At 65.2% G+C, this 112,242-nt stretch carries 109 protein-coding genes, 1 pseudogene and 2 riboswitches (1 of these 112 only partly in view); of the genes and pseudogenes, 59 read left to right on the top strand and 51 right to left on the bottom strand.

Annotated elements, in window-relative coordinates; genetic code table 11:
* From QX070_RS25035 to QX070_RS25015, 5 genes are all read left to right on the top strand, one after another.
* Positions 1 to 514, top strand: partial view of an IS1182 family transposase gene (locus QX070_RS25035; protein WP_315739830.1) — the 3' portion only. It extends 1,103 nt beyond the left edge of the window; only the last 514 of its 1,617 coding nucleotides appear in the window; its start codon lies off the left edge, out of view; the stop codon is at positions 512 to 514.
* A 1,009-nt stretch (positions 515 to 1,523) separates the two neighbouring features.
* Positions 1,524 to 3,107: a Do family serine endopeptidase gene (locus tag QX070_RS25030; RefSeq protein WP_315739829.1), complete on the top strand. Its 1,584-nt coding sequence runs from the start codon at positions 1,524 to 1,526 to the stop codon at positions 3,105 to 3,107.
* A gap of 259 nt (positions 3,108 to 3,366) precedes the next feature.
* Complete coding sequence (locus tag QX070_RS25025) at positions 3,367 to 4,047, top strand: response regulator transcription factor (RefSeq protein ID WP_315739932.1); 681 nt, start codon at positions 3,367 to 3,369, stop codon at positions 4,045 to 4,047.
* Positions 4,031 to 5,488, top strand: a complete 1,458-nt coding sequence (locus tag QX070_RS25020; RefSeq protein WP_315739828.1) for an ATP-binding protein — start codon at positions 4,031 to 4,033, stop codon at positions 5,486 to 5,488. Before QX070_RS25025 ends, QX070_RS25020 begins: the two co-directional genes overlap by 17 nt.
* Complete coding sequence (locus tag QX070_RS25015; protein WP_315739827.1) at positions 5,485 to 8,442, top strand: bifunctional [glutamine synthetase] adenylyltransferase/[glutamine synthetase]-adenylyl-L-tyrosine phosphorylase; 2,958 nt, start codon at positions 5,485 to 5,487, stop codon at positions 8,440 to 8,442. The genes QX070_RS25020 and QX070_RS25015 overlap by 4 nt, the downstream gene beginning before the upstream one ends.
* A gap of 33 nt (positions 8,443 to 8,475) precedes the next feature.
* Here QX070_RS25015 and QX070_RS25010 read toward each other — a convergent pair whose 3' ends face one another.
* From QX070_RS25010 to QX070_RS24990, 5 genes are read right to left on the bottom strand one after another with little or no spacing between them, the layout of a single operon-like run.
* Complete coding sequence (locus tag QX070_RS25010; protein ID WP_315739826.1) at positions 8,476 to 8,718, bottom strand: formate dehydrogenase subunit delta; 243 nt, start codon at positions 8,716 to 8,718, stop codon at positions 8,476 to 8,478.
* Complete coding sequence (gene fdhD / locus QX070_RS25005) at positions 8,708 to 9,556, bottom strand: formate dehydrogenase accessory sulfurtransferase FdhD (protein ID WP_315739825.1); 849 nt, start codon at positions 9,554 to 9,556, stop codon at positions 8,708 to 8,710. The genes QX070_RS25010 and fdhD overlap by 11 nt, the downstream gene beginning before the upstream one ends.
* A 1-nt stretch (position 9,557) precedes the next feature.
* Positions 9,558 to 12,437, bottom strand: a complete 2,880-nt coding sequence (fdhF, locus tag QX070_RS25000; protein ID WP_315739824.1) for a formate dehydrogenase subunit alpha — start codon at positions 12,435 to 12,437, stop codon at positions 9,558 to 9,560.
* Positions 12,438 to 12,460: 23 nt separating this feature from the next.
* Entirely contained in the window at positions 12,461 to 14,017 is a 1,557-nt protein-coding gene (locus QX070_RS24995) for an NADH-quinone oxidoreductase subunit NuoF (protein WP_315739823.1), read from the bottom strand.
* Positions 14,014 to 14,490, bottom strand: a complete 477-nt coding sequence (locus QX070_RS24990; protein WP_315739931.1) for a formate dehydrogenase subunit gamma — start codon at positions 14,488 to 14,490, stop codon at positions 14,014 to 14,016. Before QX070_RS24990 ends, QX070_RS24995 begins: the two co-directional genes overlap by 4 nt.
* A 261-nt stretch (positions 14,491 to 14,751) precedes the next feature.
* Between QX070_RS24990 and QX070_RS24985 the strand changes: the two genes are divergently transcribed.
* Positions 14,752 to 15,645 carry a LysR family transcriptional regulator gene (locus tag QX070_RS24985; protein WP_315739822.1) on the top strand — a complete coding sequence of 298 codons (894 nt, stop codon included), beginning with the start codon at positions 14,752 to 14,754 and terminating at the stop codon, positions 15,643 to 15,645.
* A gap of 200 nt (positions 15,646 to 15,845) precedes the next feature.
* Here the strand turns inward: QX070_RS24985 and QX070_RS24980 are convergent, their stop codons facing one another.
* Both QX070_RS24980 and QX070_RS24975 read right to left on the bottom strand, forming a co-directional pair.
* Complete coding sequence (locus tag QX070_RS24980) at positions 15,846 to 16,187, bottom strand: antibiotic biosynthesis monooxygenase (protein WP_315739930.1); 342 nt, start codon at positions 16,185 to 16,187, stop codon at positions 15,846 to 15,848.
* A gap of 255 nt (positions 16,188 to 16,442) precedes the next feature.
* The gene (locus QX070_RS24975) at positions 16,443 to 16,955 is read right to left on the bottom strand and encodes an isoprenylcysteine carboxyl methyltransferase family protein (RefSeq protein ID WP_315739821.1); all 513 of its coding nucleotides are present in this window, start codon (positions 16,953 to 16,955) and stop codon (positions 16,443 to 16,445) included.
* Here QX070_RS24975 and QX070_RS24970 point away from each other — a divergent pair.
* On the top strand, positions 16,939 to 17,085 hold the full coding sequence (locus tag QX070_RS24970) for a hypothetical protein (RefSeq protein WP_315739820.1): 147 nt from the start codon (positions 16,939 to 16,941) through the stop codon (positions 17,083 to 17,085). The two genes, QX070_RS24975 and QX070_RS24970, sit on opposite strands and share 17 nt — an antisense overlap.
* A 242-nt stretch (positions 17,086 to 17,327) precedes the next feature.
* On the opposite strand, the gene QX070_RS24965 is transcribed toward QX070_RS24970, so the two are convergent.
* Positions 17,328 to 19,652, bottom strand: a complete 2,325-nt coding sequence (locus tag QX070_RS24965) for a PAS domain-containing sensor histidine kinase (RefSeq protein WP_315739819.1) — start codon at positions 19,650 to 19,652, stop codon at positions 17,328 to 17,330.
* Positions 19,653 to 19,859: 207 nt separating this feature from the next.
* On the bottom strand, positions 19,860 to 21,173 hold the full coding sequence (locus tag QX070_RS24960; protein WP_315739818.1) for a cation diffusion facilitator family transporter: 1,314 nt from the start codon (positions 21,171 to 21,173) through the stop codon (positions 19,860 to 19,862).
* Here QX070_RS24960 and QX070_RS24955 point away from each other — a divergent pair.
* On the top strand, positions 21,154 to 21,282 hold the full coding sequence (locus QX070_RS24955) for a hypothetical protein (protein WP_315739817.1): 129 nt from the start codon (positions 21,154 to 21,156) through the stop codon (positions 21,280 to 21,282). The genes QX070_RS24960 and QX070_RS24955 overlap by 20 nt on opposite strands.
* Before the next feature lie 74 nt (positions 21,283 to 21,356).
* On the opposite strand, the gene QX070_RS24950 is transcribed toward QX070_RS24955, so the two are convergent.
* The 8 genes from QX070_RS24950 to QX070_RS24915 form a co-directional block, all read right to left on the bottom strand.
* Entirely contained in the window at positions 21,357 to 22,325 is a 969-nt protein-coding gene (locus tag QX070_RS24950) for a zinc-binding alcohol dehydrogenase family protein (RefSeq protein ID WP_315739816.1), read from the bottom strand.
* A gap of 137 nt (positions 22,326 to 22,462) precedes the next feature.
* Positions 22,463 to 22,882, bottom strand: coding sequence for a CBS domain-containing protein (locus QX070_RS24945; protein WP_172114347.1), 420 nt, complete (start codon positions 22,880 to 22,882; stop codon positions 22,463 to 22,465).
* A gap of 221 nt (positions 22,883 to 23,103) precedes the next feature.
* Positions 23,104 to 24,417: an oxalate/formate MFS antiporter gene (oxlT, locus tag QX070_RS24940; RefSeq protein WP_315739815.1), complete on the bottom strand. Its 1,314-nt coding sequence runs from the start codon at positions 24,415 to 24,417 to the stop codon at positions 23,104 to 23,106.
* A 242-nt stretch (positions 24,418 to 24,659) separates the two neighbouring features.
* Entirely contained in the window at positions 24,660 to 25,946 is a 1,287-nt protein-coding gene (gene oxlT / locus QX070_RS24935) for an oxalate/formate MFS antiporter (RefSeq protein ID WP_315739814.1), read from the bottom strand.
* Between the two features lie 209 nt (positions 25,947 to 26,155).
* Entirely contained in the window at positions 26,156 to 27,655 is a 1,500-nt protein-coding gene (locus QX070_RS24930) for a tripartite tricarboxylate transporter permease (RefSeq protein ID WP_315739813.1), read from the bottom strand.
* Positions 27,656 to 27,696: 41 nt separating this feature from the next.
* A complete protein-coding gene (locus QX070_RS24925; protein WP_315739812.1) occupies positions 27,697 to 28,191 on the bottom strand; it encodes a tripartite tricarboxylate transporter TctB family protein in 495 nt (164 codons plus the stop codon).
* A 9-nt stretch (positions 28,192 to 28,200) separates the two neighbouring features.
* On the bottom strand, positions 28,201 to 29,187 hold the full coding sequence (locus QX070_RS24920; RefSeq protein ID WP_409998124.1) for a Bug family tripartite tricarboxylate transporter substrate binding protein: 987 nt from the start codon (positions 29,185 to 29,187) through the stop codon (positions 28,201 to 28,203).
* A gap of 402 nt (positions 29,188 to 29,589) precedes the next feature.
* Positions 29,590 to 29,727: a hypothetical protein gene (locus QX070_RS24915; RefSeq protein WP_315739810.1), complete on the bottom strand. Its 138-nt coding sequence runs from the start codon at positions 29,725 to 29,727 to the stop codon at positions 29,590 to 29,592.
* Positions 29,728 to 30,177: 450 nt separating this feature from the next.
* Between QX070_RS24915 and QX070_RS24910 the strand changes: the two genes are divergently transcribed.
* The gene (locus QX070_RS24910; RefSeq protein ID WP_315739809.1) at positions 30,178 to 30,654 is read left to right on the top strand and encodes a peptidoglycan-binding domain-containing protein; all 477 of its coding nucleotides are present in this window, start codon (positions 30,178 to 30,180) and stop codon (positions 30,652 to 30,654) included.
* A gap of 53 nt (positions 30,655 to 30,707) precedes the next feature.
* Here QX070_RS24910 and QX070_RS24905 read toward each other — a convergent pair whose 3' ends face one another.
* From QX070_RS24905 to QX070_RS24890, 4 genes are all read right to left on the bottom strand, one after another.
* Positions 30,708 to 31,535 (bottom strand): hypothetical protein, encoded by an 828-nt coding sequence (locus QX070_RS24905; protein WP_315739808.1) that lies wholly within the window; start codon positions 31,533 to 31,535, stop codon positions 30,708 to 30,710.
* Positions 31,536 to 32,251: 716 nt separating this feature from the next.
* Complete coding sequence (frc, locus tag QX070_RS24900) at positions 32,252 to 33,529, bottom strand: formyl-CoA transferase (RefSeq protein ID WP_315739807.1); 1,278 nt, start codon at positions 33,527 to 33,529, stop codon at positions 32,252 to 32,254.
* Between the two features lie 65 nt (positions 33,530 to 33,594).
* Positions 33,595 to 35,328 (bottom strand): oxalyl-CoA decarboxylase, encoded by a 1,734-nt coding sequence (gene oxc / locus QX070_RS24895; protein ID WP_315739806.1) that lies wholly within the window; start codon positions 35,326 to 35,328, stop codon positions 33,595 to 33,597.
* 61 nt (positions 35,329 to 35,389) lie between these two features.
* On the bottom strand, positions 35,390 to 36,085 hold the full coding sequence (locus tag QX070_RS24890; protein WP_409998125.1) for a GntR family transcriptional regulator: 696 nt from the start codon (positions 36,083 to 36,085) through the stop codon (positions 35,390 to 35,392).
* A gap of 225 nt (positions 36,086 to 36,310) precedes the next feature.
* Between QX070_RS24890 and QX070_RS24885 the strand changes: the two genes are divergently transcribed.
* The 5 genes from QX070_RS24885 (at position 36,311) to hyi (ending at position 44,980) form a co-directional block, all read left to right on the top strand.
* Entirely contained in the window at positions 36,311 to 38,452 is a 2,142-nt protein-coding gene (locus tag QX070_RS24885) for an acetate--CoA ligase family protein (protein ID WP_315739805.1), read from the top strand.
* Positions 38,453 to 38,577: 125 nt separating this feature from the next.
* The gene (locus QX070_RS24880) at positions 38,578 to 39,411 is read left to right on the top strand and encodes an IclR family transcriptional regulator (RefSeq protein ID WP_315739804.1); all 834 of its coding nucleotides are present in this window, start codon (positions 38,578 to 38,580) and stop codon (positions 39,409 to 39,411) included.
* Positions 39,412 to 40,383: 972 nt separating this feature from the next.
* Entirely contained in the window at positions 40,384 to 42,186 is a 1,803-nt protein-coding gene (locus QX070_RS24875) for an adenine deaminase (RefSeq protein ID WP_315739803.1), read from the top strand.
* A 169-nt stretch (positions 42,187 to 42,355) separates the two neighbouring features.
* Positions 42,356 to 44,143: a glyoxylate carboligase gene (gcl, locus tag QX070_RS24870; protein ID WP_315739802.1), complete on the top strand. Its 1,788-nt coding sequence runs from the start codon at positions 42,356 to 42,358 to the stop codon at positions 44,141 to 44,143.
* A 45-nt stretch (positions 44,144 to 44,188) separates the two neighbouring features.
* Positions 44,189 to 44,980, top strand: coding sequence for a hydroxypyruvate isomerase (hyi, locus tag QX070_RS24865; RefSeq protein WP_315739801.1), 792 nt, complete (start codon positions 44,189 to 44,191; stop codon positions 44,978 to 44,980).
* Positions 44,981 to 45,123: 143 nt separating this feature from the next.
* On the opposite strand, the gene QX070_RS24860 is transcribed toward hyi, so the two are convergent.
* Positions 45,124 to 45,603: an energy transducer TonB gene (locus QX070_RS24860; protein WP_315739800.1), complete on the bottom strand. Its 480-nt coding sequence runs from the start codon at positions 45,601 to 45,603 to the stop codon at positions 45,124 to 45,126.
* Between the two features lie 189 nt (positions 45,604 to 45,792).
* Positions 45,793 to 45,902: riboswitch (SAM-I-IV-variant riboswitch) on the top strand.
* A 45-nt stretch (positions 45,903 to 45,947) separates the two neighbouring features.
* Here QX070_RS24860 and QX070_RS24855 point away from each other — a divergent pair.
* Entirely contained in the window at positions 45,948 to 46,418 is a 471-nt protein-coding gene (locus QX070_RS24855) for a GNAT family N-acetyltransferase (RefSeq protein WP_315739799.1), read from the top strand.
* Between the two features lie 226 nt (positions 46,419 to 46,644).
* Here the strand turns inward: QX070_RS24855 and QX070_RS24850 are convergent, their stop codons facing one another.
* Positions 46,645 to 46,911 (bottom strand): hypothetical protein, encoded by a 267-nt coding sequence (locus QX070_RS24850; RefSeq protein ID WP_315739798.1) that lies wholly within the window; start codon positions 46,909 to 46,911, stop codon positions 46,645 to 46,647.
* A gap of 346 nt (positions 46,912 to 47,257) precedes the next feature.
* On the opposite strand from QX070_RS24850, the gene QX070_RS24845 reads away from it, so the two are divergent.
* Together QX070_RS24845 and arr are read left to right on the top strand one after the other, a co-directional pair.
* The gene (locus QX070_RS24845) at positions 47,258 to 47,890 is read left to right on the top strand and encodes a glutathione S-transferase family protein (RefSeq protein ID WP_315739797.1); all 633 of its coding nucleotides are present in this window, start codon (positions 47,258 to 47,260) and stop codon (positions 47,888 to 47,890) included.
* 122 nt (positions 47,891 to 48,012) lie between these two features.
* A complete protein-coding gene (gene arr, locus QX070_RS24840) occupies positions 48,013 to 48,426 on the top strand; it encodes an NAD(+)--rifampin ADP-ribosyltransferase (RefSeq protein WP_315739796.1) in 414 nt (137 codons plus the stop codon).
* 171 nt (positions 48,427 to 48,597) lie between these two features.
* Here the strand turns inward: arr and QX070_RS24835 are convergent, their stop codons facing one another.
* The 3 genes from QX070_RS24835 to QX070_RS24825 all read right to left on the bottom strand — a co-directional run bounded on the left by QX070_RS24835 (position 48,598) and on the right by QX070_RS24825 (position 51,616).
* Positions 48,598 to 50,001 carry an ABC transporter substrate-binding protein gene (locus QX070_RS24835; RefSeq protein ID WP_315739795.1) on the bottom strand — a complete coding sequence of 468 codons (1,404 nt, stop codon included), beginning with the start codon at positions 49,999 to 50,001 and terminating at the stop codon, positions 48,598 to 48,600.
* A 246-nt stretch (positions 50,002 to 50,247) separates the two neighbouring features.
* Positions 50,248 to 50,877, bottom strand: a complete 630-nt coding sequence (locus tag QX070_RS24830) for a DUF4304 domain-containing protein (protein ID WP_315739794.1) — start codon at positions 50,875 to 50,877, stop codon at positions 50,248 to 50,250.
* Between the two features lie 316 nt (positions 50,878 to 51,193).
* Positions 51,194 to 51,616, bottom strand: coding sequence for a hypothetical protein (locus QX070_RS24825; RefSeq protein WP_315739793.1), 423 nt, complete (start codon positions 51,614 to 51,616; stop codon positions 51,194 to 51,196).
* A 362-nt stretch (positions 51,617 to 51,978) separates the two neighbouring features.
* On the opposite strand from QX070_RS24825, the gene QX070_RS24820 reads away from it, so the two are divergent.
* Positions 51,979 to 52,953: a hypothetical protein gene (locus QX070_RS24820; RefSeq protein ID WP_315739792.1), complete on the top strand. Its 975-nt coding sequence runs from the start codon at positions 51,979 to 51,981 to the stop codon at positions 52,951 to 52,953.
* Positions 52,954 to 53,237: 284 nt separating this feature from the next.
* Here the strand turns inward: QX070_RS24820 and QX070_RS24815 are convergent, their stop codons facing one another.
* Positions 53,238 to 53,672, bottom strand: a complete 435-nt coding sequence (locus QX070_RS24815; protein ID WP_315739791.1) for a hypothetical protein — start codon at positions 53,670 to 53,672, stop codon at positions 53,238 to 53,240.
* A 336-nt stretch (positions 53,673 to 54,008) separates the two neighbouring features.
* Positions 54,009 to 54,473 carry a hypothetical protein gene (locus tag QX070_RS24810; protein ID WP_315739790.1) on the bottom strand — a complete coding sequence of 155 codons (465 nt, stop codon included), beginning with the start codon at positions 54,471 to 54,473 and terminating at the stop codon, positions 54,009 to 54,011.
* Here QX070_RS24810 and QX070_RS24805 point away from each other — a divergent pair.
* Complete coding sequence (locus QX070_RS24805; protein ID WP_315739789.1) at positions 54,436 to 54,999, top strand: hypothetical protein; 564 nt, start codon at positions 54,436 to 54,438, stop codon at positions 54,997 to 54,999. The two genes, QX070_RS24810 and QX070_RS24805, sit on opposite strands and share 38 nt — an antisense overlap.
* 84 nt (positions 55,000 to 55,083) lie before the next feature.
* Here the strand turns inward: QX070_RS24805 and QX070_RS24800 are convergent, their stop codons facing one another.
* Positions 55,084 to 55,419: a hypothetical protein gene (locus tag QX070_RS24800; RefSeq protein WP_315739788.1), complete on the bottom strand. Its 336-nt coding sequence runs from the start codon at positions 55,417 to 55,419 to the stop codon at positions 55,084 to 55,086.
* A gap of 27 nt (positions 55,420 to 55,446) precedes the next feature.
* Here QX070_RS24800 and QX070_RS24795 point away from each other — a divergent pair, with 27 nt between their 5' ends.
* Complete coding sequence (locus tag QX070_RS24795; protein WP_315718467.1) at positions 55,447 to 55,836, top strand: DUF1236 domain-containing protein; 390 nt, start codon at positions 55,447 to 55,449, stop codon at positions 55,834 to 55,836.
* Positions 55,837 to 55,888: 52 nt separating this feature from the next.
* Here QX070_RS24795 and QX070_RS24790 read toward each other — a convergent pair whose 3' ends face one another.
* From QX070_RS24790 to QX070_RS24780, 3 genes are all read right to left on the bottom strand, one after another.
* Complete coding sequence (locus QX070_RS24790) at positions 55,889 to 56,242, bottom strand: VanZ family protein (RefSeq protein ID WP_315739787.1); 354 nt, start codon at positions 56,240 to 56,242, stop codon at positions 55,889 to 55,891.
* 130 nt (positions 56,243 to 56,372) lie between these two features.
* Complete coding sequence (locus tag QX070_RS24785; RefSeq protein ID WP_315739786.1) at positions 56,373 to 56,972, bottom strand: thiamine pyrophosphate-dependent enzyme; 600 nt, start codon at positions 56,970 to 56,972, stop codon at positions 56,373 to 56,375.
* A complete protein-coding gene (locus QX070_RS24780; protein ID WP_315739785.1) occupies positions 56,969 to 57,520 on the bottom strand; it encodes a thiamine pyrophosphate-binding protein in 552 nt (183 codons plus the stop codon). Before QX070_RS24780 ends, QX070_RS24785 begins: the two co-directional genes overlap by 4 nt.
* Before the next feature lie 159 nt (positions 57,521 to 57,679).
* On the opposite strand from QX070_RS24780, the gene QX070_RS24775 reads away from it, so the two are divergent.
* From QX070_RS24775 to QX070_RS24765, 3 genes are all read left to right on the top strand, one after another.
* Positions 57,680 to 58,729, top strand: a complete 1,050-nt coding sequence (locus tag QX070_RS24775; RefSeq protein ID WP_315739784.1) for a hydroxyacid dehydrogenase — start codon at positions 57,680 to 57,682, stop codon at positions 58,727 to 58,729.
* Positions 58,730 to 58,762: 33 nt separating this feature from the next.
* The gene (locus QX070_RS24770) at positions 58,763 to 58,891 is read left to right on the top strand and encodes a hypothetical protein (protein ID WP_315739783.1); all 129 of its coding nucleotides are present in this window, start codon (positions 58,763 to 58,765) and stop codon (positions 58,889 to 58,891) included.
* A 269-nt stretch (positions 58,892 to 59,160) separates the two neighbouring features.
* Positions 59,161 to 59,373, top strand: a complete 213-nt coding sequence (locus QX070_RS24765) for a hypothetical protein (protein WP_315739782.1) — start codon at positions 59,161 to 59,163, stop codon at positions 59,371 to 59,373.
* A gap of 8 nt (positions 59,374 to 59,381) precedes the next feature.
* Here QX070_RS24765 and QX070_RS24760 read toward each other — a convergent pair whose 3' ends face one another.
* The gene (locus QX070_RS24760) at positions 59,382 to 59,954 is read right to left on the bottom strand and encodes a GNAT family N-acetyltransferase (protein WP_315739781.1); all 573 of its coding nucleotides are present in this window, start codon (positions 59,952 to 59,954) and stop codon (positions 59,382 to 59,384) included.
* 8 nt (positions 59,955 to 59,962) lie between these two features.
* Positions 59,963 to 62,320, bottom strand: a complete 2,358-nt coding sequence (locus tag QX070_RS24755; protein ID WP_315739779.1) for an Orn/Lys/Arg decarboxylase N-terminal domain-containing protein — start codon at positions 62,318 to 62,320, stop codon at positions 59,963 to 59,965.
* A gap of 143 nt (positions 62,321 to 62,463) precedes the next feature.
* On the opposite strand from QX070_RS24755, the gene cobT reads away from it, so the two are divergent.
* The 3 genes from cobT to cobS are packed head-to-tail and all read left to right on the top strand — an operon-like array spanning position 62,464 to position 64,828.
* Positions 62,464 to 63,519: a nicotinate-nucleotide--dimethylbenzimidazole phosphoribosyltransferase gene (gene cobT, locus QX070_RS24750; RefSeq protein WP_315739928.1), complete on the top strand. Its 1,056-nt coding sequence runs from the start codon at positions 62,464 to 62,466 to the stop codon at positions 63,517 to 63,519.
* Complete coding sequence (locus QX070_RS24745; protein WP_315739777.1) at positions 63,519 to 64,112, top strand: histidine phosphatase family protein; 594 nt, start codon at positions 63,519 to 63,521, stop codon at positions 64,110 to 64,112. Before cobT ends, QX070_RS24745 begins: the two co-directional genes overlap by 1 nt.
* A complete protein-coding gene (cobS, locus tag QX070_RS24740; RefSeq protein ID WP_315739776.1) occupies positions 64,109 to 64,828 on the top strand; it encodes an adenosylcobinamide-GDP ribazoletransferase in 720 nt (239 codons plus the stop codon). Before QX070_RS24745 ends, cobS begins: the two co-directional genes overlap by 4 nt.
* On the opposite strand, the gene cobD is transcribed toward cobS, so the two are convergent.
* Complete coding sequence (gene cobD / locus QX070_RS24735) at positions 64,825 to 65,856, bottom strand: threonine-phosphate decarboxylase CobD (RefSeq protein WP_315739775.1); 1,032 nt, start codon at positions 65,854 to 65,856, stop codon at positions 64,825 to 64,827. The two genes, cobS and cobD, sit on opposite strands and share 4 nt — an antisense overlap.
* Before the next feature lie 32 nt (positions 65,857 to 65,888).
* On the opposite strand from cobD, the gene cbiB reads away from it, so the two are divergent.
* Positions 65,889 to 66,860: an adenosylcobinamide-phosphate synthase CbiB gene (gene cbiB / locus QX070_RS24730; protein ID WP_315739774.1), complete on the top strand. Its 972-nt coding sequence runs from the start codon at positions 65,889 to 65,891 to the stop codon at positions 66,858 to 66,860.
* On the opposite strand, the gene QX070_RS24725 is transcribed toward cbiB, so the two are convergent.
* Genes QX070_RS24725 through cobU form a run of 3 tightly spaced genes read right to left on the bottom strand, consistent with a single transcriptional unit; the run spans position 66,847 to position 69,506 of the window.
* Positions 66,847 to 68,340, bottom strand: a complete 1,494-nt coding sequence (locus QX070_RS24725) for a cobyric acid synthase (RefSeq protein ID WP_315739773.1) — start codon at positions 68,338 to 68,340, stop codon at positions 66,847 to 66,849. The genes cbiB and QX070_RS24725 overlap by 14 nt on opposite strands.
* A gap of 4 nt (positions 68,341 to 68,344) precedes the next feature.
* Positions 68,345 to 68,953, bottom strand: coding sequence for a cob(I)yrinic acid a,c-diamide adenosyltransferase (gene cobO, locus QX070_RS24720; protein WP_315739772.1), 609 nt, complete (start codon positions 68,951 to 68,953; stop codon positions 68,345 to 68,347).
* A gap of 16 nt (positions 68,954 to 68,969) precedes the next feature.
* Positions 68,970 to 69,506, bottom strand: coding sequence for a bifunctional adenosylcobinamide kinase/adenosylcobinamide-phosphate guanylyltransferase (gene cobU / locus QX070_RS24715; protein ID WP_315739771.1), 537 nt, complete (start codon positions 69,504 to 69,506; stop codon positions 68,970 to 68,972).
* A 35-nt stretch (positions 69,507 to 69,541) separates the two neighbouring features.
* A riboswitch (cobalamin riboswitch) is annotated at positions 69,542 to 69,735 on the top strand.
* A gap of 118 nt (positions 69,736 to 69,853) precedes the next feature.
* Between cobU and QX070_RS24710 the strand changes: the two genes are divergently transcribed.
* From QX070_RS24710 to cobJ, 8 genes are read left to right on the top strand one after another with little or no spacing between them, the layout of a single operon-like run.
* A complete protein-coding gene (locus QX070_RS24710; protein ID WP_315739770.1) occupies positions 69,854 to 70,486 on the top strand; it encodes a HupE/UreJ family protein in 633 nt (210 codons plus the stop codon).
* Between the two features lie 3 nt (positions 70,487 to 70,489).
* Positions 70,490 to 70,885, top strand: a complete 396-nt coding sequence (locus QX070_RS24705; RefSeq protein ID WP_315739769.1) for a DUF1636 domain-containing protein — start codon at positions 70,490 to 70,492, stop codon at positions 70,883 to 70,885.
* Between the two features lie 19 nt (positions 70,886 to 70,904).
* Positions 70,905 to 71,942, top strand: a complete 1,038-nt coding sequence (gene cobW, locus QX070_RS24700) for a cobalamin biosynthesis protein CobW (protein ID WP_315739768.1) — start codon at positions 70,905 to 70,907, stop codon at positions 71,940 to 71,942.
* Positions 71,943 to 71,951: 9 nt separating this feature from the next.
* Complete coding sequence (cobN, locus tag QX070_RS24695; protein ID WP_315739767.1) at positions 71,952 to 75,374, top strand: cobaltochelatase subunit CobN; 3,423 nt, start codon at positions 71,952 to 71,954, stop codon at positions 75,372 to 75,374.
* Positions 75,371 to 76,645, top strand: a complete 1,275-nt coding sequence (gene cobG, locus QX070_RS24690) for a precorrin-3B synthase (RefSeq protein WP_315739766.1) — start codon at positions 75,371 to 75,373, stop codon at positions 76,643 to 76,645. The genes cobN and cobG overlap by 4 nt, the downstream gene beginning before the upstream one ends.
* Positions 76,638 to 77,270, top strand: coding sequence for a precorrin-8X methylmutase (locus QX070_RS24685; RefSeq protein WP_315739764.1), 633 nt, complete (start codon positions 76,638 to 76,640; stop codon positions 77,268 to 77,270). Before cobG ends, QX070_RS24685 begins: the two co-directional genes overlap by 8 nt.
* Positions 77,267 to 78,025 (top strand): precorrin-2 C(20)-methyltransferase, encoded by a 759-nt coding sequence (locus QX070_RS24680; protein WP_315739763.1) that lies wholly within the window; start codon positions 77,267 to 77,269, stop codon positions 78,023 to 78,025. Before QX070_RS24685 ends, QX070_RS24680 begins: the two co-directional genes overlap by 4 nt.
* The gene (gene cobJ / locus QX070_RS24675) at positions 78,022 to 78,789 is read left to right on the top strand and encodes a precorrin-3B C(17)-methyltransferase (RefSeq protein ID WP_315739762.1); all 768 of its coding nucleotides are present in this window, start codon (positions 78,022 to 78,024) and stop codon (positions 78,787 to 78,789) included. The genes QX070_RS24680 and cobJ overlap by 4 nt, the downstream gene beginning before the upstream one ends.
* Here the strand turns inward: cobJ and QX070_RS24670 are convergent.
* A complete protein-coding gene (locus tag QX070_RS24670) occupies positions 78,753 to 79,526 on the bottom strand; it encodes a cobalt-precorrin-6A reductase (protein WP_315739761.1) in 774 nt (257 codons plus the stop codon). The genes cobJ and QX070_RS24670 overlap by 37 nt on opposite strands.
* A gap of 14 nt (positions 79,527 to 79,540) precedes the next feature.
* On the opposite strand from QX070_RS24670, the gene cbiE reads away from it, so the two are divergent.
* The 3 genes from cbiE to cobM are packed head-to-tail and all read left to right on the top strand — an operon-like array spanning position 79,541 to position 81,935.
* A complete protein-coding gene (cbiE, locus tag QX070_RS24665; protein ID WP_315739760.1) occupies positions 79,541 to 80,776 on the top strand; it encodes a precorrin-6y C5,15-methyltransferase (decarboxylating) subunit CbiE in 1,236 nt (411 codons plus the stop codon).
* The gene (locus tag QX070_RS24660) at positions 80,773 to 81,177 is read left to right on the top strand and encodes a cobalamin biosynthesis protein (protein WP_315739759.1); all 405 of its coding nucleotides are present in this window, start codon (positions 80,773 to 80,775) and stop codon (positions 81,175 to 81,177) included. Before cbiE ends, QX070_RS24660 begins: the two co-directional genes overlap by 4 nt.
* Positions 81,174 to 81,935: a precorrin-4 C(11)-methyltransferase gene (cobM, locus tag QX070_RS24655; protein ID WP_315739758.1), complete on the top strand. Its 762-nt coding sequence runs from the start codon at positions 81,174 to 81,176 to the stop codon at positions 81,933 to 81,935. Before QX070_RS24660 ends, cobM begins: the two co-directional genes overlap by 4 nt.
* Here the strand turns inward: cobM and QX070_RS24650 are convergent.
* Positions 81,905 to 83,035, bottom strand: coding sequence for a cobalt-precorrin-5B (C(1))-methyltransferase (locus tag QX070_RS24650; RefSeq protein WP_315739757.1), 1,131 nt, complete (start codon positions 83,033 to 83,035; stop codon positions 81,905 to 81,907). The genes cobM and QX070_RS24650 overlap by 31 nt on opposite strands.
* Before the next feature lie 47 nt (positions 83,036 to 83,082).
* Between QX070_RS24650 and QX070_RS24645 the strand changes: the two genes are divergently transcribed.
* Both QX070_RS24645 and bluB read left to right on the top strand, forming a co-directional pair.
* Entirely contained in the window at positions 83,083 to 84,423 is a 1,341-nt protein-coding gene (locus QX070_RS24645; protein WP_315739756.1) for a cobyrinate a,c-diamide synthase, read from the top strand.
* The gene (gene bluB, locus QX070_RS24640; protein WP_315739755.1) at positions 84,420 to 85,076 is read left to right on the top strand and encodes a 5,6-dimethylbenzimidazole synthase; all 657 of its coding nucleotides are present in this window, start codon (positions 84,420 to 84,422) and stop codon (positions 85,074 to 85,076) included. Before QX070_RS24645 ends, bluB begins: the two co-directional genes overlap by 4 nt.
* A gap of 1 nt (position 85,077) precedes the next feature.
* Here bluB and QX070_RS24635 read toward each other — a convergent pair whose 3' ends face one another.
* Positions 85,078 to 85,803, bottom strand: coding sequence for a formyltransferase family protein (locus QX070_RS24635; RefSeq protein WP_315739754.1), 726 nt, complete (start codon positions 85,801 to 85,803; stop codon positions 85,078 to 85,080).
* Positions 85,804 to 85,821: 18 nt separating this feature from the next.
* Positions 85,822 to 87,504 (bottom strand): hypothetical protein, encoded by a 1,683-nt coding sequence (locus tag QX070_RS24630; protein WP_315739753.1) that lies wholly within the window; start codon positions 87,502 to 87,504, stop codon positions 85,822 to 85,824.
* Positions 87,505 to 87,531: 27 nt separating this feature from the next.
* On the opposite strand from QX070_RS24630, the gene QX070_RS24625 reads away from it, so the two are divergent.
* The 12 genes from QX070_RS24625 (at position 87,532) to QX070_RS24570 (ending at position 98,297) form a co-directional block, all read left to right on the top strand.
* Complete coding sequence (locus QX070_RS24625) at positions 87,532 to 87,687, top strand: hypothetical protein (protein WP_315739752.1); 156 nt, start codon at positions 87,532 to 87,534, stop codon at positions 87,685 to 87,687.
* A gap of 400 nt (positions 87,688 to 88,087) precedes the next feature.
* Positions 88,088 to 88,792, top strand: coding sequence for an RNA polymerase sigma factor (locus QX070_RS24620; RefSeq protein ID WP_315739751.1), 705 nt, complete (start codon positions 88,088 to 88,090; stop codon positions 88,790 to 88,792).
* A 138-nt stretch (positions 88,793 to 88,930) separates the two neighbouring features.
* Positions 88,931 to 89,755: a flagellin gene (locus QX070_RS24615; protein WP_315739750.1), complete on the top strand. Its 825-nt coding sequence runs from the start codon at positions 88,931 to 88,933 to the stop codon at positions 89,753 to 89,755.
* A 61-nt stretch (positions 89,756 to 89,816) separates the two neighbouring features.
* The gene (gene fliD / locus QX070_RS24610) at positions 89,817 to 91,532 is read left to right on the top strand and encodes a flagellar filament capping protein FliD (protein WP_315739749.1); all 1,716 of its coding nucleotides are present in this window, start codon (positions 89,817 to 89,819) and stop codon (positions 91,530 to 91,532) included.
* Positions 91,532 to 91,957 carry a flagellar export chaperone FliS gene (locus QX070_RS24605; RefSeq protein WP_315739748.1) on the top strand — a complete coding sequence of 142 codons (426 nt, stop codon included), beginning with the start codon at positions 91,532 to 91,534 and terminating at the stop codon, positions 91,955 to 91,957. Before fliD ends, QX070_RS24605 begins: the two co-directional genes overlap by 1 nt.
* Before the next feature lie 232 nt (positions 91,958 to 92,189).
* Positions 92,190 to 92,462 (top strand): hypothetical protein, encoded by a 273-nt coding sequence (locus QX070_RS24600; RefSeq protein ID WP_315739747.1) that lies wholly within the window; start codon positions 92,190 to 92,192, stop codon positions 92,460 to 92,462.
* 458 nt (positions 92,463 to 92,920) lie between these two features.
* Positions 92,921 to 93,586, top strand: a complete 666-nt coding sequence (locus QX070_RS24595; RefSeq protein ID WP_315739746.1) for a flagellar hook assembly protein FlgD — start codon at positions 92,921 to 92,923, stop codon at positions 93,584 to 93,586.
* A gap of 22 nt (positions 93,587 to 93,608) precedes the next feature.
* Positions 93,609 to 94,847 carry a flagellar hook protein FlgE gene (gene flgE / locus QX070_RS24590; protein ID WP_315739745.1) on the top strand — a complete coding sequence of 413 codons (1,239 nt, stop codon included), beginning with the start codon at positions 93,609 to 93,611 and terminating at the stop codon, positions 94,845 to 94,847.
* 3 nt (positions 94,848 to 94,850) lie between these two features.
* The gene (locus tag QX070_RS24585) at positions 94,851 to 95,120 is read left to right on the top strand and encodes a hypothetical protein (RefSeq protein ID WP_315739744.1); all 270 of its coding nucleotides are present in this window, start codon (positions 94,851 to 94,853) and stop codon (positions 95,118 to 95,120) included.
* A 15-nt stretch (positions 95,121 to 95,135) separates the two neighbouring features.
* Positions 95,136 to 95,588 (top strand): flagellar protein FlgN, encoded by a 453-nt coding sequence (locus QX070_RS24580; protein ID WP_315739743.1) that lies wholly within the window; start codon positions 95,136 to 95,138, stop codon positions 95,586 to 95,588.
* A 27-nt stretch (positions 95,589 to 95,615) separates the two neighbouring features.
* Positions 95,616 to 97,373 carry a flagellar hook-associated protein FlgK gene (gene flgK, locus QX070_RS24575; protein WP_315739742.1) on the top strand — a complete coding sequence of 586 codons (1,758 nt, stop codon included), beginning with the start codon at positions 95,616 to 95,618 and terminating at the stop codon, positions 97,371 to 97,373.
* Between the two features lie 15 nt (positions 97,374 to 97,388).
* Positions 97,389 to 98,297 (top strand): flagellin, encoded by a 909-nt coding sequence (locus tag QX070_RS24570; RefSeq protein WP_315739741.1) that lies wholly within the window; start codon positions 97,389 to 97,391, stop codon positions 98,295 to 98,297.
* A 441-nt stretch (positions 98,298 to 98,738) separates the two neighbouring features.
* Here QX070_RS24570 and QX070_RS24560 read toward each other — a convergent pair whose 3' ends face one another.
* The 6 genes from QX070_RS24560 to QX070_RS24535 all read right to left on the bottom strand — a co-directional run bounded on the left by QX070_RS24560 (position 98,739) and on the right by QX070_RS24535 (position 103,529).
* A complete protein-coding gene (locus QX070_RS24560) occupies positions 98,739 to 99,275 on the bottom strand; it encodes a hypothetical protein (protein ID WP_315739740.1) in 537 nt (178 codons plus the stop codon).
* Between the two features lie 139 nt (positions 99,276 to 99,414).
* On the bottom strand, positions 99,415 to 99,723 hold the full coding sequence (locus QX070_RS24555) for a BA14K family protein (RefSeq protein ID WP_315739739.1): 309 nt from the start codon (positions 99,721 to 99,723) through the stop codon (positions 99,415 to 99,417).
* 1 nt (position 99,724) lies between these two features.
* Entirely contained in the window at positions 99,725 to 100,507 is a 783-nt protein-coding gene (locus QX070_RS24550; RefSeq protein WP_315739738.1) for an alpha/beta hydrolase, read from the bottom strand.
* Between the two features lie 3 nt (positions 100,508 to 100,510).
* The gene (locus QX070_RS24545; protein ID WP_315739736.1) at positions 100,511 to 101,806 is read right to left on the bottom strand and encodes an O-acetylhomoserine aminocarboxypropyltransferase; all 1,296 of its coding nucleotides are present in this window, start codon (positions 101,804 to 101,806) and stop codon (positions 100,511 to 100,513) included.
* 92 nt (positions 101,807 to 101,898) lie between these two features.
* The gene (locus QX070_RS24540) at positions 101,899 to 102,519 is read right to left on the bottom strand and encodes a nitroreductase family protein (RefSeq protein ID WP_315739735.1); all 621 of its coding nucleotides are present in this window, start codon (positions 102,517 to 102,519) and stop codon (positions 101,899 to 101,901) included.
* Between the two features lie 80 nt (positions 102,520 to 102,599).
* Positions 102,600 to 103,529 carry an aliphatic sulfonate ABC transporter substrate-binding protein gene (locus QX070_RS24535; protein ID WP_315739927.1) on the bottom strand — a complete coding sequence of 310 codons (930 nt, stop codon included), beginning with the start codon at positions 103,527 to 103,529 and terminating at the stop codon, positions 102,600 to 102,602.
* Between the two features lie 1,452 nt (positions 103,530 to 104,981).
* On the opposite strand from QX070_RS24535, the gene QX070_RS24530 reads away from it, so the two are divergent.
* On the top strand, positions 104,982 to 105,734 hold the full coding sequence (locus QX070_RS24530; RefSeq protein WP_315739734.1) for a hypothetical protein: 753 nt from the start codon (positions 104,982 to 104,984) through the stop codon (positions 105,732 to 105,734).
* A 400-nt stretch (positions 105,735 to 106,134) separates the two neighbouring features.
* Here QX070_RS24530 and QX070_RS24525 read toward each other — a convergent pair whose 3' ends face one another.
* Positions 106,135 to 106,785: a TetR family transcriptional regulator gene (locus QX070_RS24525; protein ID WP_315739733.1), complete on the bottom strand. Its 651-nt coding sequence runs from the start codon at positions 106,783 to 106,785 to the stop codon at positions 106,135 to 106,137.
* Positions 106,786 to 106,878: 93 nt separating this feature from the next.
* Between QX070_RS24525 and QX070_RS24520 the strand changes: the two genes are divergently transcribed.
* Positions 106,879 to 107,541, top strand: coding sequence for an O-methyltransferase (locus tag QX070_RS24520; protein ID WP_315739732.1), 663 nt, complete (start codon positions 106,879 to 106,881; stop codon positions 107,539 to 107,541).
* 116 nt (positions 107,542 to 107,657) lie between these two features.
* Positions 107,658 to 108,308 carry an aspartate/glutamate racemase family protein gene (locus QX070_RS24515; RefSeq protein ID WP_315739731.1) on the top strand — a complete coding sequence of 217 codons (651 nt, stop codon included), beginning with the start codon at positions 107,658 to 107,660 and terminating at the stop codon, positions 108,306 to 108,308.
* 12 nt (positions 108,309 to 108,320) lie between these two features.
* On the opposite strand, the gene QX070_RS24510 is transcribed toward QX070_RS24515, so the two are convergent.
* Complete coding sequence (locus tag QX070_RS24510) at positions 108,321 to 109,679, bottom strand: LLM class flavin-dependent oxidoreductase (RefSeq protein WP_315739730.1); 1,359 nt, start codon at positions 109,677 to 109,679, stop codon at positions 108,321 to 108,323.
* 365 nt (positions 109,680 to 110,044) lie between these two features.
* Between QX070_RS24510 and QX070_RS24505 the strand changes: the two genes are divergently transcribed.
* The 4 genes and pseudogenes from QX070_RS24505 to QX070_RS24490 all read left to right on the top strand — a co-directional run.
* The gene (locus QX070_RS24505) at positions 110,045 to 110,356 is read left to right on the top strand and encodes a tannase/feruloyl esterase family alpha/beta hydrolase (protein ID WP_315739729.1); all 312 of its coding nucleotides are present in this window, start codon (positions 110,045 to 110,047) and stop codon (positions 110,354 to 110,356) included.
* A 139-nt stretch (positions 110,357 to 110,495) separates the two neighbouring features.
* On the top strand, positions 110,496 to 110,702 hold the full coding sequence (locus tag QX070_RS24500) for a PRC-barrel domain containing protein (protein ID WP_315739728.1): 207 nt from the start codon (positions 110,496 to 110,498) through the stop codon (positions 110,700 to 110,702).
* Between the two features lie 330 nt (positions 110,703 to 111,032).
* A complete protein-coding gene (locus QX070_RS24495; protein ID WP_315739926.1) occupies positions 111,033 to 111,260 on the top strand; it encodes a hypothetical protein in 228 nt (75 codons plus the stop codon).
* Between the two features lie 139 nt (positions 111,261 to 111,399).
* A pseudogene (locus QX070_RS24490) lies at positions 111,400 to 111,725 on the top strand (amidohydrolase); the annotation flags it as partial.
* 137 nt (positions 111,726 to 111,862) lie between these two features.
* Here the strand turns inward: QX070_RS24490 and QX070_RS24485 are convergent.
* Positions 111,863 to 112,242 (bottom strand): hypothetical protein (locus QX070_RS24485; RefSeq protein ID WP_315739727.1); only part of this gene is annotated, 380 nt, incomplete at its 5' end.

Raw genomic sequence — 112,242 nt, 5'->3', positions numbered from 1 at the left:
GAAGAATACGAGCGGCAGGATGGAACGCCGCTACCTGGCCTCCGTGGCGACTTGCGGCATCTGCCCCCTCAAGGCGTCTTGTCTCTCTGCGAAGGAAAAAAGCCGCCGCGTCTCTCGATGGGAGCACGAAGAGGTGCTGGATCGTCACCGCCAGAGGATGGCGAGCGAACAGGCCGGCCAATTGATGCGCCGCCGCTCGGCCATCGTCGAGCACCCGTTCGGCACGCTCAAGTGCCGCGCCGGCTATCAGCACTTCCTTGTCCGCGGCTTCGACAAGGTTCGCGGGGAATGGAGCCTCATGGCGCTCTGCTACAATCTCACCCGCGCCCTCAACATTCTCGGCTTCGACGACTTCCTCGCCCGCATCGCCGAATGGGCTCTTGCAGCTCTACATGCCACTTCCGGCGAAGCGAGGGGCGCATGGGAGGCGGTTTCGCTTGCCCTGATCCGATTCTGGACCATGATGCAGTCATGGCTCGAAATTGCACCGCGCCGAGCCCTCTCACCCCCCTAATTCGGATTCTTGCCCAGCCTCGTCGGGCAAATCAGTCGTTCTTACACAATCTAGTCAATACTTTCCGAAAATCAAAAATCCTCTTGCCTCCCACCCCAAATCACCCTTATGCTCCACCGCGTTCCGTTCCGCTGAGGGAGCGTATCGCGATCGTCACGGACGTCGGGATGGAATGCGATGGACGCGGGCTGCCGCAGCGGGGCTTTGGCCTCGCCGACGAACGGCGGATCGCGGACGGGAAATCGTGTGGTCCTGGCCTCCCGGTGCTGAGGCCAAGCCGGTGGTGATGATCCGCCGGCGACGGGGGCAAGACAGCCGGTCCCCGGGGAGATCACGTATAATCGTTAACACCATCGCACAGGGAGGGCCGGGCGTGTTCGGCCAGACCTGTGGTACCTGCCGCCTGCATTTTTTTCCGCAGGCGGGCCACGGGCGCGGCCAGCGCCCGGCCTTCCCTGTGCCCTCGATGCGAGGGTGCGAGTTCAAGGGCATAGCTCGGGCGCGGGATGCGTCGCGAGGATGTGGAGGCTCGACTCGCGGTTAGTTTTCTCCACATGCTGTTTGATAGTGTGGATCAGGATAGTTGCTCCGGGCGTCATTGCGAGCGCACCGGACGGGTGGGGCGGATTAGCGAAAGCGTCATCCGCCGGGGGCTGGCTCCGGTGCGGGCGGATGTGCGGCGGCTGGATCGGGGGCTGTTGGAAAGGCGGCGGGTTACGCCTGCGGCTAACCCGCCCTACGGGGGTTACGACTTTGGTCGGACCGGCCAAAATGATGGCCGCTACGGGGCGGCCGGGACGTGGGCAAGCGCCTGGTCTCGCAAGGCTTTTCTGTCGCGCTCCACCATCTGCGCCATTCCGCCGCAGTGTTCGTGTCCGTCCATTACAGAAGTTTAACGCCGCAGCCAGCACGCCGTAAGGCGGCGGCCCCCATCTTCACTGGCGAACGGGGCGCACGGCCCGGGACCCCAGTTTAGACCTTGACCAAAATCGCTTGCGGAGAAAACCGTATGACTGACCGTCCGACCGACCTGTCCTCGCTTCCGTCCTATCGCCAGCCCCGGCGCGGGCTGTTCTCGGCGCGCAAGTTCGCGCTGATGGCCTCCGTGGTCGCGGGCCTCGGCGTCGCCGCCTATGGCCTGGCGCCGCAGGGGGCGCCGGTCGATCTGTTCTCGACCTCGGCGCACGCGCAGGTCGCCAACGAGGTCAGCAAGGTCGCGCGCCCCGTCGGCTTTGCCGACATCGTGGAGCGGGTGAAGCCGTCGGTGATTTCGGTCAAGGTCAACATCGCGGAGAAGGTCGCCAAGGACGACAGCGACGACGATACGCCGTTCCAGCCGGGCTCGCCGATGGAGCGCTTCTTCCGCCGCTTCGGCGGTGAGAACGGCATTCCCGGCATGCCGGGCCGCGGCGGCCGTGGTGGCGGCCGCGCCGTGACCGGGCAGGGCTCCGGCTTCTTCATCTCCGCCGACGGCTATGCCGTGACCAACAACCACGTGGTCGACGGCGCCAACAAGGTCGAGGTGACGACCGACGACGGCAAGACCTACAGCGCCAAGGTGATCGGCACCGACCAGCGCACGGATCTGGCGCTGATCAAGGTGGAGGGCAGCTCGAACTTCCCGTTCGCCAAGCTCGCCGACGGCAAGCCGCGCATCGGCGACTGGGTACTGGCGGTCGGCAATCCGTTCGGCCTCGGCGGCACGGTGACGGCCGGCATCGTCTCGGCGGTGGGCCGCGACATCGGCAACGGCCCCTATGACGATTTCATCCAGATCGACGCGCCCGTGAACAAGGGCAACTCCGGCGGTCCGGCGTTCGATGTCGACGGCAATGTGGTCGGCGTCAACACCGCGATCTATTCGCCGTCCGGCGGCAGCGTCGGCATCGCGTTCTCGATCCCCGCCTCGACGGTGAAGAGTGTGATCGCGCAGCTCAAGGACAGCGGCTCGGTCAGCCGCGGCTGGATCGGCGTGCAGATCCAGCCGGTGACGCAGGATATCGCCGACAGCCTCGGCATGAAGAAGGCCGAGGGCGCGCTGGTCGCAGAGCCCCAGGCCAATGGTCCGGCGGCGAAGGCCGGCATCCAGTCCGGCGACGTCATCACCGCGGTCAATGGCGAGCCGGTGAAGGACGCGCGTGAGCTCGCCCGCACCATCGGCGGCATTGCGCCGGGCGCCTCGGTCAAGCTCAACGTCCTGCAGAAGGGCCAGGAGAAGACCATCAACCTGACGCTCGGCAAGCTGCCGAACACGATCGAGGCCAAGGCCGACACCGGCGGCGACAATGCGAGCCCGACCCGCGGCGCCGACGTGCCGAAGCTCGGCATGACCGTCGCGCCCGCTTCGAGCGTCGCCGGCGCCGGCAAGGACGGCGTCGTCGTCACCGAGGTCGATCCGAAGAGCGCGGCCGCCGATCGCGGCTTCAAGGAAGGCGACGTCATCCTGGAGGTCGCGGGCAAGTCGGTGACCTCTGCCGGTGACGTCCGCGAGGCCATCAACGCCGCGAAGGCCGACAACAAGAACAGCGTGCTGATGCGCGTGAAGAGCGGCGGCCAGTCGCGCTTCGTCGCGGTGCCGCTGGCCAAGGGCTAAGAGCCCTTACGAGATGGGAGGCCGCCGGCAAGTGCCCCCGCGTCGGCGGCTCTTCCTGGGGCGGGCTTAAAGTTCCGCTCCCACAGACCTTCCGTTGGACAACGCCCCCCTCCGTCGGAAGGAACTCGGGCGGTGAGGTCCCCCAACCTCACCGCCCACTTTGCTGCCGATCAACCCCGGGCCCACGCCGCCTTGCACGGAAACCGCGGCCGGTCCATGTAGATGGACACCAACCGTGACCACCGCCCCCGTTTCCGCAATGCGCCTCCTGATCATCGAAGACGACCGCGAGTCCGCCGACTATCTGGTCAAGGCGTTCCGCGAGGTCGGACATGTCGCAGACCTCGCCAGCGACGGCGAGGAGGGGCTCGCCATGGCCGAAAGCGGGGATTACGACGTGCTGGTGGTCGACCGCATGCTGCCCAAGCGCGACGGCCTGTCGCTGATCGGCGCGCTGCGCGACGAGGGCAACCGGACGCCGGTGCTCATTCTGTCGGCGCTCGGCCAGGTCGACGACCGCATCAAGGGCCTGCGCGCCGGCGGCGACGACTATCTGCCGAAGCCCTACGCCTTTGCCGAGCTGCTCGCCCGCGTCGAGGTGCTGTCGCGCCGCCATGGCGGCCCGGCCGAGGAGACGACCTACAAGGTCGGCGATCTCGAGCTCGACCGTCTTTCTCACAGGGTTGCGCGCGGCAAGGACGAGCTGACCCTGCAGCCGCGCGAGTTCCGCCTGCTCGAATATCTGATGAAGCACGCGGGGCAGGTGGTCACGCGCACCATGCTCCTGGAGAACGTCTGGGATTATCACTTCGATCCGCAGACCAACGTGATCGACGTCCACATCTCGCGGCTGCGCTCCAAGATCGACAAGGGTTTTGACCGCCCGCTGCTCCACACCATCCGCGGCGCGGGGTACATGATCCGTGACGGCCTTCGGTAAGCTGATCCGCACCACGGCGTTCCGGCTGACGCTGGTCTATCTGCTGTTGTTTGCGCTGTTCGCAGCCTCGCTGCTCGGCTATTTCGCCTGGAACACCCGCCGCCTCATCACTGAGCAGATCTCGACCACGGTCACCTCCGAAATCAGCGAGATGACCGACATCTTCTCCCGCTGGGGCCTGCGCGGAATCGTCGGCGCGATCGAGAGCCGCGCGCTGCGGCCCGGTGCCAATCTCTATCTCATCACCACGCCGACAGGACAGATGATCGCCGGCAATGTCGGCTCGCTGGCGGCGGGCGTGATGGGCTCGTCCGGCTGGTCGGAGACCTTCTATCGCCGGCTCGATGATTCCAGCGAGCAGAACCACCGCGCGCTGGTCTACGTCACGCAGCTCTCCAACGGCTTTCGGCTCCTGATCGGTCGCGACCTCGAGGAACGGCGCCGGCTGTTCGGCATCGTCGCCAAGGCGGCGCAATGGTCGGTGCTCGTGGTCATGGTGCTCGGCATCGGCGGCGGCATCTTCGTGGCGCGGCGCGTGCTGCGCCGGATCGATGCGATGACCGGCACGACGCGGCGGATCATGGATGGCGATCTCTCGGGCCGGCTGCCGGTCGGGCGCAGCGGCGACGAGCTCGATCGCCTGGCCGAAAATCTCAATGCGATGCTGGAGCGCATCGAGGCGCTGATGACCGGCCTCAAGGAGGTCTCCGACAACATCGCGCATGACCTGAAGACGCCGCTGACGCGGCTGCGCAACCGCGCCGAGGAGGCGCTGGCGAAGTCGCGCTCCGAGGACGAATATCGCGCCGCGCTGGAGCGCACGATCGAGGAATCCGACGGCCTGATCCGCACCTTCAACGCGCTCTTGATGATCGCGCGGGCGGAGTCCGGGCAGGCGCGCGGCGACATGGTCGAGTTCGACGCGGCCGAGGTTGCCGGCGGCATCCACGAATTGTACGAGCCGCTGGCCGAGGACAATGAGATGACGTTGCGGGTCAAGGCCGCGGCCGCGCCGGTGCATGGCAATCGCGAGCTGATCAGCCAGGCGCTCGCCAATCTCGTCGAGAACGCGATCAAATACGGCAAGCCGGCGGCGCTGCCGCTCGATGCCGCCGCCGCTGATAGCCGCGAGATCCTGATCGAGGCGCGGCGCGAGGGCGGACAGGTGCTGCTCAGCGTCACCGATCATGGCGAGGGCATTCCCGAGGCCGAGCGCAAGCGCGCCGTCGAGCGTTTCGTGCGGCTGGAGGCGAGCCGCACCTTGCCGGGGTCCGGCCTCGGTCTCAGCTTGGCGTCCGCCGTCGCGACCCTGCATGGCGGCGAGCTCCGGCTCGCCGATGCCAGGCCGGGGCTGATCGCGACGCTGGTGCTGCCGGCCGGTGCCGGCGTGCCCGCGAAGCTTGCGGCGCCGGCGCAGGATGTGCCACAGAAGGCCGCATGACCTCATCCGCGCCGGGAAACGCGGACGGGCAGACGCTGGCCGAACGTTTCGTTGCCGGCCCGCATGTCCGTGCGCCCGACAAAGCCGAACACCGCCTCCACGAGTGGCTCGCCGAGCTTGAGCCGTCCTTGGCCGTCTCGCTCCGCGCGCTGCTCGCCGGCGGCTGGCCGCGAACCATCCTGCTCGGGATTGCCGAGTGCTCGCCCTATCTGTTCGATCTCGTCCGCGCCGACGGCCATCGTCTGGACCGTCTTCTGCGCTGCGACCCGCAGGCGCACCTTTCCGAGCTGATCGCCCGCACCGGCCGCGAGGTGTTCGCCGCCTCCAGCGAAACCGAGGTGATGAGCCTGCTGCGGCGGCTGAAATCCGAGGCGGCGCTGCTGATCGCGCTGTGCGACATCGGCGGCGTGTGGCCGGTGATGCAGGTGACGGCGGGGCTGACCGACGTCGCGGTGTCCTCGGTGCAGATGGCGCTGCGGTATCTGCTGCGCCTGGAGACGGTGCGCGGCCGGCTTGCGCCCGTTGATGCCGACGATCCGGAGCAGGGCAGCGGCCTGTTCGTGCTCGCGATGGGCAAGATGGGCGCGGGCGAGCTCAACTATTCGAGCGACATCGACCTGATCGTGTTCTTCGACCCCGAGGTCAATTCGCTGGCGCGCGACATCGAGCCGCAGCCGTTCTTCGTCCGCGTGACGCAAGCGATGGCGCGGCTGCTGCAGAGCCGCACCGCGGACGGCTATGTATTCCGCGTCGATCTCCGGCTGCGGCCGGATCCGGCCTCGACGCAGGTGGCGATGTCGACCGAGGCAGCGCTGCATTACTACGAGCGCGAGGGCCGCACCTGGGAACGCGCCGCGATGATCAAGGCGCGGGTCTGTGCCGGCGACGTCGTCGCGGGCGAGGCGATGCTGGCGGAGCTGTCGCCCTTCGTATGGCGCAAGCATCTCGACTTCCAGGCGCTGACCGACGTCCACGACATGAAGCGGCAGATGCAGGTCTATCGCGGCCACAGCGAGATCGCGGTCGAGGGCCACAACGTCAAGGTCGGGCGCGGCGGCATCCGCGAGATCGAGTTCTTCGCCCAGACCCAGCAACTGATCGCCGGTGGAAGACACCCCGAGCTGCGGGTGCGTCCGACCCTGCAGGCGCTCGACGTGCTCACCGCCAGCAAGTGGATCACGGAGCAGGCGCGTGACGAGCTCACCACGGCTTATGAGTTCCTGCGCAGGGTCGAGCACCGGCTGCAGATGATGGCGGACGAGCAGATCCACAGCCTGCCCGACGATATCGAGGGCGTGAGCCGCTTCGCATGCTTTTTCGGCTATGAGAGCCGCGAGCGGTTCGCGACCGATCTGCTGTTCCATCTCGCCGTCGTGCAGGGACATTACGCCAGGCTGTTCGAGGGCGATCCCACCGGCACTGTCAGCCTGCCGGCGGTGAACTACGGCGCCGGTCCCGACGAGCCGCGCCTGATGGAGCATCTTGCCGCATTGGGCTTCCGCGATCCCGTGATGGTCGCCAAGACCCTGCAGCAATGGCTCGCGGGCGAGTACCGCGTGTTCCGCACCGATGCGACGCGCACCGCGTTCACCGATTTCCTGCCCGCGCTGATCGATGGCCTCGCCCATGCCGACGAGCCGGATCGCGCGGTCGTCGCCTTCGACCGTTTCCTGCAGGCACTGCAGCTCGGCGGCCGCCTGATCACCCTGCTCGGGCAGAACCGCGACCTCGTTGCGCTCGTTGCGCTCGTGCTCGGGGCGGCGCCTCGGCTCGGCGACATGTTGGCGCGGCAGCCGCGGCTGATGGACGGCCTGATCGATCCGCGCTTCTTCGGCGCCATCCCGGACCGGCGTGAATTGTCGGAGCGGCTGGCGTCGACGCTGCAGGATGCCGGGACCTATGAGGAGTTTCTCGATCGTCTCAGGCTGTTCGGCCAGGAGAGCCTATTCCTGATCGGCACGCGCATCCTCTCGGGGACGGTGTCGGCGCAGCAGGCCGGCACCGCGTTCGCCGATGTCGCCGAGGGCATCGTGCACACCGTGCATGATCTCGTGACCGACCGCTTTGCCGCCCAGCATGGCCGCATCAAGGGCCAGGAGACCGCGATCGTGGCGATGGGGCGGCTCGGCGCGCGCGAGATGACGGCCTCCTCCGATCTCGACCTGATTTTGCTGTATGATTTCGATGCCGACGCGCCGGATTCCGACGGCGAGCGCTCGCTGCAGGGCGCGCATTATTTTGCGCGCTTCACCCAGCGGCTGATTTCAGCCTTCACCTCGCGCACCAATTACGGCGTGCTCTACGACATCGACATGCGGCTGCGGCCGTCGGGTCGCGCCGGTCCGCTGGCCTCGCACATCGACTCCTTTGCGCACTACCAGGAGCACGAGGCGTGGACCTGGGAGCACATGGCGCTGACGCGCGCGCGGGTGATCTCGGCGTCGCCGGCGTTTCGGGCGCACATCGAGGAGATCATCCAGGCGGCGCTGCGCCGGCCGCGCGACAGGAGCGCGATCGCGCGCGACGTCGCCGACATGCGCCGCGCGATCGCCGCCGAGAAGGGCGAGGCCGATCTGTGGGATCTCAAGCACGCCGCCGGCGGCATGGTCGACATCGACTTCGTCGCGCAATATCTGCAGCTCGTCCATGCCGCGACGACGCCGGAGATTCTCGATGTCAGCACGCTTGCGGTGCTGGACAATGCCGAGCGGCTCGGCGTGCTACCGCGTGCTGAAGCCGTGATCCTGCGTCAGGCCGCGCGGCTCTATCACGATCTGACGCAGATCGTGCGGCTGTGCGTCAGCGACAAGTTCAAGCCGGATCAGGCCGGCGAGGACCTGCTGCGGGTGATGACCCGGGCGGGCGACGCGCCGGATTTCTCGGCGCTCGAGGCGAGGCTGCGCGAAACGCAGACCGAGGTGCGGCGCGTGTTCACCGCACTCGTGGAGGGATGACCGGACCAGGCGCGCGGTAGGACAGCCGGCCGCCTATGCCTTTTCCTTGGTGACCGCCGCCTGCTTCAGCCGGCCGATCGCTTCCTTCACCGCCGGGTCGAGGCCGGCGCCGCCAGCATCGTGATGCGCATAGATCGTCTTGAGCATCCGCGGGTCCCAGAACTTCTTGATGTGCTCGGCGACGCCGGCGACCTCTTTCTCCTGCCCCTGGCTCTGGAAGAACTTGCCGATCTGGTTGGCCATGTAGACGAGGCGCTCGGAGGGGTTATGCGACATGGGTGTTGTCCGTCTGTGTTGATCGCGCGCCGGTCTCGGCGCTCGCGACGATCCGGTCGGGATGGGTGAAGATTTCGAAGCCGTCGTTGCGGGCCACCGCAATCAGCGTGATCCCCGCGGACTCGGCCATGCGGATGGCGAGCGCGGTCGGTGCTGACACTGCGACCAGAACGGGGGCGCCCATAGCCGCGGCCTTCTGCACCAGCTCGACGGAGACGCGGCTCGTCATGAGCACGATGCCTTCGGTCGCAATGCTTCGCGCCTGCGCGAGGTGGCCGGCGAGCTTGTCGAGCGCATTGTGGCGGCCGACATCCTCGCGGAGCGCAACGATGCCGCGCGCCGGCGTCCAGAACGCCGCGGCGTGCACGGCGCGGGTCTCGCGATTGAGCTTCTGCAGCGGCTCGATCGCGGCGAGCGCGGTCATGACGTCGCGCGGCGCGAAGCGCCGGCCCGCGGGCACGCGCGCCACCGGCCGCACCGCTTCCGCGATGGAGTCGATGCCGCACAGTCCGCAGCCGGTGGGACCGGCGAGGCTGCGGCGGCGCTCTGCCATGCGCGCAGCAAGCTCCGGCGGCAGCCACATCCTGAGCTCGATGCCGTCGGTGAGCTCGACGACATCGAGCGAGATGATGTCGTCGCGGCTGGCGATGATGCCCTCGTTGAGGCTGAAGCCGATGGCGAAGTCGGTGAGATCCTGCGGGGTCGCCATCATGACGGCCTGGGTGCCGCCATTGTAGGTCAGCGCGACCGCGGTCTCCTCCGGCACGCGGCGGTGGCCCTCGGTGAGGGCTCCGTCGCGCCAGACCAGACGATCCGCGATGCGCACTGCATCGGTCATGCTACTCCGCCGCCTCCACGATCGGGGCGATGCGACGCGAGTTGCGGGCCTGCTCGTCATAGGCCTTCTGCCAGTCCGACGGTCCGTTGGACTGCGACACCTGCACCGCCGTGACCTTGTACTCCGGACAGTTGGTCGCCCAGTCCGAATAGTCTGTCGTGATGACGTTGGCCTGGGTCAGCGGGTGGTGGAAGGTGGTGTAGACCACCCCCGGCGCCACGCGCTCGGAGATCAGCGCATGCAGCGTGGTCTCGCCGGCGCGGCTGGTCAGCCGCACCCAGTCGCCGTCGCGGATGCCGCGCTGCTCGGCGTCGTGCGGATGGATCTCCAGCACGTCCTCGCCATGCCACACCACGTTGTCGGTGCGCCTTGTCTGAGCGCCGACATTGTACTGCGACAGAATGCGGCCGGTGGTCAGCAGCAGCGGGAAGCGCGGGCCGGTGCGCTCGTCGGTCGCGACATACTCGGTGACCACGAACTTGCCCTTGCCGCGGACGAAGCCGTCGACATGCATGATCGGCGAGCCCTCGGGGAACTTCTCGTTGCAGGGCCACTGCACCGAGCCCATTTCCTCGAGCTTCTGGTAGGAAACGCCGGCAAAGGTCGGCGTCAGCGCCGCGATCTCGTCCATGATCTCGGACGGATGGTTGTACTTCATCTCGAAGCCCATCGCCTTGGCGAGACCGATCGTGACCTCCCAATCGGCGAGGCCGTTGCGCGGGCTCATCACCTTGCGCACGCGCTGGATGCGGCGCTCGGCGTTGGTGAAGGTGCCGTCCTTCTCCAGGAAGGTCGAGCCGGGCAGGAACACGTGGGCGTAGTTGGCGGTCTCGTTCAGGAACAGGTCCTGGACGATGACGCATTCCATCGACGACAGCGCCTGCACCACATGCGTGGTGTTGGGATCCGACTGCAGGATGTCCTCGCCCTGCACGTAGAGGCCCATGAAGGTGCCTTCGATCGCGGAGTCGAACATGTTGGGGATGCGCAGGCCCGGCTCAGGGTTGAGCTTGACGTTCCACATCGCCTCGAACTGGTCGCGCACGGCGTCGCCCGAGATGTGCCGGTAGCCCGGCAGCTCGTGCGGGAACGAGCCCATGTCGCACGAGCCCTGCACGTTGTTCTGGCCACGCAGCGGGTTCACACCGACGCCGCGGCGGCCGATATTGCCGGTCGCCATCGCGAGGTTGGCGATCGCGATCACCGTGGTCGAGCCCTGGCTGTGCTCGGTCACGCCGAGGCCGTAATAGATCGCGCCGTTGCCGCCCTTGGCGTAGAGCCGGGCCGCGCCGCGGATCGCTTCCGGGTCCACGCCGGAAATGCTGGCGATCGCCTCGGGGCTGTTCTTCTCGAGCGCGACGAACTCGGCCCAGTCCTGGAACTCGCTCCAGTCGCAGCGCTCGCGCACGAAGGTCTCGTTGACGAGGCCTTCGGTGACGATGACATGCGCCAGCGCGGTCAGGATGGCGACGTTGGTGCCGGGCAGCAGTGGCAGATGATAGTCCGCCTTGATGTGCGCTGACTTCACGAGGTCGATCTTGCGCGGATCGACGACGATCAGCTTGGCGCCCTCGCGCAGCCGCTTCTTCATGCGCGAGCCGAACACCGGATGCGCGTCGGTCGGGTTGGCGCCGATCACCATGATGACGTCGCTGTCCTCGACCGAGTCGAAGTCCTGGGTGCCGGCGGAGGTGCCGAAGGTGGTGGCAAGGCCGTAGCCGGTCGGCGAGTGGCAGACGCGGGCGCAGGTGTCGACATTGTTGTTGCCGAAGCCGGCGCGGATCAGCTTTTGCACCAGATAGGTCTCTTCGTTGGTGCAGCGGGACGAGGTGATGCCGCCGATCGAGTCGCGGCCATGCTTTGCCTGGATGCCTCGCAGTTTGTCGGCTGCGAACTTGAAGGCCTCGTCGTAGGAGACCTCGCGCCAGGGCTGGTCGATGGTCTCGCGGATCATCGGCTTGAGGATGCGCTCCTTGTGGGTCGCGTAGCCATAGGCGAAGCGGCCCTTGACGCAGGAATGGCCGCGATTGGCCTTGCCGTCCTTGTAGGGCATCATGCGCACGACTTCTTCGCCGCGCATCTCGGCCTTGAAGGTGCAGCCGACGCCGCAATAGGCGCAGGTGGTGACGGCGGAATGCTCGGGCTGGCCGATCTCGATCACGCTCTTCTCGGTCAGGGTCGCGGTCGGGCAGGCCTGCACGCAGGCGCCGCAGGACACGCATTCCGAGCCGAGGAAGCTCTCGCTCATGCCCGGCGACACCCGGCTGTCGAAGCCGCGGCCGGAGATGGTCAGCGCGAACGTGCCTTGCACCTCCTCGCAGGCGCGGACGCAGCGCGAGCAGACGATGCACTTGGAGGGATCGTAGGTGAAATAGGGGTTCGATTCGTCCTTCGGCAGCCAGGCAGGATTGGCCTCGCCGCAGGCGTCGGCGAACACGTGGTTCTCACCCTGGTTGCCGTAGCGGACGTCGCGCAGGCCGACCGCGCCGGCCATGTCCTGCAGCTCGCAATCGCCATTCGCGGCGCAGGTCAGACAGTCGAGCGGATGGTCGGAGATGTAGAGCTCCATCACGCCCTTGCGCAGCTTCTTCAGCCGCTCGGTCTGGGTGTGGACGACGAGGCCCGCGGCCACCGGCGTGGTGCAGGAGGCCGGCGTGCCGGCACGGCCCTCGACCTCGACGAGGCAGAGGCGGCAGGAGCCGAACGCATCGACCATGTCGGTCGCGCACAGCTTCGGGATCTGCGTGCCGGCCTCCATGGCCGCGCGCATGATCGAGGTGCCTTCGGGAACGGTGATGCTCTGACCGTCGATGGTGAGCGTGACCATCGTCTCGGACTTGGAGCGGGGCGTGCCGTAATCGGTTTCGTGGATGAGCGACATGGTCGGTGTCCTTTCCCGATAGCCTATTCCGCGGCCTGCAGGCGCGGCTGCTGGGGTCCGAAATCTTCGCGGAAGTGCCTGAGCGCTGATAGCACAGGGTAGGGCGTGAAGCCGCCAAGTGCGCACAGCGAGCCGAGCTTCATAGTGCCGCAGAGGTCCTCGACCAGAGCGATATTCTCGGCGACGCGCTCGCCGCGGCGGATCTTGTCGATGGTCTCGGCGCCGCGGGTCGAGCCGATGCGGCACGGCGTGCACTTGCCGCAGGATTCGATGGCGCAGAACTCCATCGCGAAGCGTGCCTGCTTCGACATGTCGACGGTGTCGTCGAACACGACGATGCCGCCATGGCCGATCAGGCCGTCCTTGGCCGCGAACGCCTCGTAGTCGAACGGCGTGTCGAACAGCGCACGCGGGAAGTAGGCGCCGAGCGGCCCGCCGACCTGCACCGCGCGGACAGGGCGGCCAGTGAGGGTGCCGCCGCCGACGTCGTCGACGAGTTCGCCCAGCGTGATGCCGAACGCGGTCTCGAACAGCCCGCCGAACTTGACGTTGCCGGCGATCTGGATCGGCATCGTGCCGCGCGAGCGCCCCATGCCGAAATCGGCATAGGCCTTGGCGCCTTCATTGAGGATGAAGGGGATCGCGGCGAACGATAGCAGGTTGTTGACCACGGTCGGCTTGCCGAACAGCCCATGATGGGCGGGCAGCGGCGGCTTGGCGCGAACCAGTCCGCGCTTGCCTTCGAGGCTTTCCATCAGCGCGGTCTCTTCGCCGCAAACATAGGCGCCGGCGCCGGTGCGCACCTCGAGATCAAAGGTGTGGTTGGAGCCGGCGATCTTGTCGCCGAGCAGGCCGGCCTTCCGGGCGATGTCGATCGCCTTGGTCATGGTGGCGATCGCGTGCGGATATTCGGAGCGCGTGTAGATGTAGCCCTTGGTGGCGCCCACCGCGATGCCGCAGATGGTCATGCCTTCGATCAGCACGAAGGGATCGCCTTCCATCAGCATACGGTCGGCGAAGGTGCCGCTGTCGCCCTCGTCGGCATTGCAGATGACGTATTTGCGGTCGGCCGCCGTCTGCGCCACCGTCTTCCACTTGATGCCGGTCGGGAAGCCGGCGCCGCCGCGGCCGCGCAGGCCCGACGTCGTGACCTCGGCAATGACCGCATCCGGCGACAGCGTCAGCGCGCGCGTCAGGCCCTTGTAGCCGCCATGGGCGCGATAGTCCTCGAGTGACAGCGGATCGACGATGCCGCAGCGGGCGAAGGTGAGGCGGGTCTGCCGCTTCAGCCACGGGATCTCCTCGGTCAGGCCGAGCGAGAGCTTGTGCGACTTGTCGGCGATGATGGCGTCGAGCAGCGACGGCACGTCGTCGGCTGTCACCGGACCGAAGCCGAAGCGGCCCTGCGCCGTCTCCAGTTCGACCAGCGGCTCCAGCCAGTACAACCCACGCGAGCCGTTGCGGACGATTTCGATGTCGACATTGCGCTCCAGCGCCGCCTTGTGCAGCGCCTGCGCGACCTCATCGGCGCCGACAGCGAGCGCGCCGGCATCACACGGGACAAAAAGACGCACGCTCATCGCTGGGCCTCCGAGACGAGAGCATCGATCCGGGCTTCGTCGAGCCGGCCGACCAGGCGTCCATCGAGCATGGCCGACGGCGCGGTTGCGCACAGGCCGAGACAGTAGATCGGCTCGAGCGTGACGCGCTCGTCAGCCGTGGTGTTGCCGAGGGCGACGCCGAGCTTGGCCTCGGCGCGCGCCGCGAGCGCATCACCGCCGGCGGCCTGGCAGGCTTCGGCGCGGCACAGCTTCAGCACGTGACGACCGGCCTTCTTGGCGCGGAAATCATGGTAGAACGTGAACACGCCGTAAACCTCGGCGCGCGACAGGTTCAGGGCGGACGCGATCATCGGAATGGCATCCTCCGGCACGTAGCCGAACGTCTCCTGCAACGCATGGAGGATGGGCAAGGTTGCGCCCTCCATGCTGCTATGTTCGGCGATGATCTCGGCGCCGCGCGCCGCGTCCCAACTTTCGTACACCGGCGTCATCCTGGTCCCGATTCTGCGTTGCAAGCGTTTCGCACATCCAAATTGGAATTGCTCGAGATATCAATAAAGCAGTCCCGTGCTGCGATAGCGAAACGCAATCGAGAGATAGCTAGAAGTTGACGAAAAACAGGCGTTCGCGCGACAGGGCTGCGGCGTGTTTTACCATGTCGGCGCCCCCCTCGTCGTGATAGGGTTTCACCATGGCTGGCAACGCCGAAAACGTGCGGAACCGGGCCGTTCAACCGCTGGAAGGCCGACCTCTTGATCGACAAGCTCGAACTGCTGCTGGCGTTGGCCAAGGAGCGTCATTTTGGCCGGGCGGCGGAGGCGTGCGGTGTCACCCAGCCGACCATGTCGACCAGCATCAAGCAGCTGGAGGAGATCCTCGGCGTCATGCTGGTGCAGCGGGGATCGCGGTTCCAGGGGTTCACGCCCGAAGGCGAGCGAACGCTGGATTGGGCGCGCCGGATCGTCGGCGACTTCCGGGCGATGCGCCAGGAGATCAACGGCCTCAAGGACAAGCTGTCGGGCGAGATCCGCATCGCGGCGGTGCCGACCGTGCTCGGCATGGTGGCCTCGCTGACGACGCCGTTCCGCGCCAAGCATCCGGAGGTCCGGTTCCGCATCATGTCGTGCACGTCGGCCGACGTGCTCGGCCTCTTGGAGAATCTCGAGGTCGATGCCGGCCTGACCTACATCGAGAACGAGCCGATCGGCCGTGTCCGCACCATCCCGCTCTACAACGAAAGCTACCGCCTGCTGACCGCGCCCGACGCGATGTTCGGCGATCGCGAGCAGGTGACTTGGCAGGAGGTCGGGCAGGTGCCGCTGTGCCTGCTGACGCCGGACATGCAGAACCGCCGCATCATCGACCGCGCGCTGCGCGCCGCCGGTAACGACGTCACGCCAACGCTCACCTCGAACTCGCTGCTCGTGCTCTACACCCATGTGAAGACCGGCCGCTGGGCCAGTGTCATGCCGGCCAAGCTTGCCGAGACGCTCGGCCTCGCCGACAAGGTGCGCTCGATCCCGATCATCGATCCCGTGATCAACTACCAGATCGGCCTCGTCATCCCGCAGCGTGACCCGATGACGCCGCTGATCGCAGCCCTGGTGCAGGTCGCGCGCGAGGTCGCACCGAGCCTGCAGGCGTGAGGCGCATGTCCGGCAGCTGAGTTGCCGCTGACGCCGTGTCTCACCACCGGCGGTGAACAATGGCCTGGATTGCGCTCGCCATGATGGCGCAAATTGTCTCCTCTCGTCATTGCGAGCGCAACGAGGCAATCAGGTTGCTGCCGTGGCGACGGTCGGCGTCGTCACCGACCTCGCTGGCGTCATCGGCAGACTTCGGGCTCTCATGCGGTTGGGGAACCCTGACCTTGCGCGCGGCGCGTGGTCTTCAGCTCATAATGCGCGGCATGGCTGTCATAGCGGCTGAGCAGCTTCCGCGCCGCGGGCGGCACCACCGCCGTGTCATGCGCTGGACCCGCAAAGCGAACCACCGCCGCCTGATCGACGAAGGTCATGATCGTCACGAATTCGACCTCGGCCTCCAGCGGTCTGCGCAGCAGCTCGATGCCTAGAAATCCTTCGATTGCCTGATCCACAATGGCCGGAAAGATTGTCGACCTCAGCAGCTCCTCATAGGCATCGGCATCCGTTGCCCTGGTCCAGCCGCGCCATATACGCTTCAGCATCTGATCGTCCTCCGTCGTGACGATGTTCACCCGAGAACTCGCACAGGCCGGTGGCAGTGCACTTGGTCAAAATTGCGCTTTCTGCGACCGATGTGTCAGACAGCCACCATCGTTCCGGGGCAAGACCTATAGGCCTTGAACCCGGAATCCGCCGTCCCGAACCATATGGAGATTCCAGCTTCCATCGTCAGCGAGGCCGCTTCGCGCCCTCCCGTTGACGCCCCCCGAATTGAGGGTGATCGTGGCGTGGCAGGACTAATAGCCCGCAAACCTCTCCCGCATCACTTTCTCCTCCTGCCGGATGCGCAAGACGAGCGGCACGGCATAGATGGTCATGCCGACCACGAGCGTGACATAGGCGTGCAGCGTCAGGGCGTAGCCGATCAGCTCGGGCAGGATGTTGAGGAAGTAGTTGGGATGGCGGACCATCCGGAACAGCGGATGCGTCACCAGCGCATGGTCCCGCGCGATCATCAGCTTGACGGTCCAAAACCGGCCGAGCAGCCGTGACACCACGAACAGCATCACCGCACCGAACAGATAGATCACGAACCCCGTGATGCTGACGGCGTCGACCGGGGCGTCGCGGACAAGGCCCTCGGTCGTCGCGGCGAGGTAGAAGGCGACATGGGCGATCGCAAGCCAGCGCGAAACCGATGCTCCGTATTCGGTCGCGCCGTTGGCGCGCAGCCGCTTCTCGTTGCGGATCGAGACGGCGAGCATGGCAAAACGATAGGCAAAGGCGGCGACAATGAAGGCGATGATCACGCTCGGCACTCCAGATTTCGGAGCGATTGCCTTAGTTGCCGATGCGCAGGTGCGTCAATACCACATTCTGCTAATGTTGCTTACTAAGTGCGAGGCCGATGTCAGCGCACGCGGCGAAAAGGGCAGCTGATTGCAGACCTTGGGCGTCATGTACCGCGAGAGGTTGCTGGGACGACAGCGGTCTGTGTCGATGCAGCCGTGCACGACGACGTTTTTGTAGCTGGCGTAGGGTGGGCAAAGAGCCGCCCGCAGGGCGGCGCGTGCCCACCGTCTGCGTCGCGAACATCGGTGGGCACGGCGCGCGAGAGAGCACAGCTCAACGCGCGTCTCGCGGGCGCGCCTTTGCCCGCCCTACGGCACCACGCACGCAACTCATGCCGCGACGGAGATGCTCGCTGTTGCCTTATGGGCGTCGCGGGGCAGGGTGACGCGGACCACGGTGCCGAACTCCAGCCGCGAGCGCAGCCGCATCGAGCCGCCGTGCAGCTGGGCCAGCGAGCGGGCGATCGCGAGCCCCAGGCCGGAGCCGTGATAGGTCTTGGTCATCTGGCTCTCGACCTGCTCGAACGGTCGGCCGAGCCGCGCCAGCGACTGGGCGGGGATGCCGATGCCGGTGTCGGCGATGATGAGCACGACCTTGTCCTCGAACACGCGGCTGCGCATCGTGACCCGGCCGCCTTCGGGAGTGAACTTCACCGCGTTGGACAGCAGGTTGACCATGATCTGCTTGGTGGCGCGGCGGTCGGCGACGACGGGGATGCTGCCTCCGATGTCGGCGTCGAGCACCAGGCTCTTGTCCTGGGCGCGGCCGGAGACGACGCGCAGGGATTCGGCCAGCGTCTTGGCGAGGTCCAGCGGCTCCATGTCGAGCTTCATGCGGCCGGCCTCGATCTTCGACATGTCGAGGATGTCGTTGATTACTTCGAGCAGATACTGACCAGAGGTCAGGATGTCGTGGCAGTACTCCTGATACTTCTCTGAGCCGAGCGAGCCGAACATGCCGCTGCCCATGATCTCGGAGAAGCCGATGATGGCGTTGAGCGGCGTGCGCAGCTCGTGGCTCATGTTGGCGAGGAATTTCGACTTGGTCTGGTTGGCTTCCTCGGCGCGGGTCTTTTCCTGCGAGTACTTCTCGGCGAGGTCGGCGAGCTCGATCGCCTGGCGCTCCAGCGCGCTCTGCGAGCGCTGCAGGTCGATCACGGTGGCGCGCAGGCGCAGGTCGTTGTCGACGAGCTTCTGCTCGTGCTCCTTGATGCGGGTGATGTCGGTGCCGACCGAGACGTAGCCGCCGTCCTTGGTGCGGCGCTCGGAGATGTGCAGCCAGCTGCCGTCGTCGAGCTGGGCCTCGAAGGTGCGCCCGCCCGGCGCCTGCTGGCTGTGGTCGTGCAGCCGGGTGCGGATCTCCGGCATCTTGCCGACCTCGATGACGGTCTCGTAGGAGGTGCCGGGGATCACGGCGGAGTCCGGCAGCTTGTGCAGCTTCTGGAAATGCGAGTTGCACAGCACGAGCCGGTTGTTGGCGTCCCACAGCACGAAGGCTTCCGAGATCGTCTCGATCGCGTCCCGCAGGCGGAGGTCTGCCTCGACGGTCTTCTCGACCAGGCTCTTCTGCTCGGTGACGTCGACCGCGATGCCGATCAGGTGCAGGCCGGAGTCGGAGGTGCCCTGGCTGAGCTCGCAACGGACCCGGAGCCAGATCCAGTGGCCCTCGGTGTGGCGCATCCGGAAGCTCTGGTCGATCTGGTGGATGCCGCCGGCGACGAGCTGGTCGGCGATCGCGAACAGGTCGATGTCGTCCGAGTTCACCAGCGCGTTGACCTCGCCGAAGGTGAGGAGGTCGGTGCGGTTTTCGAGGCCGAGCATCGCGAACATCGAGTTCGACCAGAAGATGCGCCCGCGCGACAGGTCCCAGTCCCACAGCCCGCAGCGGCCGCGGTTGAGCGCGGTGTCGATGCGGCCACGCACCGCGTCGTTGATCAGGTCGCCCTCGCGGGCGCGCGTCGACTGCCAGTGGAAGGCGAAGCCCAGGATCAGCACGACGAAGCCCGTCGTCGCCGACAAGGTCACGGAGAGCGCGGCGTCCGAGCCCCAGATCGGCTCGAGCTTCTCCTGGATCACGACGACGCGGCCGGGCAGCGCCTTGATCAACTGTGACACCGCGAAGGCCGGACGGCCGTTCGGCAAGGTGATCTCGGTGACCGCGCCCTGCAGGCCGGGCGTGGCCAAGAGCTGCGCGGTCGAGATCAGATCGAGGATGCGGTCGTTCTCGCCGAGCGCTGCGTCGACCGGAACCCGGGCCAGGATGCGGTGGTCGGCGCCGGTGACGATCACGTGGCGTCCGGCCGCCGCTCCCCAGGCGGGGATCAGGTCGGGCAGCAGGCTCTGCAGATGCTCGATGTGGGCGATGCGGTCCGGGCGCATCGCCAGATGACCGATGCGGTCGGCGAGCAGGTCGGAGATCGCGGCCAGGTCGCGCTTGGTCGCGCCGCGCTTCTGACGGCTCTGGTCGAGCACCTGGACGAAGGCGCCGAGACAGATGGTGACGAGAAAGGCGATGATCAAAGTAGGGACAGCACGACGCAATACCGGCTCAGCAGTCAGTAGCCTTTGATAGGCCGGTTTCGCGATCGATTGCGCCAACCCTTTGATGGAATCAGAAGATTGGACGCACGCGTTCGCGGCATGCGCACGCGCCATGCTGAAGACCCCCGAAACTTCTTGGATACCCGAATTTCGAAAGAGCCCCAGCCGCTTCCGAATCAAGTTGATTTGAATCCAGATTTGTCGGGCTGTCGAGAGTCAACGATTTGGCAAAAGCTAATAAATCTTATCCAATGCGGAATTGCCATGGCGAAAGGCCGGCAGAGTGAGTCCGAAGCGGGAACGCAGCATGACTTTCATGCTTCAGCCGTGCGGCGGCTCGGCGTGACTGATGACGCGCTTGACGCTCGGGAAGGCGCGACGCACCCCGCGCTCGATGTGGTCGACATTGTCGTGCACCTTCAGCACGCTCATCGACGGCGCGGCGCGGCAGTGGAAGTTGACGATCTCGCCGGCCTCGGTGTTGCGGACGCGGACATTGTGTACGTCGTACATGTCGGTCTCGGCGGCGAGGCGCTGCAGGGCCTCGGCGATCTCGGCGATCCGCTGCGCTGGCGCATCGACGCCGAATGGCAGCTCGGGCTCGAGCGGCTCGATATGGGTGTCGACCTCGACGTCGGCGCCGAATTCGGCGCGGATGCTGCGTTCCAGCTCGTGCGCGATGGCATGCGCTCCGAACAGGCTCATGTCGCCGTCGACCTCGAGGTCGATCGCGACGATCAGGCGGCCACCGACGTCATGGACGGTGACGTGATGGATCGCGAGGCCGGAATTGCGCGCGATCACCATGATGCGCTCGCGGACGCTCTCGTTGCTGAGCGCGACCGGCACCGTCGTGAAGGTGACGTCGGCGCCGGACAGGCTGGCATCGACCGCGGCCTGCGCATCGCGCTTGATCTCGTGCACGCGGTCGATCGGGTAGGTGCGCGGCACCTGCACCGTGGCGTCGACGAAATGCGTCGCGCCGACGAGCCGGACCCGTAGCCGCTCGACATCGACGACGCCATTGATCGAACGGATCGCGGCGCGCGCCTTCTCGGCCGCACCCTCTGGCGCGCGGTCGAGCAGTGTTTCTACGGTGGAGCGCGCCAGCCGCAGGCCGAGCACGGAGATCATCAGGGCGACCGCGACCGCGGCGGCGGAATCCCCCCACCAGAACCCGAGCGCGGTGAGGACGAGGCCGGCGATGACGGCGATCGAGCCGAGCACGTCGGAGGCGAAATGCAGCGCGTCGGCGGCGAGCGCCTGGCTGTGGGTCTCGTGCGCGGCGCGGTGCAGCGCGCGGGCGCGCCAGAAGTTGACGGCGATGTCGACCAGCAGCACCACGAACGGAATCGCCGACAGCGACGGCGGCGCCGCCGCCTCGCGCAGCCGGCTGACGGATTCCACCAGCACGCCGCCGGCCAGCACGTAGAGCAGGGCGATGACGCCGAGCGCCGATAGGCTCTCCAGCTTGCCGTGGCCGTAATGATGCTCGTCGTCGGCCGGCCGGTCCGATACCCGAACCACCATCCAGGTGATCACGGTGGCGACGACGTCGACGGCGCTGTGCAGTGCCTCGGAGACGAGCGCGAGACTGCCGATCAGGATGCCGACGATGAACTTCGCCGCGGCCATGCTGGCGCTCGCCGCGATCGAGATCGCGGCGACACGGGTTTTCCCGGAATCGATATGGGAGGCGGCGTCTCTCATGGCGGCGGATGTAGCAGCCGAGGCCGCACCATGAAAGCCAGGATCGCGCGGTCCATGGGCGTGGACCGTGCGCTGTTTCGAGTGCTTCTAAATCTCAGAAGCTTGCGTTCACAAGGTCACCACGATCTTGCCGAGATGCTTGTTCGCCTCCATGTGCGCGAACGCCGCGCCAATGTCGTCGAAGGCGAAGACGCGGTCGATCGGCAGCCGCAGCGTGCGCTGCTCGACCGCACTCCAGATGTCCTTTTTCACCTCGTCGAAGATCGTACGGATCTCCTCGATCGAACGGGTGCGGAAGGTGACGCCGACATAGGTGATGCGGCGCGCCGCGTGCAGGTCGAAGTTGAAGTCGGCATGGGTGCCGCCGAGCCGGCCGACATTGACGATGCGGCCGAGGACCTTGGTCGCGGCGAGGTTCTGATTGGCGACCTTGCCCGACACCTGGTCGATGATCAGATCGACGCCCTCGCCGTTGGTCGCCTGCAGCACCTGATCGACCCAGGCGGGATCGCTGGAGTCGATGGCGAGATCGGCGCCGAACTCGTTGAGCCGTTGGCGGCGCATCGCATCGGTCGAGGAGCCCACCACCAGGGAGGCGCCCTTGAGCTTTGCGATCTGCATCGCCATCAGGCCGACGCCGGAGCTCGCGCCCTGCACCAGCACGCGCTGGCCCGGCTGCAAAGCGCCGTTGGTGATGACGGCGTTGTGCATCGTGGTCAGCGCGATCGGGAGCGTGGCAGCCTCGTCGAAGTTCATGTTCGACGGCGCGTGGAACAGGCGGCCATGGTCGGCAAGGGTGTATTCGGCGAACGCCGCGCTGCCCGAGCCCATGACCTTGTCGCCGATCTTGACGCCCCTGGCGTCGGGACCGAGCTCGGCGACCTCGCCGGCCCATTCCATGCCGAGCACCGTGCCGACGCCGCCGGCGACGCCATGCACATGCCCCTTTGTCATGCCGAGGTCGGCGCAATTGAGGCCGCAGGCGCGCACGCGCACCAGGACCTGCGTGCCCTTCGGTGCGGGCTTGGCGATATCGGTGATCGCGGCGCCCTGGGCGCCATACACATAGGCTTTCATCGCGAGGATCCTGTCGGGTCGGCATGAGCGGCGACCTTACTGTGCCGCTCCTCTCTGCGCACCGCCTAACAGGCGGCGCGCTGCTCCGACAAGACTCTCTCAGTCATGAACCGGTTCCGCTGACCGGGCTGGACGCGTCAGGCGGCGACCGGAGCTTCCGCTTCGTCGAAGGCGCTGGAGACGTCGCGCATGCTGATGACGCCGGCGAGCGCGAAGTCGACGATGACGGGGAGGTGGCGGATGTGATGCACGTTCATCAGGTGCCGCACGTGCTCGAGCGTATCCTCGGTGCTGCAGGAGATCAGCCGCTGCGGCGAGATCAACTGCGAGACCTTCAGGTTGACGCCGGCGGCGCCATGCTCGGCGATGGCGCGTACGACATCGCGTTCGGTGAACATGCCGGCCGCGGTGTTGCCTTCGGTGCGGACGACGTCCTTGACGACGAGGGCGCTGACATTGCTGGCGCGCATCAGCTGCGCCGCGACGCCGACGGTCTCGTTCATTCGCACCGTGATCACGCGCGCCGTCTTGTTGCGCAGGATGTCTCCGACTTTCATGGCACCCTCCCGTTTGTTGATAGTGAACGGAGGGAAGTCTGGTATACGTTATGCCAGAAGTCAATCGGGTTTGACGGCTTTTCGTGCGCTCGGCCACCGAAAAAACACGTCAGCGACACTGCCGGAGCTGCCGGATATGACGCGCCAGCGTCCTGCCCCGGCGCAAAAAAAGGAGGCGCACCGTGGTGCGCCTCCTGAAGTCGCGGGAAGAAACAGTGGCGTCACGCCATCCGGGCGTCCTGCGTCACCGGCTCGGTAACCGGCTCCTTGCCGAGGATGAAGGCGCGGCGCAGCGGCTTGATCACGAACAGCGCCATCAATGCGGCCGTCGCGTTCAGCCCGACGCCGATCACGAACACGGCCTGCCAGCCATATTTTGCGGAGACGAGGCTCGCGAGCGGGACCAGCAGCGAGGCGGTGCCCTTCGCGGTGTAGAGCATGCCGTTGTTGGTCGCGGCGTATTTGCTGCCGAACGTATCGCCCGAGGTCGCCGGAAACAGGCTGTAGATTTCGCCGAACACGCCGAAATAGACGGCGGTCGCGAGCACGAACACGATCGGGTTGTGCCCGTAGCTCGACAACGTCAGCAGCATCAAAGCGGCCGTGCCGAAGGCAATGAACATGGTGTGCTCGCGACCGATCGTGTCGGAGATCCAGCCGAACACAGGGCGGCCGAAGCCGTCGAAGATTCGATCGAGCGAGATCGCAAACGTCAGCGCCGCCATCTGGAAGCCGGCGAGCGTCACCGGCTCGTTGGCGATCTTGAAGTCGTGGGCGATCGGGGCGATCTGGGCGGCGGTCATCAGGCCGCCCGAGGCCACCATGACGAACACCAGATACATGATCCAGAAGATCGGCGTGCGCAGCACCTGCGGCGGCGTGTAGTCGATCTTGCTCTGCGGCAGATTGAGCTGCTTCTTGCGGGTCGGCGCCGCAACCGTCGGCGGCCGCAGGAAGATCGCGAGCACGAACACGACCAGCCCCTGGCCGATGCCGAAGGTGAAGAAGGCGCTCTGATAGCCGCTCGAGGCGATCATGCTGGCGATCGGCACCACGGTCAGCGCGGCACCGGCGCCGAAGCCCGCGGCGGTGGCACCCGCGGCGAGGCCGCGGCGGTCGGGAAACCATTTCAGCGCATTGCCGACGCAGGTGCCGTACACTGCGCCCGCGCCGATGCCGCCGATGACGGCGCCGGCGTAGAGCAGGGTGAGCGAGTCGGCGTAGGAGTTCAGCATCCAGGCTAGCGAGATCATGACGCCGCCGAACATGATGACGACGCGCGGACCGTATTTGTCGACGAACCAGGCCTCGACCGGCACGAGCCAGGTTTCGGTGACGACGAAGATCGTGAAGGCCAGCTGGATCGCCGTGCGACCCCAGTGAAACTTCGCGTCGATCGGATCGACGAACAGCGTCCAGCCATATTGCAGGTTGGCGATCATCGCCATGCAGACGATGCCCATTGCGAGCTGGATCCAGCGGAAGCCGCTGGACTGTGCCTGGACAGGCGGTGTTGCCTCTGTGCTGGAAACCATGTGTCCTCCCAAACGCGCTCTCTTGGAGGATGCCGCTGCAAGCGCGCTCCTCATCTGCGCACGGAACCATTCTGGTATAATATATTCCAGTCTGCAATATGGCCTGCGACACAGGGTGCGACATGTTGCTTTGCAGCGAGACCGAAATCGTCCGCCAAGCAAAAGAAAACGCTCGGCAAAATGCCGAGCGTCGTCAATCTGGACGCGTTTTTTATTTTTTTGTTGCAGCGCGAAGGGATGCGTCAGAGCGTCGATTTCTGCACCACGACCCTCCGCCAGGGCTTGAGCACCGCGATCGCGAGGATCGATGCCAGGATGTTGGCGCCGGCCGCGATGATGAAGACGCGATCCCAGTTGCCGCTCGATTGCTGCATGTAGTTCGCGATCGGCACCAGCAGCGCGGCCGTGCCCTTGGCGGTGTAGAGCAGGCCGGCATTGGTGGTGGCGAACTTGGTGCCGAACGTGTCGGTGCAGGTCGAGGGGAAGAGCGAGTAGATCTCACCCCAGGCGAAGAACACGAAGCCGGAGAGGATCACGAACCACACCGGATCATGGCCCAGCATGTACAGCGCCCAGATGCCGATGCCTTCCATGCCGAACGCGATGAACATCGTGTTCTCGCGGCCGATGTTGTCGGAGATCCAGCCGAAGAACGGACGCGTCAGGCCGTTCAGCACGCGGTCGATGGTGGCTGCGAAAGTCACCGCCGTCATGGTCATGCCGATCAGCGTCACCGGAATGTTGTCGACCTTCCAGTCGCCGGCGATCGGCTTGAGGTTGGCCGTCACCATCAGGCCGCCGGCGCCGACGATCACGAACATGAAGTACATCAGCCAGAAGATCGGCTGACGGATCACTTCGGTCGGGTTGTAGTTGCGACGGCTCTGCACCAGGTTCGTGTTCTGAGCAACGGCCGGCACCTGGCCTTCCTTGGGCGCGAACAGGAAGAAGGCGAGGATGACGATGATGATGCCCTGGCCGAGACCGAAATACAGGAAGGTGGTCTGAAAGCCGGAGTCGCGGATCATGGCCTGGATCGGCGCGACTGTCAGCGCCGAGCCGGCGCCGAAGCCGGCTGCCGTGATGCCTGCCGCGAGGCCGCGCTTATCGGGAAACCACTTCAGCGCGTTGCCGACGCAGGTGCCGTAGACGCCGCCGGCGCCGATGCCCGCGATGATCATGCCGAGATAGTAGCCGTTGAGCGAGGTGGCGTAGGCGTTGATCATCCAGCCGATCGCGCAGAGCACGCCGCCGACGAGCACGACGATGCGCGGGCCGTATTTGTCGACGAACCAGCCCTCGACCGGCACGAGCCAGGTTTCGAACAGCACGAACAGGGTGAAGGCCCACTGGATCGAGGCGCGATCCCAGCCGAACGTCTTGGCGATATCCGGGACGAAGAAGGTCCAGCCATATTGATAGTTGGCGATCATCACCATCGCCAGGACGCCAACCGCGAGCTGCGTCCAGCGATAGGCGTCGCTTACTCTTGCAGATGCGGGCGCCCCCGCGTGAGCCAAGTCCGTCATGTTTCCTCCAGGGCTGTCTATTTTTGTCCTAACAGCTATGCGGAGTTTGGTATATGATATGCCAATAGACAAGCGGATTCATCGACCCCGTGCTCGCTGGTAGCCCAGCGATCGACGAAAAAACCCTGTAGAAGCAAGGCAAATCGCTGCAGCGACAATACGACGCAGCAGAGGATATTTGTAGCTCAACTATCGGAGTAGGGGCGAGTTTATGCGGCGACGGCCCGCAACCGGTTGTAGCCCTGCTGGATCGCCGACCAGAACAGCGCGATCAACCCGAGCGCCATGATGGTGCCGACCAGTCCGTTGGAGAAGAATATCGCGAGCGATCCCTGGGATCCCAGCAGCGACTGCCGGAAGGCCTCCTCGGCCTTGTCGCCGAGCACGATGGCGAGCACCAGCGGCGCGAGCGGATAGCCGCACTTCTTGAACAGATAGCCGAGCACGCCGAACACCAGCATCAGCACGACGTCGAACGTGCTGCTGTGCACCGAATAGGCGCCGATCGCACAGAGCACCAGGATGAGCGGGGCGATGATGCTGAAGGGAATGCGCAGGATCGCCGCGAAGACCGGCACGCAGGTCAGCACGACGAGCAGGCCGGCGAGGTTGCCGAGATACATTGAGGCGATCAGGCCCCAGACGAATTCCTTCTGCTCGACGAACAGCATCGGGCCGGGCTGGAGGCCCCAGATCAAGAGGCCGCCGAGCAGCACCGCCGCCGTGGGGGAGCCGGGCACGCCGAGTGACAGCATCGGCAGCAGCGCCGCCGTGCCCGCCGCATGGGCCGCCGTCTCCGGCGCGACGACGCCCTCGATCTCGCCACGGCCGAAATTCTTGCCGCGCTTGGAGAGGCGCTTGGCGATGCCGTAGCTCATGAACGACGCCGGTGTCGCGCCGGCGGGGGTGATGCCCATCCAGCAGCCGATCACGCAGGAGCGCAGCGACGTCAGCCAATACGCCGGCATCTCCTTCCAGGTGTGCAGCACCACCCGCAGATTGATCTTGGCATTGCCGCCGCGGAAGCTCAGGCCTTCCTCCATCGTCAGCAGGATCTCGCCGATGCCGAACAGGCCGATCACGGCGATCAGGAAGTCGAAACCGTTGAGCAGCTCGGTGATGCCGAAGGTGAGCCGGAGCTGGCCGGTGATGGAATCCAGGCCGACGGCCGCGAGCGCGAAGCCGATCATCATCGCCGCGATCGTCTTGAACGGCGGCTCCTTGCTCAGGCCGACGAAGCTGCAGAAGGCGAGGAAGTAGACGGCGAATTTCTCGGCCGGGCCGAACTGAAGCGCGAAGCCGGCCACCAGCGGCGCGATCAGCGTGATCATGATGACCGCGAACAGCGCGCCGACGAAGGACGAGGTGAACGCTGCCGTGAGCGCCTCGCCGGCCTTGCCCTGCTGCGCCATCGGGTAGCCGTCGAACGTGGTCGCGACCGACCATGGTTCGCCGGGTATGTTGAACAGGATCGAGGTGATGGCGCCGCCGAACAAGGCACCCCAATAAATGCAGGACAGCATGATGATGGCCGAGGTCGGCGGCATGCTGAAGGTCAGCGGCAGCAGGATCGCGACGCCGTTGGCGCCGCCCAATCCCGGCAGCACGCCGATGATCACCCCGAGCACGATCCCGAGGATCATCACCATGATGTTGAAGGGCTGGAGCGCGACTGCGAAGCCGTGAAACAGATTGGCGAGTTCTTCCATGCCAGCTTGGTCCTGCAACCCTCAGCGGATGAGTTTTCGTGTCAGAGTCCGAGCCAATCCTCGACCGGCCCCTTGGGCAGTGGGACCATGAACCAGCGCTCGAAGATCAGATAGGTCACCACCGGCATTCCGATCGCGACCGCCGCCACCGTGAGCCAGCCATATTTGCCAAGCCAACGCATGAACCAGGCGATGAAGATCATGGAGGCGACGTACAGACCGGTGAAGGGCAGGGCGCCGACATAGATCGCCGTCGGCACCACCACGCTCATGACCTGGCGGAGCTGACGCCATTCGGCGAAGACGCTGCCGTCAGCCTCGCGCAGCGTGTTGCGGACATTCATCGCGCTCGCCGCGATGATGAACAGGCCGACGTAGAACGGGAAGAATCCCGCGCGCGGCCCCTCGGCGCCCCAATTGATCCCCGCCTTCACGCTGCCGAGGATCACGATGATCCCGAACAGCGCGATCGCGAGCGTGACGCCGAGTTCGACCGCCTTGTGGCTGGGCCCGGCGGATCCTCCCTGGCTTCTCATGCGAGCCGCTCAGTTCGAGGCGAGGAAGCCGGCTTCCTTCATCAGGAGCTCGTGACGCTTCTCTTCGGTCTCAACCCACTTCGCGTAGTCCGCACCGGTCATGAAGGTGGTGTTGAAGGCGCCGGTCTTCATGAAGTCCTGCCATTCCGGGGTTTCCCGCACCTTCTTGAACAGGTCGACATAGTATTCGATCTGGTCCTTGGTGGCCCGCGGCGACATGAAGATGCCGCGCAGCATCAGGTATTCGATGTCGAGGCCCTGCGACTTGCAGGTCGGAATGTCCTTCCAGGCCTTGCCGTCGGTGATCTGCTCGCCGTAGCCCATCGGCTTGTCGTCGAACACGCAGAGCGGCCTGACCTTGCCGCCGCGCCACTGCGCCACCGCTTCGATGGGATTGTTGACGGTGGAGTCGATGTGGTTGCCGACCAGTTGCACGGCCACTTCGCCACCGCCCTTGTAGGGGATGTAGGTGAACTTGGCGCCGGTCGCCTTCTCCATGGCCACCGTGATGATCTGGTCTTCCTGCTTCGAGCCGGTGCCGCCCATCTTGAGGATGCCCGCGCCTTGCTTGACCGCGTCGATGTAGTCCTTGGCGGTTGTGTAGGGCTTGTCGGCGTTGACCCAGAGCACGAATTCGTCGAGCGCCAGCATGGCGACCGGTGTGAGGTCCTTCCAGCTGAACGGGATGCCGGTCGCGAGCGGCGTCGTGAACAGGTTCGACAGGGTGATGATGATCTTGTGGGGGTTGCCGGCTGACGCCTTGACGTCGAGGAAGCCTTCGCCACCGGCACCGCCGGACTTGTTGATGACGACCAGCGGCTGCTTCATCAGATTGTGCTTGGTGACGATGCCCTGAATCGTCCGAGCCATCTGGTCGGCACCGCCGCCGGTTCCGGCCGGAACGATGAACTCGACGGGCCGGACGGGCTCCCATCCCGCCAGAGCCGGGATATGCCCCACCATCAGGGCGACGCCGGCCACAACGGCCACGCGCATGGAACGCTTCATCGACGCTTTCTCCCCTTCATTCCCGGACCGCACGGCTTCTTCCGGCCGCTATGCCCAATCGAACCACTGACCCGTCGAGTCCGGCCGGTGTCATCCTCCACCGTGACGCGCTTCAGGTCGCCGTCGGCCTTGGACTCTCTCGCAATGCCCATGCAGCCAAAAGTTGTAGTAGCGGCCTGGGTCATGCAGCAAGACGTGCATCCGCAGCAAATCGACCGATTTGATTTTGGTATGAAGAGGTGACCGACCGCAATTGAGGAGATCGGTTGGGATGCTCACGGGGCCAATTTGTCGCAGGCCGCGGGGGGGTGTCGCAAAAGCAAAAGCCCCGGAGGTCCGGGGCTCTTGATTGGGCTTCGATGCTGCTTGCGCGCGCGAAGCGCGCCGGCCTCAGAGGCCGAAATACGGCAGGTCGCCGTTGCGGTTGGCGGCGCGGGCGCTGGTCATGAGAACACGATCGAGGGTCGCCAGCAGGCGGCCGAACAGGGACACGGGCTGAACGAGGGGGAGGGCGGCGGTCTTGGCCATGGTTTGTCTCCATCAGTTGGGCGGTACGACGTTCTGACTGAGGAGAATTTACGTATACCAGATGCCAGATACAACGGATCATATTGCATAGCGGTATGAGGATTTTGCGCTGCAGCAGGAATGCAACAATTTGGATTCCTTATTGAAGGCGGCATTTTCATATGGAAAGAGCCGCCCAACCTGGGCACCGGATCGGCTCGATCCTGCTTGGCGGACCGAGCCGGCAAAGTCGGGGTATCTCGGCGACTGCTGAGAGCTGCCATCCCGTGCGTCTATCCCCCCGCGTGCAACGCGACGGAACAATCGGCCCGAGGTGAGGGAACTGTGCTGCCCGGGCCGCAGTTACTCTGCAATGAAGCGGAGTGGCGCCGCCGGATGTTGATCGTTCAGTCCGTCGCGCTGTATTCCTCGAAACGTATCATCAGCAGACCTGAGGGCGAAGGAAAGGCCATGCGCGCCTTGATCCTGGCACTGTCCATCCTGGCGATCGCCGGAAGCGCGCAGGTCGCTCACGCTGGTCTGAGCAGCACACCTCGTGAAGCGTCGGCACCCGCCGATACCGTGATCGCTGCCCAGGACGCCAATCAGCAGGCCGAGAATCAGATCGGCCTCACCAAGGCGAAGCGTCGCGCCGTGCAACGAGGGCTGACCCGGCTCGGGTTCGGCACCAAGATCAACGGGACGTTCGACGATTCGACCCGCGCCGCCCTTGCCCATTGGCAGGAGGAGCGCGGCTACCCCGCGACCGGCTTCCTCAATGCTGCCCAGCACAAGGCGCTGATGGACGCGGCCACCGAGGCTGCCAAATCCGACCGCCAGGCCCGTCGCAGCACGGGACGCGCGCGACGTCAGCGGAATGTGGGAGGTCCCATCGGCGCGATCGGCGGCGCGATGCATCGGGTGGTGGGCGGAATATTCGGCAGGTAACCAGGCTGTTCGACAGCTTGGTCGGATTGCCGACCGACAGGCACTTGCGGCGCTCATGGATCGTAGATGATCTTCGCCGTGATGCCCAATCGGGCCGCGACCGCATCGACCTCTTCCTGACTTTGTGGATAGGCTTCAAAGACGATGTTTGCCTTAAAGAGACGCGGATAATATCTCGGGTTGAGCGTCCATAGGATGTCGTGATCCACCCCTGTCTCTGCGTAGAGGCTGGCCACTCTTCGTCTCACGTAGATGCTGTCGGGCGGCATCACAGACGAGGGATCGATGGCTCTCTCCCAAAGAAACCGAGCTTGGCGCGCCGATGAGTATTCGACGGTGTCGCTTCCCTCGCGACATGGTCCACGCCGCAAGCCCCTCGGACCGCCGTCGCGTGGTGTCTTGAGGAATGCACAATAGGGACGGGCCGGGTCGCTGCTTTGGGGATTATGCCAGAGAACGAGGGCGTCCTTGAGCACGTAAGTTTGGTCGGGAGCGGTGATGATGAATTCGGCGCAGGCCGAGAAGCAGTAGTCATAGACGACAACGGTCGCATGCCGCTCGCGAATGAGATCGGCGAGTTCGAGGGCTTTGTCTTCCCTCCCGCCGGTGCTGCGGATGACGAAGAGCCCACCAAGCTCGAGTACTTTCGTCAGTGATACGTCGACTTCTGGAAGCATCGTCGTGTCGAAACACATGATGCGCTTGTCCGGGCTCAGCGTCATGGCTCTCGGCGGCCAGATCGACCGGCAATAGGAGACCGCACGGTCATAGCTCTCGCGATCACTCGCGTCGTCCAGAGCACGTGCAACGCCGGTCGGCGCTGAAAGCACGGCGGACATCAGGGAAATGAGCAGCCAGCCTTTTTGAAACCAATGGGCCACTGGGAGGCCTCCTCAACGGACGTCTCGCTTTCATTTCGGAAGTCGATGGTTTCGCTAACAGTGCACCCGGTGTTCATTGGCCCCGAGATTCTACGATTTCCCGCGAAAGCTCAAGGATAGCGTTTGCACCTCGCTGGTAGGCCGAACCATCAACTGAATACATGGTCGTGCCGTCCCGGATCGTGATTCGGCTTACGACCGTTCGCCCAAGCGCGGTGGCTAAGTTCAATAGTGTTTGCTCAATTTTTTCCCTGGCCGGTAGGTCTCGGTTCTGTAGTGTAGAATGGATGTATTCTCTCTCTGACGGCTGGGCGTCCACGAGTTTCGCGCGCTGTTTCAGCCGCGCATTGGCGACATGTCGCATAATTCGCTTTTCGGCAAAGAAGGGGCAGAATTGCCCGACACGGCCAGTCTGCAAGCGTGCCCGAGGGTCTGGCAATGTGTTCGATCGCACGAGACTAACATGAAGTCGCGACCAAGGTCAGCTCTGGGTTATACGGTCGAAACGTCGGCGACTGCGTCATGTCCGCTTCACCCTGAGGCCGGCCGTGGCCCGTAATGGTGATCCGCAGCGCAGGCCGAGACCAAGGTCCCCGCCGGTGTCTGCGGAAGAGACATCAATCTTTCACCGCAAAAGTCAAAAAGCCGCCGGGCGATGCCGGCGGCTTTTGAGTCGATGGAACGCATACGCGCGGCGTTCGCGCCGCGCCCGTCCTTTACTCCGCGGCTTCCTTGCGCGGCGGATCGAGCGCGCCGGAGTCGTGGATTTCGGCGACCTGGTGGTCGCTGAAGCCCAGCACCTGGCGCAGGACCTCGTCGGTGTGCTCGCCGAGCAGCGGCGAGCGGGTGACGTCGGCCGGGCTGTCCGACAGCTTGATCGGGTTGCCGACCGAGAGATACTTGCCGCGGGTCGGATGGTCGACCTCGACCAGGGTGCCGGTCTTGCGCAGCGACTCGTCCTCGGCGATTTCCTTCATCGACAGGATCGGGCCGCAGGGGATGTCGAACTCGTTCAAGATGTCCATGGCCTCGAACTTGGTCTTGGTCATGGTCCACTGCTCGATCCGCCCGAAGATCTCGTTCAGGCGCGGCAGGCGGGCGGCGGGCTTGGCGTAGTTCGGATCGGTCTTCCAGGTCGGCTCGCCGATCACGTCGCAGATCTTCTCCCAGACCGGGGCCTGGGTGATGAAGTAGATGTAGGCGTTCGGGTCGGTCTCCCAGCCCTTGCACTTCAAGATGCGGCCCGGCTGGCCACCGCCGGAATCATTGCCGGCGCGCGGCACGGCATCGCCGAACGGCACGCCCTCGCCGAACTGGCTGTATTCCTTGAGCGGACCGTGGTCGAGGCGCTGCTGGTCGCGCAGCTTGACGCGGCAGAGGTTGAGCACGCCGTCCTGCATCGCGGCGGTGACGCGCTGGCCCTTGCCGGAGTGGGTGCGCTGATAGAGCGCGGTGACGATGCCGAGCGCGAGGTGCAGGCCGGTGCCGGAATCGCCGATCTGCGCGCCGGTGACCAGCGGCAGGCCGTCACGGAAGCCGGTGGTCGAGGCGGCGCCGCCGGTGCACTGCGCGACGTTCTCGTAGACTTTGCAGTCCTCGTAGGGGCCAGGGCCAAAACCCTTGATCGACGCCACGATCATCTTCGGGTTGATCGCCTGGATCTTCTCCCAGGGGAAGCCCATGCGATCGAGCACGCCGGGGCCGAAATTCTCGACCAGCACGTCGCACTTCTTGATCAGCTCGGTCAGAACCTCCTTGCCCTTGGGGTTCTTGGTGTCGAGCGTAATCGACCGCTTGTTGTGGTTCAGCATCGTGAAATAGAGGCTGTCCACGTTGGGGATGTCCTGGAGCTGGCCGCGGGTGATGTCACCCACGCCCGGCCGCTCCACCTTGATCACGTCGGCGCCGAACCAGGCCAGCAGCTGGGTGCAGGTCGGTCCGGACTGGACGTGGGTGAAATCGAGAATGCGAACGCCCTCGAGCGCCTTGGTCATGTGTTGCTCTCCGTAACGAATGGTCATCCCGCAACTCGCGGGCAGGTGATGTCTTGCGGGTGGCCTTACTTCTTCTTCGTCAGCACGCTCTGCGGATTGAGGTTGCCGATACGGCCGCTCTCGGATCCGGCTGCAGGATCGATCACGGCATTGATCAAGGTCGGCTTGCCGGAATCCATCGCTTCGTTGACGGCGCGCTTCAGCTCGTCTGGCGAGGTCGCGTTGACGCCGACGCCGCCGAAGGCTTCCATCATCTTGTCGTAGCGGGCGCCCTTGACGAATACGGTGGTCGCCGGATCGTCGCCCGCCGAGTTCTGGTCGGTGCCGCGATAGATGCCGTCATTGTTGAAGATGACGACGCAGATCGGAAGATTGTAGCGGCAGATCGTCTCGACCTCCATGCCGGAGAAGCCGAAGGCGCTGTCGCCCTCGATCGCCAGCACCGGCTTACCGGTCTCGACCGCGGCGGCGATGGCCGAGCCCATGCCGATGCCCATCACGCCCCAGGTGCCGACGTCCAGGCGCTTGCGCGGCTGGTACATGTCGATCACGCCGCGGGCGAGGTCGAGCGTGTTGGCGCCCTCGTTGACCAGGATCGCGTCCGGACGCTCCTTGATGATGGTGCGGAGCACGCCGAGCGCGCCGTGATAGTCCATCGGCGAGTTGTTGTTCATCAGCCGCGGCGCCATCTTGGCGACGTTGTCCTCGCGCTTCTTCTGCACCGAAGAGGTCCACTCGACCGGTGCCTTGGCCCAGTTGCTGCCCATCGCCTCGGAGAAGGCCGTGACGACCGAGCCGATGTCGCCGACCACGGGGGCGGCGATCTCGACGTTGGAGTCCATCTCCTTCGGCTCGATGTCGACCTGGATGAACTTCTTAGGTAGCTCGCCCCAGCTCTTGCCCTTGCCGTGCGACAAGAGCCAGTTGAGGCGGGCCCCGATCAGCATGACGACGTCGGCGTCCTTCAGCACGGTGGAACGTGCGGCGCCGGCGCATTGCGGATGCAGGTCGGGCAGCAGGCCCTTGGCCATGCTCATCGGCAGGAACGGCGCGCCGCTCTTCTCGACGAAGGTCTTGATCGCCTCGTCGGCCTGGGCATAGGCAGCGCCCTTGCCGAGGATGATCAGCGGGCGCTTCGCGTTCTTCAACAGATCGAGCGCGCGCTTGACCGAGTCGGGGGAGGGGATCTGCGCCGGAGCCGGATCGATCACCTTGACCAGCGAGGCTGCGCCGGCCTGCGCATTCATCACCTGGCCGAACAGTTTTGCCGGCAGGTCGAGATAGACGCCGCCGGGGCGGCCCGAGACGGCGGCACGGATCGCGCGGGCGAAGCCGATGCCGATGTCCTGCGCGTGCAGCACGCGGAACGCCGCCTTGCACAGCGGCTTGGCGATCGCGAGCTGATCCATCTCTTCGTAGTCGCCCTGCTGCAGGTCGACGATCTCGCGCTCCGAGGAGCCCGAGACCAGGATCATCGGGAAGCAGTTCGTCGTCGCATGCGCGAGCGCAGTGAGGCCGTTGAGGAAGCCGGGAGCCGAGACCGTGAGGCACACGCCCGGCTTCTTGGTGAGGAAGCCGGCGATCGCGGCGGCATAGCCGGCGTTCTGCTCGTGACGGAAGGAGAGCACGCGGATGCCTTCAGCCTGCGCCATGCGACCGAGATCGGTGATCGGGATGCCCGGCACGTTGTAGATCGTGTCGATCCCGTTCAGCTTCATCGCGTCGATGACGAGATGAAAGCCGTCCGTGAGCTCCTCGTGCGTGTCCGGTGCCTCGGTCTTAACAGCAGTCTGCGCCATGCGCCTCTCTCCCTGGTCGTCTGTGAAGGCGCTTTGCGGCGTCTTCTTCTGTTTGAACCTGTCAGCTGAATAGTTCCTGGCCGTGCGTCTCGACATAGGTCGCGAGGCCCAGCGTGTGATCACGGGCGCGCTTTTCGGCGAGCTCGGTGTTGCGTTCCTCCAGCGCCTCGATGATCGCCAGATGCTCGGGCAGGGAGGCTGCGATACGGTCGGTGCGTCCGATCGTGAGCTGGCGATAGCCGCGCACGTGAAGGAGGATGTCGTTGGTCATGTCGACGAGCACGGGCGATTCCGACAGCGAGATCAGCGCCTGATGAAACGCGATGTTCGCCTTCGAATATTCCTCGATGTGCTCCTGCGGCGGGCGGTCCTTGCCGAAATCTTTGAAGTAGTCGCGCAGCGCGCTGATGTCCTTCTTGCGCGCGATCGTCGTGATCAGGCGCGCCGCCATGCTCTCCAGCGCCGCCCAGGCGCGGATCATGTCGACGATTTCGGTCTTGGTCCGGCGCACTACGACGATGCCACGACGCGGCACGGTCTTCACGAAGCCGTCCTGCTCCAGCATCGCGATCGCTTCGCGGATAGGCGTGCGGCTGACACCGAGGCGCTCGGACAGAGCGCGCTCGTCGAGCATCACCGGCTCGGGCGACGCGTAGATGTCCATCTTGAGAATGGCTTCTTTCAAGGCCTCGTAGGCCTTATTCTTGAAGCTCGTCTCCGGGGCGATGCGAGTGATCGCGATGTCGGCCTCGGCCATGATGGGCAATGCCTTGTTTGTTTTCTCTGTAGACAAGACCGATCTCCTCTCCTTGGGAGATGCCTGTGTACAGCATTTTGCGTCCAATATTTTTGGCATGCCAGATGCCAGACTGTCAAGGCGACCTATTTTCCGCGTTTCCACATCTTCGATGCGCTTGACAAAGTTTGCTTCTGGCATACCAAATGCCATAAACCGCGATCAATCCCCAGGAGGAAGCCCCCAATGTCTGACGCCATCCCGAACGCCAAGGCCACGATCCGCGAAGTGCTGGATCGGGTGAAGGCCGACAAGCGCACCAGCCTCACCGCCCCCGAGGGCAAGGTGGTCTGCGACGCCTATGGCATTCCGGTGCCGAAGGAGGGATTGGCCAAATCCGCCGCCGAGGCGGCCAAGCTGGCCGGCGACATGGGTTTTCCGGTCGTCATGAAGATCGTATCGCCCGACATTCTGCATAAGACGGAAGCCGGCGGCGTCATCGTTGGCGTCAAGACCGCTGACGACGCGCAGAAGGCGTATGAGACCATTCTCGCGAATGCGAAGAAGTACAAGGCCGACGCCAAGATCGAAGGCATCCAGGTACAGCAGATGCTGACCGGCGGGACCGAGGTGATCGTCGGTTCGATCACCGACGGATCGTTCGGCAAGCTGGTGGCCTTCGGCCTCGGCGGTGTGCTGGTCGAGGTGCTGAAGGATGTGACATTCCGCCTCGCCCCCGCCACCAAGGAAGACGCGCTGTCGATGCTCGACGGCATCCAGGCGCATGAGATGCTGAAGGGCGTGCGCGGCGGCGACGCGGTCAGCCGCGAGGCGCTGTCCGACGTCATCGTCAAGGTGTCGCAGCTGGTCAGCGATTTCCCGGAGATCGTCGAGCTCGACCTCAACCCCGTGTTCGCGACCAAGAACGGCGCGATCGCCGCCGACGTCCGTATCGTCGTCGATTTCGACTACAAGCCGCGTCCGGCGCCGCGCTCGAACGAGGAAATCGTCACCGCGATGAAGCGGATCATGATGCCGAAGGCGATCGCCGTGATCGGCGCCTCCGCCGAGGACGGCAAGATCGGCAACTCGGTGATGAAGAACCTGATCAATGGCGGCTACAAGGGCGAGATCTATCCGATCCATCCCAAGGCCTCCGAGATCCTCGGCTACAAGGCCTATAAGAGCGTCAAGGACGTGGCCGGTGTGATCGACACGGCGGTGTTCGCGATTCCCGCCAAGTTCGTCGCCGGCGCGTTGATCGAATGCGGCGAGAAGCAGATCCCCGGCGCGGTGCTGATTCCCTCGGGCTTTGCCGAAGCCAACGAGCCCGAGCTGCAGGCCGAGATCGTCGAGATCGGCAAGAAGTACAACGTCCGCCTGATGGGGCCGAACATCTACGGCTTCTACTACACGCCGGCCAATCTCTGCGCGACCTTCTGCACGGCCTACGACGTCAAGGGCCACGCGGCGCTGTCGTCGCAGTCGGGCGGCATCGGCATGGCGATCATCGGCTTCTCGCGCTCGGCCAAGATGGGCGTCTCGGCGATCGTCGGCCTCGGCAACAAGTCCGACATCGACGAGGACGATCTGCTCGCCTTCTTCGAGCAGGACCCCAACACCAATTTGATCGCCCAGCACTGCGAGGACCTCAAGGACGGCCGCGCCTTCGCCGAAGCCGCCAAGCGCGTTTCCAAGAAGAAGCCGGTCATCGTGCTCAAGGCCGGCCGCACCTCGGCCGGCGCCAAGGCCGCCTCGTCGCACACCGGCGCGCTTGCCGGCAACGACAAGATCTACGAGGACGTGCTCAAGCAGTCGGGCGTCATCCGCGCCCGCTCGCTGCGCCAGTTGCTCGAATTCGCCCGCGGCGTGCCGGTGCTGCCGACGCCGAAGGGTGAGAACGTCGTCATCATCACCGGCGCCGGCGGATCGGGCGTGCTGCTCTCCGACGCCGTCGTCGACAACGGCATGTCGCTGATGGCGATGCCCGCGGATCTCGATGCCGCCTTCCGCAAGTTCATCCCGCCGTTCGGTGCCGCCGGCAACCCGGTCGACATCACCGGTGGCGAGCCGCCGATCACCTATGTGAACACGGTCAAGCTCGGCCTGTCGGACGACCGCATCCACGCGCTGATCCTCGGCTACTGGCACACGATCGTGACCCCGCCGATGGTGTTCGCGCGCAACATGGTCGAGGTGAAGAAGGAGATGGAGGCCAAGGGCTTCGTCAAGCCGATCGTCGCCTCGCTCGCCGGCGACGTCGAGGTCGAGGAAGCCGCCGAATATCTCTACCAGAACGGCATCCCGGCCTATGCCTATTCGACCGAGCTGCCGGTCGAGGTGCTCGGCGCCAAGTACAAGTGGGCGCGCGGCGCCGGCCTGCTCTGATTGATCTGACGCGAATGCCGCTCCGGCCCCTCGCCGGAGCGGCACTTTCTTTGTAGGCATACCCAAGCAAGATCCGTCCGTCCTGCAACGGCGCCGCCTTCGATGACGGTGCAAAGAGGCGCCACGTGATCCGTCGCAAGACGATTGAGTCCCGCGCAGATGCCGCGGCCGAGCCCCGCGACGGCGGCGTGCAATCCGTCGGACGCGCCCTGCAGATCCTTGAGATTCTCGCCGAGGACGATGAAGGCTATCGCCTCAGCGATCTCGCCGTGCGTGCGGGCTTGTCGACCTCCACCGTCCATCGATTGCTGACGACGCTGGAAAAGCGCCGCTTCGTGCAGTTCGACCGCATGGAGTCGAAATGGCATGTCGGCGCGCAGAGCTTTGCCGTCGGCGCGACCTTCACGCGCCGGCGCAATTTCGTGGCGCTGGCGATTCCCTATCTGCGAAGGCTGCGCGACCAGTCGCGCGAGACCGCCAATCTCGCCGTCGTCGACGATGAATCGCTGATGGTGCTGATGCGGCTGGAGAGCCGCGAGATCATGCGCTCGCTGACCAAGGTCGGCGGCCGCTTGGCGATGGTCGCCTCCGGCATGGGCAAGGCCGTGCTCGCGACCTATTCCGACGACGACGTCAACGGCATCATCCACCGCCAGGGCATGCCGCGCCTGACCGAGAAGTCCATCATCCGCGCCAGCGACCTGTTCCGCGAGCTCGAGACCATCCGCCGCCAGGGCTATGCCGTCGACGACGAGGAGGCGCGCATCGGCCTGCGCTGCATCGCCGCCGTCGTCCACGATTCCTGCCGCGAGCCGTTGGCGGCGATCTCGGTCTCGGGCCTGGCGAGCCGGCTGACCGATGAGCGGGTGGCTGTGATCGGAGCAATGGTGCGGGATGTCGCGGCCGAGCTCACGGCGGCGCTCGGCGGCGTGACGCCGCCGGCCGGAACGTTTCGGTAACAGGATGTTTCGGCAGGGTGCAACGTTTCGATGACAGTGCAACTGACTCCAACGCACGGGCGGAGGGGTGAGTGCACCATCACCGGAATGATTCCCTTGTTCGTCGCTTGGGGCGCCTTCCGTCCAAAATTCAGCTCAACCCTTTCCTCGCGTGCCGTTGAGCGATTTCGCGCTTCTGCTCGTTGCCGATATGCAATCTCTATGATACTATCCTAATAAATGTAATTTAAAGTTGCCGTTGCACTTACTAGGCTAAGCGGCGTCGGTGCGACCGTCCCGCAAAGCTGGAGTGTCGGGCGATAACAAATGTTGTTCGCCCTGAAGCCGGCCAACGTTCTGAAGCCGCGGCCTGATTATGAAGGCCTTGCAAACGAAGGGAGCTTGATATGGCCACTCATGTGCGGACGAAATCGCGGTCAGCCAACCACGGCGACGACTTGACTGCGTGGCATCGGCGAAGGAGGGGCGGGAGCATTCCGATCATCGGTGCCTTGGCCCTCGGCCTGTTATTTGTCTCCGAATCGGCATTCGCCCAGGCCCCGGGCCCGGGGACTTGCACAGCCGTCAAGCGTGCCTCCCCGCGTGGACCTCATTGCGTCCTTACGCAAGACCATTGCACCAAAGGCAACAAGGCGCACATGACGCTCACGGCAGCCGGCTGCAACTGCGTCTGCGCGCCGTAGCAGCAGTGAGCATTGCCGCGTTGTGAAGGAGCGTCCGTAAGGACGCTTCGGCCCGGCCTGAGTTGCTGTCGAGCTCCCTGGCTCGTCGGCTCGAGCGTTGGGCAATCCGATGTTGCGGTCCGTCTCCGAGGACAATGGAGGCGCGGATATTTCGAGGGGAGGGAGGAGGGGGCTATTCACCCGCTGCTCAAGCCGTGGTCAGGGCTGCCGATCTATTTGGGCTTGCCGGGACGCGTGCATCGCGCAACCATCGCGGTGCATCGCCCAACACGTCCAGCGAGTTCGTGCCATGACCAAACTCACCCGCTTCTCGGTCGCCCCTCTGCACACGATGACGCGGCGCCTCGCCGATGTCGCTTCGGGCCGCGTTGCGCCCGATCTCGTGATCACCGGCGCGCGCGTGCTGTCGACCTATTCGGAGCGCATCCACCCCTCGCGCGAACTGTGGATCACCGGCGGGCGGGTCGCGGCGGTGAAGCCGGCTGGTGCCCACAAGGCGCTCGGCAGCGGTTTCGCGCTCCATGACGCGGCCGGCGGCATCATCGCGCCGGGGCTGGTCGATCCGCACATCCACATCGAATCCTCGATGGTGACGGCCTGCGCCTATGCCGAGGCCGCGCTGCTCAACGGCACGACGACGATCTTCTGCGACAGCCACGAAATCGGCAACGTGATGGACGTCGCCGGTGTCGAGGCGATGCTGGAGGATGCGCGGCAGGCGCCGCTGTCGATCTTCCTCACCGTGCCCTCGACGGTGCCGGCGACATCGGCGGCGCTGGAGACCGCGGGCGGCGACCTCACGCCGGACAAGATCGCCGGCCTGTTCGATCGCTGGCCCGAGGCGGTCGCGCTCGGCGAGAAGATGGATTTCGTGCCGGTCTGCATGGGCGACGAGCGCAGCCATGCCATTCTCGCCGCGGCCCTGCAGCGGGGACGGCCGGTGTCAGGCCATGTCTATGGCCGCGAATTCGTCGCCGCCTATGCGGCGAGCGGTGTCACCGACACGCATGAGGCGATCGACCGCGACATCGCCGATGATCTCCTGGATGCCGGCGTCTGGATCTTCCTGCGCGGTGGTCCGCCCACGACCCCGTGGCACAGCCTGCCGCAGGCGATCCGCACCATCACCGAGCTCGGCGCCTCGCACAAGCGCACGGCGGTGTGCACCGACGATCGCGATGCCGACGATCTCATGCTGTTTGGACTCGACTGGGTGGTGCGCGAGGCGGTGAAGGCGGGGATGTCGCCGGAGCAGGCGTGGTCGATGGGCTCGCTGCACGGCGCGACGCGCTTTGCGATGGATGGCGAGATCGGCGGCCTCGGCGGCGGCCGCCGCGCCGATCTGGTTTTGCTCGACGACGGCCTCAAGCCGCAAACGACCTGGTATGGCGGCGAGCTCGTCGTCGACAAGGGCAGGATCACGCCGCGTCTCGATCAGGCGCTGTCGCAGCGCTATCAGTATCCGAAGGCCGCCTATGCCACGGTGAAGCTGCCGGCGCAGATGAAACTGACGCCGGAGCTGCCGACCAAGGCGTGCACCGTGAATGCGATCAAGACGGCGCTGCCGGGCATCACGCTGATCCATGACAAGGTCGCGATCGAGCCGGCGAACGATTGGGAGACGCTGTTTGCGCGCCATGGGCTCTGTTTCGTCGCGGTGATCGAGCGCCACGGCAAGTCGGCTGGCAATGTGGCGCATGGGCTCTTGAAGGATTTCGGCCTGAAGCGCGGCGCGGTCGCGTCCAGCGTCGGCCACGACAGCCACAACATCATCGTCGCCGGCACCAACGAGGCCGACATGCAGGCCGCCGTCGCCGCGATCGGCGCGCAGCAGGGCGGTGTCTGCGTCGTCGCCGACGGCAAGGTGAAGGCGATGGTTCCGCTGCCGATCGCGGGGCTCCTGTCCGACAAGCGCATCACCGAAGTTGCTGAGCAGGTGAAGCTCCTGAAGACCGAATGGCGCGAGGCCGGCTGCACCATTCCCTACATGGGCTTCAATTTGATTCCGCTATCGGTCATTCCGGAAATTCGTATCACCGACAAGGGCCTCGTGCTGGTGCCGCAGATGGAGCTCGCGCCGCTGTTCGAATAGCGTGCGCGAGGCCTCATCCTGTTAGGACATGTCAGCTGACTTCTGTCCTAACTAACTGAGGCCGCCGGTGTTTTGCCGAGCGTGCCGCATCGTGGGAAAAATCGACGAGTGAATTGAGATCGTAGCTGCCAGCAGCGAAGCTCGCGCATCAACCAGAGGGAGGCGCGAGATGGCGAAGATGCGGGCGATCGATGCTGCGGTGCGTATCTTGGAGAAGGAAGGCGTCACCTGCGCCTTCGGCGTTCCCGGAGCTGCAATCAACCCGCTCTATTCCGCGCTGCAGCGGCGCGGCTCGATCCGCCACATTCTCGCCCGCCACGTCGAGGGCGCCTCGCACATGGCCGAGGGCTACACCCGCGCCAAGGCCGGCAATATCGGCGTGTGCATTGGCACCTCGGGGCCGGCCGGCACCGACATGATCACCGGGCTCTATGCGGCGATTGCGGATTCGATCCCGATCCTCTGCATCACCGGGCAGGCGCCGCGCGCGCGACTCTACAAGGAGGATTTCCAGGCCGTCGACATCGAGCAGATCGCCAAGCCCGTGACCAAATGGGCGGTGACGGTGCGCGAGCCAGGGCTCGTGCCGCGCGTGTTCAGCCAGGCCTTCCACATCATGCGCTCGGGCCGGCCGGGGCCGGTGCTGATCGACCTGCCGCTCGACGTGCAGCTCGCCGAGATCGAGTTCGACGACGAGACCTATGCGCCGCTGCCGGTCTACAAGCCCGCCGCAACCCGCAAGCAGATCGAAAAGGCGCTCGAGATGCTCAACGCCGCCGAGCGCCCGTTGATCGTCGCCGGCGGCGGCGTCATCAATGCCGATGCCAGCGATCTGCTGGTCGCGTTCGCCGAGACCGTCAACGTGCCGGTCGTGCCGACCCTGATGGGGTGGGGCGCCATTCCCGACGATCACGCGCTGATGGCCGGCATGGTCGGCCTGCAGACCAGCCATCGCTACGGCAATGCCAATTTCCTGGAGTCCGATTTCGTCCTCGGCATCGGCAATCGCTGGGCCAACCGGCACACCGGATCGATCGAGACCTACACGAAAGGGCGCAGCTTCGTGCATGTCGACATCGAGCCGACCCAGATCGGCCGCGTGTTCAACCCCGACCTCGGCATCGTCTCGGATGCGAAGGCGGCGCTGGAGATGTTCCTCAGCGTCGCGCGCGAATGGCGCAAGGCGGGCAAATTGCGCGAGCGGCAGGCCTGGCCCGCGGCGTGCCAGGACCGCAAGCGCAGCATGCTCCGGCGCAGCGATTTCGACCAGGTGCCGATCAAGCCGCAGCGCGTCTATCACGAGATGAACAAGGCGTTCGGCCGCGACACCTGCTACATCAGCGTCATCGGCCTGTCGCAGATCGGCGGCGCCCAGTTCCTCAGCGTCCACCGCCCGCGCAACTGGATCAATGCGGGGCAGGCGGGGCCGCTCGGCTGGACCTTGCCGGCCGCGCTCGGCGTGCGCGTCGCGGATCCGAAGCGTGAGATCGTCGCGCTGTCGGGCGACTATGATTTCCAGTTCCTGATCGAGGAGCTCGCGGTCGGCGCCCAGTTCAACCTGCCTTACATTCATGTCGTCGTGAACAACGCCTATCTCGGCCTGATCCGGCAGGCGCAGCGCGGCTTCTCGATGGACTATCAGGTCCAGCTGTCGTTCGAGAACATCAATGCGCCCGAGGTCGGCGGCTACGGCGTCGATCACATAGCCGTCGCCGAAGGTCTCGGCTGCAAGGCCATCCGCGTGACCGATCCCGACAAGGCGCAGGCGGCGTTTGCGATCGCGCGCGAATGGATGGCGGAGTACCAGGTGCCTGTCGTGGTCGAGTTCGTGCTCGAACGTGTCACCAACATTGCGATGGGGACCGAGATCGACAACGTCGTCGAATTCGAGGAGGTGCTCGACCTGCCGGTCGACGACACCCCGGCCGAGCCGCCGCGCACCTTGCAGCCGGCCTGATCGCAGCGACCGTTCTCATTCGAGGACCAATTCGAGGACCATGACATGCCGCGCTTTGCTGCGAATCTCACGATGCTCTTCAACGAGCTTCCGTTCGTCGACCGCTTTGCCGCCGCCAAGGCGGCTGGCTTCAGCGGCGTCGAGTATCTGTTCCCGTATGATTTCGACAAGGCGGAGCTGCGCGAGCAGCTGGCGCGCCACGGGCTGACGCAGGTGCTGCACAATCTGCCCGCCGGCAATTGGGCCGCGGGCGAGCGCGGCATCGCGATCCTGCCGGATCGCGTCGACGAATTCCGCGACGGCGTTCGTCGCGCCATCGAATACGCGCGGGCGCTCGACTGCCGCCAGGTCAACTGCCTCGTCGGGATAGCGCCTGATGATGCCGACCCGCGCGAGCTCAACCAGGTGCTGGTCCGCAACCTGCGCTTCGCGGCAACCGCGCTGAAAGCGCAGGGGATCAAGCTCTTGATTGAGCCGATCAACACACTCGACATTCCCGGCTTTGTCCTCAACCGCACCGCCCAGGCGCTGCAGCTGATCTCCGAGGTCGAGTCCGACAATCTGTTCGTCCAGTACGACATCTACCACATGCAGATCATGGAGGGCGATCTGGCGCGCACCGTGCAGAAGCATCTCGCCCGCATCGCTCACATCCAGCTCGCCGACAATCCTGGCCGCCACGAGCCCGGCACCGGCGAGATCAACTACGCCTTCCTGTTCCGGCATCTGGATGCGATCGGCTATCGCGGCTGGATCGGCTGCGAGTACAAGCCGCGGACGACGACGATGGACGGGCTGGGCTGGCTGACCGATCGCGCGATCGTTCCCGCGAGCTGAGTTTACTACGTGCCATTCAGCCCGGGTTTGCTGCCGAGGAAGATGCCGCCGCTCCTGTCTCTTCACGCGAGGCTTATGGATTGCATCGAGCGCTACAGGATGGCGCAGCTTCAATGTTGTTGCGCGTGAGTTTCACTCACGCCTTAGCAGCCACGACAGATGCCGTGAATTTTTGTGTCAATCTTCTTCTGCTCGTCGACCCACTCAGCAGGCCATTGTCCGCCTGCCCAAGGCAACTGCTTCCTGTTGGCAAAGTTGATGGGTACCGTAAAGGTGAAGCTATCGTCGCTCATCTCTGCGGGCGGCTCCGGAAATGGTTCCGCTCGCTCAATCATACTTAGGGCCGCCGTATCGAGTAACTCGGAGCCGGCGCTTTCCACCAGTTCTCTGGAAATCAGTTTCCCCTGCCGATCAATGACAAACTTGACCTTGGCCGTGCCACTTTGACCGGCCGCCCCTGGCGGAAACGTTCTCTTGCTCACTAATAGTATTACAATCTTCTTTTTCCACGCTTCGCGAGCGCTTGCCTGAGCGCCGACACTTTCCGTTTGCGCATATGAGAAAGACGCCGAAGCCAGTAGCAGTACGAACAGACCGGCCAGCGAAGGAATTCTCGCGTTCATAAGCGGATTCCATCACACGCGAAGATAATTCACAACCAAAAATTGCCGGTATGGCGCAGTTGCGCGAAGCGCCCGTCCCGTACGTCGCCAGCGTCGGCTGAAAAGGTCCGCGTTGGGCCAGGAGCGGCCGCGCGTTGTTCCTCAAACTGGGGCGTGCTTGCCAAGCTCGATAGTGCCAGCTATCGTCAACTCCAACATCAAGAGTTGGGCCGACGCCCAGCGCCAACCTGCTCCCCGAGCAAGGTGGCTTTCTTCCTTCGGAAGAAGATGTGGCCGGTCCGGCAACTAAACGGGACAAGCCACCACGGCGTCATGCGCTCCTCTCTTCGAAGAAGGGGACGAGAATGACTGTCGATAGAATCGAAATTGAGCCGGCCGATGCAAGGTCCCAGGACCTGATTAACCTCGTAACCGCGCTGGACGATTTCTTAAACAAGGTCTGCGGGGTGGAAAGGAATCACGGCTCTCCAATTGATCGGCTAGCGCACGACGACACGCAAATGTTTATCGCGCGGATTGCCGGACAAGCCGTTGGCTGTGCGGGGCTGCAGGTGTTCGCGGATGGTACCGGGGAGGTGAAGCGCATGTATGTCGTCACCGAGGTTCGTGCAACTGGAATAGGCAGCAGGCTCTTGACGCGCGTCGTGGAAGCGGCCCTGACCGCCAAGCTGCCGGTTCTGCGGCTGGAAACCACGGAATTTCTTCCCGATGCCCAGAGGCTCTATCGGGCGAAGGGGTTCGTTCCGTGCCCAGCGTATGGCGCTTACGTTTCCAACCCGATCAATTTGTACTTCGAGAGATGGCTGACGAAATGATGGTCGAGGGCGATGTGCCGACAAGGAATAGATGATCAAGTCTGCTTTTAGATTGCTCAAATCCCCATAGCGCTTGCCGCGCCACCCCGCTCAACATGCGCGGTTTCCTCCCTTGGAGGGTTTCGGACGCCGGCCGCCCGAATATGCCGCGCCGTCAATCATGCGGCCGGCATCCGAAACCCTTCACATAAGCGGACATCGCTAAACGACATGATGGCGATCCCGGTCATCTATCCAACGGGTAAAATCGTTTCAAGAACCCGTCGATCTCGCTATCGGCTGCCTGCCAGCGTGCTCCACGTTCGCTTCTCAAGAGACAGAGGCCGAGAAGTTCTAGCGGGCCATCGGCAACAAGCTCAAGCGTCCCTTTCTTCGCGATCCAGTGCTCTTCACTGCCCTTATCGAGGCGGTCGACCGAATATCCGAGTTCAACAAGCGTGAGATACGCTGGGACTTCCGTATTGCCCGCTGCCGCAATAATTTCTTGCGCCATCTCATTTCCCCTACCGCGCGGATAGGCGTCCGAGCATCGCCTCGTTCACTGCAACCTTCCTTGCCCGCAGTCCGCGATGATCGCAATGGGTCAAATGCAGCCATTGAGGGCCTTGGTCGCCTGCTTCTGCTTCAGACCTGAGAGCGGGCTGTGCTCCCACCTGTTTGGACGGTTTGGGATGGGCTAGCCGCCGACATCTTTAGTGCGTCTTTTCATCTTCGAGTCTGATCACGATGTGCTGCGCCAAGCCGGAGTTCGAGGAGCCGCTGAGAAAATCTCCGGCCGTATGTCGGGCTGACGAACGGAGGGCCGTCCTGGGAGCGGACAACGGAGGAGGTTGCGAACGATGATCACGGTGTTCGGAGAGGGCAGAGGCTTCCGTGTCGTATGGCTGCTGGAAGAGATGGAACTCCCATACCGGCTTCGGGACGTGGACCTCCTGGCCGGGGTCGAGAACGACGCCGAGTTCCTGGCGATCAATCCCGCCGGATTCATTCCGGCGATCCGCGATGGCGATGTTACGATGGTCGAGTCCGTTGCGATCATGGAGTACATCCTGGGGCGGTATGGGCCGACAGCGCTGGCGCCCGCGGCACATGATGTTGCTTTTCCTGCCTATCAGCAGTTTCTCCACCTCGGTGAGGCCGGCCTCGCAGCCTCGCTTTATTTCGTTTCGGGAGCCCGGCACCTTGCGCCTGAAAGCGAGCGCAACAACTGGAGCGCGCGTCAGGCGATGAACGTGTTCACGACCCGGTTGAGCCTAGTGACGCGGCAACTGGCGCACGCGCCCTACATGGCTGGCGACGCGTTCACCGCAGCGGACATTTCCGTGGGCTACGCGCTCGAAATGGCGCGGAAGAACGTCGGTGTCGTGTTCGATGATCGTGTGCAAGCCTACATGACGCGGCTGCGCGCCCGTGCCGGCTATCAGCGGGCCCTGGAGACGTGCCAGGCCACGCGGCGCTGGTGGACTAGCTAGGTGGCGGAACGAGAGAGGCGGGTAGCTCGCCGACAGAGTCTTCAACCGACGAAACGATCATTTGCATTCGACGCCGCGCCGCGACATATGACGGCCGCTGAAGACGCCATCCGAGGTCACCGATGTCATCTGTTGCGACCGTGTTTGCACAATCCTTCTTTCACGGCACGCGAGCCGATTTGCGGCCGGGCGACATGATCGCGGTCGGATATGCCTCCAATTTCACCGAGGCGGAGCCGCTGTCGTGGGTCTACTTCACGGCGACGTTGGATGCCGCGATCTGGGGCGCCGAGCTGGCTGCCGGTGACGGACGGGGACGGATCTACGTCGTCGAGCCCACCGGTCCGTTCGTCGACGACCCGAACCTGACGGACAAGAAGTTCCCGGGAAATCCGACGCGGTCTCATCGATCCCGCGCGCCGCTGCGCGTCATTGCCGAGGTCGTCCTGTGGCAGGGGCACGCGCCGGAGGTGGTGAAGCAGATGAAGGAGGGCGTTGCGCGCGCGATGACCGAAGGGCCGGGCATCATCGACTGAACGGCGCGGCGGCATCGCACTGGCGTCGATCCGTCGCGCCCGATGGCTGTTTGCGGACGCTGCTACGCGCTCGCCACGCGGCGTCCTCCGTCCAGAACATCGGAAAAGTCCGGTGGCAAGGTCCGTTCGAACTGGTGTCGACTCACGAAATCTCCTCCTCATGAGCCGAGCCTATCGCCGAGAGGCGAGGGTTGGACCTGTCGTCCATGATTGATCGGAGGCGCCGCTCTGCAGCGTCGCTCGCCTTTCGGCGACGGCATGGTTGAAGAGTTCGAGGACGAGGCCGAATGCCGCCAAGTCCTCCTGTTCGATGGCTCCATCGTCATAGCCCTTGAGGGTCTCGGCGATGATCCCGTCGACCTCCCGTTGCCAGGTCAGCAGATCGTGTTCCGAGCCGGCATTGCGCACCTCCGACACCGCCGCAAGAATGCGGTTGCGGCCGCTGGTGTTGTCCTCCAGTTCATCCCGGTTCAGATAGCGGCGCAGCCATTCGGCGGCCGAACCGATGCCGGAAAGAACGAGCAAGGCGAACCAGAAGTAGTCGCTGTACTTGTCCAGAAAGGTTCGCTCCGTGCCGTTGATCACCGCCGCGGCGCCTCGATGCACGGAAGGCTCGGTCTCCTTCTCCGTGTCGGGTTTCATGATGTGCGAAGCGCCGGCGAGGCCTTGCGTGATCGTGTCGCGGACCGCGAAAAGCTGCCGGTAGAAGGCCGCCGCCTTGGCTTCGGAGAGCCCCTTCTTGGCCAGGATCAGGTGATTGACGCTGATCGTGTCGACCTTGTCCTCCGGCCAGGCCGGTTTCGCGTTGAAGACGCTGGCTGGAATTTCCTCGGCCTCGTAGCGCGGATGCTTCAGGGCAACGGCCTCCGATGCTTCGATCGGAAGAAACGTGGGTGCTCCGCGTGCCCGGGAGGTCGCGGTGATCGCGTCCACCGTGATCTTGCTGTCGAGCGGACCGACGGCGAGATACGCATCGAGGGTGGGGTCTTGCGCAAGCTTCTCGATCTCGTCTGTCCCGAATTGAGCCGTGGCAACCTTATCGGGCTGCACGCCGGAGCCCTCCAGAATGGTCTGGAGCACTGCGACGTTTGCTCCGGTCCGCCCGATGATGCCGACCTTGTGACCTGCCAGATGGGCGATATCTGCGATCTTGCCGCTGGCCTTCTGCTTGGGCTCGTTGCCGCGTCGCCCGGAGGGCGACCACAGCACGACATAGTTCTTGCGCAGGACCGCCAGTGTTTGCGCATCGGGCGGCATGCCGAGGTCGCCGCGGCCGACCGCCAGATCGGTCTTGTCGGCGGCCAGCAGGGCCAGAGATTCGGCCGCTCCCCCGGTCGTGATCGGAGAGAGCCGGACGGTCCGGCTTTCCTCACCGAAGGCGTTGGCCATCGCCTGGACCACCTTGTGGTCGTCGCTCGCCGCCGGTCCGACGGCGATCCGGAGCGTCTCGGGCTGCAACACGTAGACCAGGCCGGCCGCAGCGGCGCCAAAGGCGACAAATCCCAGGGCTAGCACGATCAGCAACCGTCGTTGACGGCGATCGTGAGCACTCCTGACCACATCGGACGATGACATCAGCGGACCCTCTGAGAAAACGCGTGTTGGCTCCAAGCGCACTGGAACTTGGGCGAACCGGTGTCAACCCGGAATGTTCCGCCGCTTCTGGCGAGAGTTGACAGCCTTGCTGGATCGCTTTGGGTCAGGTGGTTGAGGTGGCGACGGTCGCAATCAGGATAGCTCCAGGTCTGCGCATCTGCCTCACCGTGACGTTTATAAGGCCTACACTCCTCGGACGCCAAGTCTCTTTGCAACAGATCGGTTCTATGACCCCTCTAACAAGTCGCGCAATTTTGCCTTCAATCCGCTCCCCCCTGGCCCATCGCCGATCTTTTCGAGCGCGAACCGTGCGAACCCTTGCGCCTCCGCGTTCTTGCCTGCGGCTTTTCTCATATGTCCGAGTGCCCAGGCCATCAGAACGCCCGTGTTGCCGAACCCCTTGAAGTCGCAGGTTTGCCCCGCAAAGGCTTCCGGCGTCACTGTGGTCAGTGGCGACGTGGGCTGCGCCATGAAATCTAGTTGAGCTCTGCCGACCTGCTCATACATTGCGCATGCGTCGCGTGCTGCGGCGTCCATACTCAACTGGTTTGGCTCGTAGTCCCACCATTGATCACCCGGCTGCCTCGCAAGTCTCCTACGAAACAGGCAGTCCATTTCGCGCATGCGCTTAGGCTCAGGTGCTTCTCCCGAGAGGAGTGGTATGGACATCGGCTGAATGCCCATATTGACGGCGAACTTTCCGCCATACCGGCTCCCCTGAACTTCAACTACCTGACATTGACCGCCAACCAGCCGCCAGTAGCGTTGGCTTGTGCCAGAGAACCCGTCCCGCCGGAGTGTTGGCGCGAACTGGCTCCGAATGGCTTTTGGCAGGGACGCTTTGAGATTGCTCACGAGCCAATCAAACGTTCGATTGCAATCCCAGCTGCGCCGATGACTGGCATCTTTGGCTGCTGCGCGCATGCTTCAAGCCGCCGGCCAGCGGCCGCACCACCAGTAAGTTCGCGCCGCCGCATATGACCTCCAATCGAAGCGAGCTTGGTGGTCCGTAGGATACAGCATTGGCGGGGATCGGTCACCGGCTGCAAGAAAATTGCTTTGCAACCCGCCGAGACGAGAGGACCGCTTCGGGTCAGAAGCAGACATGCGGCGACATGCGCAAGAATGGTCACAAATCGCTCACAAGAAAGGGGCGTAGCGTCAGACAGGATCAACTATCGAAAAAGTCTGGAGGTAGGATGCGTTCGAACTCGTGTCGACGCACGAAATCTCCTCCCGGATTGCGCGCCCACACTTCCACCAACTCCTGCAGGATCCACGTCATAGCCAAACCGTCGCACTGCCCGGTGTGGTGATCGTGAAATGGCGGATCATCGGAGAGATTGTTCAGTACGCCCAAGTCGGTCGCTAACTCTTGGACGTCTTGAGACTTGGGAATAATACCGACGAGAAAGGATCTATTGCACGCTTGGCAGGCGACGCGAGCGAGCACGGACACATCGTTATAGATTGAAAGTTTGCGAGGCCCAAAAGGCAGATAGCGAGGAACTCCATCATGAAACCATGCCGGCAGCTCCGCTATCTTGCTTTCTATGTCATAGTAAGAGATGCGCATCATCCAGCCCAAGTTCATAGGTTAAACGCCAATCCTAACCACGCCATTAGCGCTTGGCCAGCGCCCCTTTATTCTTGACCGTAATAAACCCGACCACCCAGAGCCAGCACGGCTCAGACGAAATTTGCCACGATGCCGCTTCGGGTCAAAATGCGAAACACTCGACCTGCGCAATTCCAGTCGGCTGACCGCCCCAGAGCAGACATCAAAGTGGCGGCTCGCCACTTCGCTTATGGGCCAGAAGCTGACGTTTCTCACTCTGGGAGGCGGACGAACAAGTACAATACCGCACGCGACCACCGGCCATTTGCCGAACTTTCCGATAAACGGCGCTTGCTGCGACCCCACGCGCAAATTCCAATATCGCCGGTCGAAATAGAATGTGTGGCACGGCGGGGATTGAGTTGATTTCGCTACGAATGCTTGTTGGTCTGGCTCTAGTTGTGACCTTGCTCTTTGTCGCCGCAGGCGCGGCGACATCGCTCCTTGTAGCTCATGGCGCTGAAGAGATCGCTGGATCTGAGCCGTATTGCATCCAGATTTCTGACGGGGCCTCCGACTACCGGCCCGCACGCGTATGGTTCGACCTGTCGATCTTTAAAATGAGGGCCGAGCACGATGGTCCGCTCTACATGCAGCACCACGCGATCCTCGTTGTCGGCGAACCCACCAATGCGCGCCTATATCACTGGTCGTATCTCCACCGCGCCTTCGAGCCGGGCGTATTAAACGGGCAGATTGAGGGTCGGGGGCCGGCGATTACATGTCTGCAGGTGCGTGACTTCGTGGGTAAGCGGCTGGCACTGATCCCCATGTCGCCGGACAGCTATTACATCAGGTATTCTGGAGGTGAGACATATCTGATCCCAACCGTCTGGCAAGCAGAGTGGAGCGGCGGGTCAAGCCCGAGCTTGCTGCTTGCTACGACCGCTCCCGACTTCCAACCACTCAACCGCCGTCTGATGCCGGTGGAATTTGACAGCAACTCGGTCTTCGTCACGTGGGACCCCGAATGGATGCTAAGTCTAATGAAAGATCCGCCCGGCGGAGAAATTGTCGAGCAAAGTAGAGAGTTTGGTCTCGTGAAGACCAAAACCATCACGCATGGCAAGGACGGCAAGGAGTACGTCGGAAATGGCTATCTTGCTTATGATGACGGTCATGGCGTCAACACCACGATAATAGGCTGCGGCACGCCGTCCGAGGCTGTTCCGAAGTCCTGTCAGCACCGCTTCATCAACAAGGGCCGACACTTCTATTTCCGTCACCGGCCGGAGGACGTGCCCAATTGGCAGAGGATGCAGCAGCGTATCCTTGACTTGATGGCGTCGTTCGAGGTTCACCGCCGCTCGTAGCGAGATCAACCGAGCGGGTTGTCAGGGGAGTCCAAGTTGGTGTCGAGGTCAGCTTCGGGCCATGAGCGTCGATTTGGCCGCACGCCCGCCGGTTCCGATCTACCCCTCACAGCAGACGTGTAGGCGAACATCGGATTTCGTCGGTAAGGGCCAATAGGCGACATGCCGATTGCCAGCCTTTTTGGCTAGACGGACATTTGACCGGGAAAGTGGTCACATTCTACCCCAGCAAAGTACTTCAGCAACGAGATGCTTCTACTTCAATGCAATCTCGTTAGCGGTGCTTAAAGCCACACCAGTACCGAGGATGTGAGTCCCAACACCGCGAGCGGCACGGCGTACAGGTAGAGAACGTAGATGTGAGTCCGCTGTTGTCTCTCGAAGTAGAACAGAAGCTCCATTGTCCTATTGCTGCCTCGTGTCGCCCAGACGAGCGCCAAGAAGATCAGCATGATCAGAAATGGCAGGCCGAAAATAACCCCGGTTAACCAAGCATTGCGCCAAGGTGCGTCCTCACTCCCTATAGCAAGAGCCAACAACGGAGCGGCAAACCCCAAGCAGCCACTAGCCAACAGGCAACGATATAGCCGGCGGTTCCGCCGCTGGAGTGTTTCAGGCGGAATTTCGGCAAATTCGCCACCCTGTCGCGCAGGAGCAATCTTAGAAGCGACCTCTGCTGCGAGGCTTCCGAGAATGCCGCTCAGCAGTTCATGAGGCATGTGCGGTTACCAGGGTCATGCGGACAGTGATTAGTGTGCTAGAGTTGCTGCCCGATTAAGCGTTCGGTTCAATTCTGATCAAGTCGGCTGTGGGTCAAAAGCAGACATGGCAGCCTGACGAGGTGAGCCCGTAGTATCGCCGATAAAGCGCAAGCTGCCGTTGAGGCGTAAAGCCGTCAAGATCACCGGCGCGTTTACAGCGCTCTAGCAATTCTAGAGCGGCTCGGCTTCAGAGACTGCATTTGAACCAAACAACTCTCAAGTGGCCTCGAGCCCGGCCGCTGCGGGGTCACCTCGTCATGGTGACCCCGGCGCAACACCATCCGTTGGCCTTGGCTACCGTGGCTGGCCGCGTCCACCTTCGACATCGGTGGAGCAGGGCCGATATAGCGCCTGGAGTTGCCGGCCGCGAAGGTAGATCGTGCGCGCGGTCATGCCGCCGTGCCGCGTAATCCATTGCCTGACCGCGGCTGGGTAACGATCATAGAGCATCTGCGTGGCTTCAGGGTTGGGAATAGCCTTCCCATCGGGCCCAGGATTGTCCGCGACCCTGAAGCCGAATACGGCTCTCGGGGTCACGCAGATGCTGTCGTGGGGAATGTACGCCAGCACGAGCGTGCAGGCGCCGGCGCAGACGCCGTCGATGATGACGGACGCGCCGAAGTCGCGCAAAAGTTTGAACCTGTCGACATAGTTTCCGATCCGTCCGCCCTGATCAAAAACGATGCGCACGGCAGCATCACTCGGTTGCATGCTCCCAAGCATGAACGCCGCGACCAGCGTCACCTTCACCAGCTTCATCTGTCCATCATCCGATCGACCGAACTCCATCGCCTTGCGCAATAACGGCTGCCGGTTCCGCTTTGGTCAAGAGCTGTCTGCCGGCCATTCCACGATTAGCTTCGATGTGGCCTCCAGCGCAGACATCGCCGCCATCGACCGGGAAGGTCGTGACGGGCCAGAAGCGATCCGAAGAACAAGGGTTGCGCGCTCGTCGGGCAAATCAGTCTGGGCACTTTGTACGCACGTGGTTGAAACGCGCGCCGCCAGGGCTACGGCACGCCGCATCGGACGAATCGAATTCGTCCATGAAATCAAGCTGATCTCGCGCACATCGCTGCGCAGCCAAGAAATCGCTTTCCATTTTTCAGAAATCGTGCATGATGCGTGCATCCTGTCTCGCCGAGAGGGGCGTTGCGCGCGATCGTCACGACACGTGAGGCAGGGATGCGGTGGCCGTGAGATGTCGCAGCATGCGCTTACGCGTATGTGGACGAACGACGCAGCACGGACGCGAAGTCGTGTGGTCCTGGCCTCCCGGTGCTGAGGTCAAGCGCGCGACGAGGGCTCATGCCCTCGCGCGGGCGACGGGGTCAATCAGCCGGTCCCCGAGGAGAGCGCGAAAGAAGCGTTAAGACTGCCGCGCAGGGAATGCCGGTTGATCGGCTGAACCTGTGGTACCTGCCGCCTGCATTTTTTTCAGCAGGCGGGCCATGGGTGAGGCCTTCACCCGGCATTCCCTGCGCCCTCTCGATTCATCGAAGGGCCGTCGATCGCGGGACTCGGGCGTGATCAGCCGCGAGAGTGCGAACCTGCGCGTGGTTGTTTGAAACGTGGATAGCGACTGAGCAATCTCTCCATCATCTCCGACGATGGTGAAGAGTTCGAGGTTTGGTTCCGGTGGCATGATGAAGTTTCGGCCATTTGGAACCGGAACTGCAGGCGATCCCTTGGTGTTGATCGGCATCTCGAAAGCACTGGAGGAGAGACAATGATGAGAACCCGTCTTGCCGTTTCGCTGATCGCCACCTCGCTGCTGGCGTCGACCGCTGCGTTCGCACAGTCCACGACCGTCGAAGGTGCTGCCAACGGCGCTGCGGCCGGCGGCGCCGTTGCCGGTCCGGTCGGCGCCATGGTGGGTGGCACGGTCGGCGCCGCCGTCGGTGCGGGCCTGGAAATTCCGAACGCGGTGATCAACTCGATCGAGGCCGAGCGCGCGCCGTCGGTGGTCGTCCATGAGCGCGTCGTGGTCGGCGAGCCGCTGCCCGCCACCGTCGAGCTGCGCCCGGTGCCGCGCTACACCGAGTATCGCTACGCCGTCGTGAACGATCGCCGCGTGATCGTCGATCCGCGCACGCGCCGCGTCATCAAGATCATCGAGTGATCTGACGTTCTGACGGACAGGGGCCTCGTCGCATCAGCGGCGGGGCCTCTCGTCATGCGGTCTGCGTGCGGATCTGTCGGATGAGCCAGTCGATGGCCGCGGAGAGGCCGAATCCGAGGCAGGCGGCCGCGGCGTCGACGATGAAGTCTTCCAGCCGCGCGTGGCGTCCCGGCGCCAGGAACTGCGAGAGTTCGAGTGCACCGATCAGGATCACCGCAATCCCGGTGGTCAGCAGCCGATGACTGCGATAGGCGAGGCCGAAGGCAAGGCCGATCAGGATGAAGGCGAGGGCGTGTTCGCCGTCCTGTCCCAGGTGCGAATGTGGCCTATAGTTGGGCGGGCCCAGCGTTGCGAAGGCAACGGCTGCGGCGAGCAGCCAGGCCGAGAGGCGAATGACGATCATCATGGACGCTGCTTAGCACGTTCCGGGCCACGAACCGGGGTCACGGTCGCTTGAGGCACCGGTTTAGTTAACGTGGCTCGGAAGCCGGAACATGGCCTTCTCATCGTACCGCGAACAGCTTTCGTCCGGCGCCTCAGATCGGCTGCCGGACTCCCAGACCCTGCATGAAGCGCTCGCGGATCTGTGCCGGATCGCGCCTGGTGGCGCCCATACCGGGCTTGTCGTCGATCTTCGCCGCAATCAGCACCGGGCCGGGCGACTCGAGCGCAAGAGCGATCAAGCGTTCGAAATCTTCCTCGTCTGCGGCCCAATGGCTGGCGCCGATGCCGCAGCCGGCGGCAATGGCGACAATGTCGGCCTGCCGGGCCGAGGTCGGCTGGCTGCCGGTGATCTGGTAGATGCCGTTGTCCATGACGATGATGGCCAAATTCTTCGGCGCCAGCGTGGCAATCGTGGTCAGGCAGCCCAGTTGCATCAGCAGCGAGCCGTCGCCCTCGAGCGCGAACACCCGGCGTTGCGGCTGCGCCAGCGCGACGCCGAGCGCGATCGGGCAGGCCAGCCCCATGCTGCCGAGCATGTAGAAATTCTGCGGCCGCTGGCCGGCGGCCCACAGGTCGAAATTGGTGTTGCCGATGCCGCCGATGACGGCTTCCTCGTGCTTGAGCTTCGCGACCAGACGGCAGGTGAGGTCGTAGCGGTTCATGATCTTGGTGTTGCTGTGAGGGGCGCTCATGCGAACACCTTTCCGCCGGTGAGCAAAGGCGAGAGGATGAGCGCCACCGGCGCCTGGGTCGCCACCGCCTGCTTGATCGAGCGGTCGACGACGAATTCGAGCTCGTCGAGCCGCGTCATGGTGTGGTGCTCCATGGCCAGTGCATCGAGCACCGGCCGCATGGTCCGGCACACCAGCGCCTGGCCGACATTGAACTCGCCCAGCGTGCCGCGCTCGGACACGATCATGATCAGCGGGATCTGGCAGGGCACGATCAGCGAGGCCAGCACGTTGGCGAGCGTGGCGAAGCCCGAGGTCTGCATCAACAGCGCGCCGCGCCGGCCGCCCATCCAGGCCCCAGCGAGAATGCCGACCGCTTCCTCCTCGCGCGCCGTCGCAAAGGTCGTGAAGAACGGATCGTCGTGCAGGTTCTGGATCAGCGGCGTCAGCACCCGGTCGGGAACGTAGGGGATGAGGTCGACGGCGTTGTGCTTGAACGTCTGCAGCACGATCTCGTGCCAATTCGGCACAGCGGTTGCTGATCGCGCCGCATCGGCATCGGCGGCCATTGCTGTTCCTCCGGTCGTTCCTGATGGGGGCCCGGCGCACGGGGCTTGGCGCTGAGCTTGACGGCACCGGAACGATTGTCAACATGCCGGCCCGGCCGGTCAGGCATCCGCCTTTCAAGTCCGAAATCAAGAACCAAGAAGCCAGGAGGTCGGCTGTTCATGGCCGCGAATTCCAAGCGCGTCTTCTACGTCAAATACCTGGCCCACCCGATCTTCAGCGAGCTGCTCGCCGCGCGCCCCGACGTCCGGCTCGACCGGCTGGAGAACGAGAGCTCCGAGGCCGAGACGGCGGCGATCCTCGCGGCGGCTCACGCCTACCAGATCGGGGCGGCCCGCGACGAGCTCGCGCCGCGCTTCCACGTCGATGCAGACCTGCTGCGCCGCGCCCCAAACCTCCTCGTCGTGTCCAGCAACGGGGCCGGATACGACCCGGTCGACGTCGACGCCTGCACCGAAGCCGGCGTCCTCGTCGTGAATCAGTCCGGCGGCAACGCCCATTCGGTGGCGGAGCACACGCTCGGCATGATGCTGACCCTGTCGAAGCGCATCATCCAGTCCGACCGCCGGCTGCGCCGGGAGCGCGACGTCAACCGCAACGATCTGATCGGCAACGAGGTGCAGGGGCGGACGATCGGCATCGTCGGGCTTGGCAATGTCGGCCGCCGGGTGGCCGAGCTGTGCCGCGGCATCCTCGGCATGACGGTGCTGGCCTATGATCCGTATCTCTCGTCCGATGAGATCGCCGCACGCGGCGCGGAGAAGGTGGAACTCGATGACCTGATGCGGCGCTCAGATTTCGTCTCGATCAACTGCCCGCTGACGAAGGAAAGCCGCGGCATGATCGGTGCCCGCGAGTTCGCGCTGATGCAGCCTAGCGCCTATTTCGTCACCACCGCCCGCGGCTTCATCCATGACGAGGAGGCGCTGTTCGCCGCGCTCAGCGAAAAGCGCATCGCCGGCGCCGGGCTCGACGTCTGGGCCAAGGAGCCGCCGCCGCCGGACCATCCGCTGCTGCAGCTCGACAACGTGCTGGCGAGCCCGCACACCGCCGGCGTGACGCGGGAGGCGCGACAGAACATGGGTCGGATCGCAGCCGAGCAGCTGCTCGACGCGCTTGACGGCGGGCGTCCGCCGCGCCTGATCAACCCCGAGGCCTGGCCGCGCTACAGCGCTCGTTTCCGCGAGGCGTTCGGAGTGACGCCCTCGTAGCCAGAAGAGAAGAGATTGCGGGGAGAAGATTTCATGCGTCGCAAGCTGCGACGCAGCAATAAATCTTCTCTCCAGGGCGGCTTCGGCGAAGCGGACATTGCTATTTTCGGAGCCGTCTCGACAGCCCAGTGGTGGCTGATCATTTTTCCAGGGGCGCCATGAGCTTAGGCCACGTTTTTCGCTCGGCGCGGAAGGGAAATTGGTCCGATGCGCCGGTTGAACGCCATCCTGAAGTCGACCCACGGCCGCGTCCGTCGCGCCGTCTCGGAGTTCGTCGCGATCGCCGCCGCGAGCCTGCCTTCGGTGGGCGCCTGAGCGCCGGTTCCACCGCTGCGTCAAATATTTGCATCGGCCGCTTGATATCGGTGAACAGCGGGAGGAGAAGCGCGGTAACATCACCTTCGAGCACTGCGTGAGAGGCAGGAGGTTGCATGTCGCGCTATGTCATCCATTTCATGAAGGACGTGCTGGGCGAGAATGGCCGCCAGTGCGAGATATGCCAGAGCACGTTGGAGGTTGAGGCCGACAGCGAAGGCGAAGCCGCAGAAATCGCAAAGTCCAGGTTCTGTAAACAGCAGGAGGTGCGCGACTGGTCGCTGCATGCCGACCGCATTGAGGTGAAGGCGGCCGACTTTCCGTCCTGACCTGCGGCTCAGCGGTCCATCCCAGCCGGTGCGTCGCTGGCTCCGGGGCCAAGCGAGCGCTGCACCATCACTGTGTCGCACCAGCGGCCGAAACGGTAGGCTACTCCCGGCAGCAGCCCCACCCTGACGAACCCGAAGCGCTCATGAATGCCGAGCGAGGCGACATTATCGGCGTCGATATAGCCGATCATCTGGCGATATCCGGCCGCGGCGGATGCATCGATCAGCGCCTGCATCAGCAGCCCGCCGACACCACGGCCGAGATGCTCATGGTGGACATAGATCGAATGCTTGACCGCGAACCGGTAGGCCGGCCGCTTCCTGAACAAGACGACATAGGCATAGCCCACGACTTCGCCGCGGAATGTCGCGACAAGATGTGGCAGCCGATGATTTCGCAGATTCTTGCGCCGCTGCTTGAGGTCGTCCGGCTCGGGCGCCCCGGAACCGGCGGCGCTGTCCTCGACCCCGCGGCGGACATGCCGCCGGTAGATCGAGAGCATGGCCTCGACATCCTCGTCGCGTGATGGCCTGACGAGGACCGGCGGCTCGGTGTCGCGAGCCGTGATCGCGCTGTCCATGGTTCGAATTACTCTGCGCAGACATAGGTATGGAGCCGGATCCGGCCAGCTTCGTCGATCTCCTTGTACAGCCCCTGGATCTCGACGTCGAAGCCGGGATAGGTGTTGAACGCCCGCTCGAACATCTTGAGGTAATCGATCATCGGCTTGGCGCGGTCGGATAGCCGCTCGCCCGGAACGATGGTGGCGATGCCCGGCGGATAGACCACGAAGGGGGTCGTCGCAATGCGGTCGGAGATGCGATCGATCGGCAGGTAGTCGACCTCGTTGCGCATCAGCGCACGCGCCGCCTCGCGTGGCGACATCGCGATCTCCGGCATGTGCTGCGGCTGAAACTGTTTCGCCTGCAGCGCGCTCACCTCGGCTTCGCGGTAGAAGCGGTGCATCTCGGCGCAGAGGTCGCGCAGCCGCAGCTTGCCGTAACGCGCAAAGCGCTTGCGGGTGAACTCCGGAATGGCGTCCTCCAGAAGCACGTTGTCATCGTGGAGCCGCTTGAAGGCGACCAGGCCGCTGATCAGGGTTCCCGCCTTGCTCGCCTCGACCCCCGGCGTCAGCAGGAACAGTAGCGAGTTGAGATCGTTCTTCTCCGCCACGATGCGGTTCTCGCGCAGATATTGCGCGACGATCGGAGCCGGGATGCCGTGATCGGCATAGCCGCCGGTGGCGCGATCGAAGCCCGGGGTCAGCAGGGTCAGCTTGTTCGGATCGGTCATTGCGAAGCCGGGGGCGAGATCCGGAAAGCCGTGCCAGGCCGCGCCCGGCGTGAGCTGCCACAGCGCGGTATCGGTCGCGAGCTGGTCGGTCGAAATCGCCTCCCAGGCCACGTCATGGCTAGCCCCGGGATTGGCCGCATCGGGGATCGACACCCGGTCCGGCACGAACGGCTCGAAGAACCAGCGCCGCGCCGGATCCTTCTCCTTCTCCTCGAATTCCCGGCGCATCGTCCTGATCTTCTTGCGCAATTCGATTCCGAGTCGGATCGTGTCGTCCCACAGCACCTCGCCGGAGCGGCCCTTCATCATCTGCGCGCCGACGTCCAGCGAGGCGAACAGCGGATAGAACGGCGAGGTCGAGGCGTGCTGCATGAAGCTTTCGTTGAAGCGGCGATGCTCGACCCGCCGCCGCTGGCCCTTGATGTGGCGGTCCTTGACGTGGATCTGCGAGGCCTGGGAGAAGCTCGCGAGCTGCTTGTGGGTCGATTGCGTGGCGATGATGCCGGGGGCGTCGGGTCCGAGCTCGCCGAGGCCCATGGCGAAGCGGCCGGCGTAGAGCGGGTGGAATTTCATGAAGCCCGCCCAGGCCTCGTCGAACATGATGTAGTCGCAGAGATGCCCGATCCGCTTCAGGATCATCTCGGCGCTGTGGATCGTGCCGTCATAGGTGCACTCCTCGACCACCGCGACGCGGAACGGCCGCTCCTTGCGCCAGGCGTCGGGGTCCTTGACCAGCGGGTTGTCGCGGATCTGCTGTCGCAGATGCTCTTCGTCCAGCAGATCCCAGCGCATCGGGCCGATCAGGCCCCAGGGGTTGCGAACCGTTGGGATGTAGATCGGGACGCCGCCCGAAATCAGCAGTGCGCCGTGATGAGCGGCCTTGTGGTTGTTGCGATCGAACAGCACGAGGTCGCCGTCGGTGACCAGGGCCCCGAGCACGACCTTGTTGGAGGTCGAGGTACCGTTGAGGACGAAATAGGTCTTCTCGGCGCCGAAGATCTGCGCGGCTTCCTTCTGCGCGCGCAGCGCCGGCCCCTCATGGGTCAGGAGATCGCCGAGATCGAGCACGGAATTGTCGAGATCGTCGCGGAACACGGCCTCGCCGAGATGCTCGACGAAGACCCGGCCGATCGGGCTGCGGCTATAGAACACGCCGCCATTGTGCCCGGGGCAGGTCCAGAGCTGGTTGCCTTCCTCGGCATAGTCGACCAGCGCGCCGAAGAATGGCGTCTTCAGTGTCTCGGCATATTGCTTCAGCCGGCTGACCAGGTTCTTGGCGATGAAGGCTGGAGTCTCCTCCGACAGGAAGACGTATCCGTCGATGAAGTCGAGCACCTCGACCGGCAGATCCTCGAACCGCTTGCGGCGGATCAGGAGGATGATCGGGAAGTCCAGTCCGCGACGGCGCATCAGGTTGATCAGCGACGCCGTCTTGCCTTCCAGGCCCTTCTTGCCCCAATCGACGACCATGCAGCCGATCGCGGCATCCGTCTGCACGGCGATCTCGGCGTCCTCCAGCTTGCGGGCGCGCACCACCTCGAAGCCCGAGCGCTGGATCTCCTCGATGATCTGGTTGAAGCGGAGCCCCGCAAGGTCGTCGGTCTCGAACACGGGCGCGGCGAACAGGAAGGTGAAGCGGCGGAAGTATTCCATGACAGTCTTTCGGGCTGGGTGGGCAGCCACCTGTCGTCACGTTCGATGACGCTTCGATGACAATAGGGCGCCTCACGGAGCTTGTCTCGGTCGCCTCGCAGTGGCAATCGTCCCGAACCCGAGTGATGCTGAAAGGATCCGTGGTGCTTCCCGAATGGATCAGCCTTGATTGTGTGGCCCCGTCCGAGCTCCATCGGCAGGCAGCGCTGGAACGCCAGGCCCAGTTGACCAAGCCGTTTGGCGCCCTTGGGCGGTTGGAGCAGGTGGCGGTCGATCTGGCCGCGCTGCAGGCGTCGGAACGTCCAGGGGCCGACCGGGTGCCGGTGGTGCTGTTCGCAGGCGACCACGGCATCGCGGCGCGCGGGGTCTCGGCCTATCCGCCCGAAGTCACGGTCCAGATGCTTCACAACTTCGCCCGCGGCGGTGCGGCGATTTCGGTGCTGTCGCGCAGCCTCGGCTGTCCGCTGGAGGTGGTCGACGTCGGCACGCTGGCGAGCGAGCCGGTGCCCGGCGTGGTCGTCGACAAGCCGCGGCGCGGCACGCGCGACTTCAGCACCGAGGCGGCGCTGACGCTGGAGGAGGTTGCGTTCGCGGCCGAAGCCGGACGGCGCGCGGTGGTGCGGCAGGACGATCACGCGCCGCAACTCGTGATCTTCGGCGAGATGGGGATCGGCAACACGACATCGGCGGCAGCGATTGCCGCCGCGCTGCTGTCATGCGCGCCCGCGGACATCGTCGGCAGCGGCACCGGGCTCGACGCCGACGGACGGGCCAGGAAGGCTGCGGTGATTGCCGATGCGTTGGGGCGATACGGGCTCACGGCGGGAGCGGCCGTCGCGGACGTCCTGGCTGCCGTCGGCGGCTTCGAGATCATTGCGATGGCCGGCGCGATCGTCGCCGCCGCGCAGCGGCGCTGGCCGGTGCTGGTCGACGGCTTCATCGTCTCTGTCGCGGCGCTGGTCGCCGTCCGCCTCAATCCCTCCTGCCGTCCGTGGCTGCTGTTCTCGCATCGCTCGGCCGAGCGCGGCCACGCCATCGTGCTCGACGCGCTCGGTGCCCGTCCGCTGATCGACCTCGATCTGCGGCTTGGCGAGGCCTCGGGCGCCGCCACTGCGCTGCCGATCATCCGGCTGGCCTGTGTGCTCCACGGGGGCATGGCCACCTTTGCGGAGGCCGCCGTCTCGGGAGCCAAGTCCTGATGCGGATCGATCTGCTGCGGCACGGGACGACAGGACGGGACGGCTATCTCGACGGCCGTACCGACCCGCCGCTCAGCGACCTCGGCTGGGATCAATTCCGGCGGCAGACGCGGAGCCTGATCTGGCACAGCGTCGTCAGCTCGCCGTTGGCGCGCGCACGTGCGGCAGCGGAGGATTATGCCCGGCAGACCAACTGTGCGCTGGACATCGATGCGGATTGGAGCGAGCTCGATTTCGGACGCTGGGACGGGCGGACGCATCGCGACATCGCCGCGGAGCCCGGAGGCGAAGCCTTGCTCGACACCTTCCATGCCGATGCTGAGGTCCGGGTGCCGGGCGGTGAGAGCTGGTCCGATTTGCAGGCGCGAGTGGCGCGCGCGACACATCGTATCCTTGTCCGGCCCGAGCCTGCGCCGGTTCTCGTGGTGACCCATGGCGGCGCCATACGCGCAGCGCTCTCGCATCTGCTCGGCTGGCCGCTGCACCAGCTGTGGAGCTTACGCATTCGCCCTGGTACGCGGATCACGCTCGAAGCCGGGCAGGGCGATGATGGTGTACCTTGGGGCGAAATCGTCGAGATCATCCAGCCATGATGCTTCGTGAATTCTGGATCGCATTGCAATTCCTGACACGGCTGCCGACACCGCGGGTCGCTGAGTTACGACCGGACGATCTGGCGCGGGCGTCGGTCTGGTTTCCGGCAGCCGGACTGGTGATTGGCGCCTGTCTGGCGCTGGTCGCCCGCCTTTTTCATGATGCCGATCCGTGGATCGTCGCGCTGACCGTGCTGGTCGCCTGGATCGGGATCACCGGCGCGCTGCATCTCGATGGGCTCGGCGACGTCGCCGATGCGTTCGGCGCCTCGCATGGCAAGCCGGAGCGCTTCATCGCCGTGCTTGGCGATCCCCACGCCGGCAGCTTCGCTGTCGTCGCGATATCCCTGCAGATCGCCGCGAAGCTGGTGCTGATCGCCGAGCTGGCGACGGGGCCGACGGCCTGGGCGCTCGTGCTGATCCCGGCCTGGGCGCGCTGGGGAACGCTGGTGTGCAACAAGACGCTGCTTTCGCTGAAGCCGGGGCTGGGGGCGAGCATCTCCAACAGCGTCGGCTGGAACGTCATCGTCGCCTGGGGCGGCGGACTCGCGATCGGTGCGCTCGCCGGCGCGGTACCGACGCTGGTTGCGATTGGTCTCGTTCCGGCGGTCGCGTTCTACTGGCAATGGCGGCTCGGCGGCATCACCGGCGATTGCCATGGCGCCAGCATCGAGGTCACGGAAACGCTGCTGCTTGCCGCCTGCGTGCTCGGTTAGAAGGCATCGCCGAGCGCCGGCGCCAGCCGGTGCCACTCGGACGCATTGCCCGGCAGGCCGAAGCGCAGCCAGCTCGGCTGAGCCGGAAAGCGCCGGACGTGGATGCCGTGCCGGGCGAGCCGCTCGGCGATGTCAGGCGCGTTCGGCGATGTGATCAGCCTGAACAGCGGCGTGCCGCCGATGACCGCGCAGCCGGCCTTGCTCAGAAGATCGTCGATGCGCTGACAGTCGTTCGCCAGCCGCGCGCGTGTCTGCTCCAGCCAAGCAGCGTCGGCCAAGGCCGTCGTTCCGATCGCGAGCGCAGGTCCGGATACGGCCCAAGGCCCGAGCTCGTCGCGGAGTCGGCGGACGACGTCAGCGGAGCCGATCGCGAAACCGAGGCGGACGCCGGCAAGGCCGTAGGTCTTGCCGAACGAGCGCAGCACGATCGTCGCCGGCGGCAGGTCGGCTGCGAGGCTGGCGTCGGCGGGACAAAGATCGATGAATGCTTCGTCGACGATCAGCAGGCCGTCGCGCCGGCGCAAGGTCGCGGCCAATCCGACCAGCACATCGCGGGGCAGCAGGCGGCCGGTGGGATTGTTGGGATTCACGACGACGGCAACATCAGCATCGGCGAGCGCATCGACATCATCGACCAGACCGACGCGATGCCCACAGCGGCGCCAGCACAGCGCATGCTCCTCGTAGGTCGGGGCGAGCACGGCAACCCTCGAGCGTGGGCGCAGCCGCGGCAGGATCTGCAACAGCGCCTGCGTGCCGGGCGCGGCAACGATCATCTCGGGCTGCGCCACGCCATAGCGCGCAGCGGCCGCTGTGTGTAGCGCGTCGTCTTCGGCTTGGGCCGGCAAACGCGCCCAACTTGCGGGCGGGATGGTCGGCACCGGGTAGGCTACGGGATTGATGCCGGTCGACAGATCGATCCACGGCCGCGGCGCGTCCGGGTAGCGACGGCTGATCGCAGCGAGATCGCCGCCATGAAGGATCGCTTCCGGCTGGTTCGCGCGCGTGCTAGTCGCTCTGTCGTCCATGTCTTTTCCTTCAGCTCCTTCAGCGGAGATCGATGTTCGTCTCTCTCGCGCTCACGGCGCTGCTCATCGAGGCGGCGGTCGGTTATCCCCAGGTCCTGGTGCAGCGGATCGGCCATCCCGTGATGTGGATGGGCGCGCTGATAGCATGGGGGGACCGCCGCTGGAACGGGGCAGGAGACGGCTTTGCCGCGCGACGAGCCCGCGGCGTCGGGCTCGTCTGTCTGCTCGTGGCCGGCATGATGACCGTCGGCCTCGCCGCAGCATGGGTCACGCAGGCGGTCGTGGGCGAGCCGGCCGCAACGATCATCCTTGGTGTGGCGGCAAGCAGCCTGCTGGCCCAGCGCAGTCTCGACACGCATGTCGCAGCGGTCGCGGAGGGACTGGAGCAGGAGGGGCTCGAAGGCGGCCGCAGAGCCGTAGCGATGATCGTCGGCCGCGATCCCGAGCGGCTGGATGAAGCCGGCGTTGCGCGGGCCGCGATCGAGAGCCTGGCTGAGAATTTCTCCGATGGCGTCGTCGCGCCCGTGTTCTGGCTCGTCGTCGGCGGGCTGCCGGGCATCCTGATCTACAAGGCTCTCAACACCGCCGACAGCATGATCGGTCATCTCTCGGACCGTCACCGCGCGTTTGGCTGGGCGGCAGCGCGGCTCGACGATCTCGTCAACCTGCCGGCCTCGCGCCTGTCTGCGCTGTGGATTGCAGCCGCTGCGGCCTGCATCCCGAGCGCCTCGGCCCCGGCCGCGCTGCGAGCCGTTGCACGTGATGCGTCGAAGCATCGTTCGCCCAATGCCGGCTGGCCGGAAGCGGCGATGGCCGGTGCGCTCGGACTGAGCCTGGCGGGGCCGCGCGTCTATCACGGCCATCTGGTCACCGATGCCTGGATGGGCGACGGGCGCGCCGATCTCGACGCGTCCGACATCCGGCAGGCCTTGCGGCTGTATCGGCTGGCCTGTCTGGTTCAGGCCCTGGTCGTCGCAGGACTCGTCCTGGTCAGGATCCTGTAGCCGCCACGGGCGGCGCGGGCTTGCTCGCCAATGCAAGGATACGGTCCACGTCAACGTAGCGCTCGAGATGCGCCGCGAGTGCATCCAACGTCGTGTCCACATCGATCTCATAGGAGAGGCCGCTGGTCGTCGCGCCGAGGCTGCGCAGCCAATGGCTGCGCAGGCCGTCGTCGGCGAACAGGCCATGCACGTAGCAGCCGGCTACCAGGCCATCAGGCGCGATGGCGCCATCGCGCCGGCCATCGGAGAAGGTCAGGAAGGGGCGCTGTGTCGCCCGTCCCTCCGTGTGGCCGATGTGCATCTCGTAGCCGCGGAACGAGAGCTTATCGTGCGTCAGCGTGCCCTGGACCTCGCGCAACGCCTTGTCATCGGTCAATGTCGTTTCGACGTCGAGCAGGCCAAGTCCCGCGACGGACTCGGGCGTGCCCTCGTGCCCATCGGGATCGCTGATCACACGCCCCAGCATCTGATAGCCGCCGCAGATGCCGAGCACGCGGCCGCCGCGGCGCAGATGCGCGATAAGATCGATGTCCCAGCCGACTTCACGCAAGGCGGCGAGATCGGCAATCGTGGCCTTCGAGCCCGGCAGGATCACGATCGATGCGTCGCCGGGGATCGGCGTGCCAGGCCGCAAAAACTGCAGATCGATTCCATCTTCCAGCCGCAACGGATCGAACTCGTCGAAATTGGAGATGCGCGGGTAGGCGAGGATGACGACCTTCGGTCGGTGTCCTCCGGACGATCCGCGTTCAGCGAGGCCGAGCACATCCTCCGCAGGCAGACGGCACGCATCCGAGAAATACGGAATGAGCCCGAGCGACGTCCACCCCGTCCGCTGCGCGATCTCGTTCATGCCCGATGCAAACAAGGCGGGGTCGCCGCGGAACTTGTTGACGAGGAAACCCGCCACGCGCGCGGCATCGTCGGGTGCGACCACCGTCTTGGTGCCGACCAGGCTGGCAATGACGCCGCCGCGGTCGATGTCGCCGATCAGCACCACCGGGATCTGGGTGGCCTGTGCGAAGCCCATGTTGGCGATGTCGCCGGCGCGCAGGTTGATCTCGGACGCCGAGCCTGCGCCTTCCACCAGCACGATGTCGGCCTCAGCGGCGAGGTGGTGAAAGCTGTCGAGCACGGCCGCCATCAGTTGCGGCTTCATCGCCTGATAGGCGGATGCCTTGGCGTTGCCGATGACGCGACCCTGGACCACGACCTGCGACCCGATCTCACTCTGCGGCTTCAGCAGCACCGGGTTCATGTGCACGGTCGTCGGCCGCCGCGCCGCGCGCGCCTGCAGCGCCTGGGCACGGCCGATCTCGCCGCCATCAGCGGTGACGGCGGCGTTGTTCGACATGTTCTGCGGCTTGAACGGCGCCACCTTGAGGCCGCGCAATGTCAGCGCGCGCGCGAGCCCCGCGACGATCAGCGATTTGCCGACGTCGGAGCCGGTGCCCTGGAACATGATGGCGCGCGCGCTCATGAGCCTAGTACTCGATGCCTTCCTGCGCCTTCACGCCGGCTGCGAAGTGATGCTTCACGAGGTTCATCTCGGTGACGAGATCGGCGGCCTCGATCAGCTCCGGCTTGGCGTTGCGCCCGGTGACGACGACGTGCAGATCGGGACGGCGCCCTGCGAGCGTGGCGACGACGTCTGCGATATCAAGGTGATCATAGCGCAGCGCGATGTTGAGCTCATCGAGGACGAGCAACCGGATCGACGGATCCGCCATCAGCTCCTTTGCCTTCGCCCAGGCACGTTCGGCCGCGGCGATGTCGCGCGCGCGATCTTGCGTCTCCCACGTAAAGCCTTCGCCGAGCGTGTGCCACGACACCTGGTCGCCGAACCGCTCGATCGCCTTGCGCTCGCCGGTTTCCCACGCGCCCTTGCCGAACTGCACGACGCCGATGCGAAAACCGCGGCCGAGTGCGCGCAGCATCAGGCCCCAGGCCGCCGTCGATTTGCCCTTGCCCTTGCCGGTGTGAACGATCAGCAGGCCCTTTTCGACGGTCTTCGAGGCGACCTCGGCATCCTGCACCGCCTTGCGGTTCTCCATCTTCGCCTTGTGGCGTGAATCGTCGGCGCTTTCGGTCATCGGCATGTCCTTCCCGTTACTTCAATGTCAGCGGCAGGCCGGCCGCCATCAGGATCACGCGATCCGCTAAGGCCGCGACGTCCTGGTTCAGTCGCCCCTGCGCATCACGGAAGGCGCGGGCAAGCGCATTGTCCGGCACGATGCCGAGTCCGACTTCGTTGGACACGGCCACGATGGGGCCAGGCGCGTCCCTGAACGCCTCGATCAGCTCGGCGCATCGTGCCGGAACGTTCATGTCGGCGAGCATCACATTGCTGAGCCACAGCGTCAGGCAATCGATCAGCATCGGCGCGCTCGAATTTGCCCGTGCACGGACCAGGCCTGCAAGATCATGCGTGGTCTCCAACGTCTGCCATCCCTCGGTGCGGCGCGCTTTGTGCTGCGCGATTCGGTCCTTCATCTCATCGTCGAACGCCTGCGCGGTCGCAACATAGGTCCAAGGTGCGGGAAGGGCGGTCACGAGCGCCTCTGCATGGCGGCTCTTGCCGGAGCGCGCGCCGCCGAGCACCAGGGTGAGGCGCGGCAGGGCGGGATGCGGGCGGGCGGGGACCATGGGGGACGATTCCGATTGACGGGCTTTGGCGCGACCCGTATCTAACAGATGACGGTTCTCCGAAAGGAGAGATTTAGGGAACACGGTGCGGGTTCTTGACCCAAGGCCGTGGCTGCCCCCGCAACTGTAATCGGCGAGTGTGAGGCCAAAGCACCACTGGGAAACCGGGAAGGTGGCTTCATGCGGTGACCCGAGAGCCAGGAGACCTGCCGTCGACATTGCTGTTGGCCGACCCGTCGCGCGGGGAGTCGCGATGCTGGTTCTGATCCCGCCGGGATGGGCGGGATGCCGTCGGATGCAGCGCATCGTCCGGTCCTCTGGGGAGCCGGCAAGCGACGGAGACGGCCATGAAGTTGACCCGTACCACGACCTTTGCAGCCGCGAGCCTGGTGCTGCTCGCCGCCGATCCCGCCTTCGCGCATCACATGATGGATGGCAAACTGCCGCAGACGTTTGCGCAGGGCCTGCTGTCCGGCCTCGGCCATCCTGTGATCGGAATCGACCATCTGGCCGCCATCGTCGGTGCGGGCATCGTTGCAGCGCTTCTGGGCCGCGGCTTCGCGCCGGTGCTCGCCTTCACCACAGCGATGATCGCGGGCGTCGGCCTTCATGTGGCCAAGGCCAACATCCCGGCTGCCGAGCTGCTGGTCGGCCTGACCACCGTCGTGGTTGGGCTGGTGGTGGTGATGCGTGGCGGTTTCGGCGTGCTGCCCGTCGCCGGCCTGTTCGCCGTGACCGGCCTCGTCCATGGATATGCGCTGGGTGAATCGATCGTTGGGGCAGAGAACACCCCGCTCGGGGCCTATCTCGTCGGTCTGCTCGTGATCCAGACCCTCATCGCCGCCGGCGCGTTCCTCGGCACCAGGCTGCTGTCGGCGAAGGCCAAGGCGGCTGCGCCGCTGGCGCTGCGGCTCGCGGGCGCTGCCATCGTGCTGGTGGGTGGGGTCGCCGCGGCGACGGCGGCCGGCGTGATCGGCTGATTGATGACCGCATCGGAGACTGGTGAGACGACGCTGTTCGTCTGCGTCACCTGCCGTTCGCAGGCGACGGAACCTACGCCGCCTGATCAGCCGCGGGCCGGAGCCCGTCTGCTCGCCGCGATCGAGACGTTGCCGACCGCGCAGCGCGCCGGTGTCGCCGTGGTCGGCGTCGAGTGCCTGTCCAACTGCAATCGTGCGTGCACGGTTGCAGTGACGGCGCCGGGCAAATGGACCTACGTGCTCGGCGCGCTCGATCCGGATCTGCATGTTCAGGATGTGCTGACATTCGCGCAGCTGCATCAGCGCCATGACGCCGGCCTGCCGGCCTGGCGCGAGCGTCCCGAATACATCCGCAAGAACACCGTTGCGCGCGTTCCCGCGCTGTCAGCACCACGCTGAAACGAGAGATCGTATCGCCATGACGAAGTCGTTCGCCAAGACGCCTTGCACCATCGTCACCGGTTTCCTCGGCGCCGGCAAGACCACGCTGGTGCGCAACCTGATCGAGACCGCGAATGGCCGCCGGCTCGCCATCATCGTCAACGAGTTCGGCGATGTCGGCATCGACGGCGACATCCTGAAAGGCTGCGGCGTGCCGGACTGTCCGGAGGATCGCATCGTCGAGCTGTCGAACGGCTGCCTGTGCTGCACCGTTGCCGATGATTTCGTGCCGGCGCTCAGGAGCCTGCTGGATCAGAAGGAGCCGCCCGAGCATATCGTGATCGAGACCTCGGGGCTCGCGCTGCCGAAGCCGCTGGTGCAGGCCTTCAACTGGCCGGAGATCGCGACGCGCGCCACCGTCGACGGTGTGGTGGCGGTCATCGACGGCCCGGCGGTGGTCGCCGGCCGTTTCGCCGACGATCCCGACGCGCTCGCCGCGCAGCGCGCCAGTGATGCTTCGCTCGATCACGACAACCCGCTGGAGGAGGTCTATGAGGACCAGCTGCTGTGCGCCGATCTCGTCGTGATGAACAAGAGCGACCTGATGAGCGAGGAGCAGCGCAAGGATGTCGCGGCCGAGATCACGGCGAAGGTGCAGCGTGCCGTCAAGGTGATCGCGACGGAGCACGGCAGGCTGTCGGCTTCAATTCTGCTCGGGCTCGGTGCCGCAGCGGAGGACGATCTCGCGGCCCGACCGTCACATCACGACAACGAGGCCGAGCACGACCACGACGATTTCGAGAGTTTCGTGCTCGACGTTCCGGCGCAGGCTTCGCCCGATGCGCTCGTCGACCGCATCGCGGCCGCCGTCGACGCGCATGACGTATTGCGCGTGAAGGGGTTCGTGGAAGTCGCCGGCAAGCCGCTGCGCCTCCTGGTGCAGGCCGTCGGCAACCGCATCCAGCATCAGTTCGAGCGCCCGTGGCGATCCGGCGAATCGCGGCAGGGGCGGCTGGTGATCATCGGCGAGCGCGGCCTCGATGCCGCCGCCATCCAGAGCCTGATCACAGGATAGGCGGGACCGATGCACCTGCTGGCGACAACGGGCGCGGATCTCGACGACCTCGAACAGGCCGTGGATCTTGCACAGTCGCCGGCCGAAATCGTCGTGCTGTCGTTCTCGGATAGCGATTTGTCGGCATTGGCCGAGGCCTGGACCGCGTCGTCGGATGAGCTGCCGAGCCTGCGCCTCGCCAGCTTGAAACGGCTGAAGCATCCGATGTCGGTCGATCTCTATGTCGACCGTGTCGTGCTCGGCGCGCGCGCCGTCGTCGTGCGCTGTCTCGGCGGGCTCGACTATTGGCGCTACGGGCTGGAGCGCATCGCATCGGTCTGCCGCAGCCGCCACATCCCGTTCGCGGCACTGCCGGGTGACGATCGCGCCGACGAGAGGCTCGATGCGCTCTCGACCCTGCCGAAGGACGCGACCTCGCGTCTCTACGGCTATCTGCACGAGGGCGGCGTCGGCAATGCGCGCGAGGCCCTGCGCTATCTCGCGACGCTGCTCGGGCGCGACGCGCATTTTGCGGAGCCGGTCGCGATCGGTTCGATCGTCGGCTTCATGCCCGATCGCGGAGCGGTCGGCATCGATGATCTCTGCGGCCACGATGATGCGCGGCCCACCGCGTTGATCGTGTTCTACCGTGCGGGCCTGCTCGCCGCGGATACGGCAGGGATCGCGGAGCTGATGCGGGCGCTCGAAGGTGAAGGGCTGGCGGCGGTCGCGGTCGCGGTGACCAGCCTGAAGGATCCCAATATCGGGGATGCACTGGCGCGACTCGTCCAGCGCCGGCGTCCTGCGATCATTTTGAACGCCACCGCGTTCTCGGCGCTGCGCGACGACGGCACCACGGTGCTCGACCTCGCGGACGCGCCGGTCTTGCAGATCATCCAGGCGCAGAGCACCGAAGAGGCCTGGGCCTCGTCGGCGCGCGGACTGTCGCCGACGGATCTGGCCATGAATGTCGTTCTGCCGGAGCTCGACGGCCGGCTGTTGGCGCGCCCGATTGCGTTCAAGGGTGAAATGCCGGCGGATGAGCGTCTGCAGTTCGGCACGATGCGTTATGTACCGCAACACGACCGCATTGCTTACGTCGCCCGGCTCGCGGCGCGATGGGCGCGGCTGCGGGCGCTGCCGGCAAGCGAGCGGCGCGTGGCGCTGCTGCTTTCCGATTATCCGGCGCGCGGCGGGCGCCGCGGCTACGCTGTCGGTCTCGACACCAGCGAAAGCGCAGCCGCCATTGCGCGGCTGTTGGCGGAGGCGGGGTACGATATCGGCCGCGCAGCGCCGACCGCCGAAGATGTCGACGCGCTGCTGCGGGACGAGGCAGATGAGCTCGTGGTGCCGCTCGCGGCCTATCGGTGTGCTCTGGCGCTGTTGCCGGATGAGCTGCAGCGTGCCTCGCATGACAATTGGGGAGAGGCGGAAGCCGACCCGGCGGTTCGAGATGGCACCTTCCGTTTTCCGGTGCTGCGTGCGGGAAAACTCTCGATCCTGCTACAGCCGGATCGTGGCAATCGCGCCGATCGCAAGTCTGGCTACCATGACACGAGCGTGCCTCCGCGGCACGCCTATGTCGCGCTCTATGCGCATCTGCGTGAGGCCGAGCGGATCGATGCGCTGATTCATCTCGGTGCGCATGGCACGCTGGAATGGCTGCCTGGCAAGGCACTGGCGCTCTCAAATGCGTGCTGGCCGGAGGCCGTGCTGGGCCCGCTGCCGGTGATCTATCCCTTCATCGTCAACAATCCCGGCGAAGCGATGCAGGCCAAGCGGCGATTGTCGGCCCTGACGCTCGGGCATCTGACGCCGCCGCTGTCGCAGGCCGGTCTGCACGGACCCTTGCTGGAGCTGGAGGGGCTGGTCGAGGAATATGCCGAGGCGGATGGCCTCGACAAGCGCCGGCTGAAGCTGCTCGAGGAGGAGATCGTCGCGCGGGCCTGGCAGGGTGGCTTGGCCGCCGATTGCGGGCTCGACCGTGCGATGACCGGACGCGAGGCGATCGCACAGCTCGATGCGCAGCTCTGTGACATCAAGGAGCTCGCGGTGCGCGACCGCCTGCATGTGTTCGGGGAAGCGCCCGACACGGCGGCGACCGGCCTGCTTGCGGATGCGATCACGGCGGCCATGGGGCCGGCGGCCGCGACGGTCGATCGCGCCGCCATCGCCGCACGGATCGCCGCGAGCGCTGCAGCCGAACGCAGTGCGTTGCTCGCGGCACTCGACGGTCGCCGCGTCGCTGCCGGTCCCGCCGGCGCGCCGAGCCGCGGCCGGCTCGACGTGTTGCCCACGGGGCGCAATCTCACCGCGATCGACCCGCGTGCGATCCCGACCCGGACCGCCGCTGTGGTCGGCGTACGCGCGGCTGACGAGGTGATCCGGCGCTATTTGCAGGATCATGGCGACTACCCGCGCGCGCTCATGCTCGATCTCTGGGCGTCCGCATCGCTGCGCACGGGCGGTGACGATCTGGCCCAGGCCTTGGCTTATCTGGGCGTGCGGCCGCGCTGGGACCTCAACTCCAATCGTGTCACCGGCGTCGACGTACTGCCGTTGGCGATGCTCGACCGCCCGCGCATCGATGCGACGCTGCGGATCTCGGGGCTGTTTCGCGACCTGTTCGAAGCGCAGATCGCGCTGTTCGATCTCGCCGTGCAAAAGGTGGCCGCGCTTGACGAGGACGATGCCGACAATCCGCTGGCCGCGGCACGGCGGCGCGGCGAGAGCCTCGCGCGCGTGTTCGGCGGGGCGCCTGGCAGCTACGGTGCCGTTGCCGCCGACCTTGCGCTCGGAATGGACTGGACGAGCCGGTCGCAGCTCGGCGAGGCGTATCTCGAGAGCGCCGCTTATAGCTTTGGCGGGACGCATGACGGCGCGTCTGCTTCCGACACGTTCCGCGCCCGCGTCCGCAGCGCCGACGCCCTCGTGCATCCGCAGGACGATCGTGAGCGCGACCTGCTCGATGGCGAGGAGGTCGCCGACTTTGCCGGAGGCTTTGCGGCGGCCGCGGCGTCGCTCGGCGCGTCGCCCGCGCTGCTGCATCTCGACACCAGCCGTCCGGAGGCGCCGGCGGCGCGGACATTCGGCGAGGAGATCGCCCGCGTGGTGCGCGGCCGTCTCACCAATCCGCGCTGGATTGCGGGAATGCTCGCGCATGGCTATCGCGGCGTCGCCGAGATCGCGCAGGGCGTCGACGCGCTCTACGCCTTTGCCGCCACCTCTGACGCCGTCGCCGAGCACCTGTTCGATCTGGCGCATGGGGCGCTGCTGCGCGACGAGGCCGTGTTGGACAACATGGTCGCGCGCAATCCGGCGGCGGTCGCCGCGATCGTCTCGCGATTTGAGGATGCGCTACGCCGGCAGCTATGGGTGCCACGCCGGAATGCGGTCGCCGATGAGCTTGCGCATGCCCGCACGCGCCTGACGCAAGCGGAGAGCGCGTCATGACCGCCTCGGTCGAGATCAAGGGCTGGTGCCCGGGCGCGCGGCGTCCGATGCCGAGCGGCGACGGGCTCATCGTTCGCGTCCGGCCGCATGGCGGCGCGTTGCTGGTGTCGGCGCTGCGTGAGCTTGCCGAGGCTGCTCGGCACTACGGCAACGGCCAGATCGACCTCACGCGCCGCGCCAATCTGCAGATTCGCGGCGTATCGCCCGAGACGCTTGTGCCGCTGTGGGAGCTGATGGCATCGCTCGGACTGCTCGATGACAGTGTCGAGCTCGAGGCCATCCGCAACATCGTCGTCAATCCGCTGGCAGGACTCGACCCGGCCGAATGGGTCGACATGCGTCCCGTCGCCGCCGAGTTGGAGACACTGCTGGCCTCGGATCAGGCGCTCCATGCTCTGCCGCCCAAGTTCGGCTTTGCGCTGGATGGCGGCGGCAGGTTGCCGCTGACTGGGCTCGCTGCGGATGTTCGTCTCGTCGCCTGTAGCGGTCCTGAAGCCCGGCGTGTCGCCGTTGGCATCGCCGGTTCTGTTGAGTCCGTGTGGCTGGGAACGACAGCCGATGCCGATGCGGCGTCGACGGCTGTGCGGCTCGCGCGGCTGGTGCTGCAACACAGCCCGACGCGGCGCTCCGCAGATTTGCCGCCGCACGCGCGCGCCGCCGTCGGCGCCGAACTGGGCCTTGATCTCTCCAACGTCATCGCGACGCCATCAGCCGCGAAATCGCAACGACGTTGCGGCATCATTGCCCTGACGGATCAAACCTGCGCCGTCGGTCTCGGCGTGCCATTCGGCCGCATCGATAGTGGCACGCTGGCGCGGCTTGCGGCCATGCTCGCGGCGCACGATGTCGCCGAGGTCCGCCTGTCACCATGGCGCGCGCTGTATGTCTCCGCGGGCGTCGTGACCGCGGAGCAACTGGTGGCGGATGCAGCCCGGCTCGGCCTGGTCGTCGACGATACCGATCCATTGATGCGCATCGACGCCTGCTCGGGCGTCGGCTGCTGTCCGTCGACGGGACTGGCGACGCGACAGGATGCCCGCGTGCTCGCGGATGCGATGGCCCGGACCGGATTCAACGGCACGCTGCACGTCTCCGGCTGCGCCAAGGGCTGCGCACGCTCGGCAGCCGCGGACGTCGTGCTGGTTGGCGAGGGCGAAGGTTATCACATCGTCCGCAACGGCACGGTGAAGAGCGAGCCCTGCGGCATGCTCGATCCCACCGAGATCGACGTCGACGGGCTGTTCGAAACGAAAGAAAGGGCCGATGTCTGAGCTGCGCGACTACATCAAGGACGGCGCGGAGATCTATCGCCGTTCGTTCGCGACCATCCGCGCCGAGGCCGATCTGTCGCGCTTCCACGGACTGGAAGAGAAGATCGCCGTGCGCATCATCCATGCCTGCGGCATGGTCGAGATCACCTCCGACATCGCGATGTCCGAACACTTCGCCGCCGAGGTGCGGGCGGCGCTCGATCGTGGCGCGCCAATCCTGTGCGATGCCAAGATGGTGGCGCAGGGGATCACGCGGGCGCGGCTGCCGGCGAGGAACGAGATCATCTGCACGCTCGATGCTCCCGAGGTGCCGGCGCTCGCCGCGCAGCTCGGCACGACCCGATCCGCGGCGGCGCTGGAGCTGTGGCGGCCGCATCTCGGCGGCGCGCTGGTGGCGATCGGCAACGCGCCGACGTCGTTGTTTCATCTGCTCGACATGCTCGATCAGGGCGCGCCGCGACCGGCCGCGGTGATCGGAACGGCCGTTGGGTTCGTCGGAGCCCGGGAATCCAAGGAGGCGCTCGCGGCCGACGGCCGTGTGCCGTATCTGATCGTGAAGGGTCGGAAGGGCGGCAGCGCCATGGCGGTCGCGGCGGTGAATGCCATCGCGAGTGATGTCGAATGAGCCTGCTGGACACCATCGCGGGCTCGGCAAATCCGGGCACGCTCTACGGCATCGGCGTCGGTCCGGGCGACGTTCGTTATCTGACCTTGCGCGCCGCCGGCCTGGTCCGGTCCGTCGATGTGGTGGCGTTCTTTGCCAAGCGCGGCATGGAAGGCAACGCGCGACGGATCGTAGCGCCGTTGATGGAATCGGGCCGGCACGAGCTGCGGCTCGAATATCCGGTCACGGAGGAATTGCCCGTCGCCGACCTGTCCTATCAGTCCCAGATCGCCGACTTCTACCGACGTGCGTCGGACAGCATCACCGCGCATCTGGCGGCAGGGCGATCGGTCGGTCTGCTGTCCGAAGGTGACCCGTTCTTCTACGGCTCGTTCATGCACATGTGGCGGCGGCTCGAGCACGATCATCCGGTCGAGGTCGTCCCGGGCGTAACCGGCATGTCCGGCTGCTGGACCAAGGCCAATGTTCCTATCACCTGGGGCGACGACGTTCTCTCCGTGCTGCCGGGCACGCTGGGCGAGGACGTCCTGCATGACCGGCTGACGCATTGTGAGGCCGCCGTCATCATGAAGGTAGGGCGCAACCTCACCAAGGTGAAGCGCGCGATCATCAGCGCCGGATTGCTCGATCGCGCGCTCTATGTCGAGCGCGGCACGATGGAGGCGCAGCGTGTCGCGCCCCTGGCCGAGGTGGAACTGGACCGCGGCCCCTATTTCTCGATGATCCTGATCCCCGGACAGGGGCGGCGGCTATGACGGGCACGCTGACCATTGTCGGCGTCGGCCCGGGGCGAGCCGAACTGATCACGCCGGCCGCCTCGGCCGCCATCGCTCGCGCGACCGATCTGATCGGTTATGGACCGTATCTCGACAGAGTGACCACGACGAGTCCGGGCCAGATCCGGCACGCCAGCGACAATCGCGTCGAGCTCGACCGCGCCCGCCACGCACTCGGGCTCGCAAGCGACGGCAAACAGGTCGCGGTGGTGTCGGGCGGTGATCCCGGCGTCTTCGCGATGGCCGCGGCGGTGTTCGAAGCGGTCGAGGCGGGACCGGCGGCCTGGCGCGACCTCGACATCCGTGTCGAGCCTGGTGTCACCGCCATGCTGGCGGCGGCGGCCAAGGTCGGGGCGCCGCTCGGCGGCGACTTCTGTGCGATCTCGCTGTCCGACAATCTCAAGAGCTGGGCGACCATCAGCCGCCGCCTTGAGGCGGCGGCTGCAGCTGATTTCGTCATCGCGCTCTACAATCCGCTGTCCAAGGCGCGACCGCATCAGCTGGGGGAGGCGTTCGCGCTGCTGCGGCAGATCAAGCCGGCTTCGACCGTCGTCGTCATGGTGCGGGCCGCGGGCAGTGGTGAGGTCAGACAGATCATCACCACGTTGGGCGAGGTCGATCCCGACAAGGCGGACATGCGCACGCTCGTGCTGATCGGATCGACGGCCACGCGCCTGATCGCGCGCGGGGGCAAGCCGCCCTTCGTCTATACGCTGCGTCGTGAAGTCGAGGGCGGCGCATGAGCGAGCTGCGCCTCCAGCCACAGCAACGTGGCCCGCGCGCCGTCCAACGCGACGCCATGCGGCTTGTCGGGACGGGCGATCATCACCACCGGAATCGCGAGCCGTCGCGCGGCTGCGATCTTCGGATAGGTCGCGGCTCCGCCAGAGTTCTTCGACACGACGAAGGCGATGCGTTCCTGCGTCAGGAAGGCGTGCTCTTTGGCCTCGTCGAACGGCCCGCGATCCCTGACGAAGCGAATGTCGGGCGGCAGCGCGATGTCGCCGGGCGGGTCGATGGTTCGCGCGACGTAGTGATGCTGTGGCGCTGCGCCGAACGCTGCGAGCTCCAGGCGACCAAGGCTGAGGAACACACGCGCCGGATCCGCTCCGAGCGCCGAAGCCGCGTCGTCGGCACTGTCGACCTCGATCCAGCGATCGCCGGCCTGGCGTTGCCATGCCGCGCGCCGGATCGACGCCAGCGGCACCGACAGCGCATGACAGGCCGCAACGGCATGTCGCGAGATCTGGCCGGCATACGGATGGGTGGCGTCGACCACGGCATCAATCACATGATCCCGCAGCCATGCTTTCAGTCCGGCGATGCCGCCGAAGCCGCCGATGCGCGTCGGCAGCGGCTGCGGTTTGGGCGAAGCGGTGCGGCCGGCGAGCGAGAGCGTCGCCGCGAACCGATCGTCGCCGGCGAGCAGCCGCGCCAGCTCCGAAGCCTCGGTCGTCCCGCCGAGAATGAGGATACGCATGCGGGGAAGCGTCCATGGTGAACCCGGCCGCAACTTGCAACGCGCAGCGCTGGCTGTCCATCGTCGGGATCGGCGAGGACGGCGTCGACGGCCTCTCGACGCCTGCGCGACGTCTCATTGCGCAGGCGGCCCTCGTTATCGGCGGCGCCCGTCATCTCGAGCTTGCAGCGCCGTTGATCGCAGGGGAACGACTGGCGTGGCCCAGCCCGCTGAAGCTCGCGTTCGATCAGGTCGCGGCGCGACGGGGAGAGCCCGTCGTCGTTCTCGCAAGCGGCGATCCTTTCAACTACGGCATCGGCAAGCAGCTCATGCAGCGTTTCGCGTCCGCCGAGATGCTATGCGTCCCGCAGCCCTCGGCCTTCAGCCTCGCGGCGGCGCGGCTCGGCTGGCCGCTGCAGGACGTGGCGCAGGTGACGTTGCACGGCCGCGCGCTCGAAGGGATCATCCGCCATCTTGCGCCGGGGGCGCGCATTCTGGCGCTGGCCTGGGATGGATCCACCGCCCCAAGGCTCGCCGCGCTGCTGACCTCACGCCGCATGGGACGCTCGCGCCTGACGGTGCTGGAAGCGATCGGCGGCGCGCACGAACGGGTGCGCAGCGCGCCGGCCGATGCGTTCGATCTTTCCGATATTCATCCGTTGACCACGATCGCGATCGAGGTTGACGCCGAGGTTGATGCGCCCGTGATCCCGCTGACGGCCGGTCTTGCCGATGACCTATTCGAGCATGACGGCCAGTTGACCAAGCGCGAGGTCCGCGCCGTGACGGTGTCGGCCCTGGCGCCACGTCCGGGCGAACTGCTGTGGGACGTCGGGCTGGGGTCGGGCTCGGTGGCAATCGAGTGGCTGCTGCGTCACGGCTCGTTGCGCGCGTTCGGGATCGAGGCGCGGCAGGACCGGGCCGACCGGGCGATGCGCAACGCGCTGGCGCTCGGCGCTCCCGAGCTGAAGCTGGTGATGGGGCGCGCGCCGGCGGTGTTGGCGGATCTTGAGATGCCGGATGCGGTCTTCATCGGCGGCGGCATTTCGGAAGCGGGGGTGTTCGAAGCCGTCTGGTCGCGGCTGAAACCCGGCGGCCGCCTCGTCGCCAACGTGGTGTCGCTAGAAGGCGAGACGCGGCTGAGCGCGTTGTTCGGCCAGCATGGCGGTGAACTGGTCCGCATCGCCGTTTCGCGCATCGAGCCGGTTGGCCGCATGCATGGCTGGCGTCAGGCCATGCCGATCACGCAGTGGCGGGTGACGAAGCCATGATCGCGCTCGGGATTGGCTGCCGCCGTGCCGCCAGCGTCGCAGACATCGAGGCGGTGATTGCACATGCGCTCTCGCTTGCGCGCCTCGCACCCGCGGACGTGGCGGTGCTCGCCACTGCGGCCGACAAGGTCAGCGAGCCTGGCGTGATCTGCGCCGCGCAGCGGCTTGGCCGTCCGCTGCTCGGAATTGCCTCTGCAGCGATGACGGCTGTCGCCGATCGCGCGATCACGCGAAGCGATCGCGTCAGGCGCTTGAAGGGTGTACCTTCCGTGGCCGAGACGGCCGCGCTGGCTGCCGCCGGCGCGAATGCCCGGCTGATCCTCGCGCGCGTCGCAAACGCCGCGGCGACCTGCGCGCTGGCGGAGGGCGAGGCTGTCACCGATGCGGAGCCTGCGCCATGACGGTGCACTTCATCGGCGCCGGTCCCGGTGCCGCCGACCTGATCACCTTGCGTGGTCGCGACCTGATCGCGCGCTGCCCGGTGTGTCTCTATGCGGGCTCGCTGGTTCCTCAGGCGCTGCTCGATCATTGTCCGCCCGGTGCGCGTATCGTTGATACGGCACCGATGTCGCTCGACGAGATCGTGGCCGAGATCGAGCGTGCCACGCTCGCGGGCGAAGATGTGGCGCGGCTGCATTCCGGCGATCTCTCGATCTGGAGCGCGCTCGGCGAACAGCTGCGGCGCCTCGACGCGTTGAGGATACCCTACACGATCACACCCGGCGTGCCTTCGTTCGCGGCGGCGGCGGCCGCGCTCGGTCGCGAGCTGACCTTACCGGGACTCGCACAATCGGTGGTGCTCACGCGGACCTCCGGCCGCGCTTCGGCCATGCCCGAGACGGAACAGCTCTCGCTGTTCGCGCAGTCGCGCGCCACGCTCGCCATCCATCTCTCCATCCATGTTCTCGACAAAGTCGTCGAGGAGCTGCGGCCGCACTACGGCGACGACTGTCCGGTGGCGATCGTCTATCGCGCGAGCTGGCCGGATCAGCTGATCCTGACCGGCACGCTGGCGACGATCGTTGGGCAGATCACGACTTCCGCCGTGGAGCGGACCGCGCTGATCCTGGTGGGCCGCGCGCTCGCAGCTGAGGATTTTCGCGATAGCGCGCTGTACGATGCCGATTATCAGCGACGCTTCCGCGGGAGGGGCGAATGAGCCGGCCCGTAACTCTGTCCGACCAGCCGGCCATCGCGGTCGAACACAGCGACATCGAGCGCAACGTCGTTGTCGCCCAGCGCACGCCGCGCCGTCTGCCAGGCGGCGTGCGCGACGACCTCGCCGGCCGGAAATCCGAGCCGCTCGGCCTCCTGAAGCACCTGCAACGCGGTGTTGGCGGTGCGTGCGGTCGTGACCAACGCGTCCGGCGCGCCGGCATCATGCAACGTCTTCGCGAGCCAGCCGAGATCGACTTCGCCGGCGCGCGAATGCAGGTCGAGCAGGCCCTGGCCGAGCTTGGTCATCTTGGCGAAGCCGCCGGCCACGGTGATGCGGGCCACCGGATGCCGGCGCAGATATTTCAGCATGCCGCCGGCGAAATCGCCCATGTCGATCAGCGCCGTCTCCGGCAGGCCGTGGAGCTGCTGCACGGCCTTCTCCGATGTGCTTCCCGTCGCGCCGGCGATGTGCGGCAGGCCGGCGGCGCGCGCGACGTCGATGCCGCGATAAATGGAGTGGATCCAGGCGGCGCAGCTGAACGGCACGACGATTCCCGTGGTGCCGAGGATCGACAGGCCGCCAACGATGCCGAGGCGCGGGTTCAGCGTCTTCCGGGCGAGCTCCTCGCCGCCAGGAATGGAGATCTCGATGATGACGTCGCGCGCCGCGCCGAGCGCTGCAGCGGCCTCATTGATCGCCGCCGCGATCATCTCGCGCGGCACCGGATTGATCGCAGGTTCTCCCGGCGGCAGCGGCAATCCTGGTCGCGTCACTGTGCCGACGCCGGGGCCGGCGCGGAACGTCACGCCGGAATTGTCTGCACCGCGCCGCAAAGTCGCTTTGACCAGCGCACCGTGCGTGACGTCAGGATCGTCGCCGGCGTCCTTGATGACGCCGGCGGTTGCCTTCGCGCCGTCGGCCTCGTGCATCGCGACCGCAAAGCCGACACGACGTCCGCCCGGCAGGGCGATCTCGACCATGGCAGGACAGTTGCCCGTGATCAGCAGCTCGTAGGCGGCGCGCGCCGCGGCCGTGGCGCAGCTGCCGGTCGTCCAGCCACGCTTCAGCGGTCGGTTCGGCGGATCCGCGGTTTCCATCATGTCCGTTCGCATAGCACATTTTGCCATGCCTCGGCGGCGTTGCGGCCATGACCATGGTGACACCCAGCGGGATCATCATCGCCGCGCCGCGTTCGGGCGCCGGCAAGACGACGGTGACGCTCGGACTGCTGCGTGCCCTCAGCCGGCGCGGCACGCGCGTGCAACCCTTCAAATGTGGCCCCGACTATATCGATCTCGCCTTTCACACGGTTGCGGCAGGACGGACGAGCTACAATCTCGACAGCTGGGCGATGTCGGCGCCGCAACTGCTGGGGCTTGTCCGCGACGTTGCCGCCGACGCCGATATCGCCATCGTCGAGGGCGTCATGGGCCTGTTCGATGGCGCGTCGCATCCCGGACGCGCGGGCAGCGGCTCGGCCGCGGGTCTCGCAGCCCTGACCGGCTGGCCGGTGGTGCTCGTTCTCGATGTGAGTGGGCAGACCGAGACGGCCGCTGCCGTCGCGCTCGGCTGCGCGCGTTTTCGCGACGATGTTCACGTGGCCGGCGTGATCCTCAATCGGGTCGCGAGCGAGCGGCATAGGGCGCTCATCGAGCCGGCGTTCGCGACCATCGGAATCAGGCTGCTCGGCGCGCTGGCGCGGGACGCGCAATTGACATTTCCCGAACGTCATCTCGGACTGGTCCAGGCCCAGGAGATCACGGCCCTCGAAGCCCATCTCGAGCGTCTCGCGGCAAGCGTCTCCGGAGCCGTCGATCTCGAGGCGCTGCTGGGTCTCGCGAATCCGATCCGCTCTACCGATCTCGCTGCGCAGACATCTGGCCCTGGCATCAAACCGCCCGGACAGCGCATTGCGCTCGCCGCAGATGCGGCCTTCTCGTTCAGTTATCCGCATCTCCTGCGGCACTGGCGCGCTCAGGGCGCGGAGGCCATCCCGTTTTCGCCGTTGAACGACGAGGCTCCAGATCCCGCAGCCGACGCGGTGTGGCTGCCAGGCGGCTATCCCGAATTGCATGCGGGACGGTTGGCCTCGGCGCGGTCGTTCCTCGATGCGCTGCGCGCGATGGCCTTGCGCGGCGTGCCGATCCACGGCGAGTGCGGTGGCTACATGACACTGGGGGCGGGACTCGAAGATGCCCACGGTGTCCGGCATGCGATGGCGGGGCTGCTGTCGCTGGAAACCTCGTTCGCACGACGCCGCTTGCATCTCGGCTACCGTCAAGCGACCCTATTGGCCGATTGCAGCCTCGGCCGAAGGGGCGCCGTCGTTCACGGTCACGAATTCCACTATGCGACCATCCTGAGCGAGGCCGACGATCCGCTGATCGCGTGCCGCGATGCGTCGGGCTGCGCCATCGCCGAGCGCGGCGCCCGGCGCGGGTCGGTGACGGGATCGTTCCTCCACGTCCTGAGCGGCGAGGGCGCATGAGCGAGCAAGGCCGGCGTCCTCCGCAGTTCGACGCGACATTCCGGCAGCGCTTTGCCGAGCTGGTGCGCTGGCGTCGCGACGTCCGCCGTTTCCGCGCCGATCCGGTCTCCCCAGAGCTGATCGAACAGTTGCTCGCGCTCGCGTCCCATGCGCCTTCGGTCGGCTTCTGCCAGCCTTGGCGATTCGTGCTCGTCGAGAGCCCCGAACGTCGCGCGACGGTCATCGAGAACTTCGAGTGCGCGAACCAGGCCGCGCTCGCCGGTTATGATGGAGAGCGACGCGCGCTCTATGCGAGCCTCAAACTGGAAGGCTTGACGCAGGCGCCGATCCATCTCGCCGTCTGTGCCGACGAGGGCGCTGCCACCGGTCATCGGCTCGGCCGCGCCACGATGCCGGAAACGCTCCGCTACTCGGTGGTGGCGGCGATCCAGACGTTCTGGCTGGCGGCGCGCGCCGAAGGTCTCGGCGTCGGCTGGGTGTCGATCCTGGATCCAGCGGCTGTCTGTCGCGAACTCGCGTTGCCGTCCGACTGGAGCCTGATTGCGTATCTCTGCGTCGGCTGGCCGCAGGAGGAACATGACGATCCCGAGCTGGAACGTCACGGTTGGGAAACGCGGCTCGACCAGACAGTGATCAAGCCGCTCAAGCGCTAGGTCACGATGCGAGCGCCAACGCCGGTGCGTCAACCGTCCTTGGCTCGCCAACAGCGCCCGCGGCGCTCATGAGCTGAAACCGTGTGCCGTGCAGGTTGATGGTCAGTGGAATGCCGCGGAAGTCGTCGTGAAAGGCGCGGATGCGGCGCGCCATTTCGGCCGGATCGATGTCGGCGGACATGTCGCACTTGGCGGCGTACATCTGTCTGGTGCTCTTCGCTCCGCTCCAACCGACGCCGAGCGCCGGCAGCGGGCCGGCGTCGCAGGCGAGTTCGCGCGACATGCGCCAGAACAAATAGGCGAGCCGCACGAACGTCATCTGTTCCAAACCACGGACATCCACGCCGCGCGGGATGTCGAACGTCTCGACACCGACGATCGGGCCGCAGTCGACACGGGTCTCCATCACATGGGCCGTTGCGCCGAAGCGCGTCGCACCGTCGTACATCGCGAAATGAGCCGGCGCCCAGCCCGGATAATCCGGCGGGGCCGGATGAAAATTGTAGGCGCCGTGGCCGAGCGCCTGAAGGATGTCGGCAGGCACGATGACGCCGGTCGTGAAGGCAAGCAGGCGGGATCTGCCGAGCACATCGCGTTCGATGGCTTCGATGTCCTGCAGGCTGACCGCGAAACGGAATGCGAGGGCAGGGTTGTGCGCCCGTAGCAGCTCCGACAGCGCAAGTTGCTGGTCGCGGCTGCCGGTGAGAAGAATGATGGTGTCGAACATGATTTGTCCTGGTTGGCGTCAGCGGCGATGGGCGTTGAAGGTGGTGGGCCGGTGCGCAGCTCCCGAGGTGGCCGTCGCGGCGAACAAATTGGCCGGCAGCTCCTGACCGGGGATGATCTCGAGCACCATGTTGTCGGCCAGCAAAGCGGCCTCCCGCGCGATGCGAACCTCCGGCTGCCACGAGCACAGTGAGAGCTCGAGGCGGCCAAAGCCGCCGCAATCAGCGACGAAGGCGCTGGTCAGCTTCTCGATGCTGTCAGCGGCGGCGCGTGCGCTGCTGCTTCCGACGTCGCGCAGGATGACCGTGACACCTCTGCCGGATTTTACTTTCGAGCGCACCACGAGTAGCGACTCCAACGCGCCGACGCGCCCGGCCCGCCGGGGCGACCGCGCCACCTCGGCAAAGTCCGGGTCGGGACCAAGATCAGCCTTTGTCGGCTTCAGATTGTGGACGATCGTCGCGTTGCGGACTCCGGCTTCCCCTGCGACGGCATGGTAGCTGCGGGGAAGCCAGACCGTGTCGAGCGCGATCTGGGAGCTCACCGCACTCCAGGCCTGATCGATCTGATAGCCGTCCCAGATATCGGGATATGAAGAGGCGATCTCACGCCAGGTCGTCAGCATTGTCCCGGCCGCCTTGGACCGGCCGAAATAGAGGGTGCGCGGCGACATCTCCCAGCCGTTCCACTTATGCACGGCAAAGTCGCAGCCTGCCAGATGAGGAAGGTCCGGAGGTGCTTGGAACATCACGTCGGCCTCGACGTACAACAGCGGTTCGCGATTCCGCTGCCACATCCGCGCGATGAAGTCGGCCTTGTCCGCAGCGCTCAGGCGTTCGCCGGGGCGGCGATCGATCGCCTCGACGTCGAATGGGAGCCCGAGCCGCTGCAACGAGCGTCTGAGATGATAGACGTGCAAGTCGCCGACCGTCGTTGGATGGCAGGACACGACACGCACCGCAGTTGCCGGTGCTGCGTCCGGCGCAGGCCAGTCGCGGCCGCCCCACCATAATTCGTGCGGGCCGTCGGCTGAGGTGCCGACGGTGCCGAACTCGGTCAACTTGGATTTCAGGAAATCGAACGCGGGGTTTTCGCCGAAGGGGATCACCACGGCGTCATGCGAGGTCAGCGCGCCGTACAGCAGCTCCGCCCCGGCGCCCGTTGGCGGGTCGATCAGGACGATAGTGCGGCCACGGCCAGGCGGTGGAAGGTCATCGCAGTGAACCACCGGCCCGAATGTTCGCGACAGCCATTGCAGACGATGACCTTGCCGCTGACCGAGCCTGACGCCGTGAGCGCGCAGGCTTTGCACCGGGTCGTGGTCGTTGGTCTTCAGATCTTGTCGCGTCATGCCGGGCCCTCCCGCACAATAGAACGGACCACGTCGGCCAATCAGGCGCGTCGATCGCGCATGCGCTTGCGTCGGTGTCTTGCGATGATGCGAGTAAGACCGGGCTTTCGACACGGAAAACGCGAACTTCGTTTCGCAATGTTGCCGGGCGCGCTGCTCGAGGCCGCAACAGATGACAAACACCGTGGCTGCGCGAGCAGAAGTATTCGCAATCACTTCGGTCTGATGCGCCTTATCAAGGCCGAAGCGGACGATTGGTCTCGCAAACGAAGTCGCAGTGCGGATCACGAGTTTCACACCGGATATATCGAGTGCGGTGAGGCTCTGGAGCCTCGATGCAGATCGAAACATTCAGCAACATTCGTTGACGCTATAGACATGATGGCCATCTACGCGCGCGTCGGCGGCGCGCGACGCAGCGCGTCGATCGCTTCATCTATCGTGCTATCAGCAACTCGTACGAACGCGATGGATCAGGCGCGCAATGTCGCAAAAATCGTCACGCGATTCAAAAATCGCGTCCGCGGCAACTGACAGAGTCGAAAAATGCGATAATTTCGTCGAGGTGATTCGGAAAAAATTGCCGGGCGAGATGATCGTTTCGCAACAATTCCGAACCTTGCTCAACCGCGGACTTTGTGTGCGCGGTATGCATCCACGGATGCTGTTAGTAAGCGTTGCAGCTCGCGTTTTCTGCTGAATTCGTCTTCTGGAATGAATCCCCCGCCATGCCGAACATCGGCCTCTCTTTCTCAACGATCGTCGGGCGCTCGATCCGCGTGCGGCAGAATTTGCCTGTCCCTAGGCAAAACATTCCATCTAACTACCTGAAAAATCACAAAAAATCTTCGCCTGCTTCTTTCGGTCGCCGCGTTCAACGATCGGAAGCCGTCTGCGAATGCCGCATTCGGCATTGCGGGTTGGAGATTCGGAAATGAGCTACGCGCTGGACGTCTGGGCCCCGGCCGATGGCATATCTTCGAAAGAGCCGGGGTCCCCGGACGTCGCGGCGCTGTCGTCGAGCGAGTCGGCCAGCACGGTTCCCGACTCCGCGCCGCCAGGCGAGGCCGCGGTCTTCGACGAGGACAAGGACCTGCTCGACCGGCTCGCCACCGGAGAGGAGCTCGCATTTCGTCTTCTCGTCGAGCGCCACATCGATCGCGCCTATGCGATTGCGTTGCGCATCGTCGGCAATGCCGCCGACGCCGAGGACGTCGTGCAGGACACGATGTTGAAGGTCTGGACTCACCGGGGGCGGTGGCAGCACGGTCGCGCCAAATTCTCGACCTGGCTCTATCGCGTCGTCAGCAATCGCTGCATCGACATCCGCCGCAAGCCGCGGACCGAGAATGTCGACGTGGTACCAGAGGTTGCGGACGGCAAGCCGGATGCAGTGAGCGTCATCGAGCGTGCGGAGCTCAGCGTCCTCCTGGAGGGGGCGATGCAGCGGCTTCCGGAGCAGCAACGGATCGCCGTGATCCTGTCGTATCACGAGAACATGAGCAACGGCGAGATCGCCGAGGTGATGGACACGACAGTGGCCGCCGTGGAGTCCCTGTTGAAGCGGGGACGCCAGCAACTGCGCGACATGCTGCGGCGTCACGAGCGCGACATTCGCGGCGCCTTCACGGATTGCTAACCATAAAATTCTCGGCGCAGGAGAAATCCCGCCTGAATCCCGCAGGCGCTTCCGTTTGATCGGTCAGACGGGGCCGATCCGCACCGTCAGTCCTTCCACGATGCGGCGTGCTTTGCCGATCACTCAGGAGTCCTCACCGTGCCCGCAATTTCCACCAACATCGCCGCCAACTCCGCCGTCCGTTACCTGAACATCAACTCCAACCAGGAGACGAGCTCGCTCGCCAAGCTGTCGAGCGGTTCGCGCATCACGTCAGCCTCGGACGACGCGGCCGGTCTCGCCATTTCGACGCGCATCTCTTCGGACATCACCACGCTGCAGCAGGCCGCGACCAACGCAGCGCAGGCGACGTCGATCCTGCAGACCGCGGATGGCGGCGCGTCCAACATCAGCGACATCCTGGCGCGCATGAAGTCGCTGGCCTCAGAGTCCGCATCGGGCACCACGGTCGGAACCAGCCGCACTTACATCCAGTCGGAATTCTCGCAGCTGATCAGCGAAATTTCGTCGATCGCGACCGGAACGCGCTATAGCGGCCAGAGCCTGCTCGACGGGACCAGCACCTTCTCGTCGGGCGTCTCGGTCCTGGTCGGCTCGTCCGCGTCCGACACCATCAACATCACGCTGTCGGATCTCACCGCGAGCACGCTCGGCGTCTCGTCGCTCGACGTCAGCACCCAGACCGGCGCGACCGCAGCCTTGACCGCTCTCGACACCGCGATCGACACCGTGTCGAAGGCCCGCGCCGACATCGGCGCGCAGGAATCGCGCTTCAACTTTTCGGCGGACTCGATCTCCACGCAGACGCAGAACCTGCAATCGGCCAACTCTGCGATCAAGGACGTCGACATCGCGTCGGAGCAGGCGAAACTGTCGTCGGCGCAGGTGAAGACCCAGGCCGCGGTGTCGGCGGAAGCTGCCGCCAACCAGATCCCGCAGTACCTCCTGAAGCTGCTGGGCTGAGTTGCGATCTGCCGGGCCGGCGCCACGCCGGTCCGGCCCTTCCCTCGGAGGACGACGATAGATGACGGTGAGCAGCGCAACCTCGAGCACGAGCGGCACGACGTCGTCTTCTTCCTCATCATCGACGAGTTCGAGCAGCTCGCTCACGACGTCGGGAACGAGCACGACGAGCACGATCGACTGGACTGCGCTGATCGAATCCGCGGTCAATGCCAAGCTCACCCAGGCGACCCAGATCTCGACCAAGATCACGGCCAATGAGGTCAAGATCACGGCCTACCAGACGCTGCAGACTGCGCTGAAGACGCTGTCTTCGGGATTGTCGTCACTGGCGACGTCGATGGTGAACTCGCTTGCGACGAACGCCTTCGCCACGCGGGCCGCCACCATCAGCGCGACCGGCGACGTCAGCGCCTCATCGGCTCTGTCGATGTCGGTGAGCAACGGTGCTGCGACCGGCAGCCACACGCTGACGATCGGCCAGATCGCCACCGCACATAAGGTGACGGGCACGGCGCAGTCGAGCCAGACCGCGGCACTCGGCTATTCCGGCACGTTCTCGCTCGGCCTATCCGGCGGCAGCACGGCCGACATCACCATCACCAGCGGCATGTCGCTGCAGGATGTCGTCGACGCGATCAATGCCCAGACCTCTACGACCAATGTCGAGGCGTCGATCGTCCAGGTATCGAGCGGGTCGTATCAGCTGGTGCTGACGGGAACCCAGGATTCCGCTGACATCACCTATGCCAGCTCGTCCGGCGACGACGTGCTCAACAAGCTTGGCGTGACCGACAGCTCGGGTGCCTTCACGACCGTGCTGCAGACGGCGCAGGAGGCGGAATTCACGCTCGATGGGATCAGCCTGACGCGCAACACCAACGACATCACCGACGTTCTCAGCGGCGTCACCTTCGATCTGCTGCAGGCGACTCCGTCCGGAACGACGCTGACCGTCACCATCGGGACGGACACGAGCCAGATCTCGTCGGCATTGCAGACATTCGTCACCGACTACAACGCATTCCGCGATGCCGTGATCGCGCAGCAGACCACCAATTCAGACGGGACGGCGTCCTCGAGCTCCGTCCTGTTCGGCGACGGCACCATGCGCGACATCATGAACTCGCTCCAGGCCGTGCTCGGAACCTCGGTCGGCGGGCTGACGATGGCCGACCTTGGCCTGTCGTTCAACGAGAAGAACGAGCTCGAGCTCGATACCGGCACGTTGTCGACGATCCTCAGCACCAATCTGAGCGGCGTGACGACGTTGTTGTCGGCGCAGACCACGACCTCGTCGAGCCAGCTCAGCGTGGTCAATACCGGATCGTCGCCGCAGTCGTTCACCCTGGATCTGACTGTGGACTCGTCGGGGACGCTCACGACCGCGTCGGTCGGCGGCGACAGCTCGCTGTTCACGGTCAGCGGCAACACGATCGTGGGCAATTCCGGGACGATCTATGCCGGGATGGCCTTCACCTACACCGGCTCGACGTCGCAATCGGTCACCGTGACCTCCACACAGGGGCTTGCAACCCAGATCTACCAGATCGCCAAGACCGCATCGTCCAGCACGGGATCGCTGCAGACGCTGATCGACAATCTGACCTCGCAGGACGAGACGATGCAGGCCAAGGTCGATGACATCAAGAGCTCGGCCGCCACGTTCCAGACTCAGCTCACGGCGCAATACGCCAAATATCAGGCCGCCATCGAGAGCGCCAACAACACGCTCACTTATCTAAAAGCCCTTCTCAACGCGAGTTCGAGTAACTGATGACCCAAAATTCGATGGCGCAATTCGCAAGTCAGGCCTATCGCGGTGCTGCGGTGGCCGTTCCGCCGCTCCGGGCCGTCATCATGCTGCTCAACGGAGCGATGCTGAGCTTGCAGAAGTCGCTGCAGGCGCAGGAGGCCCGCCGCTTCGAGGAGGGGCACATCCATGTGACCCGGGCGACCGCCATCCTGCGCGGATTGAGCCTTCACCTTGATCCAACGCGCGGCGGGCCGGTCGCCGACCAGCTGTTCGGAACCTACAACGCCCTGATCGTGGCCGCGCTGCGGGCCTACGGTCGACCTCACATGCGCGAGAATTTCCAGCGGATCACTCAAAGTTTGCTGGAGCTGCGGGAGGCGTGGGAGGCGGTCGATGCGGCAGCCCGGGGAAAGCGAGCAGCCGGTGATTCGGCCAACCGTCGGTAGCTCTGTCCGAATCAGGCACCTGCCGCACTGCGGAAATCTTGGGAAACCGATCAGAAACGGGCTGCATTGTCTCCCGTTTCGGTATCCAGTGCGGCGTCGCGTGCAGACGGCTCCCGAAAAATACGGAGTTTCCCGCGTCCGGTTGCGGTCGATCGTCACAATTGCCGATATCAATTTCGTTCGCGGGCTGAATGCTTTATGACCAAGCCGGAAGCGCTGGATTGGGCGGACGATGGACGTCAGGGAATTCGAGGATCTGATCGGTAGGCTGGGTGAGGACATCTCGCGCTGGCCAGCCGAGCAGCGTCAATCGGCTGCTGATCTGCTTGCATCCTCTCCCGAGGCCGATCGATTGCTGTCCGAGGCACGTCTTGTTCGTGAGGCGCTGTCGTCGCCGCCGGTTCGTGCACCCGCGGGCTTGACGTCGCGTATCCTTGCTGCGGCCAACCGCCTGACCCAAGAGGAAGCGTCAACCGCCCCGGCTGACGCCCACCAGCCCGGCTGAGCTCCGCCAGGGCCGAGCTTGGGCGACTGCGCTTCGGCCGGTTGGGCCGTGGGCGCCGGAACCGCAACACCATCACCCTCAATTTGTCGAGCTCGCTTGCGCATGAATCGGGGGCGCCCGAGTGCGACGACGCGAGCCGTGGCGCGGGAGATGACGCGACGGGTGCAGCCGATCTGACCTGGTCGCGCCGTCCATACTCTCTGCTGGTCTCGTCCTGCCCACCGGCCGAGTGCGCCGCGAGGCCGCGCTGCCGATGCAGAGCGGGGCCCCGCACCAGGCGATTTTTGCCGCCCCTGCGCAACCGCGCGCCGGCAAATTCTGCCGTCGGATCAACTAATTCGACCGACTAATTGTGCGCCTGGATTCGGCGCTCCGGCCGTTTGATCAGCAAACGCCTTCGCGACCGTGTGGTCGTGCTGTGTCCCGCCGCCGTTCGCGGCGCGAGCCGGAGTTCCGTCATGACTGTTTCCGCCGCGAGTTCGTCGACCGCGACCACCTCATCGACCTCATCATCCAGCGACGCATCGCGTACGACACTCAGTTCGACCGACTTTCTTCAGCTCCTGGTGAGCGAACTGCAGAACCAGGATCCGCTCAACGCGACCAGCGTGACCGACTTCATCAACCAGATGACGTCCTACGCCAACTACACCTCGCAGCAGTCGCTCAACAGCAGCATGACCTCGCTGGCTGGCTCGTTCTCGAGCCTGGTGACGCTTAATTCAGTGAACTACATCGGTCACACCGTCGAGGCCAAGAGTGACACTGCCGTTCTCTCGAATGGCTCGGCGACGTTCGGCTATTCCCTCTCGTCGGCGGCATCGAACGTTTCGATATCGATCAAGGATTCCTCCGGAAGCACGGTCTGGACCGGCACAGGGACCGGCAACAAGGGCGCCAATTCGATCACCTGGGACGGCACCGATTCCAGCGGCAATCAGCTCAGCGACGGCGGCCAGTACACGATCTCCGTGACGGCGACGGACTCCGCGGGCACCTCGGTTCTCAACTACACGACGATCACCGGGACCGTAACCGGCATCGACACCTCGACCAGCACGCCGTCGCTCACCGTCGGCGGCGTTCCGGTCAGCGCCAGCAACATTATCGGCGTCACCTCCTGACGGCATTACCCGGAGTACAATCATGAGTCTTTCTGGAGCCCTGTCATCGGCGATCTCGGCGCTCAACGCGCAGAGTTCATCGCTCGCCATGATCAGCGACAATATCTCCAACGCCGATACGACCGGATACAAGACCACGTCCGGCCTGTTCGAGCAGCTGGTGACGGCATCGAGCAGCTCGAAAGCCTATTCCTCGGGTGGCGTCTCGGTCTCCGGCCGTGCCAATATCACGCAGCAGGGGCTGCTGGCCGCCACCACCAACGCGACCGATGTCGCAATCCAGGGCTCGGGTTTCTTCGTCGCGACCAACTCGACTTCGGCCGGAGGCGAGACCTTCTACACCCGCAACGGCGCGTTCACCACCGACAATGCCGGCTACCTCGAGAACAACGGCTATTATCTCGAAGGCTGGCGCACCGATGCGAGCGGCAACGTGGTCGGCAATGGGCTCGAATCGATCAACACCAAGGTTGCGCTGACGAATGGTGGAGCGACCACCAAGACGTCGCTCGCCGCCAACCTGCCGGCCGATGCCGCGAGCGGCGATACCTTCAGCAGCTCGATGACGGTGTACGATTCGCTGGGGCAATCGCACACGCTCAACGTCACCTGGACCAAGGGGGCGACGGCGAACGAATGGACCGCCGATTTCGCGCCGGCCACGGCGTCGGACGGCACCGTGACGAGCGGCACCTATACAATCGATTTCAACTCAGATGGCTCGCTGAGCACGGTCTCTTCGACCAATCTCGGCATCACCTGGAATAACGGCGCGGCGGCCAGCTCGATCGCGCTCAGCTTCGGCACGACGGGCGGCGGCACCGATGGTCTGACCCAGCTGTCATCCGGCAGCACGACGCCGAGCGTCTCCAATTTCAGTGCCAATTCCGATGGCATCTCTTTCGGTACGCTGAGCAGCATTTCGGTCGGCAAGAACGGCCTCGTCGAGGCGACGTATTCCAACGGCCAGACGGTTCCGATCTACAAGATCGCGGTGGCGACCTTCGCCGATCCCAATGGCCTCGTGGCGCATAGCAGCGGCATGTACACGTCGACGGCGACGTCGGGCAATGCGACCCTGCAGGCATCCGGCGAGAATGGTGCAGGAACCATCTACGGCAGTGAGCTGGAGTCGAGTACGACCGACACCACGGGCCAGTTCAGCAATATGATCTCGGCTCAGCAGGCCTATTCGGCGGCATCGCAGGTGATCTCGGCGGTCAACAAGATGTACGACACCCTGATCTCGTCGATGAGGTAGATCATGGCCGACCTGAAGAGGGAGCGGCTCGGCGAGGGCGAGGCTCTGCTGAAGAAGCTGCGGCGGCTGAGACTGCGCGCCGCGACCGTCGGCAAGGACGACCGCGCGCAACTGTTGACCTTGATTGACGATATCGAAACGGTCCGACGAAAGCTTCTGCGTGAATGCGCGCTGCTCGACGAAGAGCTCAAGGTCGCCACCGTGAGGGTGACGGCGCTGAATACCTACGCCCGTGTCGCGCAGATCAGCCGCCGACCGCAGCGTGAACAGTAGGATGGGAGCGACAGGATGAAACACGCAGTTCAGGCCGATCAGCGGCCGGCCAGCGAAGATGAAGTGCGGACCTTGATCGCGCTGATTGACGAGCTCATCGCGGTGGTGTCGGAGGAGAATGCGGAGCTTGCCAAAGGGCTCCCGGCCTCGCGCTCCAAGCAGCTTGACGACAAGAATCGGCTCGCCGGGCTGTTTGAGCAGCGGGTTGCCGAATGCGCCAGGCGAACGGCGAGTCTCGACGTCCGCGACCGCGTCCTGCGCGAACAGCTCATGGAGCACATCTTTAACCTGCGTGGCGCGATGGACGAGAACCTCGTTCGGCTGCGGGCTGCGATCGAAGCCAGCAATCGTCGCATCGAGGCAGTCATGCAGGCGATCCGCGAGCAGATCGCGAATGCGTCGCCCTATGGCGCAGGCGGGCGACGCACCGCGCGTGCGACGTCCTGTGGAACCAATGTCAGGGCATGATGGCCGCCCAGCAGCGGGAGTAGAGTGATGTCGCTCGACATAGCACGGCTGGTCGCGTTCAGCGGCATCTCGGCCACGGAGCTGCAGATCAGCGTGGCGTCGTCGAACATCTCGAACGCCGACACGAAGGGGTATACGCAGAAGACGGCCAACCAGGTCACGAATGTGACCGGGGGAGTTGGGACCGGTGTTTCGATTACCGGCATTTCGAGCAATGTCGACAAGCTGCTGCTGAAATCCCTGATCGGAGCCAATTCCGAGCTCGGCGCGGCCGACACCACCAACAACTACCTGACGCAACTGCAGCAGCTGTTCGGCAGCGCGTCCACATCCGGCACTTCGACGACGGGAACGTCGCTGGCAAACTCTCTTGCATCGCTGGCGTCCGCCTTGTCGTCGCTGGCAAGCTCGCCCAGCAGTGTTTCGCTGCAATCGGCCGTCGTCAGCGCTCTGGACGATTTCGCCAGCCAGCTGCGCAGCACCTCTGGTGGCGTGCAGACGTTGCGCGCCAACGCCGACAAGGACATCGCGTCGTCGGTTCAGAGCGTCAACGACGACCTGCAGCAGATCGCCGATCTCAATGTCGAGATCCGCAGAATGGCAGCGTCCGGCCAATCGACCGCGGATCTCGAGGATGAACGCAATGCCGCGCTGCAGGACCTCTCGTCCTACATGAACGTCAGCGACTACACGGCGTCGAATGGCGATCTTCAGGTCTATACCTCGTCGGGGCGAGCCCTCGTCGACAGCTCGGCGCACGCGCTGAGCTACACGGCCTCGGCGAATGTCTCGGCGGCTTCGAGCTATGCGTCCGGCGGCTTCAGCGGCATCATGGTCGACGGCGTCGACGTCACGTCCCAGATCACGTCGGGCAAGATCGGCTCGCTGGTCACGTTGCGGGACGAGACCTTGCCGGCCGCGCAGACCCAGCTCGATCAGTTGGCTTTGCAGCTGAAATCGGCGCTGAATGAGATCAGCAATGGCGCGTCGGCCGTGCCACCTCCGGCCACTCTGACCGGGTCGGCGAGCGTCAGCAGCACGACCGCCCTGTCGGCGTCCGGAACGGTCCGCATCGCCGTGGCTGACCAGAGCGGCAATCTCGTTTCGTACCAGGATCTCGATCTGTCGTCCTACGCGACGGTGGGCGATCTGGTCACGGCGCTCAACGGCATCTCCGGGGTCTCCGCCTCGATCGACTCCAGCGGACACCTGTCGATCAGCGCCACGTCGTCGTCGAGCGGCATCGCGATCAACGATATGACCAGTGCGGTCGGCGGCAGCGGCTTCTCCAACTATTTCGGCATGAATGATCTCGTCACCGGCACGAGCGCCGCCAATTTTGCCGTCAACAGCAGCATCTCGAGCGGCGCTTCTGGTCTGCCGACCGGCACGCTCGACGGTTCTGCGACCTTGACGACTGGCAGCCAGGTGCTGACGGCCGGCTCGGCGACGGTTATCAATGCGCTCATCGACAAGCTCACCGGCTCGACCAGCTTTGCGTCGGCCGAAGGCCTCAGCGCAACGACCGGCTCGTTTTCCGACTATGCCGCGGCGATCGTCGCCAATGTCGCCAGCAAGGCTTCGCAGGCCTCCACTGCCTACACCGCGAAGTCGACAGCCCAGTCGAGCTATGCCAGCTCGCTGTCCTCGCAATCGGGCGTCAATCTCGACGAGGAGACCGCGCGGCTGAGCTCGCTGCAGAACAAATACGCTGCCGCCTCGCAGCTGATCTCCGTGATCAACAGCATGTTCTCTTCGTTGCTCACTGCCGTGCAATCGACCTAGTCCGGAGCGCAGATCATGACGATGCGGATTGCGACATTCTCGAACTCCGACCAGATGATCACGAGCGCGCTGCGGACGCAGGCGACCATGGCCAATCTCCAGGTGCAGGAAGCCTCGGGGCTGAAATCGGAGTATCTCGCCGGCTACGGCGCCGACACTCAGCACGTGGTCAATCTTCAGGTCTCGGTCACGCGGGCGCAATCCTATATCGATGCTGCGACCCTGGCCGACAGCAAGGTGCAAGTCATGTATTCCGCGGTGGGACAGGTGTCCGACATCGTCAGTCAGCTGCGCACGGCCCTGAGCGCCGCGAGCTCCGGCAGCAGCACGGGAACCTCGTCGGCGATCAGTACCGCGCAGCAGTTGCTGCAGCAGATGGCGGGCATTCTGAACACCCAGTATGATGGGCAATATCTGTTCGGCGGAGGGCGCACCTCGACTCCGGCTGCCGATACCTCGACCTTCGCGTCCGGCTCGGGATCGCTGGCCACGACGGATACCAGCTATTATCAGGGCGACAGCGAGCTTGCCTCGGTCCGTGTCTCCGACGGCCAGTCCGTGACGTATGGCGTGACCGCCGACAACCCTGCTTTCGAGGAGGTCATGCGTGTTCTGAAGTTCGTTGCGAATAGCTCGACCCTGTCTGGAACCGACATCACCTCCGCGCTGACGCTTGCCGATCAAGCAGTGGACGATGTCGCCACGGTGCAGGCCAAGGTCTCCGATGCAGCGTCCCGGATCGAGAGCGCGAAGTCTCAGCAGACCGACTACAAGAGCTATGCCGAGAGTCTGGCGACCGACCTGACCAGCGTGGACGTCGCTGCGGTCACCGCCCAGCTCTCGACTTATCAAGCCCAGCTCACGGCGAGTTATACCGCCATCTCCAAGATCCAGAGCCTGAACCTGGCCAGCTACCTGCGGTGAGTTTCGGGACATCGTGCGGGCCCAGCAGAGCCGGACTGCCGATTCAAACCATGCGGCTCGCTGGCGGGCATCTCGTCGGCGGACCTCTCACTTGCCCGGCTTGCGATTGCGACGTTCGACAGCGGCGCTGCGCGCGATCGGTGGGGTGGGTATGGGCGGATCAAGGAAAACGCGGAAGTCCAGCAGCTCCATCTGCGGGAAGAGGATGATCAGGACGTCGAGCTGCCAAGGAATTCCGCACCGGAGTCGTCTGCGCCTTCCTCGCCACGGTCATGGCTCTCGAGCAGATCTGGTGGGTAATCGCGCCCGGCGCAATGAGGCGTTGGCGACATTTGTCGTGTTCGTCTGGCGCGATCATGACGAGTACGTCATCCGCGCGGCGGAGGTTGCGCATCGCCGTGCCGGTGCGTCGGGCGAGCCCCACGCACCAGCGAAATCACATCACCAGCGATGATGGGCGCGGATCACGCCATGACCGTAGCGGTGTCCGAAATGACGGCCGCCGTGCCAGCCATGATGGCCCCAACCCGGACCGCGGTAATAGCCGTAGCTGTGCCGCCACGGCCGCGGGCCATAGGAATAGCCGTAGCTGCGATAGATCGGGCGCGGCACGTAGCTGTAGCCATAGCCGCCGTAATAGGGCCGGTAGGCCGGGTAGTAGCCGCCATAGCCGTAGGGATAGGCGGCGTAGCGGTACCCGCCGTAGTAGGGATAGGGCGCGTAGCCGCCATAGTAGGAGGGTGCGGCGATCGCCGATCCGATCAGGGCACCCGCCAACAGCCCCGCGCCGATCGCGGCACCGCCGCCCCAGCCGCCATGCCAGCCGCCGTAGCGGACCTGCACGGCATTCGAGCTTTCGACGCTCGGTTTGGCGGCTGCCGACAGCGACGTCAGCGGCGCAGCCGAGACCGAGTGCAGCGTGGATACAGAAAGTGCGCCGGCGATGGCGAGCGTCGCGGCGGCTTTGAAGGTGACCATCCTGATGTCTCCCGTTGATTCAGCGCTATGCTCAACCGGACGAGACGAACTTCGTTGCATTTGTCGCAGCGGACGTTTTGTCACGCGCCATTGGTCCAGGCGGCGGTCGATGCCGGGGGGGGCATCGACCTTGGTGTCGTTACGGGCAGGAATGGCGCAGGCCGTCATTGCCGAGATAGGTGCCGGAGCCCGGGTCGTAGGACCGGAACCGCTGGGCGCAATAGGCCTGGGCGTTGGCGGCCTCGGCGCGGCTGTCGGCGATGGCGCCCCCGATGATCGCGCCGGCCGCGAGGCCGCCGAGGGCGGCGGCACCCGCACCATAGCCGTGGCGATGGCCGTAATAGCCGTGGCGAGGACCGTAACCGCCGCGCCAGTGGCGATATTGCACCTGCTGCGGCTCGGTCGCGTTCTGCGTCGCTGGGGTCGGCGACCGGAACCGTGACCGCAAGCTATTCGATCAGCGCATCGAGCAGCGCATCCGGGCATTCTGTCATCATCGTATGTCCCGCGCCGGGCAGGACGGTCGTGCGCGATTGCGCAATCGCAGCCGCCAGCGCCTTGCCGGCCTTCAGCGGTGTCATCATGTCCTTCTCGCCGAGGATCAGCCGCGTCGGCACCTTGATCCTGGCCGCCGATGCCAGCGCATCCTGGTACTCGTTGCAGGCCGAGAGATCGTTGAACAGCACGTCGGGCGCGCAGCGTTCCAAGGTCGCCTGCGCGCAGCCATGCATCCACAAGCCCGGCGCGCGGCTGCCGCCGAGCTCGGCGGCAAAACCGAGGCCCCAGATCGAGACCATGTCGATGGCGGCGTGATCGTTGGCTTCGGCGGCCTTCAGGAGGTCAGGCCCGACCGTCATCGTCGCCGCGGTGCCGATCAGGCTCAGCGCCGACACGCGATCGGGATGGCGTGCCGCGGCATCCAGCGCGATCAGCGAGCCCATCGAATGGCCGATCAGGTGAGCGGGCTTCGCGTTCACCGCCTGCAAAAGCGCGACGATCCAATCGGCCATCGCAGCGATGGTCGGCAGCGACGGTCCCGCCGAGCGGCCATGGCCCGGCAGATCGGGCGCCAGCACGGCAAAGCCATGATGGGCGAACCAGCGACTGTGCAGCGCCCAGACCGAATGATCGAAGCCGGCGCCATGGATGAAGACGACGGCGGGCAGGGACGAATCGAAGTCGCGGCCGCCCGTGGCGGCGAAGACCTCGTGATCTCCGATCGACAGCTGCATGGCTCACACCTTCTGCGAGGCGCGCAGCGCCTGTCCGAGATCGTCGATGATGTCGCTGGCCGCCTCGATGCCGACCGAGAGCCGGATCAGCTCCTCGCCGATTCCGGCCGCAGCGAGCTGGGCTGCGTCCATCTGCTGATGCGTGGTCGAGGCGGGGTGGATCACCAGCGTCTTGGCATCGCCGACATTGGCGAGATGGCTGATCAGCTTCAGGCTCTCGATGAACTTGCGCCCCGCGGGACGTCCGCCCTTGATGCCGAACGAGATGATCGAGCCGGCGCCGCGCGGCAACAGCTCCTTGGCGAGCGCATGGTCCGGATGGGTCTCGAGCGAAGGATGCAGCACCCAGTCGACGGCCTTGTTGGCAGTCAGCGCCTCCAGCACGGCGCGGGTGTTGGCGACGTGCCGCTCCATGCGCAGATGCAGCGTCTCGACGCCCTGCAGCAGATGGAACGCGTTGGTCGGCGACAGGCAGGCGCCGAAATCGCGCAGGCCTTCGGTCCGCGCGCGCATGATGAAGGCGGCCGCGCCGAACTGCTCGTCGAAGACGATCCCGTGATAGCCGGCATAGGGCTCGGTGAGCTGCGGGAACTTGCCGGACGCGCGCCAGTCGAACCGGCCGCCATCGATGATCGCGCCGCCGATCGCGATGCCATGGCCGCCGAGCCACTTGGTCGCAGAGTGCATCACGATGTCGGCGCCTTGGGCGATCGGCTGGCTGAGATAGGGCGTCGCGAAGGTGTTGTCGATCAGGAGCGGCACGCCGGCCGCATGCGCGATCGCCGAGACCTTGGGGATGTCCAGCACCTCCAGACCGGGATTGCCCAATGTCTCGCCGATCAGGAGCCGCGTGTTCGGCTTGATCGCGGCGCGGAAACCGTCGTGATCCCTGGGCTTGACGAAGCTCGTGGTGATGCCGAAGCGCGGCAGCGTGTGCGCGAGCAGGTTGATGGTGCCGCCATAGAGCGAGGAGGAGGCCACGATGTGATCGCCCGCATTCAGGAGCGTGGCGATGGCCAGATGCAGCGCCGCCTGGCCGCTCGCGGTGCAGACGGCACCGACGCCGCCTTCGAGCGCGGCGAGCCGCTCCTCGAGCACGGCCGTGGTCGGGTTGGAGATGCGGGTATAGATGTGGCCGGCGCGTTCGAGATTGAACAGCGCCGCGGCGTGCTCGGTGTCGTCGAACACGTAGGACGTGGTCTGATAGATCGGCACCGCGCGGGCGCCGGTCGCGGGATCCGGGTGCTGGCCCGCGTGCAGGCTCAGGGTCTCGAAGGCGGGCGGTTTCGGCGGCGGCATGCGGATCAACTCTCCTCAAGCAGATCGCATCTTCTGCCACAGATTTCGCCGTCAGTCAGGAGCGGCGCGGTGCGCCGCCCCTGCGACATCGATCAGCCGCCGAAGCGCTGCGGGAACAGGCCGGCCGAGGCGATCTCGGCGATGGACAGGCGTGCGCTCGGCTTCTCGCGCTCCTTGAGCATGGCCGGCAGCTTCTCGCCATCGCCCTTGCGGCCGACCGCGATCGCGATCTCCACGGCGAAACCGTCGGGCACCCCGAGCGCTGTCTGTGCGGCGGCGACGTCGAAGCCGCTCATGCCGTGGGTGATCCAGCCGGACACCGCCGCCTGGTTGGCGAAATTGGCCCAGGCCGCGCCGGCATCGAAGGAATGCGTGCGCGTCGGTGCCGGCTCGGTCTTGCCCGCCGGGATGAAGGTCTTCTTCGACAGCACGTAGACGATCGCCGCGGCATGCTGCGCCCAGCCGCGGTTGAACTCGACCAGCGGCGCCAGGAAGGTGTCGAACTCGGCCGAGCCGCGCAGCGCGTAGAGAAAGCGCCAGGGCTGCGAATTGTAGGAGGAGGGCGCCCAGCGTGCCGCCTCGATGAAGGTCAGGAGCTCCGTCTCCGGAAGCGCCTCGTCGCTGAAGCCGCGCGGCGACCAGCGATCGACGAAGATGCGATGCGCCGGATGCTCGGTGACGCGGTCGGTCGGCGGGGGAAGATGGGCAGTCACGGGGGTCTCCTTCGTTCAGACTCGTCATCGGGCCTCGTGCCGCGCGTCGCTGCGGAGCACGATCCTCGCCTCTGCGTGGCTCACGGCGCTTTGGGAGTCCAGATCGCCAACGCAGATGTATCCACCTTCACCGGCAGCACGCGCTCCGCAAGGAAAGCGTCCGCGATCTTCTGCTGCTCCGAGAGGCCGGCCGCGGTGACCGCGCCGACCTGGTAGGAGCGGTGGCTGTTGGCCTCCTCGACGGTGGCGGCATCGATGCCCCAGAGCGCTGCGAGCTGGCTCGCCGCGGCGCCCGGATTGGCCTTCACCCATTTGCCGGTTTCGACGAGCTTGCCATAGATGACGTTGAGGGCGTCGCCGTGCCCGGCGGCGTAGTCGGCGGATGCGAGATAGTAGCGCTTGTAGCTGGCAAGCCCGTCGCTGCCGTCGGCGAGCACGCGCGCCCCTGACTGGCGGAGGGTGCTGGTCAGGAACGGATCCCACGCGACCCAGGCGTCGACGTTGCTGCTGACGAAGGCGGTTCTGCCGTCGGCGGGCGGCAGATAGGCGGGGGTGATGTCCTTGAAGGTGAGACCCGCTTTGGTGAGCGCGGCGAGCAGCAGATAGTGGCTGCCGGCGCCCTTGGTCACCGCGATCTTCCTGCCTTTCAGCTCACCGAGCGTCTTGGCCGGCGAAGCCGTTGCCACGAGGATCGCCTGCGCCGACGGCGAGGCGGCCTCCTCGGCGACATAAGCGAGCCTCGCGCCCGCGGCCTGCGCGAACACCGGGACGGTATCGGCGACATCGGCGCCGACATCGATGCTTCCGATGTTGATCGCTTCCAGCAGCGGCAGGCCGCTGGAGAATTCGTGCCACGACACCTTGATGCCGAGCGGCGCCAGCGCCTTCTCCAGCTCGCCATTGGTCTTGAGGAGGGCGATCAGGGTCGAGGATCTCTGATAGCCGATGCGCAGCGTCTCGGCTGCGTCGGCTTGCGACGTGGCGAGCGCACCGAGCAGGGCCGCGGCCATCATCAGGACGCCGCGACGGGCGAGATGCAAGGGCCGCGCGCGGCGCAGGCCGCTGAAGGACGGTGTCATTCGGCAATCTCCCAAACAGGCGGTTGCATGCAATTGTCCAGGATCATTCGCAGGATCGTGAGCCCTGCGCAATTTTGCAGATATGTTCATATGGAGATGAAAGTTTCTCATGTGCCCGTGCCGCGAGAGGTTTTGTTTTCTTGGCGCGCGAGATCTGACGAGACAGCCGCTCGCATCCTCGCGACGCGCAGGGCGTCCGAGATGTGTCTGCCGTTCGTCCCTCCATCGAGAGAGGGCACAGGGAAGGCCGGGCGTCGACTGACACCCATGGCCCGCGTGCAAAAAAGGAAGCACGCGGCGGTTACCACAGGATCAGCCGGACATCCGGCCTTCCCTGCGCAATGGGCTTACGGCTTATACGCGATCTCCCCGGTGCGCCGGGCTTTCTGGCCACCGTCATCCGCGAGACACGCAAGCATCTTCGCGAACTTGATACTAGCGTCGGAGTATCAGGACCACGCGATTTCGCCGTCCGGCTCCCATCGTTCGTCCGCGCGCTTGACGCACGCTGCGACGAGAACCGGCCATCGCATCCCGCACCAACGTTTCGTGACGTTCGCGAAGCGCCCCTCTCGATCGGGCGGGATAGGGTGATACAACCACAAATTCCGAAAAAAAGAAACAAGAATGTTTTTCGCAGGAGGACTGGACAGGGCAAATCAGCTTGAGAACGCGGGCGAATTTCGTTCCGTCGCGCAAGCGCGAGGAGAAGCAATAGGCTCGTCACGCAAGACCTGGAGCTTTGGCATATGACAATCAGCTTGAGCCCCTCTGCCTCCACGTCATGGCCGGGCCTCGTCCCGGCCATCTACGTCTTAGTAACTCTCCGCAGAGGTTTGGGCGGGTTGTCCGATCGAACGGCCTTGCATCTGCCGGCCGAGATGAAGCGCGGGAGCTCATGAGCGGATTTGGCCTGAGGCCTCCGACTTGCGCGGTGCGACAAATCGGCAGCCATTGGGGGCAGGAGCCGCGGAGCAAGCGCATTCGGGAGGACAGCCCGTGACTAAAGCAAGCCTCCGCGACCGAGTCAGCGGCGTTCGCACTCAGCCCATTGCGGGCATCCCAAGCGTAGACCGGGTAGTCCGAGCCCGGGCCACGGGCGGACATGGCAATGGAGGCGGCAACTCGTCGTCGCCAAGCACATTCCTCAGGACGTCCACTCGATCAGCTGAATGGTGACAATCTTTGTCGCCATGCGCCGTGTTTACATTGCGCAGCACGTTGGTGAAGCCGCCGCCCACACCGACGACGCCTGCATGGTTGGAGAACCCGCAGCTATCGCGGGGTTGCCTCGACTCATGTCGGGGAAAAGGCAGGCGGTCGGCCTTGCCGCGCCGACGCCGGTCTGTAGGATTGCTGCCGCATTCCAAAGGAGACATATTGATGAGATCGTTGATTGCGGCTTCCCTGATTTTCGCTACCCTCGCCACCCCGGCGTTAGCCGCGCCGCCCGCCAGCTGTGCCTCCAAGTTCGTCGGCGAGTGGCGGCATTCCGGCAGTGGCAACCGCGGTTCGGTGAAGGCCGACGGCCGCGCGCTGTGCAGCGAACATCCCGCCTGCGTGCAGGGCACCTGGACCTGCTCGGGCAACGTCCTCACCTACACCAACAGCCTCGGCACCTGGAACTACACGCTGGCGCCCGACGGCAAGTCGATGTCGACCGGCACGGCCACCGCGACTCGGATCGGGCCGGCGCCGGCGAGCGCCCGTTCGCGCGCCTCCGATACGGTGGCCGACGCCCCCGATCGGGCCTGCAAGGCGGGAAACATCGCCTCGCTGCAGGCTCACGACGACAGGCTGAAGGGTCTGTGGCAGAGGGCCAGCGAGCGTGAGCAGTGCGGGCCCATTCTCGCCCTCGGGAGAAAGCGAATCGAACTGCTCAAGCAGATCAATTCCGGCAGCTGCGGCAAGGAGTCGGTGCAGATCGGCGCGAGCAACGAGATGACGAAGGTCGCCTCGGTAATGTCGAAATGCGACCAGACCTACACCCCGTCCGACCCCGGCATCCTGAGGCGGGCGGGCGGCACGATCCGAGGTTTCGTCAAGGACCACGTCTTGAAGTGCGAACCTACCTCCGAGAACAACAACTGTGCGCCCAAGCCCCAGCGCAACGGCGGTCCCGGCGTCAGAGGTTAGCCCCTCTGATCCACCCAAATGTGACGCCGCTCCACGCACTCTGCCGGTGCAGCGTGATCGTTCGCTTTGGGTCAAAGCCGCCGTCCGACGGCCTACTTCCGGTTGAACCCCTAGAACCGACGTCGCAAGCTTCGACCGAAAGGCCCGGGATGGGCAGAAGCGGACGAATGTCACTCTTTGAGCCGACTTTCGTACGCTTTCACGTGATGCGGAAACAGTTCCTTGTAGGATGGCTGCGCGATCCCGAGGCAGGAAACTTCCCGCCCAAGTGGATTTTCAGCTTCGCCGTACTCGCAAACCTCGACGTGCGAACAAACAAGTGCAATCCTGTCCGCCGTCCTTGCGCAAACACCTAAGAAGTATCGCGCTAAGGAGAGGCGGGGACGCGCCGGCTGCGGGACTACCCGGCCTTGCGTCTGTGAGGCTTGTTCGCGGTGGAGAGGTACGCACAGAACATGTCGGCCATCGCATCGGCATAGGCCGATATCTCGGCCCGGCTGCGCGGCGTCTCCGAGAAGTGCTTGCCGACCTGGCTGAGCGTCGTCTTGATCAGGTCTGCTGTCCGCGCGTGCTCGGCCTCTCCAGCACCAGGCAGCACCTCGTGCATGAAGGCGAGCATGGCGTGGCGGCCACTGGCCTTGGCCCGGCGCGCTTCGGGCGCATCGCGGTAGAGCGGGGCGGCGTCGTCGAGCGCGCCGCGCACCGCGGCTTCGTCGCACTCCGATTGCAGGAACGCGTGAACGAGTGCGCGCAATCGCGTCAAAGGCGGACGGCGCGTGTCCTCCAGAATGCCGTGCAGCAGTTCCGTCGTCTGCTGCCACTCGTCGCTCTGCAGCCTGAACAGGATCGCCGCCTTGTTCGGAAAATACTGATAGAGCGAGCCGACGCTGACGCCGGCCTTCTCGGCGACGCGCGCAGTGGTGAAGCGTTGCGCGCCTTCCTTCGTCAAAACCTGAACAGCCGCCTGCAGAATGGCCGCGACGAGGTCGGCCGAGCGTGCCTGTTTCGGCAGTTTTCGCAGGGAAATCGGGGCTTTTCGAACCAGGGCCATGGAGCGTTCCGAAATGCGATTAGCGAATGCGAATGATTATTCGTATTCTGACTTCGACGCAAACGACACGCATCGAGAACACGGAGAATATCAATGATCACCCTGACCACTCAGCCGGTAGCGCCGCTGCTGGATCGCCTGCTTGCCGAGGCCACGTTGCTGCGGCCGGAGACGAGCCCGATCTTCGCCGGCATGGCCGAACGGGGCGCGCAACTGATGCGCAGCAGGTCCGGCCATGTCGAGCTCTACACGCAGCTCAAGGACTTTCCGTTGCCCGTGTCGCGCGACACCGGCGTGCTGCTCTACATGCTGGCGCGCGGCGTCAGTGCGCGATCGATCGTCGAATTCGGCACGTCGTTCGGCATCTCGACGCTGTTCCTCGCCGCGGCGCTGCGTGACAATGGCGGCGGGCGGCTGATCACCACGGAGTTCGAGCCGTCCAAGGTCGCCCGTGCCCGTGCCAACCTCGCGGAGGGCGGCCTGGCCGATCTGGTGGAGGTCCGCCAGGGCGATGCGCTGCAGACGCTGAGCGCCGATCTGCCGGAGACCATCGATCTCGTGCTGCTCGACGGCGCCAAGCCGCTGTATGGCGATATCCTGGCGCTGCTCGAGAGCCGGCTCAGCGCCGGCGCGTTCATCGTCGCTGACAATGCCGACCACAGCCCCGACTACCTCGCCTACGTCCGTTCGCCGGCCAACGGCTATCTGTCGGTGCCGTTCGGCGACGAAGTCGAATTGTCGATGCGGATCGTGTGAGCGGCCGGCGACGAACGGCGATGCCCGCCACCCTCATAGGCGAATGTGCCTGGAGTTGACGTTTGGCCGACGATTGTTCACGAGGAGAGTCCCGTCATCATGAGCGACCGACCTGCATGCCTCGCATCCTCTTGATCAATCCCAACAGCTCGGCCGCGACCACCGCGATGATGGTGTCGATTGCGGCCGCCTGTTGCGCCGGCCGGGCCGAGGTGGTCGGCGCGACCGCGACGCGGGCGCCGGCCATGATCGTGGATGCCGAGGCGCTGGCCGCATCGTCGGCGGAAGTGGTCGATATCGGCCGCGCGCATCGCGATGCTTGCGATGGCATCATCGTCGCGGCGTTCGGCGATCCCGGCGCCGCGGAGCTGCGCAAGCTCTGCCCGCTGCCGGTGGTCGGGATCGGCGAGGCGTCGATGCGCGAGGCCGCGCAAAGCGGGCGGCGCTTCGGCGTCGCCACGGTGACGCCGGCGCTGGTCGTGAGCATCGCAGGCCTTGCAGAGAAACTCGGGCTGTCGGCGCAGTTCACCGGGACGCGGCTGACCGAGGGCGCCCCGGCCGCGCTCGCCACCGATCCGGCGCGGCTTGCTGCCGCCCTGGCTGACGCCACGCGCGCCTGTATTGCCGAGGACGGCGCCGAGGCCGTGATCATCGGCGGCGGGCCGCTGGCGCAGGCCGCCGATCAGTTGCAGCGGCAATTCGCCGTGCCGATCATCAAGCCGATCGAGGCAGCGGTGGCTGTGCTGCTGTCGCGTCTGTCGGGCTGAGTGCCAGCAGCATTACGGCCGGTAGCTCGCCGCCGGATGCGGTGCCGCGAGCCGGGCGCGGCCGAACATCTTCTCGCGTAGCGTTCCCGGCTGGTAGGCCTTCTTGTAGCGGCCGCGTCGGGTCAGCTCCGGCACCAGCATGTCGGTGACATCGGCAAAACTCTCCGGCGACAGCGCAAAGGCGAGGTTGAGGCCGTCGACGCCCGTCTGCTCGATCCAACTCTCGACGAGATCGGCGACCTTCGCAGGCCCGCCGACGAACACCGGGCCGATGCCGCCGATGCCGACATGCTCGGCAACCTCGCGCACGGTCCACACCCGGTCCGGATCGGCGCGCGTGACGTTGTCCATGGCGCTGCGGCCGGCATCGTTGAGCACGTGGCGGACCTGCTGGTCGAGGTCGTAGGTCGAGAAGTCGACGCCGGTCCAGCCCGACATCAGGGTCAGCGACGCCTCGTGGTCGATGTAGCGGCGGTAGTCGGCAAACTTCGCCTCGGCCGCCGCATCGGTCTCGCCGAGCACGACGGTGGCGATGCTGAAGATGACGATGTCGCTGCCGGCGCGACCCGCGTCGGCGGCGGCCTGGCGGATGGCGGCGACGCGCGGCGCGATGATCTTGGCCGACGGGCCGGACATGAACACGCATTCGGCATGGCGGCCGGCGAACACGCGGCCGCGCGGCGAGGTGCCGGCTTGATAAAGCACCGGCGTCCGCTGCGGCGACGGCTCGCAGAGATGGATGGCGTCGAGCTGGTAGTTCTCGCCGCGATGGCTGACGCGGTGAACCTTCGTGGGATCGGTGAACACGCCGCTGGTCCGGTCGCGCTTGACGGCGTCGTCCTCCCAGCTGCCTTCCCACAGCTTGTAGACGACCTCCATGTACTCGTCGGCGACGTCGTAGCGGTCGTCATGCGCGGTCTGGCGCTCCCTGCCCATGCCGCGTGCGGCGCTGTCGAGATAGCCGGTGACGACGTTCCAGCCGATGCGGCCCTCGGTGAGATGATCGAGCGTCGACATCCGCCGCGCGAACGGGTAGGGCGGCTCATAGGACAGCGTGCAGGTGACGCCGAAGCCGAGATGCTCGGTCACGGCGGCCATTGCCGAGATCAGCATCATCGGATCATTGACGGGCACCTGGATGGCGTGGCGGAGCGCCGCGTCGGGGTTGCCGCCATAGACGTCGTAGACGCCGAGTACGTCGGCGAGAAACAGTCCATCGAAGCGGCCGCGCTCCAAGGTCTTGGCGAGGTCGAGCCAATAGGGCAGGCGATTGTAGTCGGAGGAGCGGTCGCGCGGATGCCGCCACAGGCCGGGCGATTGGTGCCCGACGCAGTTCATCGCAAACGCATTCAACCGGATGTCCGCAGCCATGATGTCCTCGACGCTGTCTTGAGCCGACCAGATGGCACGCTTCGCCTATGGTTTTCAATCGCGTGGATGCGCACGGCCGCTGCGCGCCGCGGATCAATGACGGCGCAGGACGGGCCGTGGCCCGCACGTGGGGAGGACGAGATTGACGGCGATCCGGATCACGACGCTGGCCGCGCTGGTACTGACATCGTCGGCTGTGGCCTCCGTCCATGCGCAGGATTTCAAGGCGAGTTGCGCCGCGCTCGCGCAAGGCTTCGCCGACAGCGGGCGCGTCGTCACGGCCGAGTTCGTCGCCGCGGGCGGCGTGCAACTGGCACCGCCGGCACCCGCGGGCGTGACCGCCTCTGGGGCAGCGCTTCCCCGAGTTGTTCGACGGCGTCATCGCGGGCGCGCCGGGCCTATCGCGTGCCGCTTGCCGGGTCGCGTGGCTGTTCCTGGTTCCCGGCATGAACCATTGCGGCGGCGGACCCGCCACCAATCAGTTTCACTTGCTGACCGCTCTGGACCAATGGGCGGAGGGCACGGCCGCGGCGCCTGAGGCGATCCACGCCACCGCGCGGCGTGCGGCCGATGTACCACGGCCCGGGCGCACGCGCGATCTCTGCGCGTTCCCGAAGGTGCTGACCTCCAAGGGCAGCGGCAGCCTCGAGGATGCAGCGAATTTCGAGTGCCGCTGAACAGGTCGTGCATGCCGTCTGCACGGTGTGCACGATCTCTTGATGAGCGGTTGACCCGGGAGGGGGATGAGCCGATCTATCTGCCAGCCGACCTGTCTCCGCAGCGTTGCGGCTCCATCAGCCCACACACCGGTCCCTCATGGTTGCCAAGACGCGAGCCTTCACCATTCTGTGCGAGTTCGAGCACGTCCAGACCGAGCTGATCGGCAAATGCGTGGCCTTGAGCGACGGCAAGGCCGGAACCGTGGAGCAGGTGTATCTTGATGAGCTGCATGGATTGCGCATCACCCTTCGCGGTCATGACGGGCGCTGGCCGGTGTCGACCATCAAGTTCACGCAATCCTGAGCGGCGGCGTTGGTCTCGGATTTGGAACGCTCAAACGATCGAAACGGCTTGATTACGCGTCGCATGGCGTTGCGTGGGGCATCGGATCGAGCGTTCGAACTTCTCGAGCGGCCTTTGCAGAGGCCTGCCGGAAGACCTGTGTATCGCATATCAAATGATACGAGAGCGGGCCGGCGCTGCAGCTAGCCTCGATGCTCCCGGCGCGGCCGGCCGCTGCTGCTCTGCCGCCCGGACTAGGGTGGTCGCGGCCGATTCACTTATGTTGATGCGCCCGGCATCTCCTGATCTAGAGTTGTCGGTGCGCATCAATGAAACTGGATGCAAACCCGCATGGAAGTAGAAGGTCGGAAGAAACGGCGTCGGCGTGTCAAGCAGACGATGTCGTTGGGTGAGCGGTTGCTAGAGATGGCGCGCGAGGCGCGAGACAGGGCGAAACGTCTGCCGCCGGGCATCGAGCAGGCCAGGCAGCTGCGGCGCGCCCGCGAGGCCGAAGCGATCGTCGAGCTCGATCGCTTCCTGACGGCTCCAGCACGCAGCACTCCGCCGCGATCGCGTTGACGCCGTCTCGCGCCGGCGTCGGACGAGGGGGGCGCGGCGCTGCCAGTGGTGTTTCCGGAACTTGCGGCAACAGGGCTGACCGATCCGGCCGAGGCCGGGCCAATTCCGGACGGCACCCTCTCAACCTATCGCAAGACGCATCCCGGCCGGTGCCGATCTGCAGCACTGGCCTCACCTCCGTGTTCGCGGTGGTGAGAACAACGCCTACTTCGCATTCGCGAATGTGTGCGACGCCGCGAATTTCGATCCCGGGCTCAGCGGCGTGTTCGGTCCGGATACATCAGCGTTTCCGCGCCGTGAGGCGATCGTCGCAGGCGGGGGAGGGGATCGAGACCGTCGACATCGACACCAGCAATCTCGACAGCTTCCATCCGACCAACGTCGTCCGGCGGAAAGATCTCGTCCCGCATGCGGATGCCGCACTCGTATCGTGCGCTGGTGCAACCGCACACGAGCAATTCCTGACGCTGCGCGCGCCAACCGTTTCAAAATGGAACGGAAACGGCGTGTGACGGGTCCGAGCGTGGGGGGCGACAGCGCTATCCACATTTCTGCACAGCCGTCGCAAAAAGTTCTTGCACGGGATGCGGCGCCGCACTATCTCACCACCACGCCAGCCGGACATCACTGATGACTGAGGCCCCCGACTTTCGGGACCAACGTTGCTTTCTTTGGTGTTTTTTCTTCCGACTGGCTCCTGAGTTTTTCTTCAGAAAAGCTCTTGACGGTCTCTCAAAATCAGCTATGTGAAGCGCCCCGGCAACGGGGACTTCGACGGCGAAAGAGACCAGAGAAGTTGCACTAATTAGTTCAAGCGAACTAACAAGTGCGGGCTGTTTGACAAGTGAAGATGAAGAAAGAGAAACGTGGACGGCGGAGTCCTTGCGGGTCTCGGGATTGAGAGCTTCGGCTTTTGGTTCTGGGATCGGACGAGAAGACTTCGGCGGACAATGTTTCAAAGGTAACACCATGGTTTTCGCGC

Source organism: Bradyrhizobium sp. SZCCHNR1093 (genome assembly GCF_032381175.1).
In the GTDB taxonomy this organism is placed as follows: domain Bacteria; phylum Pseudomonadota; class Alphaproteobacteria; order Rhizobiales; family Xanthobacteraceae; genus Bradyrhizobium.
This window is presented reverse-complemented; position numbering and strand designations above follow the sequence as displayed.

Bases quoted from the DNA above. Each gene is read 5' to 3' on its own strand.
- QX070_RS24950 (WP_315739816.1), bottom strand. From the start codon at position 22,325: ATGAAAGCCTATGTGTATGGCGCCCAGGGCGCCGCGATCACCGATATC.
- QX070_RS24915 (WP_315739810.1), bottom strand. From the start codon at position 29,727: ATGGCCAAGACCGCCGCCCTCCCCCTCGTTCAGCCCGTGTCCCTGTTC.
- oxlT (WP_315739814.1), bottom strand. From the start codon at position 25,946: ATGACGGACTTGGCTCACGCGGGGGCGCCCGCATCTGCAAGAGTAAGC.
- QX070_RS24855 (WP_315739799.1), top strand. From the start codon at position 45,948: ATGACTGTCGATAGAATCGAAATTGAGCCGGCCGATGCAAGGTCCCAG.
- frc (WP_315739807.1), bottom strand. From the start codon at position 33,529: ATGACCAAGGCGCTCGAGGGCGTTCGCATTCTCGATTTCACCCACGTC.
- QX070_RS24705 (WP_315739769.1), top strand. From the start codon at position 70,490: ATGACCGCATCGGAGACTGGTGAGACGACGCTGTTCGTCTGCGTCACC.
- QX070_RS24850 (WP_315739798.1), bottom strand. From the start codon at position 46,911: ATGGCGCAAGAAATTATTGCGGCAGCGGGCAATACGGAAGTCCCAGCG.
- QX070_RS24570 (WP_315739741.1), top strand. From the start codon at position 97,389: ATGACGATGCGGATTGCGACATTCTCGAACTCCGACCAGATGATCACG.
- QX070_RS24515 (WP_315739731.1), top strand. From the start codon at position 107,658: ATGCCTCGCATCCTCTTGATCAATCCCAACAGCTCGGCCGCGACCACC.
- QX070_RS24790 (WP_315739787.1), bottom strand. From the start codon at position 56,242: ATGATGATCGTCATTCGCCTCTCGGCCTGGCTGCTCGCCGCAGCCGTT.
- QX070_RS24970 (WP_315739820.1), top strand. From the start codon at position 16,939: ATGAAGGCGATGATCACGCTCGGCACTCCAGATTTCGGAGCGATTGCC.
- cobM (WP_315739758.1), top strand. From the start codon at position 81,174: ATGACGGTGCACTTCATCGGCGCCGGTCCCGGTGCCGCCGACCTGATC.
- QX070_RS24815 (WP_315739791.1), bottom strand. From the start codon at position 53,672: ATGCCTCATGAACTGCTGAGCGGCATTCTCGGAAGCCTCGCAGCAGAG.
- QX070_RS24495 (WP_315739926.1), top strand. From the start codon at position 111,033: ATGGAAGTAGAAGGTCGGAAGAAACGGCGTCGGCGTGTCAAGCAGACG.
- oxc (WP_315739806.1), bottom strand. From the start codon at position 35,328: ATGGCGCAGACTGCTGTTAAGACCGAGGCACCGGACACGCACGAGGAG.
- QX070_RS24990 (WP_315739931.1), bottom strand. From the start codon at position 14,490: ATGACGCCGGTGTACGAAAGTTGGGACGCGGCGCGCGGCGCCGAGATC.
- QX070_RS24650 (WP_315739757.1), bottom strand. From the start codon at position 83,035: ATGATGGAAACCGCGGATCCGCCGAACCGACCGCTGAAGCGTGGCTGG.
- arr (WP_315739796.1), top strand. From the start codon at position 48,013: ATGTCATCTGTTGCGACCGTGTTTGCACAATCCTTCTTTCACGGCACG.
- QX070_RS24770 (WP_315739783.1), top strand. From the start codon at position 58,763: ATGCGTCGCAAGCTGCGACGCAGCAATAAATCTTCTCTCCAGGGCGGC.
- QX070_RS24930 (WP_315739813.1), bottom strand. From the start codon at position 27,655: ATGGAAGAACTCGCCAATCTGTTTCACGGCTTCGCAGTCGCGCTCCAG.
- QX070_RS24630 (WP_315739753.1), bottom strand. From the start codon at position 87,504: ATGTTTCGATCTGCATCGAGGCTCCAGAGCCTCACCGCACTCGATATA.
- cobG (WP_315739766.1), top strand. From the start codon at position 75,371: ATGACCGCCTCGGTCGAGATCAAGGGCTGGTGCCCGGGCGCGCGGCGT.
- fdhD (WP_315739825.1), bottom strand. From the start codon at position 9,556: ATGACCGATGCAGTGCGCATCGCGGATCGTCTGGTCTGGCGCGACGGA.
- QX070_RS24920 (WP_409998124.1), bottom strand. From the start codon at position 29,187: ATGCGCGTGGCCGTTGTGGCCGGCGTCGCCCTGATGGTGGGGCATATC.
- QX070_RS24835 (WP_315739795.1), bottom strand. From the start codon at position 50,001: ATGTCATCGTCCGATGTGGTCAGGAGTGCTCACGATCGCCGTCAACGA.
- QX070_RS24925 (WP_315739812.1), bottom strand. From the start codon at position 28,191: ATGAGAAGCCAGGGAGGATCCGCCGGGCCCAGCCACAAGGCGGTCGAA.
- QX070_RS24525 (WP_315739733.1), bottom strand. From the start codon at position 106,785: ATGGCCCTGGTTCGAAAAGCCCCGATTTCCCTGCGAAAACTGCCGAAA.
- QX070_RS24765 (WP_315739782.1), top strand. From the start codon at position 59,161: ATGTCGCGCTATGTCATCCATTTCATGAAGGACGTGCTGGGCGAGAAT.
- hyi (WP_315739801.1), top strand. From the start codon at position 44,189: ATGCCGCGCTTTGCTGCGAATCTCACGATGCTCTTCAACGAGCTTCCG.
- QX070_RS24600 (WP_315739747.1), top strand. From the start codon at position 92,190: ATGGACGTCAGGGAATTCGAGGATCTGATCGGTAGGCTGGGTGAGGAC.
- QX070_RS24620 (WP_315739751.1), top strand. From the start codon at position 88,088: ATGAGCTACGCGCTGGACGTCTGGGCCCCGGCCGATGGCATATCTTCG.
- QX070_RS24795 (WP_315718467.1), top strand. From the start codon at position 55,447: ATGAGAACCCGTCTTGCCGTTTCGCTGATCGCCACCTCGCTGCTGGCG.
- QX070_RS24800 (WP_315739788.1), bottom strand. From the start codon at position 55,419: ATGCCGATCAACACCAAGGGATCGCCTGCAGTTCCGGTTCCAAATGGC.
- QX070_RS24660 (WP_315739759.1), top strand. From the start codon at position 80,773: ATGATCGCGCTCGGGATTGGCTGCCGCCGTGCCGCCAGCGTCGCAGAC.
- QX070_RS24680 (WP_315739763.1), top strand. From the start codon at position 77,267: ATGAGCCTGCTGGACACCATCGCGGGCTCGGCAAATCCGGGCACGCTC.
- QX070_RS24635 (WP_315739754.1), bottom strand. From the start codon at position 85,803: ATGTTCGACACCATCATTCTTCTCACCGGCAGCCGCGACCAGCAACTT.
- QX070_RS24860 (WP_315739800.1), bottom strand. From the start codon at position 45,603: ATGAACGCGAGAATTCCTTCGCTGGCCGGTCTGTTCGTACTGCTACTG.
- QX070_RS24500 (WP_315739728.1), top strand. From the start codon at position 110,496: ATGGTTGCCAAGACGCGAGCCTTCACCATTCTGTGCGAGTTCGAGCAC.
- fliD (WP_315739749.1), top strand. From the start codon at position 89,817: ATGACGGTGAGCAGCGCAACCTCGAGCACGAGCGGCACGACGTCGTCT.
- QX070_RS24780 (WP_315739785.1), bottom strand. From the start codon at position 57,520: ATGGCCGCCGATGCCGATGCGGCGCGATCAGCAACCGCTGTGCCGAAT.
- QX070_RS24745 (WP_315739777.1), top strand. From the start codon at position 63,519: ATGCGGATCGATCTGCTGCGGCACGGGACGACAGGACGGGACGGCTAT.
- QX070_RS24805 (WP_315739789.1), top strand. From the start codon at position 54,436: ATGAACGCCGCGACCAGCGTCACCTTCACCAGCTTCATCTGTCCATCA.
- cobN (WP_315739767.1), top strand. From the start codon at position 71,952: ATGCACCTGCTGGCGACAACGGGCGCGGATCTCGACGACCTCGAACAG.
- flgE (WP_315739745.1), top strand. From the start codon at position 93,609: ATGAGTCTTTCTGGAGCCCTGTCATCGGCGATCTCGGCGCTCAACGCG.
- QX070_RS24960 (WP_315739818.1), bottom strand. From the start codon at position 21,173: ATGGCCGCGGCGAAGTTCATCGTCGGCATCCTGATCGGCAGTCTCGCG.
- QX070_RS24955 (WP_315739817.1), top strand. From the start codon at position 21,154: ATGAACTTCGCCGCGGCCATGCTGGCGCTCGCCGCGATCGAGATCGCG.
- QX070_RS24825 (WP_315739793.1), bottom strand. From the start codon at position 51,616: ATGAACTTGGGCTGGATGATGCGCATCTCTTACTATGACATAGAAAGC.
- QX070_RS24785 (WP_315739786.1), bottom strand. From the start codon at position 56,972: ATGAGCGCCCCTCACAGCAACACCAAGATCATGAACCGCTACGACCTC.
- QX070_RS24710 (WP_315739770.1), top strand. From the start codon at position 69,854: ATGAAGTTGACCCGTACCACGACCTTTGCAGCCGCGAGCCTGGTGCTG.
- QX070_RS24580 (WP_315739743.1), top strand. From the start codon at position 95,136: ATGAAACACGCAGTTCAGGCCGATCAGCGGCCGGCCAGCGAAGATGAA.
- QX070_RS24995 (WP_315739823.1), bottom strand. From the start codon at position 14,017: ATGAGCGTGCGTCTTTTTGTCCCGTGTGATGCCGGCGCGCTCGCTGTC.
- fdhF (WP_315739824.1), bottom strand. From the start codon at position 12,437: ATGTCGCTCATCCACGAAACCGATTACGGCACGCCCCGCTCCAAGTCC.
- cbiB (WP_315739774.1), top strand. From the start codon at position 65,889: ATGTTCGTCTCTCTCGCGCTCACGGCGCTGCTCATCGAGGCGGCGGTC.
- QX070_RS24755 (WP_315739779.1), bottom strand. From the start codon at position 62,320: ATGGAATACTTCCGCCGCTTCACCTTCCTGTTCGCCGCGCCCGTGTTC.
- QX070_RS25015 (WP_315739827.1), top strand. From the start codon at position 5,485: ATGACCTCATCCGCGCCGGGAAACGCGGACGGGCAGACGCTGGCCGAA.
- cobS (WP_315739776.1), top strand. From the start codon at position 64,109: ATGATGCTTCGTGAATTCTGGATCGCATTGCAATTCCTGACACGGCTG.
- QX070_RS24545 (WP_315739736.1), bottom strand. From the start codon at position 101,806: ATGCCGCCGCCGAAACCGCCCGCCTTCGAGACCCTGAGCCTGCACGCG.
- QX070_RS24585 (WP_315739744.1), top strand. From the start codon at position 94,851: ATGGCCGACCTGAAGAGGGAGCGGCTCGGCGAGGGCGAGGCTCTGCTG.
- cobO (WP_315739772.1), bottom strand. From the start codon at position 68,953: ATGACCGAAAGCGCCGACGATTCACGCCACAAGGCGAAGATGGAGAAC.
- QX070_RS24760 (WP_315739781.1), bottom strand. From the start codon at position 59,954: ATGGACAGCGCGATCACGGCTCGCGACACCGAGCCGCCGGTCCTCGTC.
- QX070_RS24820 (WP_315739792.1), top strand. From the start codon at position 51,979: ATGTGTGGCACGGCGGGGATTGAGTTGATTTCGCTACGAATGCTTGTT.
- QX070_RS24980 (WP_315739930.1), bottom strand. From the start codon at position 16,187: ATGCTGAAGCGTATATGGCGCGGCTGGACCAGGGCAACGGATGCCGAT.
- QX070_RS24595 (WP_315739746.1), top strand. From the start codon at position 92,921: ATGACTGTTTCCGCCGCGAGTTCGTCGACCGCGACCACCTCATCGACC.
- QX070_RS24910 (WP_315739809.1), top strand. From the start codon at position 30,178: ATGCGCGCCTTGATCCTGGCACTGTCCATCCTGGCGATCGCCGGAAGC.
- QX070_RS24890 (WP_409998125.1), bottom strand. From the start codon at position 36,085: ATGGCCGAGGCCGACATCGCGATCACTCGCATCGCCCCGGAGACGAGC.
- QX070_RS24845 (WP_315739797.1), top strand. From the start codon at position 47,258: ATGATCACGGTGTTCGGAGAGGGCAGAGGCTTCCGTGTCGTATGGCTG.
- cobU (WP_315739771.1), bottom strand. From the start codon at position 69,506: ATGGTCCCCGCCCGCCCGCATCCCGCCCTGCCGCGCCTCACCCTGGTG.
- gcl (WP_315739802.1), top strand. From the start codon at position 42,356: ATGGCGAAGATGCGGGCGATCGATGCTGCGGTGCGTATCTTGGAGAAG.
- QX070_RS24965 (WP_315739819.1), bottom strand. From the start codon at position 19,652: ATGGCGCGTGCGCATGCCGCGAACGCGTGCGTCCAATCTTCTGATTCC.
- flgK (WP_315739742.1), top strand. From the start codon at position 95,616: ATGTCGCTCGACATAGCACGGCTGGTCGCGTTCAGCGGCATCTCGGCC.
- QX070_RS24520 (WP_315739732.1), top strand. From the start codon at position 106,879: ATGATCACCCTGACCACTCAGCCGGTAGCGCCGCTGCTGGATCGCCTG.
- QX070_RS24550 (WP_315739738.1), bottom strand. From the start codon at position 100,507: ATGCAGCTGTCGATCGGAGATCACGAGGTCTTCGCCGCCACGGGCGGC.
- QX070_RS24945 (WP_172114347.1), bottom strand. From the start codon at position 22,882: ATGAAAGTCGGAGACATCCTGCGCAACAAGACGGCGCGCGTGATCACG.
- QX070_RS24670 (WP_315739761.1), bottom strand. From the start codon at position 79,526: ATGCGTATCCTCATTCTCGGCGGGACGACCGAGGCTTCGGAGCTGGCG.
- QX070_RS24685 (WP_315739764.1), top strand. From the start codon at position 76,638: ATGTCTGAGCTGCGCGACTACATCAAGGACGGCGCGGAGATCTATCGC.
- QX070_RS24560 (WP_315739740.1), bottom strand. From the start codon at position 99,275: ATGGTCACCTTCAAAGCCGCCGCGACGCTCGCCATCGCCGGCGCACTT.
- cobD (WP_315739775.1), bottom strand. From the start codon at position 65,856: ATGGACGACAGAGCGACTAGCACGCGCGCGAACCAGCCGGAAGCGATC.
- bluB (WP_315739755.1), top strand. From the start codon at position 84,420: ATGAGCGAGCAAGGCCGGCGTCCTCCGCAGTTCGACGCGACATTCCGG.
- QX070_RS25030 (WP_315739829.1), top strand. From the start codon at position 1,524: ATGACTGACCGTCCGACCGACCTGTCCTCGCTTCCGTCCTATCGCCAG.
- QX070_RS24725 (WP_315739773.1), bottom strand. From the start codon at position 68,340: ATGAGCGCGCGCGCCATCATGTTCCAGGGCACCGGCTCCGACGTCGGC.
- QX070_RS24885 (WP_315739805.1), top strand. From the start codon at position 36,311: ATGTCTGACGCCATCCCGAACGCCAAGGCCACGATCCGCGAAGTGCTG.
- QX070_RS25010 (WP_315739826.1), bottom strand. From the start codon at position 8,718: ATGTCGCATAACCCCTCCGAGCGCCTCGTCTACATGGCCAACCAGATC.
- QX070_RS24510 (WP_315739730.1), bottom strand. From the start codon at position 109,679: ATGGCTGCGGACATCCGGTTGAATGCGTTTGCGATGAACTGCGTCGGG.
- oxlT (WP_315739815.1), bottom strand. From the start codon at position 24,417: ATGGTTTCCAGCACAGAGGCAACACCGCCTGTCCAGGCACAGTCCAGC.
- QX070_RS24530 (WP_315739734.1), top strand. From the start codon at position 104,982: ATGAGATCGTTGATTGCGGCTTCCCTGATTTTCGCTACCCTCGCCACC.
- cbiE (WP_315739760.1), top strand. From the start codon at position 79,541: ATGGTGAACCCGGCCGCAACTTGCAACGCGCAGCGCTGGCTGTCCATC.
- QX070_RS24810 (WP_315739790.1), bottom strand. From the start codon at position 54,473: ATGAAGCTGGTGAAGGTGACGCTGGTCGCGGCGTTCATGCTTGGGAGC.
- cobJ (WP_315739762.1), top strand. From the start codon at position 78,022: ATGACGGGCACGCTGACCATTGTCGGCGTCGGCCCGGGGCGAGCCGAA.
- QX070_RS24775 (WP_315739784.1), top strand. From the start codon at position 57,680: ATGGCCGCGAATTCCAAGCGCGTCTTCTACGTCAAATACCTGGCCCAC.
- QX070_RS24875 (WP_315739803.1), top strand. From the start codon at position 40,384: ATGACCAAACTCACCCGCTTCTCGGTCGCCCCTCTGCACACGATGACG.
- QX070_RS25025 (WP_315739932.1), top strand. From the start codon at position 3,367: ATGCGCCTCCTGATCATCGAAGACGACCGCGAGTCCGCCGACTATCTG.
- cobW (WP_315739768.1), top strand. From the start codon at position 70,905: ATGACGAAGTCGTTCGCCAAGACGCCTTGCACCATCGTCACCGGTTTC.
- QX070_RS24625 (WP_315739752.1), top strand. From the start codon at position 87,532: ATGATGGCCATCTACGCGCGCGTCGGCGGCGCGCGACGCAGCGCGTCG.
- QX070_RS24535 (WP_315739927.1), bottom strand. From the start codon at position 103,529: ATGGCCGCGGCCCTGCTCGGTGCGCTCGCCACGTCGCAAGCCGACGCA.
- QX070_RS24605 (WP_315739748.1), top strand. From the start codon at position 91,532: ATGACCCAAAATTCGATGGCGCAATTCGCAAGTCAGGCCTATCGCGGT.
- QX070_RS24645 (WP_315739756.1), top strand. From the start codon at position 83,083: ATGACCATGGTGACACCCAGCGGGATCATCATCGCCGCGCCGCGTTCG.